The organism is Nonomuraea sp. NPDC050547, assembly GCF_044457345.1.
Lineage (GTDB): Bacteria > Actinomycetota > Actinomycetes > Streptosporangiales > Streptosporangiaceae > Nonomuraea.
The window spans coordinates 222,077-307,416 of record NZ_JBITGW010000017.1; the positions used below are offsets into that span (position 1 = coordinate 222,077).

The following is an 85,340-nucleotide window of genomic DNA, read 5'->3' on the forward strand; positions in this document are numbered from 1 at the left end:
TTCAAGACCAAGAAGGGGCACGCCGCGTCCTCCCAGGCGGAGCTGCGCAAACTGCTGACCGCGCAGAACGCCGACTTCGCCCCCTACTGGATCGTCAACGCCGTCCGCGTCACCGGCGCGGGCGCCAAGCTCGCCACCGCGATCGCGGACCTGGCGGAGGTCGAGAGCATCCTCCCGGTACGCACGTTCGCGGTGCCGAAGCCGGAGCAGGGCAGGGCGGAGGCCAGGGCCAGGGCCGCCGTCGAGTGGAACATCGACCGGGTCGGCGCGCCCCGCGTGTGGAGCGAGCTCGGCAGCAAGGGCGAGGGCATCGTCGTCGGCCACATCGACACCGGCGCCGACTTCACTCACCCGGAGATCGCCGCGCAGTACCGGGGCCGGGGCCCCGACGGCTCCTACGACCACAACTACAACTGGTTCGACCCGGCGGGCGTGTGCCCGAGCGCGGCCCCGTGCGACAACAACGACCACGGCACCCACGTGATGGGCACCATGGTCGGCGCCAACGGCATCGGCGTGGCGCCGGCCGCGCGCTGGGTCGCGGCCAAGGGCTGCGAGACCGACAGCTGCACCGACGAGTCGCTGATCAGGTCCGGCCAGTGGATGGCCGCGCCGACCGACCTCAACGGGGAGAACGAGCGGCCCGACCTGGCGCCCGACATCGTCAACAACTCCTGGGGCGGAGCGGGCTTCGACCCCTGGTACAAGACGATCGTGGAGTCGTGGATCGCCGCCGGCATCTTCCCCGCCTTCGCCAACGGCAACGCCGGCCCGGCCTGCACCACCAGCAGTTCCCCCGGCCAGTACGTGATCAGCTACAGCGTCGGCGGCCTCGACATCAACAACGTCCTGTACGCCCGCTCCAGCAAGGGCGCCGGCGAGAACGGCGAGATCAAGCCGAACATCGCCGCCCCCGCGGTGAACGTGCGCTCCTCGGTGCCCGGCGGCGGCTACGCGGCCTTCACCGGCACCTCGATGGCCACGCCGCACGTGGCCGCGACGGTGGCGCTGCTGTGGTCGGCGGCGCCGAGCCTGCAGGGCAACGTGGACGCCACGCGGCCGCTGCTCGACAGCACGGCGATCGACGTCAACGACACCAGCTGCGGCGGCACGGCCACCGACAACAACGTCTGGGGCGAGGGCAGGCTCGACTCCTTCGCCGCCGTCCAGTCGGCGCCCCGCGACGGGCTCGGCGGCCTCAGCGGCACCGTCACCGCCGGCGGTGCCCCGGTCGCCGGCGCCGAGGTCAGCCTGACCGGGCCGCTGAGCCGCACGGTCTTCACCGGCGCCGACGGCACCTACGCGGTGCCGCGCCTGCTGCCCGGCGACTACCAGGTGAGCGCCGCCAGGTTCGGCTACACCTCCGGCACCGCGAGCGCCACCGTGGCGGCCGGGCAGACGGCCACCGCGGACGTCACGATGACGCGGAAGGACAGCGGCACGGTCTCCGGCCTCGTCTCGATCGCGGGCGCGCCCGAGTCCGGCGCGACCCTCGCCGTCGCCGGTACGCCGGTCCAGGCGGTCACCGGCGCCGACGGCCGCTACACGTTCACCATCCCGCACGGCACCTACGACGTGACCATCACGCCGCGCTCGCGCTGCGCGACGGCCTCGACGACCGTCCAGGTGACGGTGGCGGGGGACGTGGTCAAGGACGTCGACCTGCCGCTGCGGGGCGACGGGTTCGGCTACACCTGTGAGAGCAAGGCCCTGCCGTACGTGGGAGGGACCGAGAAGCTGGCGCTGACCGGCGACGACGAGGCGCAGCAGGTGACGCTGCCGTTCACCTTCCCGTTCTACGGCGCCGCGCAGGCGAAGGCGTGGATCACCACGAACGGCTACGCCTCCTTCGCCAACGAGAAGGTCACCACCGGCGCGAACGGCACGCTGCCGACCACGGGCACGCCGAACAACGCGGTCTACGCCTACTTCGACGACCTCGTGGCCGACGCGGAGTCGGGCATCTACACCGCGACGCAGGGCACCGCGCCCAACCGCGTCTACGTGGTGGAGTGGCGCAACGTGAAGTTCTACTCCGACGCCACGATGCGGATCTCGGTGTCGATGCTCCTGGGCGAGAACGGCACGGTGTCCTACCGCTACAAGGACGTCGAGGGCGCCCGCGAGCAGGGCAACAGCGCCACGATCGGCGTGGAGAACGGGACCGGCACCGACGCGCTGCTGTACTCGTTCAACACCGCCGCCGTCTCGACCGGCCAAAGCGTGACGGTCGCGGCCACCCGCCACGGGCTGGTCACGGGCACGGTCACCGACGCCAACGACGGCAAGGCGATCGCCGGCGCGACGGTGAAGGTGGGCCAGGCGGCCACGTTCACCACGGGCGCGGACGGCACGTTCTACGGCCAGGTGCCGGCCGGCGACCACAAGGTGGAGGTCTCCAGGGAGCACTACGGCACGTTCTCCCAGGACGTCACGGTCGCTCCCCTGGCGTTCACCCGGGTGGACACGGCGCTGATCACCGGCGCGGTCAGCGCCTCGGTCGGCGAGCTGGCCGTGGTCATGCCCACGGGCGTCAGCCGCAGCCGCTCGTTCGAGCTGACCAACCTCGGCGCGCCCGCCGACTACACCGTCACCAGCGACGCCGCCTGGCTCACCGCCGCGCCGACCGCCGGCCGCCTCGCCAAGGGCGAGAAGGCCGCGGTGAAGGTCACGGTCAGCAGCCAGGGCGTGCAGCCGGGCACGGTTCAGGCGGGCAAGCTCACGGTGAAGTCCAACAGCGGCCGCCAGCCGGTCCTGGAGATCACGGTGAACGTCGTGGTGCCCAAGCACCAGGTGGCGCTCGACGCCGGCGCCTCCAGGCAGGTCGTCGACGCCCAGGGCGACGTGTGGACCGCCGACCGCAAGTACACCCAGGGCGGCCATGGCTGGGTGGCCAACCAGAACCGCACGGCCGACACCCGCAAGGCCATCGCGGGCACCACGGAGCAGACCTTGTTCCGCACCGCCCGCGAGAACCTGCTGGAGTACCGCTTCGACAACGTGCCGAACGGCACCTACACCGTCGAACTGGGCTTCGCCGAGATCACCTCGAAGCGTCCCGGCTCCCGGGTCTTCGACGTGATCGTCGAGGGCCAGCTCGCCGTACCCGCGCTCGACCTGGCCCTGGAGGTGGGCACCTACACGGCGGCGAACCGCTCGTACACCGTGAAGGTCACCGACGGCCAGCTGAACGTGCGCTTCGCCCGGCGTGACGGCCAGCCGATCGTCAACGCCGTCCGCGTCTCCGAGCGTCCCGACAAGAACTAGCCGGGCCGTACCGGCGTCAGCCCCGGCCGCTTGGGGCTGACGCCGTCGCCGGAGGAGCGGCCGTGCAGGCGGCGGTTGATCCACGGCGCGAGGAACTGCCTGGCCCAGCGCAGGTCCTCCCGCCGGGCGTCCGTCCAGACGGGCGGGCGCCGCGGCGGGTACGGCTGGCGCCAGTCCTGCTCGACCGGTACCCCGAGCACCTCGGCGGCGGCCAGCGCCACGCGGCGGTGGCCGTCGCCGTTGAGGTGGAGGCGGTCGGAGTCCCAGGCGCGCGGGTCGCGCAGCACGGCCATGGGCCACAGGTCGACCAGGTGGGCGTCGTAGCGCCGGGCGATGTCGTGGATGTGCAGGTTGTAGACCTCGATCTTGCTGTGCGCCAGCCGCATGACGGGCACGTGCCGCAGGTCGAAGCCGGTGAAGAGCATCACCTTGGCTCCGGCCTCGGTGAGCGTGCGCACCCCTTGTTCCAGCCGCCTGGCGACGATCGCGGGCCCGCTGCCGGGCCGCAGGATGTCGTTGCCGCCCGCGCAGAGCGAGACCAGGTCGGCGCCCATGGCGACCGCCCGCGGCACCTGCTCGTTCACGATCTCGTCGATGATCCGGCCGCGCACCGCGAGGTTGGCGTAGCGCAGGCCGGGCCGGTCGGCCTCGATGTGCTCGGCGAGCCGGTCCGCCCAGCCGCGGAAGCCCGTGGCGGCCGGGTCTTCGAGTCCCTCTGTGAAGCTGTCCCCTAGGGCGACGTATGAAGAAATTCGTCCCATGACGGGATAGTTTGCCGCGAACGTCAGGCCCTACGCGACCGTAGGTCAATCCGGCGGGCGCCCCCGGACGAAGAAGGAGGCAAAGTCCCCACGAGAAGGAGCACCCATGCGTAAGACACTGGCCCTCGCCGCCATCGTGGCGGCCGCCGGCGCCGGCCTGGCCGCGCCCGCGCTCGCCGACGCCTCCCCTCGGCGCGACGGCGCGACCCTGCGGGTCGCCGGGCTGACGGCCGACGGCAGGCTGGTCGCCTTCCGCGCCGACCGTCCCGGCTCCGTCACGGACATCGGCAAGGTCAACGGGCTGAACGGCGACGCGAAGGTGGTCGGCATCGACTACCGCGTGCAGGACGGCAAGCTCTATGCCGTCGGCGACCAGGGCGGCGTCTACACGCTGTCCGGGGCGGCCAAGGCGACCAAGGTCTCCCAGCTCAGCGTCGCGCTGGACGGCAAGAACTTCGGCGTCGACTTCAACCCCGCCGCCAACCGGCTGCGCGTGATCAGCGACACCGGCCAGAACCTGCGCCACAACATCGACGACCCCATGGGCGCCCCGGCCACCGGCACGACCGCGACCGACGGCAAGCTCACCAACCCGCCCGTGCCGCCCGCCACGACCGGCCTCACCGCCCTCGGCGTGAGCGGCGCCGCCTACACCAACAACGACCTGGACGCGACGACGGCCACGACGCTGTTCGACGTGGACACCACCGCCGACCAGATCGCGGTGCAGTCGCCGGCCAACGCCGGCAACCTCGCCCCGACCGGCAAGCTCGGCGTGGACGCGGGCCCCGCGGCCGGCTTCGACATCTACACCACGCTGCGCAAGGGCGCCGCCTCGGCCAACACCGCCTACGCGGCGCTGACCGTGAGCGGTTCCTCCCGCTTCTACGCCGTCGACCCCCTGACCGGTGCGGCCGTGCAGGTGGGAACGTTCCCGTCCCGCCGCCAGGTCGTGGACATCGCGCTGCCGCTCGACCAGGGCTGACGCCCTCCGGAACCCCGTCTGACCGGGACATCGGCGGCACGCCCGGCCGGCCGTGAAGCCACACGGGCGGCACGCCCCGCACCGGCCGTCAAAGGCACGCCTGACCCGCCTCTGGGCGCGAATCCCCCTTGTCCCCCCGCCCGCGCGTCTGTTACCCGTTGAGATATGCGGGGGAAATATCCAATACGTGTCACCAGAGACCTGCCCGTCCCCATGCCCGACGGCGTCCGGCTGCTGGCCGACCACTACGCGCCCGTGGGGGCGCCGCGTGCTCCGGTCGTGCTCATCCGCTCGCCGTACGGCCGCAGGGGCGCCTTCGGATGGATGTTCGGCCGCGGCTTCGCCCGGCAGGGCTTCCAGGTCGTCATGCAGTCCTGCCGGGGCGGTTTCGGCTCCGGCGGGCTGCTCGACCCGCTCGGCGACGAGCACGACGACGGCCTGGCCACCGTGGCCTGGATGCGCGAGCAGCCCTGGTACGGCGGCAGCTTCGCCACCTTCGGCCCCTCCTACCTCGGCTACACCCAGTGGGCCATCGCCCCCTACGCCGGTCCCGACCTGCGGGCGATGGCCACGCAGATCACCGCCTCCCAGTTCCGCGACGCCGCCTACGTGGGCGGGGCGTTCGCGCTGGAGTCGGCGCTGAGCTGGACGACGCTGACCGACGCCATGTCACGCCGCTTCGGCGGCACCGCCGCGCTGACCGCGCCCCGGCTGACGCGCCGCGCGGTACTGTCCGGGCGGCCGATGGGCGAGCTCGACCTGGTCTCGGCCGGGCATCCGCTGGCCTTCTACCAGGATCTGCTCGCCCATCACGGCGATCCCGCCGCGCCGTACTGGGCCAAGCGCGACTTCTCCCCCGACGTGGCCGACGTCGGCGCCGCCGTCACGATGCTCGGCGGCTGGTACGACGTGTTCCTGCCCTGGCAGATCAAGGACTATCTGACGATGCGCAGGGCCGGGCGGCGGCCGTACCTGACCATCGGCCCCTGGTACCACGTCGACATGCGCCACGGCCGCCCCTCCGTCGCCGAGGCGCTGACCTGGTTCCGCGCCCACCTGCTGGGTGACTTCTCCCGGTTGCGGGCCGACCCGGTGCGGCTGCACGTCACCGGCGCCGGAGAGTGGCGTGACTATCCGGACTGGCCGGTTCCGGGGATGCGGATGCGCCGCTGGCACCTGCGGTCCGGGTTCGGGCTGGATCCGGCCGCGCCCGGCGAGGACGGCGCCGACGGCTTCCGCTACCACCCCGCCCATCCCACGCCCGTCATCGGCGGCCCGGTCCTGCTGGCCGACTCCCGCCCACGCGACCAGCGCCGCCTGGAGGCCCGCCGCGACGTGCTCGTCTACACCTCCGCGCCGCTGCGCGCCGACACCGAGATGATCGGTCCCGTGGGGGCCGAGCTGTCGGTGCGCTCCAGCGCGCCCTGCACCGACGTGGTGGTGCGGGTCTGCGACGTGCACCCGTCGGGCGCGTCCATGAACATCTGCGAGGGGGTACGGCGCACGCTCGGCGGGCCGGAGGACATCCGGCGGGTCGAGGTGGACCTGTGGCCGATCGGGCACCGCTTCAAGCGCGGCCACCGTATCCGCGTCCACGTGGCGGCGGGGGCGTACCCGACGATCGCCCGCAACCCGGGCACCGGCGACCCGATCGCGGACGGCGGGCCCATGCTGGCGGCCGACGTGGAGGTCCTCCACTCCCCCGCTCATCCCTCGGCCGTCCTTCTGCCGGAAGTGCCCGGCCCTTAGAGTCGGATCGTGCGCGCGTCCCGGTTGATGTCGGTGATCCTGCTGCTGCAAGGGCGGGGCGGGATGACGGCGGCCGAGCTGGCCGAAGAGCTGGAGGTCTCCGAGCGGACCGTCCACCGTGATGTGCTGGCGCTGTCCGAGGCGGGCGTCCCGGTCTACGCCGACCGGGGGCGGCGCGGCGGCTACCGGCTGCTGGAGGGTTACCGCACCCGGCTGACCGGGCTCGACCGGGCCGAGGCGGAGGCCCTGTTCCTGTCGGGCGTGCCGGGGGCGCTGCGCGAGATGGGGCTGCAGGACGTGGCGGCCACCGCCCGGCTGAAGGCGGCGGCCGCGCTGTCACCCGGGCTGCGGGACGCGCCCTCGACGGCGGCGCAGCGCTTCCACCTGGACGCGCCGGGCTGGTTCGCCGGCGAGGAGCCGCCGCCGGCCGCGCTGGCGCCGCTGGCCAGGGCGGTGTGGAGCGATCGGGTGGTCGGGCTGGCGTACAAGGGCAGGCAGCGCACGGTGCGTCCGTACGGGCTGGTGCTCAAGGCGGGCGTCTGGTACTTGGTGGCGCACGCGGGTGACTTCCTGACCTTCCGCGTGGACCGGGTGGAGGCGGTCGTGGCCCGGGAGGAGGGCTTCTCCCGCGATCCGGGGTTCGACCTGGCGGCGTACTGGCGGCGGCAGTCGGCCCGCTTCGCCCGCTCCCTGCTGCGCGCCACCGTCACGCTGCGGCTCAGCCCGTCCGGGGTGCGCATGCTGCGGCACATCGCCGACCCGGCCGCGCTGGAGGACGCGCTGGCCTCGCTGGGCGAGGACGGGACGGTCGAGCTGGCCGTGGAGTCGATGAGGGTCGCGTTCACGCAGGTGCTGCGGTTCGGGCCGGAGGCGGAGGTGCTGGCGCCGCCGGAGCTGCGCGCGATGGTAGGCGAGGCCGTCCTGCGGACGGCCCGCCTGTACACCCCTGACGGCTAGCGGTACTCGGACGCGTCGGCCTTCTTGCCGCCGTCCTCCACCTCGTCGATGTAGCGCCACACGTCCGGCCGGCTGCCGTCGAGGTCGGTGAAGCCGTAGACCTGGGCCAGGCCGCCGCTGTCGAGGGACTGGCCGGTCCAGCGCATCTTGTCCGGGTCCTGGGCCAGGGCCGCCACGGCCCGCCCGACGAAGGCCGGCGTCTCCGACACCGCCCAGGTGGCGTTCTTCGGGATGTAATCGCGCCAGGTCTCCTCGGTCACCTCGAAGTTCTCCAGCATCGCCTCCGAGCGCAGGAACCCGGGCGTGAGGGCCACGGCGGCGCAGCCGTGCTCGCGCAGGTCGTGCGAGAGCGCGTACGCCAGCCGGACGACGGCGGTCTTGGCCTGGTCGTAGAAGAGCGAGAGCCGGTAGTGGCCGTCGTTGTACTTCTTGGTCCCGTCGGTCACCTCGACGACCAGTCCGCCGGGCTTCCTGGACAGCAGCGGCAGCGCGTAGTGGCTGGTGATGATGTGGGTGTCGATCGCCAGCCGCAGCAGGCGCAGCCCGTTGTCCAGGTCGTGCTCCCAGACCGGGACGTTCCACTCGGTGAGCCGGTCGCCGCCCCACACGTCGTTGACCAGGACGTCGAGCTGTCCGTGGTCGCGTTCGATCCGCTCCACCAGGGCCTTGACCTGCTCCTGGTCGAGGTGGTCGACCCGGACCGGGATGCCGGTGCCGCCGGCGGCGGTGACGAGCGCGGCGCTCTCCTCGATGGTCTCCGGCCGGTTCATCTCCGAGCGCCGCGATCCGCTGGAGCGGCCGGTGCAGTAGACGGTGTAACCGGCGGCGCCGAGTTGTACGGCGATGCCCCGGCCCGTGCCTCGTGTGGCCCCTGCCACCAGTGCGATGTTCATGAAGACCACTCTCGGCCGAAAAGAGGACACCTCATGTCATGTTTTCTCAAGGATGCTCGCGTGATAAGTAAGGAGTTACCATGAACGAAGAGTTCGAACTGCGCGGGGTCAACCATCTGGCACTGGTCTGCTCGGACATGAAGCGGACCGTCGACTTCTACTCCGGCGTCCTGGGCATGCCGCTCATCAAGACGATCGAGCTGCCGATGGGCTGGGGCCAGCACTTCTTCTTCGACGCCGGCGGCGGCAACGCGCTGGCCTTCTTCTGGTTCCCCGACGCGCCGGAGGCGGTGCCCGGAATCTCGGCGCCCAAGGGACTGCCGGACCGGGGCGAGCTGCTGTCGGCGGTCGGCTCCATGAACCACATCGCCTTCGACGTGCCGCCGGACAAGATCGAGGAGTACCGCGACCGGCTGATCGCCAAGGGCGTGGACGTGGGCGTGCTGCTCAACCACGACGACAGCGAGTTCGGCGTCGCCCCCGCCCCGCACGAGGGCGTGTTCGTGCGTTCGATCTACTTCAAGGACCCCGACGGCGTCCTCGTCGAGTTCGCCTGCTGGCTGCGGGAACTGGGCCGCGAGGAGGACGTGCGGCACGAGCCGAAGACCGCCGCCGACCGGACCGCCTGATGCCGCGCCTGCGCCGGGTCCCGCGTGAGGAGGTCGCCGATCCGCTCACCGCGTTCTTCTACGACCGCCTGCTGACCGGCGACGGCACCGCCACGGGCTCGCCCGGCGACTGGTGGGAGGTCTTCGCGCTCGACCCGGCGATCCTGCGCCACTGCGTGAAGGGCTTCCAGCTCTACCGGGAGTCCGCGCTCGACCCGGTGCTGCGCGAACTGGGCCAGACCCGCGCCGGATGGGCCAGGCAGTCGCGGTTCGTCTACTCGCAGCACTGCAAGCAGATGCGCGCGATCGGCGTGCCGGAGGAGAAGATCCAGGCGGTCGCCTCCTGGCAGGTGAGCACCGTCTTCGGCGAGCTGGAGCGGGCCGTGCTCGCCTACACCGACGCGCTCGTGCTGGACGGCGGCCGGGTGCACGACGAGGTCTTCGCCGTGCTCAAGAAGCACCTGCCGGACGAGCAGATCCTCGAGCTCACCTACGTCACCTGCATGTACGAGATGCACGCCACGATGGCCAGGGCGCTGCGGGTGGAGTTCGACGACCGCGACGACCCGATCACCGAGGTGCCGGCGCCCGAGGGGTACGGCACCCGGGACATCGCCGACGAACTCGCCTGACCGCCCGCCTGACCGTTCGTCGCGAAGAGCCGACCGTTCGCCGATCCGCGACCGGTTTCCCGGCCGAACCTCACTAATGTCACGTCGGATGACGCCTCCCCTGCCATCCCCCCAATGGTCTAGAAATAGGCCAAAACGTGATATTTCAGTCATTGGGCCTTCTGGGTTGTGACGCTAGTGTCCCCTCACTCGCGAACCACTGTCATACCGGAGGGGTCATGGCCGAGCCGCCACCTCGCACCGACAAAAGCCCGTGGAACTGGCTGCTGATCGTGCCGATCGTGCTGCCGTTGTGCACGTTCCTGTTCAACGCCGACGAACCCCGGCTGATGGGCTTCCCGCTGTTCTACTGGCTGCAGCTCGCCTTCATCCTCGTCGGCGTCGCCTGCACCGTGGTCGTCTACAGGATGACCAAGTGAGCGGGCACACGACCGAGCTGGTCGTCTTCATCGCACTGTTCGCCCTGGTCAGCGGCATGGGCTTCGTGGCCGCCCGCTGGCGTAAGCCGAAGGACATCGAGAGCCTCGACGAATGGGGCCTCGGCGGGCGCAACTTCGGGACCTGGATCACCTGGTTCCTGGTCGGCGGCGACCTCTACACCGCCTACACCTTCGTGGCGGTGCCCGCCCTGGTGTTCGGCGCGGGCGCGCTGGGCTTCTACGCGGTGCCGTACACCATCGTGATCTATCCGCTGGTCTTCCTCGTGCTGACCCGGCTGTGGTCGGTCTCGCACGTGCACGGCTTCGTCACCCCGGCCGACTTCGTGCGCTCGCGCTTCGGCTCGCCGACGCTGGCGCTGGTCGTGGCCATCACCGGGCTGGTCGCGACCATGCCCTACATCGCGCTGCAGCTCGTCGGCATCGAGGCCGTGCTGCAGTCGATGGGCGTCACCGGCCACTGGCCGATCATCGTCGCCTTCGCCATCCTGGCGGCCTACACCTACCAGTCGGGCCTGCGCGCCCCCGCGCTGATCGCCTTCGTCAAGGACTCGCTGATCTACATCGTGATCCTGGCGGCGGTCGTCTACATCCCGATCAAGCTGGGCGGCTGGGGCAACATCTTCGACGCGGCTGCGGCCAAGTTCGACAAGTCCCCCGCCCCGGGCGACGGCCTGCTGCTGAACGCGGGCAACCAGCTGCAGTACATCACGCTGGCCTTCGGCTCGGCGCTGGCGCTGTTCCTCTACCCGCACAGCCTCACCGGCGTGCTGGCCGCCAAGAACCGCACCGTCATCAAGCGCAACATGTCCGCACTGCCCGCCTACAGCTTCCTGCTCGGCCTCATCGCCCTGCTCGGCTACATGGCGATCGCCGCCGGCACCAAGCCCGTCATCGGCGAGAACGGCAAGCCGATCGGCAACACGGTCGTCCCGGTGCTGTTCGACAACATGTTCCCCGACTGGTTCGCCGGCGTCGCCTACGCCGCGATCGCCATCGGCGCGCTCGTGCCCGCCGCGATCATGTCCATCGCCGCGGCGAACCTGTTCACCCGCAACATCTACCGCGAGTACTTCAACAAGAACGCCACCGACAAGCAGGAGGCCACGGTCTCCAAGCTCGTCTCGCTCGTGGTCAAGGTCGGCGCGGTCCTGTGCATCCTGCTGCTGGACCCGCAGTTCTCCATCGACCTGCAGCTCATCGGCGGTGTGATCATCCTGCAGACGCTGCCCTCGGTGGCCCTGGGCCTGTACACCCGGTGGTTCCACAAGAACGGCCTCATCGCCGGCTGGGCCCTGGGCCTGGCGGCCGGCATGTGGATGCTCTACACCATCCCGAACCCCGCCTCCGGCAAGCTGCACTTCGGCGGCTCGGCGTTCTCACTGGGAGAGCTCGGCTTCGACACCAAGACGACCGTCTACGCCGGCATCCTGGCCCTGGCCGTCAACCTCCTGGTGGCCGCCGTCGTCACCGTGGCTCTGCGCGCCGCGAAGGTGGCCGACGGCGAGGACGGCACGCGGCGCGACGAGTACTTCGCCGACGAGGGCGACCCTCGGGTCAAGGACCTGGACGTGTCCGCACCGCACTAGCGGCCGCCGCGGAGGGGCAACGTTGATGCAACCTCCGCGGGCACACCGTGGACAAATGGGCACGCCCCGTCCGTCGCCCCCGTGCAGACGGTACGTGCCCCGGTCCGGGCGGGCGGTGATCTGCGCCTTGCCATCCGCCCGGACCGCAGGAGCGCGTCACGGAGCCGCGTAGCCGGGGTTGGCGACGTCGAGCTTGGCGCGCACGGCCGCGGTCAGGGCCGCGAGCAGCTCCGGGTCGTCGGCGCGGCCCTCCCTGATCCGGGCGGCCAGCTCCGCGTCGGTGCCCACGCCGAGCCCGGCCAGCCGTTCCGCGTGCTCGGCGGCCTGGGCGGGGCCGAGTTCGATCTCCCGCTCCACCATGCCGAGCACGTTGATCGCCACCCGCGTGTGAAAGCGCACCCGGCCCTCGACCGCCGGCAGTACATCGGACTCCAGGAACTGCCTGACCGCCGCGACCAGCTGGGCCGCGTCGGGCACGTCGTGCGGCGCCGCCATGGCGCCTCCTCTCCGCTCCGCCGAAGACGTTGGAAAGTGACCGCTTATCCGTTGACCGGGCAACGGATAGACGGTGTGATCCTTTCATGAGCTTCGCCGTACCCGACAGCGTCCGGCCGGTTCGCGACGCCGTCCACGCGTTCATGACCGAGCGGGTCGAGCCCGCCGAGCCCGCCCTGTGCGACGGCGACGCCGCCACGCTGCGCGAGCTGCAGGAGGAGGCCAAGAAGGAGGGCCTGTGGGCGCTCGGCCATCCGCGTGAGCTGGGCGGCGGCGGCCTGCCGTTCCTCGACTACGTCTACGTCAACGAGGTGCAGGGGCGCAGCGAGTTCGGCCAGCTCGCGCTCGGGACGTTCACGCTGCAGGACTCCCTGATGCTGCACGAGCACGCGTCGAGCGGCCAGCGCGAGCGCTACCTGGAGCCTCTCGTGCGCGGCGACATCTGGCCGAGCTTCGCGATGACCGAGCCGGACGTCTCCAGCAGCGACCCCACCCAGATCCAGACCGAAGCGGTGCTCGACGGCGGCGAATGGGTCATCAACGGCCACAAGTGGTTCACCACCGGCGCATCCCGCGCCGCCTACACCACCGTGATGTGCCGCACCGAGCCGGAGGCCCCGCCCCACCTGGCCTTCTCCATGATCCTGGTGCCGACCGGCACGCCCGGCTACACGATCGTCCGCGAGACGCCCGTGCTCGGCCTCGGCGGCGCCCACTGCGAGGTGCGCTACGAGGACGTCCGCGTCCCGGCGGCCAACCTGCTCGGCGAGCGCGGCCACGGCTTCGTCATCGCCCAGAAGCGCCTCGGGCCCGGCCGGATCTTCCACTGCATGCGCTGGCTCGGGCAGGCGCAGCGGGCCTTCGACCTGATGTGCCGCCGCCTGCACGGGCGTACGGCGTTCGGTGAGCCGCTGGCCAAGAAGCAGCTCATGCGCCAGCACGTCTTCGACTCCTACACCGAGATCCAGTCCGCGCGGCTGCTCACCCTGCACGCGGCGCAGGCGGTGGACGCCGGTTCCGACGCGCGCGTCGAGATCGGGGCGATCAAGGTGGTGGGGGCGCGCATGCTGCACAACGTGATCGACCGGGCCATCCAGGTGTACGGCGCGGCGGGCCTGACCCCGGACACGCCCCTGGACCGGATGTACCGGCACGCCCGCGCCGGACGCATCTACGACGGCCCCGACGAGGTGCACATCGACTCGGTCGGCAGGCGGGTCCTGGGCGCGTACACGAGCGGCGGCTCGTGGGAGTTCGGCCTGCGATGAACGCGCGCACCGGCGACCGGGTGGCGGGCATCGTGCGGGACGCGCTGGGCGCGGGGGCGGCGGTCCTGTCGAGCGCGCGGCTGCCCGGCGGCGCCTCACGTGAGACCTGGTCGCTCGACGTGGACACGCCCGGCGGTGAGCGGGCGCTCGTCCTGCGCCTGGACTCTCCCGGCGCGCCCCTGAACCCCGGCACCTCCCCGAACCCCGGCGCGCCCCCGAAGACCGGCGCGCCCCCGGAGACCGGCGGCGGACTGGCTGCCGAGGCGGTCCTGATGCGCGCCGCCGCCGAGGCGGGCGTCCCGGTCCCGGAGATCGTCGCCTGCGGGGACTCCTACATCCTCATGGCGCGGGTGGACGGGGAGACGATCCCGCGCAAGATCCTGCGCGACGAGGCCTACCGGCACGCCCGGCCGCTCCTGGCCGCGCAGTGCGGGCGGGCGCTGGCGGCGGTGCACCGGATGCCGCTCGGCGCCCTGCCCGCGCAGAAGGAGACCGACGCGCTGACCCGGTGGCGCGAGGTGCTCGATCTGACCGGACAGCCGCATCCGGTGTTCGAGCTGGCCCTGCGCAGGCTGGCGGCGACCCGGCCGCAAGGCGCGCGGCGCACGGTCGTGCACGGCGACTTCCGCAACGGGAACCTGATCGTGGGGCCCGAGGGCGTGCGGGCGGTGCTCGACTGGGAACTGGCCCACGCCGGCGACCCGGTCGAGGACCTCGGCTGGCTGTGCGTGAAGGCGTGGCGGTTCGGGCAGAAGGCGCCGGTGGGCGGCTTCGGCACCTACGACGAGCTGGTCAGCGCCTACGAGGAGGCCTCGGGGCACGCGGTGGACCGGGCGGCGCTGCGGTGGTGGGAGGCGTTCGGGGTGCTGAAGTGGGGCGTCATCTGCGTCATGCAGACGATGCGGCACCTGGCCGGCGGCGCGCGGTCGGTGGAGCTGGCGGCGATCGGGCGGCGGGTGTGCGAGACGGAGTGGGACCTGCTGGAACTGCTCGGCGCCCGCTGAAGACGCGTTGCGGACGCCCGGCCGGCACCGCACGCCGGCCGGCCTCGAAGGGGTTGTCCGCGTGGGCGCTCAGGTGCGTGCGCGCCCAGGGGAAGCCGTCGCGGTTCGGGGGCTGAGCGGGCGCGGGGCGAGCGCGGCCACGATCACCTCGGCCAGGCCGTCGACGACCTCGCCGGGGTCGACGCCGGGATGGTCGAGCCACCAGTCGGCGGTCGTCTGGACCATGCCGATGAAGGCGTGGCCGAGCACCTGGGCGCGTACCGGATCGGGGGTGACGCCCTCGGCCACCAGCACCTGCGCGAGCTCCTCGCCGAGACCTCTGACCAGCGTGGTCATGTGGCTGCGGATCTTGCTGTCCTCGGCGCTGGCCCGGTGGAACAGGAAGCGGTAGAGGTTGTGGTTGGCGCCGATCAGGTCGAGGTAGACGGCGATCGCGGCGCGGGCGCGCGAGCGCAGGTCGCCGCCGCCCTCGGTGAACTGCGGGCGCAGCCGGTCGATGACGGTGCGCACGTGGCGGTCGGCCAGCGCCTGGTAGAGGCCGCTCTTGTCGCCGAAGTGACGGTAGAGGATGGGCTTGGTGATCCCGGCCTCAGCGGCGATCGCGGCCATCGACACCTCGTGCCCGTCACGCTCGATCACCCGGTCGGCGGCGTCGAGCAGCGCCCTGCGCCGGTCCGGGCTGCGTCCCCTCACCCGGCAAGGATAGATCGCTCCCGTCCGCGCAACAGCGCCGAGGTCACCAGCAGCGCGCCGACGACCGTGTAGAGGCCGGTGACCCCGGCCAGGGTGCCCGGCGGCTCGCCCGGCAGCGCGCCCCAGCGGGGCAGCCCCGCCGCCACCAGCAGCGCGAGGTCGAGCCGCGTGGCGAACAGGGCGCCGAGCGCGACGAGCGGCAGCCCGCAGATGATCGCGGCCAGCGGGGACAGCCGCTGCCATCCGGTCAGCAGCCCGGCCAGCGCGGCCACGGCGCTCAGGTATCCGAATCCGGCCGGGCTCGGGCCGAAGCCGGTGTAGCCGGCGCGCAGCGCCCGCGCGCCGGCCTCGGTCAGGTAGTAGACGGCGGGCAGCGCGAGCAGGCCCACCGCGGCGGCGGCCAGGTGACGTCCCACGTCTTCATCGTCCCGTGGAATCCGGACAATGTCTCGATCTTGGGACAGACGGCCCGGAGTGCAGGCTTTAGCGTGGATACATGGCTAACAGTGGCACTGGTCCTGGTTCGATCACACCTGACGGATCCCCTGTTGAGTTCTATCTCCTCATCGAGCCCGGCGGCGAGCCCGAGATCGTCAGCGCCGCGCTCTCGCCCGGCGCGTCGATCCTCGAGATCGGCTCGGGGGTCGGGCGGCTCACCCATCCCCTGCTCGCGCTCGGCCACGAGGTGGTGGCCGTGGACGAGTCCGCGGACATGCTCGCGCACGTGCGCGGCGCGCGGACCGTGCGGGCACGGGCGCAGGAGCTGCGGCTGGAGCGCGAGTTCGACGCGGTCCTGCTCGCCTCCTACCTGGTCAACACCGCCGACGACGACGCGCGCAGCGAGCTGCTGTCGGCGTGCGCCCGGCACGTACGGCCCGGCGGCTCCGTCCTCATCCAGTGGACCCCGGCCGAGCAGCACGACGCGTGGGAGGTCGGCCGGGGGCGCACCACGGGCAACCTCACCATCACCCTCGCGGCGCTGGAGCCGGTGCGGCCCGGGGTGGTCGCCTCCACGATGCGGTACACGCAGGACGAGCGGGTGTGGACCCAGTCGTTCTGGTCGCGCCGCCTGACCGACGACGACCTCCGGGCCGAGCTGGAGCGGGCCGGTCTGCGGATGGAGCGGTTCCTGACCGACGACCACAGCTGGGTGCTGGCCGTACGCGGCTGATCAGGAGAGCAGGCCGTGCCCGAAGGGGTAGAGCGGGTCGCGGGTGCCACCCGGGACGTCGGACGGGCTGGCCTCGACGGCCGCCATCGACCGCGGCAGCTCGTACGGCAGCCGCCCCTTCGGCTCGGCCCGCCCGAACAGCACCTCCAGCAGCGCCCGGTCGCTCGCCCCGTAGTCGGCGACCACGGCGGCGGCGCCCTCGGCGATCTCGGGGAAGACCGCGGGCCGCTCCAGGTAGACGTTCACGACGGTGGGCACCGTGCGCTGCAGGCGGGTGATCCGGTCGATCTCGGCGGCGTCGAAGGCGAGGCTGCCGGAGTGGAAGAAGGCCTCGAAGGCGCCCGGCCGCGGCTCGTACGGCGCGGCCAGCCGTAGCACGGCCACGTCGGCCTCCTCCGGTGCCGGCACGACCTTGCCGTAACCGGCGGCGAGGCCGGCGTCCACGCCCTCCACGTACAGGCGCACGCCCTCGGCCAGCGGCAGCGGGCCGTTCTTCAGCAGGGTGAGCGAGGCGGTCTGCGCCTCGAACCCGGCCCGCGCGAAGGCGGCCCGCCCGACGATCTCCCCGGCCGCGTCGGGGTCGACGAAGGGCGCGTCGAACAGCCCGAGCGTGAACTTCTCCCGCAGCACCCGCCGCACCGACGCGTCCAGCCGCCCGGTGCTGATCCGCCCGGCTTCGACCCATTCGGCGAGCAGATCGGGGCAGGCCTCGCCGCCGAACTGGTCGACGCCGGCCTCGAACGCCTTCAGCACGCGTTCGGCGGGGGTGAGGTGCTCCACGCCCCAGGCGCGGGCGGGCATCTCCTGTCCCATGATGAAGGCGTCGGTGATCAGGCCCCAGTCGGTGCAGACGATGCCGTCGAAGGCGTAGCGCTCGCGCAGCAGGCCGGTGATGACGCCCTTGTTGAAGCCGAAGCCGACCTCTTCGTGCTCGGTGCCGACCGGCATGCCGTAGTAGGGCATGATCTGTGAGGTTCCGGCGTCGAAGGCGGCCTCGAAGGGCTTCAGGTGGTGCTCGAACCGGCCGCCGGGGTAGACCTGCTCGCGGCCGTGGGCGAAGTGGGGGTCCTCGCCGTCCTTCTGCGGCCCGCCGCCGGGGAAGTGCTTGGTCATGCAGGCGACGCTGCCGGGGCCGAGGCGCTCGCCCTGGAAGCCGAGGATGTAGGCGCGCACGAGGCGGGAGGTGAGCTCGGCGTCCTGGCCGAAGGTGCCGTTGGCGCGTGACCAGCGAGGCTCGGTGACCAGGTCGATCTGGGGGTGGAGGGCGACGCGGATGCCGACGGCCAGGTACTCCTGCCGTGCCATGTCGGCGAAGGTCCGGACCAGCTCCGCCGAGCCGATCGCCGCCAGCCCCGGCGGCTCCGGCCACTGCGAGAACGCCCCGGCCATCATGGACGCGCCCGGGTTGCCGGAGAAGGAGTGCCGCGGGTCGGTGGAGAGCGTCACCGGGATGCCCAGCCGGGTGGCGGCGGCCCGCTCCTGCAGCGCGTTGTGCCACTCGGCCATCTCGCGCGGCGAGCCGCCGCCGAGCACGTTGAAGTGGTTCATGTGCCTGCCGTCGATCATGCTCTCGGCGGTCTCGGCCCCCGGCGGCGGCGCGAACCAGGAGATGGTGTGGAACAGCAGTCCCGCCTTCTCCTGCAGGGTCATCCTGGCCACGAGGTCGTCGACCCGCGCCGCGGTGGGGAGTGAGGGGTCCTTGTAGGTCATGGCGTGATTATACGTATCATCACCTTCTCTACCAGAGGTTCGCGCCATGCGCCACGCCGCCGCGTGCCGAAATTACTGGGAAATACTGGAACTCCTGCTACCCTCGCGCCATGAGTGACCGGCTGGACCAGCTGGAGAGGCGCATCGACGAACTCCGCGCCGGGGTGCGCCGCGCCATGCGCGCCCGTGACGCGGTCACCGCCCGGGGCCTGCGCGCCGACCTGCGCGCCGCGGAACGCACCTGGGACTCCCTGGTCAGCTCCCCCGTCCAGACCCCGGGCGGCAAGCGGGCCGGCGCCACGACCGTGCGCGAACGGGTGCACCAGGCGCTCGACGCGCTCGGCGCCCCCGCCCAGCCCCGGCTGATCGTGGCGGTCAGCGAGGCGTTCTTCTCCGGCGGGCTGCGTTCCGCGCAGCTCACCAGCATCCGCCGCGACGAGGAACGTTCCTTCCGCTCCAGCCCGTACGGCCGGCCGTACTACCTGTGCGCCGCCCTGACCGACCGCCTCTCCCCCGCCCGGGGCCTGCTCACACTGAGCACCTGGCCGCTGGAGCGGCGGGTGGTGGGGCCGCTGAGCCCGAGGGTCGACTTCCTGACCTGCGCGGCGGCGGTGGCCCGGCACATCCAGCGCAGCGCGGGCCCGTCGCCGGAGTCACTGCGGCTGGTGGCCAGGATGGGGCGCAACATCCCCGGCGGTGAGCTGGTCGAGCTGGGCAAGGACGTCGATCCCGGCCGCGTGGCCGAGATGGCGCTGGCGGAGCTGGCCGTACACCTTGATCGGGACACGCGCGACCGGGCCGGGCTGGCGGCCCGCGCGCGCGAGCAACTGGACGACCCCGCGCGGCTGTTCGGCGCCGCGCTCCTGAGCGCCGCCAACGTCGGCGCCCTCGGCAAGGAAGGGATCACGGCGTGAGACGGATCGACGCGCTGCGGGGGACGACACCGCCGAAGCCGCACGACGCGCGGGCCATCGCGGCACTGGCCGCGAATCCGGGTTGCGCGCGCCGGGCGCTCATGGACGGCGCGGGGGTGGACAAGGACGCGGCCGCGCGGCATCTGGGCTTTCCCGCGCCGTTCGGGCAGTCGCCGTTCGCGATCACCCGCGGCAACCAGTTCGAGGCGCTGGTCAAGTCCGACGGCTGCGCCGAGCTGCTGCGCATGCTGCGCGAGCTGCTGGAGCTGCCGATCGCCGAGGTCGCCTACCACGACGTGGAGAACGTGGGCGCGCACCTGCGCCACGCCCACACCCGCGCGTTGTTCGACCGGGCGGCCAGGGGCGAGCACGACGCGGGCACGCTCTACGACCACCCGCTGCTGAGCCTGGACATCGCCGGCCACACCGCCTACCTGGAGCCGGACGTGGTCGCCTTCCAGCTGGAGGGCCGCTTCCACATCGTGGAGATCAAGTCGTTCGCGATCGTGGACGGCCAGGCCGACCCGGCCGCGGTCGCGGCGGCCGCGCGACAGGCGGCCGTGTACGTGCTGGCGCTGCGCACCATGCTGGAGGAGCTCGGCCACGACCCGCTGGCCGTCTCCCACGACGTGGTCCTGGTCTGCCCCGAGAACTTCGCCAACCGGCCGGTCGCGAAACTGGTGGACGTGCGCAGGCAGCTCGCGGTGCTGCGCAGGCAGCTGACCAGGATGACCACGCTCGACCGGCTGCTGGAGGAACTGCCGGAGGAGCTCACCTTCGACCTGGAGCCGGGCGAGGACGGCCTGCCGCTGCGCCGCGCCGCGGACCTCGCCGACGCGCTGCGCGCGGTCGCCGCCCGTTACGCGCCCGACTGCCTTTCCACCTGCGACCTGTGCTTCTTCTGCCGGGACGAGGCCCGCGAGGAGGGCGCCTCCGACCTGCTGGGCCGCAACGTCCGCGACGAGCTGGGCGGGGTGGCCGGCGTCGAGGAGGCGCTCGGCCTGGCCGACGGCACCCGGGCCCCGCGCGAGGGGCAGGAGGAGATCGCCCGCCTGCTGCGCGGCGCCGAGCGGCTGCGCCAGGACTGCCTCGCATGAGTCTCCTGACGTCGCTGGCCAAGCTGCGCGCCCTGCAGGAGGGGCGGGCGCAGCCGATCGCGACCGTGCGGCACTGCCACCTGTCCGAGCGGCCGATGGTGTTCATCCCGCTGAAGCTGTCCGGCGAGGCCGCCGCGCCGCTGGCCGCCATGTTCGGCACCGACCGGCAGGCGCCCCAGCTGCTGGTGGTGGCCCAGCCGCGCAACCGCGACCTGCGCTTCGCCTTCACCGCGGAGCTGGCCGGGCTGCTGCTGCCGTATCTGGAGAGCTTCCTGGCCGACACCGAGACGGTCGAGCGCAAGAACGCCGACCCCTACGAGCGCGCGCTCGACGCGCCGCAGGTGCTGCTGCCCAACCGCGTGGGCGTGGCGTTCACCGCGCTGCTGGGCCGTTCGACCCGCTTTCGCCGCGTCGACGGCCCGTACCCGGTGCCGGAGGGCGTGCCGCTGCTGGGCCGCTGGCTGACGTATCTGGCCGAGCGCGCCGCCTACCCGGGTTCGTCGCTGACGCTGGCCGTGACCGAGGAGCTGGGCCGCCACTGGGCCAGCGGGCAGAGCGCGCTGGAGGACGCCAACCTGGCCGCCCTGATGGCGTGGGTCGAGGGACGCCCCTCCGACGAGGCCGAGGACCCGCTGGTCTGGCCGCCCGCCGGGCCCGCCACCGACCCCGGCTTCGACTCCGAGGTGCTGGCGCCCGCGATCGAGAACGGCTCGGCCGAGCGCATCACCGAGGCGCTGCGCACCCAGCTGGAGCCCACGTGGCGGCTGATGTGGCAGGCGGCCGACCTGCTGCGGGCACTGCCCGAGGGCGCCAGCGTGGCGCAGCGGTGGGAGCTGGACCGCGGCTCCTACAGCGGTTTCGCCACGCAGCTCGCCGAGGGCGGCCCACCGCAGGCCCGCCGCGACGGCGCGGTCGCCGCCGCCTCCCGCCTGTCGCGCATGGAGCGCGCCCAGGCCTCCTACGACGTGCAGCGCGCCTACGACGACCCGCTGATCATGGCCGACCACCGGCTGTCGGGCGAGGCGTTCGCCGGCGAGGTGGTGCAGACCGAGCCGGACAACTTCGAGGGCGAGGGCCGTTCGCGCAAGCTGCGCCCGCTCGTGGTGGTCAAGACCGACGATCCGGTACGGCTGCCGCCCGGCAGCGCCCTCGGCACCCCGCAGCGCAGGGGCCAGGGCGCCGAGCTGGTCGAGGCGGGCGGCGGCCTGGTCACCTTGAAGATCACCAAGGGGATGGGCAGGGGCAAGACGCCCGCCCCCGGCTCGGTCCCCGAGGTCGGCGAGCGGGTCTGCTACACCACGCTGACCGACGACTTTCAGGGCGCCGCGACGCTGCCCGAGCCCGAGGCGACCCCGTGGACGCACGGCGGCCCGCCGCTGGAGTACGTGCCGAACGACGACGACGCCAGGGAGGCGTGGGAGTGAGCCCCGAGGAGGTCATCCAGAACGTCCTGGCCGACCTGCCCAGACACCGCGGCGTGGTGGTCGACTCCCCGCCCGGCGCGGGCAAGTCGACGCTCGTGGTGCGGGCCGCGGCGCACATCGCGGCGACGGGCGAGCCGCTGATGATCGTGGCGCAGACCAACGAGCAGGTCGACGACCTGGTCACCCGCATCAGCGACAAGCACCCGGACCTGACCGTCGGGCGGCTGTCGGCCGGCGGGTACGTGCCGCCGCGCCGGCTGCTGGAGCTTCCCGGCGTCACCGTCGGCACCCGCATCCAGGACCTGGGCGACCCGGACATCGTCCTGGCCACCTCCGACAAGTGGGCGTGGATCTCCGGGCGCACCTGGCCGTGGGCGATCGTGGACGAGGCGTACCAGATGCGCTCGGACAAGCTGCTGCGCATCGCCGCGCTGTTCGAGCGGGCGTTGTTCGTGGGCGATCCCGGCCAGCTCGACCCGTTCTCGATCGTGGAGGCGGACCGCTGGTCGGGGCTGTCGTGGGATCCGCTGCAGAGCGCGGTGTCGGTCCTGCTGCGCCACAACGGCGACCTGCCGGTGCACCGGCTGCCGGTCTCCTGGCGGCTGCCGGCCTCGGCGGCGCCGGTGGTCTCGCGGGCCTTCTATCCGTTCACCGGCTTCACCTCGGGCACCGGGCCCGGTGAGCGGCGGCTGGAGCTGAGCACGGGCGGGCTCGGGACCGTGCACGACCGGGCGCTGGAGGAGGCGGCGCGCTCGGGGTGGTCGCTGCTGGAGCTGCCGAACCGGCACACGGTCCGCACCGACGGCGAGGCCGTGCAGGCGGCGGCGCTGCTGGCGGCGCGGCTGCTGCAGCGGGGCGCGGTGGCGAGCTCTGAGCAGGGCGAGCGGCCGGTGACGGCCGAGCGCATCGCGGTCGGCGCGGCCCACCGCGACCAGGTGGCGGCGATCAGGAACGCGGGGCTGCCGCCGGAGATCACCGTGGACACCGCCAACCGGCTGCAGGGCCGCGAGTACGACGTGACGATCGTGCTGCACCCGCTGTCGGGGCGGCGTGACGCGACCGCCTTCCACCTGGAGTCGGGACGGCTGTGCGTGCTGGCCTCGCGGCATCGGCACGCGTGCGTGGTGGTGGCGCGGGCGGGCATCGCCGAACTCCTGGACGCCCACCCGTCGGCCGAGCCGGTGCAGCTGGGCGTGCCGGTGAAGTTCCCCGACGGGTGGGAGGCCAACCAGTCGGTGCTGGAGCATCTGGCCGCGCACCGGGTCAGGGCCTGACGACGTCCTCAGACCCGGCGGCGCCACACGTCGATGACCATGACCGGGCTCATGCCGGCCGAGGTGTAGAGGCCGAGCGCCGGGGTGGTGTTGTTGGAGTCGACGTGCAGGATCGTGCCCTTCCTGCCGCGGGCGTGGTCGGCGGCGAACGCCTGGAGCAGCAGGTGGCGGCCCAGGCCGCGGCCCCGGTAGGCGGGCAGGGTGGCCAGCGTGCCGACGTAGCCGCAGTCCTCGTCGGGGACGAAGGCGTTGTTGGCGTGGAGCATGGCGGCGGGCTCGCCGTCCACCCTGGCCACGATGAGCTGTGACCAGTCGTTGACGCTCTGGGCCGCGCGCCGCTGGTACCAGGCGTCGTAGCCGACCTTGGTGAAGCCGAAGTGGTCGGCGAAGCCCTCCTGGTGGACGAGGTGGGCCTGGCGGCGTACCTCGTCGTCCTCGCCGGTGTGCAGGGTGAGGCCGGGCAGCGGTTCCGGGGCCGCGGGCGGGGCGGTGAAGTCGACGCGCATGCGGTGGAAGCTGGTGGCGGGCTGGAAGCCCTTCGCGCCGGCCTCGGCCCGCTTGGCCTCGTCGTCCCGGTAGACGCCGATGTCGACGGTGGCGCCGCCGTGGCCGAGCTCGGCGGCGATCTCCTTGGCCCTGCCGAGCACCAGCGCCCACAGGCCCGCGGACAGGCCTTCGGTGCCGGGCCGTACCAGGACCTCCACGTCGACGTTGTCGCTGTCGCCCTTACGGCAGGCCCACGCCCAGCCGACCGGGCGCCCATCGGAGTCCTCGGCCAGCCAGCCGTCGGTGTCGCGGTCGAACTCGGGCTCGACCAGCTCGTCGGCGATGTCCTCGAGCGTGGTGTCGACGCGGCCGAGCACCGCCAGGTCGCAGGCGGAGACGAGGTCGTGGATGGCGGCGGCGTCCTCGATCTGCGGGCGCCGGATCCGATGGGTGTTCATGCAGGATATTGTCCCGATCTATCGGGTTTTCCGCCTCCGATTTTTCCCTCGTCGTAGGCTGGTGGCGTGCTCGACAAGACCCCGCTGCGCGTCGAGGTCGCCACTCCCGTCCCGGGCACCGTCAGGCTCTCGCTGACCGGCGACCTCGCCTTCGACACTGCCGCGAAACTCTCCGGGCTGGTGTTCGAGTCCGGCTACCACCGTCTCGACCTGGACCTGGCCGGGGTCTCCTTCATCGACTCCTCCGGCCTGGCCGCGCTCGTCCGCCTCCACCAGCAGGCCGAGTCGGAGGGCGCGGCCCTGCGGCTGGTCGCGGTCAGCCCGCACCTGCGCCGGCTGCTCAAGGTGACCGCGCTCGACCAGTTGTTCAGGCTCCCTTGAGCGACTCCTCTGGCTCCTGCGCGGGCTCGGGCGCGCCGCCCCGCAGCGGGATCTCCTTGATGAACAGCGCCAGCAGCGGTACGACGACCGCGAACGGGATGGCCCACCAGAAGATGTTGGAGGTGGCCCCGGCCAGCGACTCCAGCACTCCGGCGCGCTCACTCGGCACCATGGCGGCCAGGGTCGCCGGGTCCAGGCGGCCCCCGCCGCCCGCCAGGCGCGCGGCCTCCTCCGCCCCGAGGCGCTCGGTCATCCCGGACAGCAGGTGGTTGTTGAAGATCGCGCCGAACACCGAGACGCCGAACGAGCCGCCGATCGAGCGGAAGAACGTCGAGGTACTGGAGGCGACGCCGAGGTCGCGCTGCTCGACGCTGTTCTGGGCGATGAGCATCGTGGTCTGCATGAGGAAGCCCATGCCGACACCGAGCACGCCGATGAACAGGCCGGTCTGCCACTCCGGGGTGCCCACGCCCATGAGCGAGAGCAGCCACATGCCGAGCGCCATGCCGACGCCGCCGAGGATCGGGTAGAGCTTGTACTTGCCGGTGGCGGTGATGGCCTTGCCCACGAAGATCGAGACGACCATCGCGGCGCCCATCATCGGCAGCAGGAGCAGGCCGGAGTTGGTGGCCGAGGCGCCCTGGACGGTCTGCTGGTAGAGCGGCAGGAAGTTGATCGCGCCGAACATCGCGAAGCCCAGCAGGAAGCCGATGGCCGAGATCAGCGTGAAGTTGCGGTTGCGGAAGAGCTGCAGCGGCATGATCGGCTCGGCGGCGCGGCGCTCGATCGGGATGAACGCGGCCAGCGTCACGATGGCCAGCGCGCCCAGGCCGAGGATCTGCGGGGAGCTCCAGGCGTACTGGCTGCCGCCCCAGGCCGTGACGAGCACCATCGCGGTGATGCTGATCGACAGCAGGATCGCGCCCAGCCAGTCGATGCGCACCTGGTTGACGTGCTTGGGGAGCTTGAGCTTGACCGCGAGCCAGGCGAGGGCGAGGCCGCCGACGGGCAGGTTCACGTAGAAGGCCCAGCGCCAGTCGAGGTGGTCGGTGATGAAGCCGCCGACCAGCGGGCCGGCGATCATCGCCAGCGACATGACGCCGGCGGTGATGCCCTGGTACTGGCCGCGCTCGCGCGGCGGGACGAGGTCGCCGATGATGGCCATGACGTTGACCATGAGGCCGCCGGCGCCCAGGCCCTGGATGGCACGGAAGGCGATGAGCTCCATCATGCCGCCCTCGGGGCCGCCGAGCAGCTCGGATCCGGCCATGCCGCACAGCACCGAACCGATCATGAAGATGACGATGGAGACCATGAAGATGGTCTTGCGCCCGTACAGGTCGCCGATCTTCCCCCAGATCGGGGTGGAGACGGTGGTGCCCAGCACGTATGCGGTGACGACCCAGGACAGATGGGTGACGCCGCCCAGCTCGCCGACGATGCGCGGCATCGCCGTACCCACGATCATGTTGTCGAGCATCGCCAGGACCATCGCGAGCATCAGGCCAGGGAGGACGACCATGACTTCGCGCCGTCTTTCCACGATTACACCCCCAGTTTTGGATCTTACTTACTTGCCGACCGGCAAGCTTAGACTAGACTACGTACTAATCCCTCGAAATAGGTGCACATTGCGGGAAGACACCCGATCGCGGATCCAGCAGATCGCCCTCAGGCTCTTCACCGAGCAGGGCTACGAGGCGACCTCCCTGCGGGAGATCGCCGAGGAGCTCGGCGTCACCAAAGCCGCGCTCTACTACCACTTCAAGACGAAGGACGACATCGTCGCGAGCCTCGCCGACGACCGTGTCGCCGAGATCGAGGAACTGCTGGAGTGGCTGCGGGAGCAGCCCCGCACGCCCGAGACCCGCCGCGAGCTCATCGTGCGCTACGCCGAGAGCCTCGACCGGCCGCGCCAGGCCGGGCTGGCCCGCTTCCTCGAACGCAACCAGACGGCCCTGCGCGACCACCCGAAGATCCTGCGGATGCGGGAGAAGATGCTGGAGGTGATCGCCGAGCTCGTCGAGCCCGGCGACCCGCTGACCACCAGGATCAGGCGCACGCTGGCGATCTTCAGCCTGCACGCCGGCATGTGGCTGACCCAGGACGTGGACGCCGGCCCGGAGGAGCGCAGGAAGGCGACCCTGGAGGTCGCGATCAGCCTGCTGGAGTCTTAGGGACGCATAACCGGCGAGGTTCCGGGCATGGTGCGCCCATGGAGGCGACCATCGCGCTGAGACTGCCCAGAGACGCCGCGAGCGTGCCGCTCATCCGTCAGATGTTCGACGGCACGCTCCGATCGCTCGGCGTCGTTCCCCAGATCAGGGACGACATCGAGCTCATGCTGAGCGAGGCCTGCACCAATGTCGTACGGCACGCCGCGCCGAGCGACGAGTACATGGTGACCGCCGGCGTCCACGACGACCTGTGTGTGATCAGGGTCGTGGACACCGGCGGCGGCTTCGACCCCCACCAGGTCCGTGAGCCCAAGGAGAGCGCGGAGAGCGGGCGGGGGCTGCTCATCATGCGCGCGCTGGCCGACGACGTGCGTTTCACCAACCGGCGCGAGAACGGCGCGGTCGTGTCGCTGGAGAAGCGGCTGCGTTTCGAGGCCGGCGCCGCGGGCCTGTCCCTCTGACCGTTCAGCGGGGTCTGGCCAGTACGCCGAGCACGACGAGGGTGAGCGCCGAGATGAGCAGAACGGCCAGGAAGCACAGCAGGAGGGTGATCGTCAGGGAGGCGGCCATGCCGAGCATCGTCAACATGGCACCATGCCCTGCCCGATATAGCGGGCTTTATGCGTCTATGTGGTGCGCACCACACGGCTGGGGAGAAGGTCGAGGCGGCGCAGGATGACGCCCTCGCGCAGCGCCCACGGGCAGACCTCCAGACGCTCCACCTCGAACAGGTCCATCGTGGCGTCGGCCACGATCGCGCCCGCGGCCAGCTGCATCGCCCGGCCCTCCGAGACGCCCGGCAGCTGACGGCGGGTGGCGGCGTCCATGGTGGTGAGCTTGACCGTCCAGTCGGCCAGCGCCTCCCTGGTCAGCGAGCGCGAGACGTACGGGCCGTCGCTGGAGGGGGCGCCGCCGGCCAGCCTGGCCAGCTGCTTGAACGTCTTGGAGGTGGCCACGGCGCGGTCGGGCTGGCCGTAGCGGACGATGTCGCCGACCGTGCGGGCTATCTCGGCGCGTACGTGCCTGCGGAGCTTGCGCACCTCGGCGACCGGTGGCGGGTCGGCGGTGAACCAGTCGCGGGTCAGCCGCCCGGCGCCCAGCGGGAGCGAGACGGCCACGTCCGGCTCCTCGTCCACGCCCGCGGCCAGCTCCAGGGAGCCGCCGCCGATGTCGAAGGCGAGCAGCCGGCCCGACGACCAGCCGAACCAGCGGCGCACCGCCAGGAACGTCAGCCTCGCCTCGTCCTGGCCGGTGAGCGTCTGGATGTCGACACCGCAGCGGGCGTCGATCTCGGAGAGCACCTGCTCGCCGTTGGCGGCGTCGCGGACGGCGGAGGTGGCGAAGGCCAGGAAGTCCTCCACGCCCTTGTCCTCGGCGATCTGGAGCGCTTCCTCGACGAAGGCGCCGAGCCGTTCGACGCCCTTGGAGGAGAGCGTGTCGCCCTTCTCCAGGTGCTCCGACAGGCGCAGCTCCTCCTTGTGGGAGTAGGCGGGGATGGGACGCGCGCCGCGGTGGGCGTCCACGACGAGGAGATGGACGGTATTGGAGCCGATGTCCAGAACGCCGAGTCGCATGGCAGGAACGCTACCGGTCCACGGGCCTTGCGGCGAAGTGGACGGCCCGCCTGCGGGGATCGGATCATATGCGGGCATACGCGGGGGCTACTCTGCCTAGGAAACCGGGACGGGTGAAGGGGTGCAGGTGGAGTCGTGCTGCGGGCCCGGCAGGGATGCCGGGGCGGTGCCGTACCAGGTGGAGGTGACGCCCAGGCGGCAGGCGCCGCGCGGGATGGCGCGGGTGCCCGGCGGGCCGTTCCTGATGGGCGGCGACGACGCCGACGGGCGGCCGGGCGACGGCGAGGGGCCCGTGCGGGAGGTGCGGGTGGACGCGTTCCTCATCGATCCGGCGTGCGTGACCAACGCGCAGTTCGCGACGTTCGCGAAGGAGACCGGGTACGTCACCGAGGCGGAGGCCATCGGGTGGTCGTTCGTGTTCCGTCCCTTCGCCACCGGCGGGATCATGGACGCCTCGGTGTCGCAGGCTCCCTGGTGGGCCGGGGTCGAGGGGGCCGCCTGGCGGACGCCGGAGGGCCCCGGGTCGACGGTGGGCGACCGGCAGAACCATCCGGTCGTGCACGTGTCGTGGAACGACGCCCACGCCTACGCCACCTGGGCCGGCAAGCGGCTGCCGACCGAGGCCGAATGGGAGAAGGCCGCACGCGGCGGGCTGGAACGGGCGAAGTACCCGTGGGGGGACGAGCTCGCCCCCAAGGGACGCCGCCGGTGCAACATCTGGGAAGGTCCCTTCCCCAGCGCGCCCAGCAAAGGCACCGTGCCGGTGAAGTCCTTCCAGCCGAACGGTTACGGGCTCTACAACGTCTCGGGCAACGTCTGGGAGTGGACGGCCGACTGGTGGGACACCTCATGGCGGGATTTCGCGGAAAATCCCACAGGTCCGGAGGCCGGCGACGCTAAGGTCATTCGCGGGGGTTCGTACATGTGCCACGACTCCTACTGCAACCGCTACCGGGTCGCCGCGCGCACCATGAACACGCCGGACTCCTCGACTGGGCACACCGGTTTCCGCTGTGCGGCAATACTCTGATCGCATGGCACGAACCCTGCGACTCCTGATCACCGGCGGCGGCACCGGCGGTCACACGTACCCGGCCCTCACCACCCTGGCCGCGGTGCAACGGCGGCAGTTGCCGCACGACGTGCTCTGGGTGGGCACCGCGAACGGCCTGGAGGCCAGGATCACCGCCGAGCACGGCATCCCCTTCAAGGCGATCACGACGGGCAAGCTGCGCCGCCGTCCCAACCTGCGCGAGCTGGGCACCAACGTCGCCGACGTCTTCCGCATCCCCGTGGGCGTCGCGCAGGCGGTCGGGCACGCCGCCAAGTACCTGCCCGACGTGGTGCTGTCGACGGGCGGTTACGTCGCGGTGCCGATCGGGGTGGCGGCCAAGCTGATCCGCCGCCCGCTGGTCATGCACGAGCAGACGACCGTGGTGGGCCTGGCCAACCGCATCCTGTCCCGGCTCGCCACCCGCATCGCGCTGTCGCACGAGTCGTCGCTGGAGTACCTGCCCGAGTCGGCCCGCGCCAAGGCGGTCGTGACCGGCAACCCGATCCGCCCCGAGCTGCTGCGCGGCGACCGCGCCGCCGCCTACGACCACTTCGGGCTCACCTTCGAGGTGCCGCTCATCTACGTGACCGGCGGCGCCCAGGGCAGCAAGCAGATCAACACGCTGATCTCCGAGAGCCTGCCGGTGCTGCTGCGGCACGCGCAGATCGTGCATCAGTGCGGCCCGGCGTGGATCGAGCACATGCGGTCCGTGCCGCTGCCTCCCGGACTGGCCGACCGCTACCACCCCGTGCCCTACGTGGGCGCGGAGCTGCCCGACCTGTTCGCCGCCGCCGACGTGGTGGTGGCGCGCAGCGGCGCGGGGACGGTCTCGGAGCTGACCGCCGTGGGCAAGCCGTCGGTGCTGGTCCCGCTCATCCCGACCGGCGGCGACGAGCAGCGCAAGAACGCCTCCTACCTGGCCTCGTCCGGGGCGGCGCGGGCGCTGCTGGAGCCGCGGCCGACGGCCGAGATGCTGCTGGCGGAGCTGATGCCGATGCTGGCCGACCCGGCGCTGCGGGCGGCGATGGCGGAGGCGGCGCGCAAGCTCGGCCGCGTGGACGCCGCCGACGCGCTGGCCGACGTGCTGCTGCAGGCGGCCGCGAGCTCCGGCAGAGGCTGAGCCCTCAGGCGCCGGGCCAGGTGTCGCCCGGCCTGGTGTCACCCGGCCTGGTGTCACCCGGGCTCGTGTCCCTCTCGCGAGGATCGCCCGGCCTGATGCCCAGGTGCGGGGTGTCGCCGGAGCCGAGGCCGTTGGAGTCCTGCCGGTCGTGCGGGTCGAGGTGGCGGAAGGCCTCGTGGGCGGAGCGGACGCTCCGCCTCAGCGCCTGCTCCAGCAGGTCCGCGTCGTCCGCCAGCCGATCGAGCTCCGGTACGGCGAAGCCGTCCGCCCCCGACTCGGCCACCAGTTCCTCGTACTGGGGCAGCCGCCCCCGCAGTTCCTCGATCTGGTGGTGGGCGTGGAAGGCCCGCTCGGCCTCGGCCACGTGGGTGGCGTAGCGTTCCAGCGCCTCCACCCGGGCCACGACGGCCGCCTCGCTGCTGTCGAGCGCCCTGGCCAGCGGCGCGGCGACCGCCTCCACCTCGGGCGCGAGACCGGTGGAGACCGTCCTGTGGTGCTGGGCGCGTAAGCCGGAGAGCTTGGCCAGCAGCCGGGCGATCTCCCATTCCTCGGCCGGCAGCATGACGCCGTTGCGCACGTCGTCGAGCAGGCCCTCGGCGTTGACGCGGGAGCAGAGCACGGCCTGGATCGCCCGGCCGGCCCTGCCCAGCAGCCGCTGGGAGGACTCGTCGAGGTCGCCGAGAAGGATGAAGCGGCCCTCGTACCAGCGGGCCTGCTCGTAGACCTCCCGCAGGGTGGTCTCGCGCTCGTCTTCCGCGGGGTCGATGTCGCGCCGGAGGATCCCGGTCATGAAGATGATCACGGTGACGACGCCGAGCAGGAACCCGAAGCCGTCGAAGCCGGAGTTGATGACGGTGATGACCAGCACGATGGCGAGCGCCGCCGCCAGGCCGAGCTGCATCTTCTGCTTGTGGGCCGGGCTCGCGTCGGTCCGTCGCGGTGGCGCCCATCCGCGGCGGATCCTGGCCAGCAGCGGCCCGTGGCGCCGTAACAGATGAGCGTCATGGTCCGGCACGTCGGGATCTACGATGACATCGGCCATCGGCCTATCTTTCCAGATGACGGAACGCCTCGTGCGCCGAGCTGACACTGTCGCGCAGGGCCTGCTCCAGCCGGCCGGCGTCGTCGGCGAGCTCGGTCAGCTCGGGCACCGCCTGCCCGTCGGCGCCCGACTCGGCCAGCAGTTCCTCGTAGCGGGGCAGCTTGGCGGTCAGGCGTTCGATCTGGCTGCGGGCGCGGTAGGCGCGCTCGGCGTCGCGCACGTGCCCGGCGTAGCGTTCCAGCGCCTCGACGCGCTCGGTCACCGCCCGCTCGCTGCTCACCAGCACCTTGGCCAGCGGCTCGGAGACCGCGAGCACCTCCGGGGTGACGCCCTCGGACATGACCTCACGGTGCTCGGAACGCAGCCCCGACAGTTTGGCCAGCAACCGGGCGATCTCCCACTCCTGCGCGGGCAGCATGATCGCGTTACGCGCGCCGTCCAGCAGTCCCTCGGCGTTGACCCGTGACTCGGTGACGGCGTCGATCGCGCAGTGCGCGCGCAGCATGAGCGCCCTGGCGGCCTCGTCGAGGTCCTCGCGCAGCACGAACCTGCCCTGGTACTGCCGGGCGCACTCGTAGACGTCGAGCTCGGAGTCGAGCTGTTTCTCCACCTCGGCGTCCGGGTTGGGCTTGAGCAGGGAGGCCAGGATGAGGAAGGAGACGCCGGTCATGATGAACGCGAACGTGGTGTAGTGGGCGGCGCGGAAGAAGGCCAGCGCGGCCACGGTCGCCGAGGACGCCATCGCGATCAGAATGATCTTGTAGGTGATGCGCGCCGCCACGCTGCGCCGTTTGTGCGGCGGCGCCCAGCCGCCGCGCATGCGGACGAGAAGCTTGCGGTGCTGCCGTAACAGCTCCGCCGCCTGGTCGGGAACGGTTGGATCGACAACCACTTTCGCCTGACGCCCGGACACGCAAATGATCCTATGTAACGTTCTGTCCTAATGTCAGCCTTCGAGATGGCGAAACGCCTCGTGTGCGGACGTCACGCTCCGCCGTAAGGCCTGTTCGAGGTGGCCGGCGTCCTCGGCGAGCCGTTCTATCTCGGGTACGGCCAGCGCGTCGGCCCCCGACTCGGCCAGCAGTTCCTCGTAGCGGGGCAGCCTGGCCCTGAGTTCCTCGATCTGGCCGCGGGCATGGTAGGCGGCCTCGGCCTCGGCCACGTGGCCGGCGTACCCCTCCAGGGCCTCGACGCGCGCCAGGACGGCGGCCTCGCTGGAGTCGAGGGCACGTTCCAGCGGAGCGACCACCTCGGCCACCTCCGGCGCGACCCCCCGGCCGAGCAGCGCCCGGTGCTCGGTGCGCAGCGACGAGAGCTTGGCCAGCAGGCGGGCGATCTCCCATTCCTGGGCGGGCAGCATGACGGCGTTGCGGATGTCGTCGAGCAGGCCCTCGGCGTTGACGTGGGAGCGCAGGACGGTGCCGATGGCCTCCTGCGCGCGGGCCAGGATCGGCAGCGCCTCGGCGTCGAAGTCCTCGGGCAGCAGGTAGCGGCCCTCGTTCCAGCGGGCCTGCTCGAAGACGATCCGCTCGTGGACCCTGCCGTCCGGCGGGGTCTCGTTGATGGCGGCCATCCTGACCAGGACCAGCACCACGAACGCGCCCAGCACCACGAACCCCGCCGGGGCCACGCGCGACTCCAGCAGCACCGCCACCAGCGCGATCATGGGCGGCGTGGCCAGCAGCAGGAGCAGGCTCGACGGGTTTCTGCGGGGGCGCTCCGTCGCCACGGGCTCGGGCCGCCAGCCTAAGCGGATCCTGGCCAGCAGGTGAGCGTTCGCACGGAGGAGTCCGGCCGTCTCGGCGGAGACCGCTGGGTCGATGACCACACTCACAGGCTGTACCGGCAACTGGCGCCCCCAAATGCTGGTTTTGCCCGGATACTACGGCGATTTCCCGCCCTATGGCAGAGATCGACGGAGGCCGTTCAGCGCCAGCGCCGCCGCGACGCAGGCCAGCGGGATGGCGGGCAGCACGTAGCGGTGGTCGAAGTCGAGCGCGGCGACCGGTGCCACCAGCAGGAAGACGGCCGCCGCCCACGGCAGCAGCGCGTCACCCGCGGAGCGGGCCGCGGCCTCGGCCCGCGCGCCGTCCACGACCGCGTGGCGGGCCGGGCGGCGCGGGCGGGCCAGGCCGGACAGGCCCGCCAGCAGGAGCACGGCGAAGAAGGGGCCGCCGTGCAGGAGCCAGGGCCAGCGGTAGCGGGCCAGGAGGCCGGCGAAGGGCTCGACGGAGCGCTGGGCGCGGATCGCGGGGTCGTAGGCGGCGCGGGCCTGGGCGACGAGGGGGTGGCCGGGCAGGCTCCAGACGCCGGTGGGGAAGGCGCCGTCGGGCACCGAGACGCGTTTCGGGTGCGCGGTGGGCGTCCAGGCGAAGGCCAGTGAGGTGTCCTCGGCGACCTCGCGGAGGTAGTCGAGGGGCTGGGCGGTGATCGCGGCCAGGGCGAAGCGGCGCGCGCGGTCGTTGTGGGCGAAGCGGTCGCCGAGGAGGTTCAGGGAGGCGCCGGGGTCCCAGACGTACTCGGAGGCGGCGTCCAGGCGGACGCTGTTCGGGCAGAGCGGGGCCAGGTCCTGCGGCGGGCGGATCCTGGCGCAGTCGGCGAAGGTCATCGTCCTGGCCCACAGGGCCACGCCGTCGGAGCCGCTGAGGGCGAAGCGGCCGTGGTGCTGGGCGTACCAGCCGGCGTACAGCACCAGGGGCACCAGGGCGGTCGCGGCCATGGCGGCGGTGGTGCGCCATGGCGTCCGCCGTACCAGGAGGAAGAGCAGCGCCAGCCCGATGAGGGGGACGGCGGCCGTGCGGGTCAGCCCGGCCAGGGCGAGCATGAGGCCGGCCGCGGCGGCCGCGCCGGGCGCCACGCGCTCGCGCCACAGCAGGACGGTGATCGCGCCGATCGTCAGGAAGATCACCTGGAGGTCGGAGAGCACGGCGTGCTCCAGGCGCAGGAACCCGGTGTCGAACAGGACGGGCACGGCGGCCGTCGTCGCGGCCCAGCCGGGCAGGCCGCGGCGGCGCAGGAGCAGGTAGATCATCGTGGCGATGCCGAGGCCCATGGTGTGCTGGACGGCGGCGACCAGTTCGACGCTGTGGAAGGGGCGCAGCAGCCACAGGAACCACGAGTATCCGGCCGGGTGGAAGGCGCCCTGCGGGCGCATGCGCAGGGCGGTGTCGAGGTAGGTGAAGGAGTCGTACCAGTACAGCTGGGCGGTGTCGTAGGCCAGCATGACGAGCACGCGCAGCGCAGCGGCCAGAGCGAGGACGGCCGGGAACAGCCGGTGTGTCGAGGTCGGGGTGGTCACGGGCGGGTAGCCCACCGCCCCGGAGGTAGCCTCGGCGTCACGTGATCTGGTTACGCGGAGGTTATGTGACAATCACCAGACTTACGGGAGTTTAAGATCGTTTGGGGGGAAGAGTGCGAGTGCTGATCGCCGAGGACGAGCGCATGCTCGCCGACTCGATCGCGGAGGGGCTGCGCGCCGAGGCGCTGGCCGTGGACGTCGCCTACGACGGGGAGTCGGCGCTGGAGCGGCTGTCGGTGAACGCCTACGACGTGCTCGTCCTCGACCGCGACCTGCCGCTCGTGCACGGGGACGAGGTGTGCAAGCGGGTCGTCGCCGACGGGGCGCTGGTGCGCGTCCTCATGCTGACGGCCGCGAGCGACATCCGGGCGCGGGTGGCGGGGTTGTCGCTGGGGGCCGACGACTACCTGCCGAAGCCGTTCGCGTTCGAGGAACTGGTGGCGAGGGTGCACGCCCTGGGCCGCCGGGCCCGTCCCGCCGACCCGCCCATGCTGGATCGCGCGGGCGTGCGGCTCGACTGGGCGCACCGCCAGGTCTTCCGCGACGGACGGTACGTGCCGCTGGCGCGCAAGGAGTTCGGCGTGCTCGCGGAGCTGCTCCGGGCCAAGGGCGCCGTCGTGTCGGCCGAGGACCTGCTGGAGAAGGTGTGGGACGAGCACATCGACCCGTTCACCAACACCGTGCGGACCACGATGATGAAGCTGCGCAAGAAGCTCGGCGAGCCGCAGGTCATCGAGACCGTGCCGGGAGCGGGGTACCGCATCCCATGAGCGTGCGCCTGCGCTTCTCCCTCGCCTGCGCGGCGGTGTTCCTCGTGCTGGGCGCCGTCGTGCTGGCCGCCGTCTACTTCGTCGTGCAGCACAGCCTCTCCTACCGCACCGGACTCATGACGCCGACCGGCATCGACGTCAACGTGCCGGCGGAGTACGGCCCTGGCTACTACGAGCGCTTTTCCGCCCATTACGAGATCGCCCGCGCGCGGGCCATGCAGGTCCAGGCCGTCTACCGGCGCGACACGCTCGCCAACGTCCGCCTGATCGGCCTGGCCGCCGTGGCGGCGGGGACCGGCCTGGCGTTCCTGGTCGGCTGGCGCGCCGCCTCCTGGGCGATGCGCCCGGTGAAGACGATGACCGAGAACGCCCGCCGCGTCGCCCAGAGCCACGACTTCACCGAGCGCATCGGCTACGAGGGCCCGCGCGACGAGGTCGCCGAACTGGCCGGGACCTTCGACACCATGCTCGTCCGCCTGGCCCGCTCCTTCGACGGCCAGCGCCGCTTCGTCGCCAACGCCTCCCACGAGCTGCGCACCCCGCTGACCATCAACAGGACCCTCGTCGACGTGGCCGTGCGCCGTCCCGACGCCACCGAGGACGTCAAGCGGCTGGGCGAGTCGCTGCTGCTGGTCAACACCCGGCACGAGCGGCTCATCGACGGACTGCTCGCCCTGGCCGAGGGCGAGCGGGCGCTGCTGGACCGGCGGCCGTTCGACCTGATGGACGTGGCCGAGCACGTGCTCGACCAGGTGGCCGTCGAGGCCGGCAAGGCCGAGGTGAGCATCCACCGGCTGCTGGACACGGCGCCGACCAGCGGCGAGGCGGTGCTGGTCGAGCGGCTCGTGCAGAACCTCGTCGAGAACGCGGTGCGCCACAACCACCCGCAGGGCGAGGTGTGGGTGACGACGCGGGGCCGGGCCGAGCAGGTGGAGCTGGTGGTGGCCAACACCGGGCTGCCGGTGCCGCCGTACGAGCTGGAGGCCATCTTCGAGCCGTTCCGGCGGCTGCACGGGGACCGGCTGCGTTCCGATCGGGGCAGCGGGCTGGGGTTGTCGATCGTGCGCGTGATCGCGGAGGCCCACGGGGGGACCGTCATCGCGCGGCCCCGGGAAGAGGGCGGGCTGACGATCACCGTCGAGCTGCCGCTGGACAACGCCTCCGGGTGACACCCGCTTTTCGGATGGCCGATACCCTGACTGGATATCGGGCGATCTTTCGGGAGGTGCGGTGGAACTGCGGGGCAAGGTCGTCCTGGTGACGGGCGCATCGTCGGGCATCGGGGCGGAAACGGCCAGGGAGTTCGCCCGCGCCGGGGCCACGCTGGTCCTGACCTCCAGGAACGAGGTCAAGCTCCACGCGCTGGCCACGGAGCTGGGCAAGTCACACGTCTTCCCCGCGGACCTGGGCGATCCGGCGGCCGTCACCGCCATGGCCGAGCACGTGAAGGCCACGGCCGGCGTGCCCGACGTCATCGTGAACAACGCGGGCGCCGGGCTGTGGCTGTTCGCCGACGAGACCTCTCCCGAGCAGTTCAGGGAGCTGGCCGCGGTGCCGTTCCTCGCCGCCGGCTACGTGAGCGCCGCCTTCGCCCGTGACATGGTACGGCGGGGCAGCGGCCGCATCGTCGTCGTCAACTCCCCCGCCTCCCGCATCGCCTGGCCCGGCGCGTTCGGCTACACCGCGGCCCGGTGGGGACTGCGCGGCCTGGTCGCCGCCCTCCGCGCCGACCTGCACGGCACCGGGGTGGGGGTGACCGAAATCATCCCCGGCAAGGTCTCCAGCGACTACTTCGCCAACAACCCCGGCTCGGAGGAGCGCATCCCGCACATCGCCGGCATCATCCCGACCGTCACCCCCGAGCAGGTGGCGCGCGCTCTGGTCAACGCGGTGCGACGGGGGCGGGGACGTACGTCGCTGCCGGTGATGATGCGCCTCATGCTGGGGGCCGCCTGGGCCTCGCCCAGCCTGACCCGCCTGCTGGCGACCAGGACCGGGGCACGCCGTTAGCTCCCGGGGTGGGTCAGCGGCCGGCTCTGGAGCGGGTGACGGCGACGCCGGCCAGGCACAGGAGGCCGCCGGCGAACGTCAGCCAGCCCGGCACCTCACCCAGCACCACCCACGCCATGGCCACGACCAGCGCAGGGACCGCGTACGTGGTGGCGCCCATCTTGCCCGCCGTCGTCCTGGCGAGGGCGTAGGCCCAGGTGGTGAAGGCGACGGCGGTCGGGAAGACGCCCAGGTAGACCAGGTTGAGCGTGGCCGGCAGCGGGGCCCGCGCCGCCTCGGTGACCAGTTGCCCGGCGAAGGGCAGGCAGGCGATCGTGCCCACGACGCACCCGTAGGTCGTCACCTGGAGCGCTGAGGCGTACTTCAGGGCCGGTTTCTGCGCCATGATCGCCACCGCCCACGACACCGCGGCCAGCACACACAGCCCGACCCCCAGCACCGACGACGCCCCGCCCTCCGACATCGACACCCCGACCACGACCGCGCCGGCGAACGACACCGCCAGTCCCGCCAGCAGCCGCCCCGGGAAGCCCTCCTTGAGCACCCACCCGCCGAGCAGCGCCATCAGCACCGGCCCGATCCCCAGCACCATGGAAGCGGTGCCGGCGTCGACCTGCTGCTCACCCCAGTTCAGGGCCACCATGTACACCCCGAACCACAACACCCCCGACACCACGATCCCGGGCCAGGCCTGACGCGAGGGCAGCCCTTCGCGGCGAACGAGCAGGATCACGCCGAGCGCGATCGATCCGGCCAGCAGCCGTCCGAGGGCGAGCGCGCCGGGCGAGTAATCCTGTACGGCGGCGCGAATCGCCACGAACGCCGACGCCCACAACACCACGGTCACCCCGACCGCCACCAGCGCCCGCCGGTCGGTCCTCACCTCAACGCTGTGCTCCATACCCCTGACCCTAGGGCCACGACATTTAACCCTTCATCAAACCATCCCCACCCACCCCGGCTACCCCGGCACCTCGGCAACCCCACGCACCCACGCCTGACGCCCGGGACATGCGGGTCCAGGGACGCCGAAGGCAGCGAGCCCCCACGCGCCCGCATGGGTTACAGGGCGTCGGTGATCTCCTGGAGGGCGGCGGGGTCCTCGATGGTGGAGGGGGTGCGGTAGGGGCGGCCGGCGGCGATGTCGCGCATGGTCGCCCGGAGGATCTTGCCCGACCGGGTCTTCGGGAGGCGGGTGACCACCAGGGCGCGGCGGAAGGCGGCGACGGGGCCGATGCGGTCGCGGATCATGGTGACGAGTTCGCGTTCGAGATCGGCGGGGTCACGGTCGGCGCCGGCCTTCAGGACGACGAACCCCATGGGCAGCTGGCCCTTCAACGGGTCGTCCACGCCGATCACGGCGCATTCGGCCACGTCGGGGTGGGCCGCGATGACCTCCTCCATGGCGCCGGTGGACAGGCGGTGCCCGGCCACGTTGATGACGTCGTCGATGCGGCCCATGACGTAGAGGTAGCCGTCGGCGTCGATGTAGCCGCCGTCGCCGGTCAGGTAGTGGCCGGGGTAGCGGGTCAGGTACGACTCGGTGAAGCGCCGGTCGTCCTTGTACAGGGTCGGCAGGCAGCCGGGCGGCAACGGCAGGCGGATCGCGACGGCGCCTTCGATGCCGGGCGGGCAGTCGGCGCCCGCGGAGTCCAGGATGCGCACGTCGTATCCGGGGACCGGCTTGGTGGGTGAGCCGGGCTTGAGGGGGAGCTGTTCGATGCCGACGCAGTTGGCGGCGATGGGCCAGCCCGTCTCGGTCTGCCACCAGTGGTCGATGACGGGGATGCCGAGCAGACCGGTGGCCCAGTGGTAGGTGTCGGGGTCGAGGCGTTCCCCGGCCAGGAAGAGATGCCGCAGGCCGGACAGATCGGTTGTAGCGGCCCACTCCCCCGCCGGGTCCTCCTTCTTGATGGCCCGGATCGCCGTCGGCGCCGTGAACAGCACGCGCACCCCATGCTCGGCCACCACCCGCCAGAACGCCCCGGGGTCCGGGGTCCCGACCGGTTTGCCCTCGTAGAGGATGGTCGTGCAGCCGGCCAGCAGCGGCGCGTACACGATGTAGGAGTGCCCGACCACCCACCCCACGTCGGAGGCCGCCCAGAAGACCTCGCCCGGCGCGACGCCGTAGACGGCGCTCATGCTCCAGTGCAGCGCGACCGCGTGCCCGCCGTTGTCGCGCACGACGCCCTTGGGGACGCCGGTGGTGCCCGAGGTGTAGAGAACGTAGAGCGGATCGGTGGCCCGCACGCTCACACAACCGGTGGGCTCGGCCGTGCTGAGCGCCTCGGCCCAGTCGAGGTCGCGCCCCGCTTCCAGCTCCGCGCGGCACTGCGGCCGCTGCAGAATCACGCAGTGATCGGGCCGGTACTCGGCCTGCCGGAGCGCGGCGTCGAGCAGCGGCTTGTACTCCACCAGGCGGGACGGCTCGATCCCGCACGAGGCCGACATCACCACCTTGGGCCGCGCATGGTCGATCCGCACCGCCAGCTCAGGCGCCGCGAACCCGCCGAACACCACCGAATGCACCGCCCCCAGCCGGGCGCAGGCCAGCATGGCGACGACGGCCTCGGGCACCATGGGCATGTAGATCACCACGGTGTCCCCGCGCCCGACACCGAGCCCGGCCAGCATCCCCGCCGTCCGAGCCACCTCATCCAGCAGCTCACGATAGGTGTAGGTCCGTTTGAGCCCGGTGACCGGGCTGTCATGGATGAGCGCCGCCTGCTCTCCGCGTCCGGCGGCGACGTGCCGGTCGAGCGCGTTGTGGCAGGTGTTCAGCCACCCATCGCCAAACCACCGCCCATCACCCCAGACCCGCGCAGGCTCCACATCCCACTCAATCCCCCGCGCCGCCTCGGCCCAGAACCGCTCGGGCCGCTCAATGCTCCGCCGATACACCTCATCAAAACCCACCCCCCGATCCCACCAGCCCCGCCACCACCCGATCAACCCTCCCAGCCGCCGTTTTACCGCTCACTCCCCACAAGCCCTCGATCTTTTACGGCTCCGCCACCCCACCCACCCCCCGCCCTCCACGGCTTCCACGCCCCTCGGGCGCGAAGTCCCGCGAATATGGGGAGGACATGGCCGTGTTCATCCAGGTAGCGTGTGGCGCCTGGGCGGCTCAGGGTGTGCTTCCTTCTCTTCACTTCACATGAACAGCGTGCCCGCTCTCCGCCCCGGGAGGCCGTGCTCGGCACGGCCTCCCGCACGCGTCTTCAGGGGAGGCCAGGGGTGCACGCGATCGCCGAGGTACTGCTGCGCGCACGGCGGCTGGTCGCCCTCGCGCCCATGCTGGCCGACCTGCGGGCGGTGCCGCCGGTGGGCAAGCTGCGCAAGGGGATGCGGCTGGTCGCGGCGGACGTTCCCCACGGGGTCGCGGCGCTGGAGGCCGAGCTGGTGCAGCTCGGTTTCCTGCTGTCGGGTCCGCTGCGCGACGCCCTGTCCGGGCTGGACGCGGCCGGCCTGGCGAAGGTCGGCCGCAGGGTGCTGCACTGGGCGCGGAACGAGGTGGGCGCGGGTGCGGAACACATCCCGCTCTTCCGGAAATTTCCTGACAGCGTGCCTCAGGACACGCGGGACTTCTATGTGCGCCGCGTGTTCAGCCTGCTCACCCAGGCGGCCGAGCAGCCGTGCGTGCTGTGCGGGGAGCGCGGGACCGTCCATCCCGTCGCGCCGTGCGCGCACCTCGTGTGCCGCCTGTGCTGGGACGGCGCCGACTTCAGCGCCTGCCCTGTCTGCCACCGGCGGATCGCCGCCGGCGATCCGTTCCTGCGTCCGGCCGGATCAGCCGGTACGGCCGCGCGCGGCGTCCTCACCCGGCCGGTCGCGGTGCTGGGGCTGTGCGACGACCCGTCGGCCGCCGCCCGCGAGCTGACCGGTTCCCTCCTGGCACGACGCACTCCCATGCCCGCGCACGAGCGGGCGGAGGTGCGCACCCTGCTGGAGGCGTGCTGGCCCGAGTCGGCGGCGTGGCTGCCGGAGGCGATCCCGGTCAAGGAGACCAGGGCGGTGGCCATGGCCGTGGCCACCCGGCACGGCGCCACCGCGCTGCTGGAGGCGCACGTGGAGACGGCCACCGACGTGCTGCGGCTGCTGTTCGAACTGATGGGCGGCGATCCCGGGCTGCGGGTGGCGCCCGGGCGCCTGGCCCTGGGCAGGGGGATGCGGCGGCTCGTGCTGGGCTGCCTGGATCGGATGGCGGTGCCGTACCTGCTGGAGGATCTGCGGCGGCACGCCCGGCTGTGGGTGCGGATGGGCGAGGTGCTGCACCCGCACGAGCACGCGCGCAGGTTCCCGGTGGCGGCGATGGCGTTCGCGGCGCTGCGCGGGACGGCGCTCGACGACGGGACGGCGTTCGGGCGGGCCGTGCTGGCGCGGGCGGCGCTCCATCCGGAAGTGGTGCGGGTGCGCGGTGGGCGGCTGCGGGCGACGACGTTCAACGGGCTGGTGGAGCCGGCGCTGGCGGCCAAGCGGTATGGGGAGGCGGCCGGGCTGCTCGCCGCGCGGCCGGGCGAGCTGGTGCGCCGCCTGTCGCAGATGCTGCGGCTGTCGCCGGAGACGCTGCTGGATTCCGGGACGGTGCTTCAGGACGCGGTGCGCCGGGTGGCGCCGGGCGTGCTCGTGTCGGCGCTCGGGCAGCTGCGGGCGGCTCCGGGAAGCCGGCGGTTGTTCCTGCCGAGGGGTGGCACCGCGCGGTTCTGGACGCTGCCCGACGAGCGGCCGCCGCTGGCCGACGAGGTGGTGCTCGGCGCCGAGGACGTGCTCACGGCCGAGCTCCTGCGGCGCGCCTGCGCGCTGCCCGGGGTGCGCCGCGCGCTGCTGGACGAGGCGCTGGCCGACCTGGTCGCGCCGACGTCGGAGCGCACCGCGTCCAAGGCGCTGGTACGGCTGACGCGCGGCAGCAGGCAGCCGATCCCGGACGACGCCCGGCTGCGTTTCTTCCTGCACTGGGCGGAGCCGCCGGGAACCCGTGTCGACCTCGACCTGTCGGTGGCGGTCTTCGACGAGAGCTGGCGCTTCGCCGGCCTGTGCGACTACACGAACCTGCGGCTGGGCGCGGCGCTGACGCACTCGGGCGACCTGACCTCGGCGCCGGAGCCGCTCGGCGCGTCGGAGTTCATCGACGTGGACGTGCGGGCGCTGCGCGGCCGGTATCTGGTGCCGGTCGTGTTCAGCTACAACGACGTGCCCTTCGACGAGCTGGTACGCGGCTTCGCCGGGTTCATGCGGCAGCCGGAGGGGGCGTTGTTCGACCCGCTGGCGGTGCGGCAGCGCTTCGACCTGTCCGGTCCGGCGAAGATCCTGGTCCCGCTGGTGGCCGACCTGTGGTCGCGTACCTCGGTGTGGGCGGACCTCAACCTGTCGGCCGCCGGATACGGTCACCAGGTGGCCGGCAGCGGCCACGAGCTGGCGGCGCTCGGCCGGGCGCTGGGCGAGGCGTTCGAGGAGCGGGTGACCATGTGGGAACTGGCGTGCTGGCACGCGGCGGGACGCGCACGGGAGGTGCTGGTGCGCCGGCGCGACGGCGCGGTCGTCCGCTACGAGCGCCGCCCCGGCGAGCCGGTCGCCGCCTTCGCCGCGCGCCTGTCCGCCCGCGCCGGCGCGCCCGAGGGCCGCCCGGACGGCGCCGAGCTCGCGATGCTGGTCCGCGGCGACGTCGATCTGCCCGGCGACGCCGACGTCTACGCCCTCTACCCGGACCGCTGCGGCGGACGCCGCCTGGAGGCCGCCGACCTGCTGAGCGGGCTGGCGCCGTGAACGACGACCTGATCCTGTCCGTCGTCATGGGCTCGCGCGCCTACGGCCTGGACACCGGCGCCTCCGACACCGACCGCAGGGGCGTGTTCGTGGCGCCGACGCAAACGTTCTGGCGCCTGGACAAGCCGCCCACCCATCGGGACGGGCCGCTGCCCGAGCAGTTCTCCTGGGAGGTGGAGCGCTTCTGCCGCCTGGCCCTGGAGGCCAACCCGACGGTGCTGGAGTGCCTGTGGTCGCCGCTGGTCGAGCTGAGCACCCCGTTCGGCGAGCGGCTGATCGGGCTGCGCCGCGCGTTCCTGTCCGAGCGTGCCCGCCAGACCTTCTGCGGATACGCCGACGCCCAGTTCCGCCGCCTTGACCCGGCCGCGCCCAAGTGGAAGCAGGCCATGCACATGATCCGCCTCATGCGCTGCGGCCTTCATCTCGTACGGCACGGCGACCTCGAGATCGGCGCCGGCCCGGAGCGCGAGCGGCTGCTGGCCGTCAAGCGCGGCGAGGTCCCCTGGCAGGAGGTGACCGCGTGGCGGGCGGGTCTGGCGGCCGAGCTGGAGTCCGCGGTGAGCGTCCTGCCGGCGGCCCCGGACCGCGCGGCCGTCGAGGAGTTCTTGCTGGACGTCAGAAAGGCGCATCTGTGAACCTGCCCGGCTGGCTGCCCGAGATCCCGGGCGAGCAGCCGTACCCGCTGGTGTTCGCGACCGTGAGCGGCGCGCACCTGTACGGCTTCCCCTCCCGCGACTCCGACGTGGACCTGCGCGGCGCGCACATCCTGCCGGTGCGCGAGGTCGTCGGCCTGCGCACCGGGCCGGAGACGCTCGACCGCACCTGGACGCGCGAGTCGGTCGAGGTGGACCTGGTGACGCACGACCTGGCCAAGTTCTGCCGGCTGCTGCTCAACCGCAACGGCTACGTGCTGGAGCAGTTGCTGTCGCCGCTGGTCGTGGCCACCTCGCCGGCGCACGCGGAGCTGACCGCGCTCGCGCCCGGCTGCCTGACCCGCCACCACGCCCACCACTATCTCGGCTTCGCCCGCACCCAGTGGCGCCTGTTCGAGAAGAGCGGCGAGCTCAAGCCGCTGCTGTACACGTTCCGGGTGCTGGCGACCGGCACCCACCTGATGCGCACGGGCGAGCTGGTGGCCGACCTCACCCTGCTGTCCGGGTACGGCCCGGCGTACCTGCCGGAGCTGGTGGAGGCGAAACGGGAGGCCGAGCACGGGCCGGCGCCGGTGATCGACGGCGTGGCGGCGGACGTGACCCGGATGACCGCGGCCCTGCACGAGGCCCAGACCACCTCTTCCCTGCCCGAGACCGCCACCACCCACGACGCCCTCAACGACCTGGTGATCCGCCACCGCCTCGCCTAACCGGGTCCCGGCTCCGTCGCCGCCCGCCAGAGGCGGAGGGTGAGTTCCTCCTCGGCGCGGCCGGCGTAGGTCATGGCTGCCGACCAGGCGCGGGCCAGCTCGTCGGGTGGTTCCGGCAGCGACTCGCCCGTCACGGTACGCCGGACGGCGGCGGCCTGGCGGGCCAGGCGCTCCAGGAGGGCGGCGGCGGTGGGCAGCTGGTCGCGGCGCAGGCGGGCGGCGGTGGCGGCGATCGTGGCCGCCGCCGTGGGGCCCGCGGTCGCCCTTCCGCCCATGGCCATCCGGTGCAGGACGCGATGGAGCGGGGTGAGAGGGGTGGCGCGTCTGCCGGGCTTGGGCGGGAGCGGCGGGCCCGACGGTCCGGGCAGGTCTGCGAAGGGCAGGTCGTGCCGGTCGGCGGCCAGGACGGTGACCACGCCCGGCTGGTCGGGCACCACACGGACGATGACGTCGTGCGCAGGCGCGGGGGCGAGTTTGCGGAGGTTGGCCTCGGCGGCGGGCGTGGCGCCGACGGCGGTCAGGATGCCCGCGCCGGTGCGCAGATCACGACCCGCCAGTTCGGCCCGCAGGAACATCAGGCCGTCGCGCTCGCCGCGCAGCGCCCTGGCCAGCTGGCCGGCCGGAGGTTCCGTCCACAGGGGGCCGGTCCATGCGCAGTCGCCGTGGATCGCGGCCTTGGTCTCCTTTGTGCTGCTCAGCCTGCCATCGGCGCTGGCGGCGGCGTGCTGCGCGAAGACGCGGCTGCGGCCCAGCCGTTCGGGCGACAGCGCCAGCCCGCCGAACCGGACCGCCGCCCGGTAGGCGGCCCCCACCCGCTCCACGCCGCCCGGCGTCACGTCGCCCACGCTGTACAGCCGTCCCGCCGCGTCGGCCAGCCAGGTCACCACGCCCGCGTAGCCGGAGGCCGTGACGACGGGCTCGCTGAACAACCCCTGAAGGATCAACGACGGCAGCGCCTCGTAGTGGCGCCTGCCGCTCCGGCCGCCCGGTTCGGCGGCCCGCCGGGCCGTGCCGAGCAGGTCGGCCAGGTCCCGCGCGTAGGCCGCCAGCTCGAACTGCGGCCGCCTGGCCCGCACGTCGTAAACGCCCTGGGCCACGGCGGTGGCCGGCCGGGCCAGATCGTACAGGCGCGCCTCCGCACAGGCATGGGCCGCCCGCAGCAGCCGTTCCCTGGCCGCCGCGCCCGCGTGCGCCACCCCGGCGGCAAGCACCTCGGCCCCGGCCTCCCACGCCATCCCGGCCGGTCCGCCACCCTCCGGAGGCGCGTGGCCGCCGTCCTCGTGCCTCGGCTCTCGCGGGGTGCCGGGCTCGGGGCGCTCGGCGCTCTGGGCCGGCGGGGTACCGGGGCCGGGCTCCTCGTTCTGGGCCGGCGACGTGCCGGCCGGCGGCAGGGCGCTGAGGACGGACAGGGCGTGCAGGCAGCGGGGGGTGAGCAGGCAGGTGCAGGTGATCTGGGCGAGGTCGGTGAGCACGCCCGCGAGCGGCAGCCGTACCGTCTCCTGGCCGGTGCTGACGTGCAGTTGACCGCCTTCAGGATGCCACCGCCAGTCCTCCGCCGCGCCCGGCGCGGCGTCGAGGCGCCTGGTGACGCGGGCGGGGGCGGCGGCGAGGGCGGCGGCCAGGACCGCGGGCATCACCTGTGGCCTCATCCGCGCACCCTCTCGGCGATCCAGCCGGCCAGCTCGGACGGGGACAGCGCCGCCACCGGCATTCCGGCGGCCGCCACCTGTCCGGCGACGGCCCGGTTGTAGACGGGCTTGCCCTGATCGTCCAGGGCGGCCAGGCCGAGGGGGTGGGCTCCGGTGCCGGCCAGCGCGCGTACCTCGGCCAGCAGGCGTCCCACCGACACCCCCTCGTCGAAGTCGCTCACCACGGCGACGATGCTGCGGCGGGGGACGGTGAGGCGTTCGCGGGTGTAGCGCAGAGCCGTGCCGATGTCGGTGCCGCCGCCCACGGACACCTCCAGCAGCAGCGACAGCGGGTCGGCCACCCGGTCCGACAGGTCCGCGACCTCGGTGGAGAACGTGATGAAACGTACGCTCAACGCCGGAACCCCGTGCAGCACGGCGGCGGCCAGCGCGGCGTAGACGGTCGAGCGTTCCATGGAGCCGGACACGTCCACGCACAGGTGCAGGTGCCAGTCGGCGCCGCGCCGCGCCCGGGTCCTGAACACCGGCCGCTCCACCACGACCTCCGGCCCCCGTTCGGTGAGCCGGGCGGTGTGGAGGTTGCGCCGCAGGGTACGGCGCAGGTCGACGGGCCCGCCCGGCCGCGAGGTGGGCCGCGGCGTGGTCAGGCCGGTGAGCGCGGGCCGCATGCGCCGGGCCAGCTTCTCGGTCAGCTCGGCCACCATGCGCGCCACCAGCGGGCGCAACCTGGCCAGCCGCGCCTCGGGAAGCGCCCCGGCCAGGGCCAGCATGCCTTCGAGCAGGCCGACGTCCGCGCTGACCCGGTCCGGGTCCAGGGCCAGGAGCGCGTCCACCCGTCCGCGCGCCGCCGCCCGTCCCACGACCTCCTCGCGGACCCGGGCTCCGAACAGGGCCTCCAGCTCCTCGACCCACTCCCGCGCGGACGGATACGGCCGTCCGTCGCCTCCCGCGTCGGCCCCCTCCCCCGTTCCCGCCCCGTACAGGTCGTCCAGCGCCCGCGCGACCGCCCTGGCCGCGGGGTCCAGCCGGTCGGCCTCACGCCCGAGCACCATCCGCCACCGGTCCGCCCGCCCGATCCGCCGCGCGTCCTCCGCCTCGTCCCGCGCGACCGCCACGGGGTGCGCGCCGTCCGCCGCCGCACCGGCCGCGCCGTCCAGGGCCGTGGGATCCAGCTCCAGTACGGCCAGCCGCCCCGCCTCGTCGGCCGCGGCCCAGGCGGCGAGCTCCCCGGCGGGGGCGTGCAGGGTCAGGTCGGCGTCCAGTCCGAGGCTGTCGAGCAGGCGCTGGCGGGAGGCGGGAGACAACGCCTCGAACCCGTCACGGAGCGCGGGCAGCCTCGCGAGGAACCCGGCGTCGTCCCAGGCCTCGACCCGTTCGGCCAGCGGAGCCAGCAGTTCGGTCGACGCCTCCAGCATCGCCCCCGCCACCAGCACGACCCCGGCCACCCGCCCCGCCGCCACCACGCCGGCCCCCGCCGTCGCCCCGGTCCCCGTCTCGGCCGGCGGGTGGGGCGGCCGATCTACGGGCGGTCGCGGGTCCGGGGCCGGGGAGGCGGATTCGGCCCAGGCGGCGAGGCGTACCGGCAGAGAGCCCGGAGTGTCCGCGCCCGCGACGAACAGGGCCGCGGCGGCGGCGCCCTGGGCCAGCGGGGTGCCGTCGGCGGCCATGCGGCGCAACACCCACGTCAGGCGGCCCCGGACGGGTGCGAGCCGGACCAGTTCGCCCAGCAGCGCCGCCTCCTCGTGGCGGGTCATCCCGGCCAGGCCTTCGACGGAGGCGACGGCCGCGGTCAGGACGCGTTCGGCCGCTTCCCGGCAGCCGGGCGGCGGCGAGGGGAGGGCGGCGAGGCGGCAGAGGAGGCGGTGGCAGGCCACCAGGTCGGCGGGGCCGGCCACGGGGATGAACTCCGCGCCGAGACGGCCCACCAGTTCCGCGGTCAGCTCCGGCAGGCCGCATGCGGCGGCCTTCTCCAGGACGCCGGGGAGGCGTTCGGACAGGGCGGCGCGGCGCAGGCGGCCCTCGGCGGCGGGGGCGAGGGTCGTGCCGTAGACGGCGGCGCGCTCCAGCGTGGCCTCTGTCAGGGGACGCCAGCGCGCGGTCCACGAACGGCCCAGGGTGTCGGCGCCGCCGACGCCGGTCATGGGGCGTTCCTCCGCGTAGCCGACGTCCAGCGCGGACAGGCGGCTGAGCGCGAGGTGACGGCGCTGGTCGAGGGGTGAGCGGTGGGGGTCGAGGCGCAGGACGGCCTCCGGCTGCCCGGGTCCCGGCAGGCCCAGGTCCGCGACGAGCGCCTCGACGTGGGTGAGCAGGCCGGAGCGGGGGGCGGCGGGGTCGACCTGGCCGCGGCGGGCGCCGATGAGGACACGTTCGGCGGCTCGGGCCACGGCGCGGGCGCGGCCCAGGGGTTCGCCCTGTGCCAGAGTGCTCTGGAGGGCTTCGACCAGCTCGCGGCGTCCGGGGGCGGGCAGGTCGCGGAGGGCGGCCAGGTCGCGGGCCATGCCGTACGCGGCCTTGGCGTCGGGGACGCCCGCCACGTGGCCCTCGCGCCGCAGTTCCGCGCAGATCCGCGCGATCGTCTCCGCGGCGGCCCGCTCCACGGCGGCGGGATCGCCCCCGGCCAGGTAGACGGCCTGGCGCCACTCCGGGTCCTTGATGCCCGCGGGGTAGCCGGAGCGCGAGTCCAGCAGCTCGAAGCCGTAGGGGACGAGCGCGGTCACCACCTCCCCCCGCACGGGCTCAGGAACGGCGGAGGCGGGGGCGGTCAGTGCCGGGGCGTGGAAGGCGCCGGCGACCACCGCCGCGCCCCGCGGCCCGATGTCGGCGATACGGCGCCGCATCCACGCCTCCCTCGCCAGATCCCGCTCGGAGATCGGGCCGGCGTCCTGCCGCAGGGCCCAGCCGACGGCCAGGGCGGCACGGCGGATCCGCGCGGGATCCGCCCCGTGGGAGGGCGTCTCCACGAGGCGGTCCCACAGCTCCTCGTGGTCGTCCACGTCCAGGCGCCGCATCAGGGCGGGCATCAGCGGCCCCGCCGGGTTGTCGCCGGGCAGGTCGGTGAGCAGGTCGATGGCGTGCACCGGCACCCCGCGCGCGACCGCCCACCGCACCGCGGCCAGCTCCGGCGAGAAGTCGGCGAACGGGTAGAAACCCAGCCGTTCCCCTTCCTGCGAGGCGACGGCCAGCGCCACGGGCGCCGTGGTGGCGGGCGAGCCGAGCCAGCCCAGCCACTCCTGCAGTTCCCCGGGCAGTTCGACCAGCACCGCCCGCGGCCGCGCCGCCTCCAGCAGGTACGGCATGGCCGCCGCCAGCACCGGCGAATGGTGACGCACCCCGATCAGGTACGGCTCCCGCCCCCCGGCCAGCTCCTCCAGTTCTTTCACGACCCACCGGACAGCGCGTCGCGCAGCTCGTACAGCCGCCGCCACAACCGGGGTCCGCTCTCGGCCCGCCGCCGCACCGTCGTGTCCCAGTACGCCAGCAGCTTGCCCTGATCGTCGGGATCGTCCTTGCGCACCACGCCCAGCAGATACCCGGGCAGCAAGGACAGCGGGTCGGGAACGGGCAGGTAGGCGGCCTGCAACCCCATCGACCCGGCGACCGCCACCGCCTCGGCGGTGCTCATCACGGCGGCCGGCCGTTCCACCGGCCAGCCTTCCTCGGCGGTGCCGAGGCGCAGGTCGCGGAAGGTCGTCACCAGCGCCTCCATGACCGCGTCGTCGACCTCCAGCGTGGCCCCGGCGCGGGCGAGGGCGGCGGTGGCCTGGGCGCGGACGAGGGCGACCTCGTCGGCGAGGGTCCCGATGGGCGGCACGACCTCGAAGTTGAAGCGCCGCTTCAGGGCCGCGCTCATCTCGGAGACGCCCCGGTCGCGCAGGTTCGCGGTGGCGATCACGTTGAAGCCCTGGGCGGCGTACTCGGTGGCGCCGAGCTCGGGCACGGCCATGCGGCGCTCGGACAGCACCGACACCAGCGCGTCCTGCACCTCGGGCAGGCAGCGGGTGATCTCCTCGACCCTCGCCACGGCTCCCGCGCGCATGGCGGCCAGGATCGGGGAGGGCACGAGCGCCTGCCCGCTGACCCCTTCGGCCAGCAGGAGGCGGTAGTTCCAGCCGTAGCGCAGGTGTTCCTCGGTGGTGCCCGCTGTGCCCTGGACGACCCGCTCGCTGGCGCCGCTGACGGCGGCGGCCAGCAGTTCCGACAGCATCGACTTGGCGGTGCCCGGCTCGCCGACGAGCAGCAGGCCGCGTTCTCCGGCGAGCGTGACCACGGCCCGCTCGACCAGCGCCCGCTCGCCGACGAACTTGCGGGCGACCCGCCGTCCGTCGCCCATGACGAAGTCCACGACGGCCGAGGGCGTCAGCCGCCAGCCGGGCGGGCGGGGACCGGGGCGGGCGGCCAGCTGCTCCAGCTCCTCGGCGTGGCGGACCTCGGCGGGCTCGACCTGCGCCTGAAGGCTCATCGGGGGCCCTCCCCCTCGCTCACACGCCGCCACGCCCGCTCGAACAGCTCGGGCAGCGACGTCTCCGGCAGGCGGCGGCCGAGCGTGAGCGGATACAGCGTCTCCAGCTTCCACGTCTCGGCGGGCAGGTCGGGCGCCTTGCCCTTGGTCCAGCCGCCGGGCAGGAAGAGCCCGCGGCCCGCGCGTTCGCGCTTGGCGGCCATGACCAGCCCGCGTTCCGACAGGACGGCGGCGGCCTTCTTGTGGCGGGCGGGCGTCCAGTCGTTCCAGGTGCGGACGTTGCGGTCGGTGGGTTCGAGGAGCGTGAGCAGTTGCAGGTAGAGGACGGCGGCGTCCTCGTCCAGGCCGAGCTTGTCCGCCGCCGCGGCGAGCACGGCGGGTGCGCCGGCCCTGGGGTCGGCCTCCCAGCGGCCCGCCTCCAGCAACGGGGCCCGTTCGGCCATCCGGGTGTAGCCGTCCGAGCGCAGCAGCTCGACGACCCGGGCCGCCGGCGTCCGGGTGTCCCAGGGCGACTCCAGCGACAACTGCAGCCGGGAGCGGGCGTCGCCGCCGAGGAGGGCGGGGCGGAAGAACGTCTGGCCGTGGGTCACGACGATGGTCAGGCCGTCGTCGACCGCCGTGACCTCGTCGTCCAGCTTTCCCCCGTACGGCTCGCCGGTGAAACCGTCCGCCTCCATCGTGCCGCCGCGCAGGAGCAGCCCCGGGTGGTTCAGGCGGCGCCGTACCAGGTCGAGGGCGGCCGGCAGGCCCGAGCGGACGGGATGGCCGCCCGGCAGCGTGGCATACGCCCACGGCAGCGCCAGAGCGAGGTCGGCGAGCAGGTCGTCCAGGGCGAGGGGCTCGACCGCCTCGTGGTACTTCTTCCCGGCCAGCCAGGTGTCGTGGTCCTGGTTCAGTTCGGCGACCGGGGACGGGTCGGTCAGCGCGCCGAGCGCCCTGGCCGCGGGCAGCCGCAGCGGCAGCGTCCTGGCGGCGGTCACGGCGTCCTCGGGCACCCGCGTCCGGCGTCCGAAGCGGGCGGTCCACGCTTCGGCGAGGCCGCGCGCGAGCGCCTTCTGGTCCCAGGGGTCGGCGGGGACGGCTTCGTCGAGCAGGTCGCGCCGTTCTCGCCGGCTGAGCGCCTTGAGCTCGTCGCGCGCGATGACGGCCTCGGCGGGCTTCAGCCCGAGTACCTCGCGGCTCTCGGTGTCGAGGAAGTCGCGGCCCCAGCTGTCCAGGCCCGGCAGACCGGCCAGCAGCAGCGCGGCGGCGGGCCGGCCGAGACCGGTCTCGGCGCACAGGAGCTCGACGGCCTCGGGATCGTGCTCGGCGGGGCCCTGTTCGCGCAGCCGGGCCACGAAGGCGGCGAGCGTGCGCGGCGTGGCCCAGCCGGTGGGCAGCTCGGCCGAGACGTCCAGCACCTCGCCGGCGCGGGGAGCGGTGCCGTACTCGATGAACCTGCGCCGCCGCGCCTGGTAGATGCCCGAATAGTCGGGGGTGAGGTCGAGCGTGAGATGGGCGCCGCCGGCGGACAGGTGGCCGGTGGGGTCGGCCACGTCGGCGACGCCGCGGCGCCAGCCGGGCTCGGCCAGCCGCGAACCCGACCACAGCTCCAGCAGGGTGAGGATCGCGGCTCTGCGCGGCGCGGGCGTGGCGGGCGAGATCGCGCGCACGGCCAGGCCGCCGAGGCGGCCGATCAGGTCGGTCCAGTCGTGGAAGCTGCCGGGCATGCCGCCCTTGACCGCCTCGGGCGGGATCTCGCCGGACAGGAACGCGGCCGTGAAGGCGACCTGCCGCCCGGCCTGGTAGGTGAGCAGTCCCTGGGCGTGCACCAGGTCGGCCAGCGCCTTGGCGAGCTCCTCCTCGTCGAGGCCGGGGACGAGCCCTGCGGTGGCGTGCGCGCTGGTGAGCAGTTCGTCGCGGCGGGTGGCCAGGTCGTTCGCCTGCCGAACCAGCCCGGCCACGCCGCGCCGCAGCCGCTCGTGCGTCACGGGTGGCGCGCCGCCGTCCATGAGCGCCCGCGCACCGGCCCGCGTCAGCTCCCGCAGGACGGCGGAGCCGCCGGGATCGCGTGGAGCCAGATGGTGCCAGAACGCCGGGAACGGCACCAGGGCGGTGCCGTCCGAGCTGCCCTTGGCGGTGCTCCACCGGTCGCGGCCGGTGGTGACGTCCCAGTGGAGCGTCCCGTCGGCCTCGGTGAGGACGACCGTGGTACCGCTGCCGGTGAGCAGCAGGGGCTCCGCGCGTCCGGGCAGGTCGAGCAGTCCCCAGGGCGTCGCCGTCAGCTTCGCGACGCCGTCGCGGCCGTCGGCGCGCGCGTAGGTGTAGTGGCCGCCGGCCGCGTGGACGCGGAAGCCGATCATGCCGTCGGCGGCGCCGAGCGGCGTGCGCTCCAGTCCTTCGGGCAGCGGGGCGAGCGAGCAGCCCTCCAGCTGCCACCGCGCGCCGGGCGGCGGTGGCGCGTCCTCCAGGAACGCCGGCAGGCTGGCCCGCCCGAGCTGCCCGGTGGCCGGGTCGAGCTCGCGCAGCACCGGCCGCCACGCGTCGGGCTGGATCCAGAACGTGGCGCCGTCGGAGAACATGCGGCCGGTCTCGTCGAGATCGGGCTTCCGGTCACCGGGATGCAGGGCCTTGCGGCCGGTGACGCGCCCGCCGGAGGGGGTGAGGAAGGCGTAGCCGAGCCCGGCCCGGTGCTCGTGGAAGTAGTGCCAGCCGTCCTTCTCGTGGATCTCCGAGGGCGCCGACGACCAGTAGAACGAGCGCGACTCGTTCGTGCCCCAGGCGACGCGGAAGGCGCCGCCGGCGTAGAGGACGTCGAGGTGGGGCGTGCCGGCGGGCACCCGCAGGTCGTGCTCGGCGACCCGGCCGCCCGGACCGAGGGCGATCGCCTTGGCGGCGGTGAAGACGGTGAGCACGGGCCAGCTCGCGCTGACGCGGGCGTCGTCGCCGAGCTCTTCCAGGGCGGCGTCGAACGCGTCCCAGCCCAGCTCGTCGTAGACGCCCGCCCGCAGCGTACGGCACAGCGGCACCGCGAAGTCGATGCCCTCGACCGCCTCGCGCAGCCCGTCGAAGGCGGCCAGCACGGGACCGGTGAGCGCGTTCTCCAGAGCGGCGAGCGCGGAGCGCGCGTCCAGCAGCCCGCCGGAAGCCGCCTGCCGGATCCTGTCGAGCAGCCAGGCGTGGACCATCGGCCGCAGCACCGGGATCTCGATCAGTTCCTCGACCTCGCGGTGGTTGCCCACGGCCTGCTCCAGCAGGGGCGCGAAGCGCGGGTCGGCGGCGACGGCGGCCAGGTCGCGGTTGCGCCCGTTCATCAGCCACCTGCCCAGGTGGACGACGGCCTCGCCGCCGGGGTCGGCGACGGGGACTCCGGCGGCCAGGCACGTGTCCAGCAGATCGAGGTCGAGCATCCGGCTGCGCCAGGCCACTCCCCCTTCCAGCCGGACCGGCTCGCCCTCGGCGGCCAGCCGGCCGGCGATCCGCTCCACCAGCGCGAGCAGCGCCGGTGAGCCGGGCTCCGAGCGCCAGCCGCGCTTGAGGTGCGCGACCAGCCGCGACAGCCAGGCGGCCGGGACGGTGTCGAGCGCGCCGGACTCCCGCAGCAGCTCCAGCCACCATTCGTCGACGCCGTCGGCGGTGGGGAAGACCTCCAGCAGCGCCTGCGGCGGCTGGGCGAGCAGGGTCGTCCGGTAGGCCTTCCAGAACAGTGGGCGGGCCCGCTTCACCGCCGGGGCGCCGAGCAGGGTGGCGATGAGGCGTTCGTCCTCGGCGGCCGGGTCGAGCTTGGCGGCCTTGGCCAGCTTGCGCAGTTGCTTGGGCAGGTCGCTCCACGGCGGCAGGCCGCCCAGCGTGCGCCGGACCGCCAGCTCGAACAGCTCGTCGTAGGCGCGGCGCGGCTCGTAGCGTTCTGCCAGCTCGACGACGTAGGCGTTGACCGCCTTGACCGGCAGGGCCCCGGCGAAGGCGTACTCCAGGAAGACCGCCCGGCGGGCCGCCTCGTCCACGGGCAGCGCGTAGGTGGCCTCGGCCTCGCGGGCCCGGCCGAACATCACCGCCGCCTGGCCGCCGTGCCCGGCCGCGATGAACGTGCGCCCGGCCTGCTCCCAGAAGCTCGGCAGGTGCGTGCGCGGAAGGGTGGCGGCCAGTTCCGCGTAGGCGTCGGCGGCGGCCCCCGGACGGGCGGCGGCCAGGCGGGCGGCGCGCTCCATGCCGGAGACGGCGGCCAGCGCCGCCTTCGCACCGCGCGGGTCGTTGACCAGGGCCCATGCCGGGTAGCCGAGGCCGCGGCGGCGGCCGGTGGCCAGGGGCGGGCTCACGTGCGGCTCGCCATACCCGAGGAAGGCCATGGCGCGGTCCTCGGCCGGCGCGGTCGTCTCGCCGATGAGGCGGATCACCGGGCGCTCGCCGAGCGCGGGGTGGCCGTAGGCGCGGGCCCGGACGGGCTGGCCGCCTTCGGCCCCGGCCGGGGCGAGCCCGGCGTCGAGGAGGAGGTCGTCAGTCACCGTCGGTGATCCTTCCCGCGTAGATGAGCTCGGCCATGCGCACGCCTTCCGACCAGGCGACCGGGCCGACGTCGGCGGGTTCGAGCGGGCGCTCGTCGGCGCCGACCCAGATCAGGTCTCCCGTGTACGCCTCGTAGTCGGGGCCGTCGTCGCCCAGCCAGTAGCGGGCCTGGACGGGACGGCCGGCGTCCACGACGGGGCAGACGGCGTAGCCGCCGCGCACCCGGAAGCCGAAGCGGGCGGCGCGGGCGGTGGCGTGGCGCAGCTCGGAGAAACGCCCGCCCGCGTAGTCGGGCGGATGCGCGCCCTTGTGGTGAACCTCGCGGGCCAGTTGCGGCACACGCTGCGCCGCGCCCAGCTCGGCGGCGAACTCGCGCAGGTCGGCCAGATCCGCCAGCAGCACGGGGTGCGGGATCAGGATCGGCCCCGGCTCCAGCCAGGCGGTCTCGGCGTCGAGGTCGACGACGCCGAGCCGGCCGTCCTCGCCGGCCTCCTTGAGCAATCCCGGCTCGTCGTCACGCAGGACGACCAGGTCGGTGAGCGCCTCGCGCCAGGCCGGATCCGGCCAGACGGCCGCGATCATCGGGGACGGGACGGGGTGGCCGCCGAGCATCCAGGACTCCACCGTGGCCAGGCACTCGGCCTCGTGCCGGGCGAGGTGGTCGCGCAGGGCGAGCAGTTCCTCGGCCACGGGGCCGTCCTTGACCGCCTTGGGCACCGATTTGAGCCGCCTGCCGGCGGCGTTCTGGCAGGCGAGCGTGCCGCCGTCGAGGGCCAGCCGGTAGCCGCCCCCGGCCTCCACCCACGTCACATCTTCCGACATGGCTGGCATCTTCGCAGAAGTCAGCGACAATCCCGTTTTGTCAGATTATTCGGCCGATGACAGGACGAGGCGGATCGAGTAGTTCCGATACCCGAGCCGCTCGAACGAACGCGCCATCGGCACGTTCCCCAGATCCGTGTCCGCCGCGATCCGCCGCGCGCCCCGCCCGGCCAGGAACCTGGTGATCTCCGCCAGCAGGTCGTCGCCGTAGCCGTGGCCGCGGTGCTCGGGCACCACGCCCAGGTAGCCGACGACCGGCCCGCCGTTGTTGGCCGACGGCAGCGCGACGCCGACCAGGTCGCCATCCGGAGCGTTGGCCAGCATCCACCACGAGCGCTCGCCCGGCATCGACTTGTAGTCCTCGACGTCCTGCCTGGCCTGCTCGATCGGGTCCATGGTGGCCAGCGCCTCGCGCGTCTCGTGGTCCAGCGTGCCCTCGGCGACCCGCCGGAACGCCTCGGCGAACACCTCGTCGTCCTCCTCGGCCCTGAACACCAGCCTGCCGGAGGCCGCGGGCAGCGGGTCGGCAGGGGTCCACTCGTAGCGCAGCCGCTCCAGCTCGAACGTCAGCCCGGCGCGGGCCGCCGCCTCCTGCCGCCAGGCGATGGCCGCGGCGACGGCGGGACGCTCGCGCCAGCCGTTCGGGAGGAAGACGTGGTAGGCGGGCCGGGTGCCGTACACCTCGTGGGCGTGGGAGAGCAGGTCGGCGGCGAGCGCCACGCGGTCCTCCACGGAGGGGTCGACGTAGACGCAGTCGAGCGCCATCGGCCTGTCGCTGCCGGCGAAGCTCCACCAGACGGCGCGGGCCATGACACGCCCGTCCCGCTCGGCGATCCAGATGCGGTCGTGCCGGTACTGCCCGTCGGCCAGAAAGCCGGTCAGCCGGTCGGGGTCGGCCCAGCTGATGCCGTCATCGACGGTGCAGGCGAGCAGGCGGCCGAGATCAGACTCGACCGAGGGGCGAAAGAGCACACTTCCTCCACAACTTCCAGGTCGGGGGACTCTAGCAAGTAGAGTCTTCGACGATGAACCACACGATCTCGCCCACTCCCGGCGCCCTGCTCGGCGACGACGCCTACGCCTGCTCGTGCGGCGCCTCGTTCGCCGGCCGGATGCCCGCCGAGCTCCACGCCGCCGAGAACGACCGGTGCACCGGCTGCCTCGGCTCCGGCGAGGAGACGATGGCGCCCGGCGTCACCCGGCCCTGCACCAACTGCGCGGGCAGCGGGGGACGCAGGGAGCAGATCATCTGGCAGCTGGCGCACTCCGAGGCGGAACAGCTGATCACGATGAGCACGGTGCGGGGGGTGATCGCCGGGTTCGACGGGCCGTTCCGGCTGTCGGAGATCGCCGACATGATCCGCTCGGGCCTCGACCTGCCGGTGGGCCGCCTCCCGGTGGGGCCGCGGGTACGTGACCTGCTCCTGGAGCTCCAGTCCATCGGCGAGATCACCATGATCTCCGCCCCCGACGAGCTCCTCGACGGCACCGACGTCGTCCTCTACCGCGATCCCAGCTGGCAGCGTACGCCCACGCTCGGCATCTGACCCCCTTCTTTCACGTGACGGCTCCCGCCGGCTTTCCCGGACTCGCCGTCGCGGGCTGAGGTCTGTCGAGCGCCGGTCGTGAGGGCTCACGGGGCGCTCGCCGTGACGACTCCGCTGTTGGCCGGCCTTCGGGTCACCGGCCCTCAGCCCACCACCATTCGGCGGGCCACAGGGGCGGTGGTGCCGTCCTCTGAGCGCACGGGGGTCGCACCGCCCCTGCCTCCGGTGCCTCCGGGCGTGCCTTCTCAGGCGCGGGCGAGGAGTTCGCCGTGGAGGATGGAGAACCAGCCGTCCTCGTCGGCCGCCCAGGTGCGCCAGCCCTCCGACAGCCGCGCCAGGCCGGGCGCGGTGGCGAGGCCGGTCGAGGTGGCCTGGTGGGCCAGCGCGGAGGAGACGACGCGTTCGGCCCACATGCCGCCCCACCACTCCCGGTCCTGTGGCGTCGAGAAGCACCACGTGGACGAGGTGGCCGTCACGTCGGAGAAGCCCGCCCGCCTGGCCCACGACCGCAGACGGCGGCCGGCGTCGGGTTCGCCGCCGTTGGCTCGGGCGGCGCGCTGGTAGAGGTTCATCCACTCGTCGAGCTCCGGCGGCTCCGGGTACCACGCGAACGCCGCGTAGTCGCTCTCGCGCACGGCCACGATCCCGCCCGGCTTGGTGACGCGCCGCATCTCGCGCAGCGCCCCCACGGGGTCGGCCACGTGCTGGAGCACCTGGTGCGCGTGCGTCACGCAGAAGGTGCCGTCGGGGAACGGCAGCGCGTGCACGTCGGCCACGGCGAAGTCGATGTTGCCCGCTCCCCTGGCCGCCGCCTCGTCGCGCGAGAGCTGGAGCGCCTCGTCGGTGACCTCGGCGGCGGTGACGCGGGCGACGCGCGTGGCCAGGTCGGCGGTGATGGTGCCGGGTCCCGCGCCGACGTCCAGCAGGCTCATGTGCGGCTGGAGGTGGGGCAGGAGGTACCCGGCCGAGTTCTCGGCGGTGCGCCAGCGGTGGGAGCGCAGGACGGACTCGTGGTGGCCATGTGTGTACATGAGAGTCACCCTAGCCGGGATCTCAGAGTTTGGAATAATGGGTCTCATATGGCAAGACCAGCGGTGCCGTACACTTGTTGCGAATCTTTCGCATCTAGGGAGGGCGTCCGTCGTGGGAGAGGTCCGTCCGATCGTGTACGTCGGGGATCCGGTGCTGCACACCCCCTGCGAGCCGGTCACCCGGTTCGACGAGGCACTGGCCGCGCTGGTCGACGACATGTTCGCCAGCATGTACGCCGCCAAGGGCGTGGGCCTGGCCGCCAACCAGATCGGCGTCGGCCTGCGCGTCTTCATCTACGACTGCCCCGACGCCGACGGCGAGCGCCAGGTGGGCGTGGTCGTCAACCCCACGCTCGAACTCCCGCCGGTCGGCGAGCGCAACCTCGACCCGGGCGACGAGGGCTGCCTGTCGGTGCCCGGCCAGTACGCGCCGCTGCCCCGCGCCGACGTCGCCACCGTCCACGGCCAGGACCTCACCGGCGCCCCCGTCACCGTCGAAGGCACCGGCCTGATGGCCCGCTGCCTGCAGCACGAGAGCGACCACCTCGACGGTCACCTCTACATCGACCGCCTCCCGGCCAAGCGCCGCAAGCAGGTGCTCAAGGCCTACGAGGAGTCGCTGACCACCACCTGAGCCGGGTCAGAAGGTGAACATCCGCAGGCCCGGCTCCAGCGGCCGGGGCTGCCCGGTGTAGCGGTGGACGCCGACCGTGAAGTCCTCCCGGGTGAGCCCTTCCAGCTCGAAGCCCTCCTCGGCGAACCACGAGCACACCCGCGGTCCCAGGTCGGGCTCGCGGCGGTGGCGGGTCCAGATCACGGTGGCGCCGGGTGCGCACAACATCGGCAGGCAGCCGATCGTGCGGCGCACGTCCGCGTCGCTGACGTTGCCGAAGACGCCGCAGACCAGGACCAGGTCAGCGGGGACGGCTCCGGCGTAGGCGTCGGTGAGGGCGGCGTCGGCCGCGACGACCTCGACGCCTTCCGGGGCGGACTGCCGCGCCAGCCGTACATTGCGCTCGTCGAGCTCCACCAGGCGGGCGCTCACCCCCGCGCGCCCGGGGTGGGCGGCCAGGACGGGCAGCAGGTCGCGGCCCTGGCCCGCGCAGAGGCTGACCACGGTACGCGCGCCGGCGTCGAGCACGTCGGAGATCGCCGCGCGCACCACCCTCAGCCTGCGCCACAACGGAGAACCTGGGGCGTCGTAGCCGGTGTGCCAGCCGTGCCAGTCGGGTTCCTCCATGATCGCCATGCTACGCCGCCGGACCGGGCCGGGGCCCGAGGCCCCGGCCCGCCCGAACCGTCAGGGCGCCGGGCGCGCGTTCACCGGGCCGCCTCGTGCGCGGTGACGGCCTTGGCGCCGAGGCCGACCCGGGCGTAGACCGCGGGCTGCCGGGCACGCAGCACCAGCGCCCAGACCACGCCCAAGGCCATCCCCGCCACGTACACCAGCGGCAGGATCCAGGTCAGCGGGTCGCCCGGCGGCACACCGAGCAGCGCGTCGATGTTCGTCCAGCCGAGCCACACCATCACCGCCAGCAGGATCGCCGCCGGCACCGGCGTGACGAGCCTGCGCAGCGCGCTCTCCCCGCTCGGCTCACGCACGAAGAACACGATGATCGCGATCGAGGTGGTGAAGATCAGCAGCAGGACTCCGAACCCGCCGAACGCGCCGCCGTAGAAGAAGAGCTGGACCAGCGGGTTGAGGTCGAGCACCGCGTAGACGACGATCACCACGAGGCCCAGCACGCTCTGGGCGATCGAGCCCGCCTGCGGGGCGCCGCTGCGCGGGCGGGTGCGGCCGAAGACGGCGGGCAGCACGCGCTCGCGGCCCAGCGCGAAGAAGTAGCGGGCGGTCGTGTTGTGGAAGGAGATCATCGCGGCGAACACGCTGGTGACGAACAGGACGCGGGCGATGTCCACGACCAGCGAGCCCAGGTGCGAACCCGCCAGGACGAAGATCGTCTCGGCGCCGTCCCTGGTGGCCGTGGCCACGATGTTGCCCGGCCCGGTGGCCACCGTCATGGCCCAGGCCGACAGGGCGTACAGGCAGGCGATGATGACGATCGAGGAGTAGGTGGCGAGGGGTACGGTGCGGCGCGGGTCGCGGCTCTCCTCGGAGAACACCACCGACGACTCGAACCCGACGAACCCCAGCGTCGCGATCACCAGCAGCGCCCCCACGCCCGGCACGAACAGCGCGCCCGGCGACAACGTCTCCAGCGACAGGCCGCCGGGGGCAGGGTTGGCCAGGTCGGCGAAGTCGAACAGCAGGATGACGGCCACTTCCAGCGTCAGCAGGATGGCCAGGAGGCGGCCGTTCACATCGACGCGCATGACGCCGAGCACCGCGACCAGCGCCCAGACGATCAGCGACAGCACCCACCAGGGCGGCGCCGTCCCGAACCACCGCTCGACGATGGGTGTGGCGGCCGCGCCGAACGCGCCGTAGAGGCCGACCTGGAGGGAGTTGTACGCGATCAGCGCCACCCAGGCCGAGGCGATGCCGGCGGGACGGCCGAGGCCGCGGCTGACGTAGGTGTAGAAGGCGCCGGCGTTGGCCATGTGGCGGGCCATCGCCACGTAACCGATCGCGAACAACGCCAGCACCAGTCCGACCACCAGGAACGCGACCGGGAGACCGGTGATCTTCGTCACGCTGTAGCCGGTGGTCATCACGCCGGCCACGACGGTGAGCGGGGCGGCGGCCGAGAGGACGAAGTAGACGACCGAGGGGGCGCCGAGCCGATCGGCGGCCAGAGCGCGGGTGATCGGGTCTGGCTGGGGGGTTTCCATCGGCATCCTTTCTGTGGAGGGGTTGGGATGCTGCTGGTCAGTGGGGGGCGTCCCGCCGGCCCGGGTGGGGGCGTTCCCTGAGGCCCGGCACACCTACTGAAGGTCGGCGACCCGGGGCCGCCCGCGGGAGCCCACAGCCCAGGGCCAACCCACCGGCCACGGGCAACTCACGGCTCAGGGGTGACTCACGGCTTGGCGGCGGTCCGGCGCTTCTCGGCGATCCGAGGCTCTGTGGCGACCTGAGGCTTTGCGGTGACCCGAGGCTTTGCGGTGGCCTGAGGATTCGGGGTAATCGGGGAGTTCGCGGTAAGCCGGGGCCTTCGGGGGACCCGGGGCCCCGGGGAGGGCGGGGGCGCCGGGGAGAGCCGGGTGGGCGGTGAGCGGACATGGGGCGGGGCCGGTCAGGTGCGGTAGGTCAGGACGGCGTCGCCGACGGCGGCGTGGACGTGACGGGCCAGGTCGGTCAGCTGGGGCGGCAGCGCGGCCAGGACGGTGGTCAGATGACGCCGGGCGGTCTTCCGCTCGGCCGGGTCCTCCACCACGACGTCCGTCATCCCGCAGGCTTCCACCAGCGAGGCCAGCGCCATGTCGTGCGGGTCGAGCGGCTGCCATCGGGTGAGCGCCATGTGGAGACGCGTTCTGGGCCACGCGGCCGGACCGAAATCGGTGGCGAAAAAGCGGCCCGGCTTGCGCCGCCATAATTTCGGCGCTTCACGTTCCAGGAATCCGGCCAGGATCATTCTCCCGGACACGTCGTCGACCGCCCGCTGCGACAGGTACACGAGCCAGGTCCGCAGATCCGTGTGCTGCGGCATGCTGCCCATGTCGGCGAGCACCCGGTCGGCCACGACCTCCTGCACCGGCCGCGGATCGACCAGCCGCACCGTGGACCCGCGCACCCCGACCCGCCCGGCCAGCACGAGCTCGGCGATGAGCGCCCCGGCCAGCCCCAGTTCGACTCCCTGGACATGCAGCCGGGGACGCCCCGTGCTCGTGGTGTCCCAGCCGACCAGGAAGAGCTCGTCGGCTAGCGCCCGCATGATTCACCCTTTGTGGAAGCCCGATATTCGATACCGCTCACATGACCAGAGCGAAATATCTATCAGACGGATGATCGCCGGGCTAGTCCCATTTAATTAGGTGCAACGCGTTTTAGAATGATATTTCATTGCGCCGCGAGATATTCCGCATACACCTTTTTCGGCACGGTCATCCGCCAGGCCTCCACGACCAGCTCCCGCATCTCGTCCACCTCCAGCGCCGCCATCCGGGCCTGGACCCACTGATAGCGCAGGTCACCCTGGGACGGCATGAGAAACTTCTCCGGCTCCGCCGCCACCAGCGCCTCCCGCTCCTCCTTCGGGAACCCGAACCCCATGATCGTCTCGTCCCTGGAGAAGGCGACATAGACGATGCTGCCCACCCGGAACTTGACCCGGTCCCGGATAAGATGCTCCGACGAGCGCGGCAACCGCGACGCCACCTGCCGCACGTCCTCAACAGTGATCACGGCCCGACCCTAACCCGGCCCACCGACAATTCCCGGCCGTCGCCTCGTCTCACGCGCTGGACGCCCGGGGCAACGCCCTGACCGGGGAACCGGCCCACGGGGCGGCGTCGCGGCGAGTACGCCGTGAGCCCTCACGAGCGGCGCTCGACGGGCGCCCGCCGGGGTCGGCGGTGCGGGGTGGGGGGCGGTAGCCGTAACTCATGGGGCCCGCGGACGCTCAGAAGACGTCAAGGCCCGCGGAAGGTCAGGAGACGCTCCGATACAGGTCGGCGGCGAGTTTGTTGATGCGCTTCACCGACGCGTCCCAGGTGCCGGCGGCCGGGTGGGCGGTCAGCAGGGCCATGATCAGGCGGTCGTCCTTGCCGAGCAGGCCGGTGGTGTGGAGCACGGGGTGGCCGTAGTCGGGGACGGTGGTGCCGCGCGCGTTGGCCGCCAGGACGCTGATGGGGCCGCCCCCGATCGGCGCCCCGGCGGAGGCGGGGATGATCTCGGCCGCCGCGGTGGTGTTCGCGCACCGGACCGGAGGCGTCAGGCCGAACCCCGACCACCCCTGCTTCACCGCCCACGGACGCGGGATCGCGCCGGGGATGCCGAACGACTGGTCGAAGCCGTCGGTCCCGCACCGCGTGGACTTGCGCAGGTGGCCGACGACGAGGTCGCGCACGCGCGGGTCGGCGGTGTCGAGGAGGTAGCGGTAGGTCTTGACGATGTCGTACGCGCTCAGCGACACGTACCCCCAGAAACCGGGCTTCGAGGCGGGCGGCGGCGTGGTGTCGGACAGGCGCAGCTTGCGGGCCATCCGGGTGATGATCGCGCCCTTGCCGCCCCGGTTCCAGAACGAGGTGGCGGCGCCGTCGTCGCTGGACCGCAGCATGATCCGCAGCAGCCGCGCGTCACCCGCCTGGACGCTCTTGTGGGTCTCCAGGAAGTCGATCGCGATGAGGATCTTGCTCACCGAGGCCGACCGGAACTTCCTGCGCGCGTTCTGGTGAACAACGATCTTCCCCGTGGTCCGGTCGAACACGACATACCCCGCGGTGGTGCCCGCGGGCACCTTGGGCCGCTTCGCCGCAGGTGTCTTGGAGGTGGTCACGTTCGAACGCTCCGTGCCGCCGGCGGTGCCGGATCCGAGCGGGTGCGCACTGCTCTGCGCGCTCGACGACGACCCGGCGGCTCCGGCCGCACATCCGGCCACCAGGGGTACGGCTGCCGCGAGCGCGGCCAAGGGCTTGATTCGCACCCGACCATAACTACCAGATCCACCCACACCCCACCGGCCGCCCGGCCATTCCCCCACCCCGCCAAGCCACCGCCCACACCCCCGCCCGATCTCACCGCGACCGGCCGGGGCCGCGGTCCAGAACCACGGGGCAGGACCCACAGGAGCAGCCCACCGAGTCCCCGGCCAGGGCGGCGAAGCAAGCCGCCCGACCTGCCCCGAGCGCGGCACAACGGACCCGAAGCGCCCACACCCTGGGACACGGTGGCGAGCCGCCGTCGCGCGGCACGAGGACCCTCCGGCGCCTTCGGGCGCAGTGGCCGGGCGAGCCGTCTGCGCCTTGGAGCACGGTGGCCGGGTGGGCCGCCGGCGCCTTGGGAGCAGCGGTCAGGCGTCGGCGCCTTGCGGGCAGCGGTCAGGCGTCGGCGCGGCACGGCTCGACGGACCCGGAGCCCGCCGGCGCCTTGGGACAGGGTGGCGGGTCCGGTGGGTCTAGCTGGAGGATTCCCCGCTTTGTTCAGGGACCTCTTCGGAGGTGGCGGCTGGTTCTGGGGTGGTGGCCCGGAGCACGAGACGGTCGTCGGTGCCGGCGTCCACCCTGACCGTGCCGCCCTCCCCCACCTCGCCGGTCAGCACCATCGTGGACAGGCGGTTGTCCAGTTCCCTCTGGACCGTGCGGCGGAGCGGGCGCGCGCCGAACTCCGGCTGGTAGCCCTTCTCGGCCAGCCAGTCCTTGGCCGCGTCGGTGACCTCCATGCCGATGTCCTGGCCCTTCAGGCGCTGGCGGGTCTTCTCCAGCAGGAGGTCCACGATCTGCCGCAGTTCCTCCTTCTCCAGGCGCTTGAAGATGATCGTCTCGTCGATCCGGTTGAGGAGCTCGGGGCGGAGCGAGTGGCGCAGCAGGTCCATGAGGCGTTCTTCCAGCTCGGCCTCGTCGCCGGTGGAGTCGAGGATGAGCTGGGCGCCGATGTTGCTGGTCATGATGACGATCGTGTTGGTGAAGTCGACGGTACGGCCCTGCCCGTCGGTGAGCCGGCCGTCGTCGAGCATCTGGAGCAGGATGTTCATGACGTCGGGGTGGGCCTTCTCGATCTCGTCGAGCAGGATCACGCCGTGGGGGCGGCGGCGCACGGCCTCGGTCAGCTGCCCGGCCTCCTCGTAGCCGACGTATCCGGGCGGGGCGCCGATCAGCCGGGAGACGGTGTGGCGCTCCTGGAACTCGCTCATGTCGATGCGGACCATGTGGTCCTCGCCGCCGAACAGCGCGTCGGCCAGGGCGCGGGCCAGCTCGGTCTTGCCCACGCCGGTCGGTCCGAGGAACAGGAAGCTGCCGATCGGGCGGTTCGGGTCCGACAGGCCGGCGCGGGCGCGGCGAACGGCTTCCGCGATCGCGACCACGGCCTCGTCCTGGCCGATGACACGCTGGTGGAGGTGTTCTTCCAGGCGCATGAGCCTGTCGCGTTCCTGCTCGGTCAGCTGGGCCACCGGGATGCCGGTGCGCCGGGAGACGACCTGGGCGATGTCGGCGACCGACACCTCGGGGACGCTGTCGTCGCCGTGGCGGGCGTTCTCCAGCTCGGGACGGAGCTTGTCGATCTCGCGGGTCAGCTCCTTGGCGCGGTCGAAGTCGTCGCTGGAGACGGCCTGGTCCTTGTCCCGGTGGAGGCTGTCGAGGCGCTCCTCCAGCTCGCGTACGTCGGCGCCGGGGGTGCGGGCGCGCAGCCGTACCCTGGCGGCGGACTGGTCCATGAGGTCGATCGCCTTGTCCGGCAGGAACCGGTCGGAGATGTAGCGGTCGGAGAGCGTGGCGGCGGCGTCCAGCGCCTCGTCGGTGATGCGGACCTGGTGGTGGGCCTCGTAGGCGTCGCGCAGGCCGGCGAGGATCTCCACCGTCTGCTCGACCGTCGGCTCCGGGACGAGGATCGGCTGGAAGCGGCGTTCGAGCGCCGCGTCCTTCTCGATGTTCTTGCGGTACTCGTCGATCGTGGTGGCGGCGATGACGTGGAGCTCGCCGCGGGCCAGGGCGGGCTTGAGGATGTTGGCCGCGTCCATGCCGCCCTCGGCGGAGCCGGCGCCGACCAGGGTGTGGACCTCGTCGATGAAGACGATGGTCTCGTCGGCGTGCTCGCGTACCTCGTCGATGACCTTCTTGATCCGCTCCTCGAACTCGCCGCGGTACTTGGAGCCGGCGACCATGCCCGTCAGGTCGAGGGCGATGACGCGGCGGTCCTTGAGAGTGTCGGGGACGCTGCCGTTGACGATGCGCTGGGCGATGCCCTCCACGATCGCGGTCTTGCCGACGCCCGGCTCGCCGATGAGGACCGGGTTGTTCTTGGTACGGCGCGAGAGCACCTCGATGGCCTGCTCGATCTCGTCCTCACGGCCGACCACCGGGTCGATCTTGCCCTGCCTGGCCTCCTCGGTGAGGTCGCGGCCGTATTCGTCGAGGGCGGGCGTCTCGCCGGAGCCTTGGGTCGCGCCTTCGGTACGGCGGCCGGGCTGGGCGGCGCCGGACATGAGGGCCTGCTGCAGTTCGTTGGCGGAGGCGCCCTGCTCGGCCAGCAGGCGGGCGGCGCTGGAGTCGGGGTTGGCGGCCAGGGCGAGCAGCAGGTGCTCGGGGCCGATGTAGGAGGAACCCAGTGCTCGGGACACGCGCTGCGCGTCGAGAATGGCCCGCTTCGCGGCCGGGCTCAACGTGTCGGGCGGCTGACCGGCGGCTCCGGCTCCGGTGAGGGCGGCGATGCGGTCGTGCAGGCGGTCGGCGTCCACGCCCGAGGTCTGCAGAAGCGCGCGGCCGGGGTCGTCCTGGGTGGCGGCGTCGAGCAGGTCGAGCACGTCCAGGTCATGGGCGCCGCGGCGGGCGGCGATCTCCAGGGCGCTGGTCAGCATGTCGCGGGCCGACTGGCTGAGGAGCTTGCCCACGTCCACGCGCTGGACGCTGGGACGGGAGGGCGGCCACGCGTCCATCCCGCCGAAGACCCGGCCTGTGAGCTCCTCGAATCCGCGGAACGGATCCCTGCCAAAGAACGACCCGAACGGCGATGCTTCCGACATGACCTCTCCCCTCTCCGGAGAGGCCCATTACCGGAAACCCGGACAAACAACCCCAGGTTTCCGCAAAGTTCCCAACCCGCCCACCACCCCGAAGCCACCCGGGGCGGTCAACCCCCAGGAGGTGCGCCGCCGAGGGTCAACGCGTGAGGGTGCGGTCGGGCAGGGGGCAACGCGCGGAGGAGGCGCGGGACGTGGATGGGCGGGCCCGCGTGGGGGACGACGCGTGGGGGTGCGAGTGTGAGGGGCGGGCGGAGAGCAACGCGCGGCGGGTGGGTGGGGTTGGGGAGGGTCAGTGGGTGTAGCGGGCGCAGGCTTCCTGGATGGGGGTCGGGCCGGAGATCAGTTCCAGCACGTCTCCCACCCCCGCCCCGGTACGCAGCAGTTCCGCCACCACCGCGGCCACGTCGGCACGCGGCACGGACCCGCCCGGCACCGACGGCTCCAGCAGGACCGAGCCCGTCCCGCCCGTGTCGGTCAGGCGGCCGGGGCGCAGGATGGTCCAGTCCAGGTCGCGGCCGCGCAGGTCGTCCTCGGCTGCCGTCTTGGCGGTGATGTAGGCGGCCCACACCTCACCCCGGGACAGGTCGGGCGGTGAGCCCGCCCCCATCGAGGAGATCTGCACGATCCGCCGCACGCCCGCCCGCTCGCAGGCCTCGGCCAGCAGGACGGCGGCGCCCCGGTCCACGGTGTCCTTGCGGGCCGCCCCGCTGTTCGGCCCGGCCCCGGCGGCGAAGACGGCCGCCCGCGCACCTGCCAAAAGCGCGGCCACCTCGTCCACCGGCGCGTGCTCCAGGTCGCACACGAGGGCGGAGCCGCCCGCGGCCTCCACGTCGGCGACGTGGCCGGGATTGCGGACCAGCCCGACCGCGTCCTTGCCCATCAGCGCCGCGAGCCGCAGCGCGATCTGACCGTGTCCACCCGCGATGATGGTTCGCATACGCCTCATGGTTGCATGGGGAATATCCCTCCGAACCCCCGGGCTTGATCCTGCGTATCACCGGCAAAGGAGCCTGAACATGGATTTGGCAGACATCGGCGTCACGGGCCTCGCGGTCATGGGCCGGAACCTGGCCCGCAACCTGGCCAGGAACGGGTACGCGGTGGCGGTGCACAACCGGACGGCCAGCCGTACCGACGACCTCGTGAACGAGTTCGGCGGCGAGGGGACGTTCCTTCCCGCGCACGACGTGGCGGGTTTCGTCGCGTCGCTGAAGCGGCCGCGGCGCGCGATCATCATGGTGAAGGCCGGAGCGGGCACCGACGCGGTGATCGAGGAGCTGGCCGGGCACATGGAGCCGGGCGACATGATCGTCGACGGGGGCAACGCGCACTTCGCCGACACCCGGCGCCGTGAGGCGGCGCTGCGCGAGCGCGGCATCCACTTCGTCGGCACCGGCATCTCCGGCGGCGAGGAGGGCGCGCTGAACGGCCCGTCGATCATGCCGGGCGGTTCCGTGGAGTCGTGGGAGGCGCTCGGGCCGATCCTGCAGGACATCTCGGCCAAGGTGGACGGCGTGCCGTGCGCGGTGCACGTGGGCCCCGACGGCGCCGGGCATTTCGTGAAGATGGTGCACAACGGCATCGAGTACTCGGACATGCAGCTCATCGCCGAGTCCTACGACCTGCTGCGCCAGGCTCTCGGCGCGACCCCCGCCGAGCTGGCCGAGGTCTTCCGCGAGTGGAACAAGGGCGAGCTGGAGTCGTACCTCATCGAGATCACCGCCGACGTGCTCGATCAGGTGGACGAGGCGACCGGCAAGCCGTTCGTGGACGTGGTGGTGGACCAGGCCGAGCAGAAGGGCACCGGCCGCTGGACCGTGCAGAGCGCCCTGGATCTCGGCGTGCCCGTGACCGGCATCGCCGAGGCGGTCTTCGCCCGCGCGCTGTCCGGCCACCCGGAGCAGCGCGCCGCCGCCCGCTCGCTCGAGGGTCCGTCGCTGTCGGGCGTGGGGGGCCGCGAGCTCATCGAGGACGTACGGCAGGCGCTGCTGGCCTCCAAGATCGTCGCCTACGCGCAGGGCTTCGACCAGATCGCCGCCGCCTCCAAGGAGTACGGCTGGGACGTCGACCCCGGCGCCATGGCCACCATCTGGCGCGGCGGCTGCATCATCAGGGCCCGCTTCCTCAACCGGATCCGCGCCGCCTACGACGCCGACCCGGACCTGGCGACGCTGCTGGCCGCCCCCGAGTTCGCCGCGGTGCTCAACGCCGCGCAGGACGCGTGGCGGCGCGTGGTCACGACCGCGGTACGCATCGGCGTCCCGACCCCGGGTTTCTCCTCCGCGCTTGCCTACTACGACGGGCTGCGCCGCGACCGGCTGCCCGCCGCGCTGGTCCAGGGCCTGCGCGACTACTTCGGCGCGCACACCTACCACCGGGTGGACCGCGAGGGCGCCTTCCACACCGACTGGTCGGGCGACCGCGGGGAGCGCGCCACCGGCTCCTGACCCGCAGGCGCCGGACGGGCGAAGAACCGCTGAACATCCGCTGACATCGCTTGCCCCCGGCGCCCGCTTCGACTGGGCTTTGCGCCATGGACGTGGACGTGGCGGCTCCGGGTGCCGGCGGCCCCGTCACCGTGTTCGCCGGCTCGGGGGCGGCGGACGGCGGCGCGACCTGAACCGGCCGGCCGATCGAGGTGGACGTTCCCGGCGGCGGACGGGGCGTCGTGGTGACGGGCAAGCCGGTCCGTCATCGCGGGGCCCGGCCGCTGCCGTGTTCCGAGCGCGCGGGAGCGGGCGTGCTGCGCTCGTCCGACCTGCGCACGTGGCGGCGCGGAGGGCCGGCCGTGCCGCCACGCGGGATCCTCGTCGGGGAACCGCGGGTGGAGCGCGCCCACGCCGCGCACCGGGCCGACGGCGCCGCCCGCCTCGAGTGGAGCCTGGTGACCGCGACGATCGGCAGCCGACCTAGCCCGCGCCCAGCGGCACCGGGTTGGCCACGGCGGTGACCACGCAGTAGCCGATCGGCCCGTCCGCGTCGTGCAGGACGCAGTCGCCGGTGCCGATCCCGTCGGCGCTGAGGTGCCCCGCGGCCTGCATGCCGATCAGCTCGCCGGCCGGCTCGCGGGCGAGGGTGAGCGTGAAGTCGGCGTTGATGAACTGCACGCCGAGCGTCCCCGACCCGCTCAGCGGGCTGGCGAAGTCGGCCGCCAGCGCCGCCCGCGTGAACGGGCTGAGCTCCTCCTGCCCCACCAGCGGCCGGTTCTCGCGCATCCACACGCGCCGCGGTCCGGCGGTGTCCCACGCGGTCAGCCGCCACAGGTCGAAGGGTGGCCGCCAGTCCAGCTCGGCGGGCGGGCGCGAGGGCGGCCGCTCGCCCCACGCCGGTGTGTCGTTGCGCTCGCCGCCGGGCTGCTCACCCTCTCTCAGCAGTACGGCGGAGGCCCGCCCGATCACGCCCTGCCCGGTGCTGAGGGTGGCGTCGGCGACCCGGATCCGGCGCCCGTCCCTGACCCGGACGGTCTCCACCCGCACGGGCAGCAGCGGGCTGTTCTTGAACAGGTCGACCGTGAGCCGGGCGAAGCGCAGCCCGTCCGAGCGGTGCTCCAGCTCCAGGCAGCGGGCGGCCAGCCCGCCGAGCAGGCGGCCGTGGAGCATGTCGGGGGACCAGGGGCTGTGGGCGTGGGGGGCGGGCAGGAACTCCCCGCCCTTCAGCTCGAAGAAGGCTTGGGACACAGAACGGGATTCTAGTCGAGGGCCTTCCCGTGGGCCCGGATGAGGGCCGCCAGCCCGCGTTCCATGAAGGCCCGCACGACCGGCTCCCGGTCGGCCGGCAGGAAGTCGGCCTGCCAGGCGAACGTGCACCGCCCCTCGCCCGCCTCCACGACCTGCGAGATCGCGTGATGGTGGACGAGTGCGAGCGGGCTGTCCACGATCGCGTAGGCGACCCGGCGGTCCGCCTCGTCGACGTCGACGATCAGCTCCGTGGCCACCGCCCCGTTGTCGAAGGTGATGACCCTGCGCTCGCCGTCGCGCTCGCTCTTCACCACGAAGCCGGGCGCGAGCCGCGGCAGGTCGTGGACGTCCCGCAGCGCCGCCCACACCGTCGCGGCGGGAGCGCCGACCACGGCCGAGATCCGTATGGAGGCCATGGGTCAGCCCGCCATGACGCAGAACGGGTGCCCCTCGGGGTCGGTGAGCACCGTCCAGTCGCCGCCGCCCGGCTGCTCCTCCGGCAGGCCGGCACCCAGCGCCACCAGGTCCTTGACCGCCGCGTCGAGGTCGGCGACGGCGAAGTCGAGGTGGACGTGATGGCCCGGCCCCGGCCAGACCGGGACCTGGTATCCCGCCACGCGCTGGAAGGACACCGCCATCGCGCCGCCTTTCAGCGTGGCGAAGTCGGCGCCGTCCGAGGTGACCGGCCAGCCGGTGGCCTTGGAGTAGAAGGCGGCGAGCGCGACGGGGTCGCCGCTGTTGATGACGATGGAGATCATGTCGTTCATGGCCGCAAGCCTGCCGCCTGGGGCTCCGGGCGGTCTTGAACATCCTTGCGGGATTGTCGTACTCGCCGCGTAACGTTCCCGGCATGCGTTCAAGCGTCCGCCTGGGCTCGGGGCCCGGATTCACCCTCGACGCGGTGACCTGTGTCGACGACCACCGCCGCTGGGGCGCGGCCGAGGTCAGTTCCGACTTCCGGGTGGTGCTGGCGCGCCGGGGGCGCTTCCGCCGCATGGCCGACGGGCGGGCCGCCGACGTGGATCCGGCGATGGCGTATGTGGGCAAGCCAGGCGAAGAGGAGCATTTCGCGCATCCGGCCGGGGGTGATGAGTGCACGTCGCTGTGCGTCTCGGCGCGGCTGTGGGAGGAGCTGACGGACGGGCGGGAGGTGCGTTCCGCCGTGTACGTGGACGGCGGGCTCGACCTGGCCCACCGCCGCCTGCTGGCCGCCGCGCGCACGGGCGACGTGCCGTACGCGCTGACCGAGGCCCTGCTCGCCCTGCTCGGCGCCACCCTGCGCGACTCCGCCAAGCCGGGCGCGGGCGCGGCGGAGGCGATCGTCGCGCGCGCGAGGGAGGCGATCGACGCCTTCCATCCGGCCGCCGCCGGGCTCCTTCCCCTGGCGGAGCTGCTGGGCGTGTCGCCGTTCCGGCTGAGCCGGGCCTTCACCGGCGCCGTCGGCGTCTCCCTCACCCACTACCGCAACCGCGTGCGGGTGGGCCGCGCCCTCGACCGGCTGGAGCAGGGCGAGACCAGCCTGGCCGCGCTCGCCGCCGACCTGGGCTTCGCCGACCAGGCGCACCTGACCCGCACCGTACGCCGCCACCTCGGCCACACGCCCGCCGCGCTGCGCCGCCAGCTCGCCCCGGAGAGGACCCTCGCATGATCGTCGACGAGTCGCTCCTCATCCCGGCCCCGCCCGAGCGCGTGTGGCGCGCCCTGACCGACGCGCTCGACCGCGCCGAGTGGTGGGGCTACATCGACCTCGACGTCACCCCGGGCGGCAAGGTCGAGGAGCGCTGGAGCGACGACTCCGGCCACCCGATGCTCACGCAGGGTGTGGTGACGGAGGTGGAAGAGGGCCGGATGTTCCGCTTCACCTGGTCCGACACCGACCGTCCTGTCGCGACCGCCGTCGAGATCACCCTGACCGCGGCCGAGGCGGGGACGGTGGTCCGGGTGCTGGAGGCCGGCTGGGACAACCTCCCCGACGGACCCGCCACCGCCGCCGACCACCGCGCCGGCTGGCGCGTCCACCTCACCAACCTGCGCCGCCATCTCTCCCCCTGAGCGTCGGTGCGGTCTCCGCTCCGCGGGCCTCTGACGAGAGACGGGCCTCTGACGCGTTACGGCAGGCCGCCCCCACCCCCACCCGCCGAACCTGGCGGGCGACCTTCCAGGAAACGGCCGCCCACCGTGCGGGGCGGCCCGCCGTGACGACCGCGCCCTTGGCCCGCGGCGGGGAAACCTCATGCGCTCGATCAGGACCCCGGAGTGGCGGGGTGGTGGCCTTTCGGGGGGTTGGGGTCGTAAGCTCCGTCGCGTGCGTGATCCAGGAGAGGACCCGCGTCCGGCGCGGGGCGCGGTGCGGGAGATCTACACGGTGGACCGGGCCGCGAGCCTGGCCTACTCCCCCGACCTGGACGGCCTGGCCGATCCCGGGGAGGTCGTCTGGGCCTGGGTGCCCTACGAGGAGGACCCGTCGCGGGGCAAGGACCGTCCGCTGCTGATCGTGGGCAGGACCGGGCGCAGGCTGCTCGGGCTGATGGTGTCCAGCCGCGGGGACGACGGGCCCGAATGGTTCCCGATCGGCGCCTGGAACCGCGACGGCAAGCCGTCCTTCCTGCGCATGGACCGGGTCTTCGTGCTGGACGAGGATGACATCAGGCGGGAGGGCGCGGTGCTGGACGGCGAGCGGTTCGCCCGCGTCGCCGCCCTGCTCAAGCGCACCCACGGCTGGGCCGCCGACGGTTAGGGACCGGTCAGGCCTGGCGCCATTCGGCGATCGTGCCCGCCTCGTGCAGGCAGTAGCCGGGGGCGCCTTCCAGCGCCTTCTCCTCGCCGCCCGGGGTGTAGGTGACGATGAGCCGCAGCGGGCGCCACGTGCTGTTGAACGTCGAGTGGTACGCGCCCGCCGGGATGTGGACGGTGTCGCCCTCCTTGATCGGGAACGGCTCGCCGTCGCCGACCATCTGCGTGGCCTCGCCGGAGATCACGTAGATCACCTCCTCGGCGTTCGGGTGGTTGTGACGGGCGTGGCCCTTGCCCGGGTTGACGATCACCTCGCCGAGCGTGGAGCCGGCGCCGGGGATGAGCGACGGCGTGACGAACCACTTGATCGACCCCCAGTCGAACGTCATCGTCGTCACCCTGTCCGGACTTACCAGCATCAGACCTCCAGGTTCTTGAATGCGGCCACCTGCTCGGTGATGGCGCGCTCGGTCGGCAGGCGTTCCACCGACGAGGCGCCGAAGAAGCCCGCCACGCCCTTGGTGTGGCGCAGGACGTGGGCGGCGTCGGCGGGTTCGGCGATGGGGCCGCCGTGGCACAGCACGATCACGTCCGGCCGCGCGGCCACCGCGGCGTCGCGCATCGCCTGGACGCGGGCCACCGCCTCATCCAGGGTGAGCGCGGTCCCCGCGCCGATGGAGCCCTTCGTGGTCAGGCCCACGTGCGGGACGAGCACGTCGGCCCCGGCCAGCGCCATGGCCCGCGCCTGGTCCTCGTCGAAGACGTAGGGGGCGGTCACCAGGTCGCGTTCGCGGGCCAGCCGGACCATCTCGACCTCCAGGTCGAAGCCCATGCCGGTCTCTTCGAGGTTCTGCCGGAAGACGCCGTCGTACAGGCCTACGGTCGGGAAGTTCTGCACTCCCGCGAACCCCATGGCCTTCAGCTGGTCGAGGAAGAGCGGCATGATCCGGAACGGGTCGGTGCCGCACACGCCCGCCAGCACCGGCGTGTCGCGCACCACGGGCAGGACCTCGGCGGCCATGTCCACGACGATCTGGTTGGCGTCCCCGTACGGCAGCAGCCCCGCCAGCGAGCCGCGCCCGGCCATCCGGTAGCGGCCGGAGTTGTAGATGATGATCAGGTCGACGCCGCCCGCCTCGGCGCACTTGGCCGACAGGCCCGTCCCGGCGCCCGCGCCGATGATCGGCCTGCCGTCCCCGGCGGTACGGCGCAGCCGTTCCAGAACCGTCTGCCTGTTCACTGGTCCCCCTTGATCAGCAGGTGGAGCCGGTCGGCCATGGCACGGCCGAACTCCGGGTCGTTGATGTGCGCGGCCAGGCGCACGGTCCGCGGGTAGGCGGCCAGTGCGGCGAAGGCCGCAGCGTCCGCCGCCGGGTCGTGGAAGGGCATTCCGGGCGCGTCGAGCGCGGAGACGCCGCCCTCGGGGATGAACAGCACCGCCGGCCCGCCGGCCCGCGCGAGCTTGGCGGCGATCTCGCGGCCCAACTCGGCCATCTCGGACTCGGTGGTGCGCATGAGCGTGACGGTCGGGTTGTGCACGTAGAGCGTGCGATCGGCGAACCGCTCCGGCACGGTGTCGCGGGGCCCGAAGTTGACCATGTCGAGCGCGCCGGGGGCGACGACCTGCGGGACGCCGTGCCGTCCGGCGGCGGTGAGCCGGTCGGGTCCGGCCGACAGGACGCCGCCGACCAGTTCGTCGGCCAGCTCGGTCGTGGTGAGGTCGAGAACCCCGGCCAGCATGCCGCTCTCGGCCAGGCCTTCCAGGGCGCGCCCGCCGGAGCCGGTGGCGTGGAAGACGAGCACCTCGTAGCCGAGCTCGTCGAGCCTGGCCCTGGCCGCGTCGACGGCCGGGGTGGTGACGCCGAACATGGAGGCCCCGATCAGCGGCCGGTCGCCGTCCCGCTCCGGGCCGCGCGCCGCGTACTGCCCGGCCATGCCGGCGACGGCAGCGGCGGCGTTGCCCAGGATCGCGCGGGACACGCGGTTGATGCCCGCGATGTCCACGACGGAGTACATGAGCGTGACGTCCTTGGCTCCGACGTACGGCGCGACGTCGCCGGAGGCCATGGTCGAGACGATGAGCTTGGGCAGGCCGATCGGCAGGTCGCGCACGGCCCGCGCGGCGATCGAGGAGCCGCCGCTGCCGCCTACGGCCAGCACGCCGTCCACCCGTCCCGCCCGGTGCAGGTCCGCCAGGACCCTGGCCGCCCCCTCCCCCATCGCCGTGACGGCCGCGCCCCGGTCCCCCGCCGCCCGCAGCGCCTCCAGATCGGCCCCGGCCAGCGAGGCCACCTGGGCGGCGGGGAAGTCGGCGGCGAGCCCGGACGGCCCGACGCCCGTGTCGACCACGATCACCTCGCTGCCCAGCCCGGCGAGGCGGTCGCGCAGCCAGGAGTACTCCGGCCCTTTGGTGTCCAGCGTTCCGATCAGTACCACTGCCATGTGACCGACGTTATCCCCGCTGCGATCATCTTGGTATGAGGGTTGTGGTGATCGGCAAGGGAATCGCAGGAGCGAGCGCCGCGTACCACCTGAGCCGCCGCGGGGTGGCGGTGACGGTGGTCGACGCCGGGCTGGCCGGGCAGGCGACGGAGGCGGGGGCGGGGATCGTCTGCCCGTGGGTGGACCACGAGGACGACCCCGCCTGGTACGAGCTGGCACGGGCCGCCGCCCGTCATTACCCGGAGATCGGCGCCGGATACACGCGGGTCGGAGCGCTGCTGGTGGCCGAGGATCGGGCGGAACTGGAGCCGGTACGCCGCCTGCTTGCGGACAGATATCCGGACGCGCCGGAAATGGGAGAGATCACGGAGATCCCGGACCCCGCGGCGCTCTTCCCGCCCCTGGCCCCCGGCCTGAGCGCCCTGCACGTGCCCGGCGCGGCGCGGGTGGACGGCCGCGCCGTCAGGGACGCGCTCCTCGCCGACGCCGTGGCCGGCGGCGTCGCGCTCCTCCACGGCCGCGCCGAACTCCTGCCCGACGACACCGTCATGCTCCACCACGACGCTTCGCCCGGCGAGGGCACGCCCCTGCCCGCCGACGCCGTGGTCGTGGCCGCCGGTGCCTGGACAGGCCAGGTGTGCGCGCCCCTCGGGGCCGACCTGCCGGTCAGGCCGTGGCGGGGCCAGATCGTGCACGCCGTGCTCGACGGGGTGGACACCTCGGGCTGGCCGATCGTGCTGCCGCGGCGCGGGCCGTACCTGCTGGGCTTCCCCGGCTCGCGGGTGGTCATGGGGGCGACGAGGGAGGACGCCGGCTTCGACGCGCGGGTGACGGTGGCGGGGCTGGCGGACGTGCTGTCTACCGGGGTACGGCTGGCGCCCGGCCTCGCCTCGGCGAGCGTCGCCGAGACCCGGTCGGGGCTGCGACCGGTGATGGACGGCGAGCGCCCGCTCATCGCCCGCCTGAACGGAACGGTGGTCGCGGTCACCGGCCTCAGCGCCTACGGGCTGACCGCGGGGCCCTATGCCGGGATGCTGGCCACATCGCTGGTTCTGGGCGAAACGCCGGAGATCGACCTGGGGCCCTATGCGGTCGATCCCGGCGTATGATCGTCTTCTCCCCACACGTGATCATGTGGGGAGAGTCGGGTGCGGGTGCCGGTGCTGCTGGTGGTGTTGCTCGCGGCGAGCGCCTGCGGCGACGCCGCCGCTCCGGGATCCACGGCCGGCGCGCCCGCCTGGAACGTCGAGCGGACGGACATGTGGCGCTCAGGCATTGAGGGGCCGGACGCGGCGTGGCCCGGCGTGTCGCCGTCGGCCGTGGAGCGGCCGGACGTGGTGTGGCCCGCCGCCGGGCGGCAGGACGCCGAGCAGGCGGACGCCGAGCGGCCGGGCACCGGGCGGCCGGAACGTGAACGGGTCGCGGCGGAGGGTTCCGGGCCCGGCCGGCGGGTCAAGGTCCCCGTCTCCGCCTCGGGCCGCTACACCGTGGTCAAAGGCCGGGCACAACCGCGCCCCGGCCGCGCCCCAGTGGTGCGGTACATGGTCGAGGTGGAGCGCGGCCTCCCCTTCCACCCCGGGGACTTCGCCGAAGCCGTCCACCACACCCTCAACGACCCACGCGGCTGGGGCCGCTTCCAGCGCGTCGCCCACGGCCCGGTACGCCTCAGCGTGGCCCTGACCAGCCCCCGGCTGACCGACCACCTCTGCCTCCCCCTGAACACCGGCGGCGACCTGTCCTGCTGGGACGGCCACCGCTCGGTGATCAACGCCGTCCGCTGGGCCCGAGGCGTCCCCCAGTACCACGGCGACCTGGCCCGCTACCGCCACTACGTGATCAACCACGAGGTCGGCCACGGCCTGGGCCACAGCCACCGCCCCTGTCCGGGCAGAGGCCGCCTGGCCCCGGTGATGCTCCAGCAGTCCAAGTCCCTGGACGGCTGCCGCCCCAACCCCTGGCCCCGCCCCTGAGCTACCCGGGTCCGGCCAGGTGGTCCTGGAGTTCGGCGTGGCGGAACTGGTACATCGGGCCCACGGCGCGCAGCAGGCCCAGGCGGTGGGCGTCGTCCAGGAAGGGCATCAGCCCGCGCGGGATCCGGCCCGTCCCCGTGGCGATCACGAAGGCCATCCAGGCGTGGTGACGGCCTGCCACCAGGGCCGCCGTCAGGCCGAACGTGACGGCGTAGCTCAGCCCCACCGCCAGGCCGAATCTCGGGGTGTCCGTGTACGCGGCCGCCGATCCCGCCGTGAGGCCGCTGGTCAGCGCCGCGGTGCCGCCGATCGTGGCGGCGCGCACCAGGTTGAGTGTGCGGTCGGCCCGCCAGCTGGCCTGCGGGGAGCCCGCCCGGCCGTCCCTGGTCGGCGCCTCGGCCCAGGCGGCCAGGCCTGAGGCGAAGCCGTACGCGAGACCGACCGTCAGGGCCGAGACGGCTCCGGCGAGGTAGGCGGCGGCCCCGAAGCCCACGGTGAAGCCCATCATCAGCACCATCGCCACCCCGGCCGCCAGGCCGAGCGCCAGACCGCGCGCCGGCGGGAACGCGGGTCCCGGACGGCGGCCGCGGCCGCGCAGGTCGGCGTAGCCGGGCTGCTGGCCGGGCCAGGCGCGGGCGGCCGGCGCCACCACGCCGCCCGCGGCCACGCCGAACAGCAGGCCGTACATCAGCCCGCCCGCGCCGGAGCCGGACAGGATCGACGTCGAGATCGTGGAGCACGCGGTGATCGTCAGGGCCACGGCGAAGCCCATGGCGAGCCTGATCGCGGGAGTGACGGCGCGGGTGTCGCGGGCCAGCCGCCACCAGGCCAGGTCGCGGGTACGGGGGCTGCCGTCCGGGCCCCGGGGGTGGGTGAGGTGGCGGGCCAGGGTGGTGAGCGTGCGGCGTACCTCCTCCGGGTCGCGGCGGCGGCGCGGGCGGAACAGCTCGCCCGGGTGCGCGCCGGGCGGGCGGGCGTCGATCAGCGCGGGCACGAGGCGGTCGAACAGGTGGGCGCGCAGCGCGCTCGCGTCCGGGAAGCGGTCGAGGAGCACGGCGGGGTCGGCGTTCGGGGCGATGAAGACGGCGCGCAGCAGCCACAACCCCAGCGGCGTCGCGGTCACCTCGGCCAGCGGGCCCGGCGGCCCGCCGGCCAGCCCGGCCAGGACGCGCTCCCACAGCGGCCCCGCCCGCGCGGGCAGGCAGCGCCGCAGGTAGGCGGCGGCGACGGACGGTTCCAGCGGGTCGGGTTCGATGACGGTCGCGGAGGTGATCACGTCGGCGGCGCCGTCCACCGCCTCGCGGTAGGCGGACGTGCGGGCGGTGACGACGAGCTGGTCGCCGTCGCCGAGTGAGCGGTTGAGCGCGGCGATGACGGCGGTACGCGCGGCCTCGGGCAGTTCGTCCAGGCCGTCCAGGATCGGCAGGATGTGGCCGCGCTCGGCCAGCGCGGCGGGTGCCCGCGCGCCCGGTTCGGTGGCGCGCAGCGCCGGGTAGTCCCTGGCCAGCCGGGCCGTCAGCCAGTCCTGCAGGAGCGGGAACGTTCCCGGGTCCCAGTCGGCCGCCGGCAGCAGCACCGGCACGGGCTCGTCGTCGTGCTCGTGCCGGGTCGCCAGCAGTTCGCGCAGCAGTTGTACGGCCAGCGTGGTCTTACCGGAGCCGGGACCGCCGAGGATCACCAGGCGGCGGCGCCGCATGCCGCGCAGCCGCCGGGCCAGGGCCGGGACGTCGTCGCTCGACACGGTCAGCGGCGCGGTTCGAGGGGTGAGGTTGTCGGGGTGGTCGAGCAGGCGTCCGTCGCCGGTCAGCCGCCAGCGCACCGGCATCGGGCCGGGGTCGTCCAGCGACCGCAGCCGCGCTTCGGTACGCCACTGCTGTTCGACCAGGTCGGCCAGCACCTCCTTGGCGGCGGCGAGCGCCTCGGGGACACGGCGGGCCGGGGCCGCGGGAGGGGGACCGCTCCGCCGTACGAGCAGGTCGTCGTAGGCCCGGTCCCAGGCCGCCGGCTCGCCCAGCTCGCCGGGCAGCGACCGGCGGGATTCGGCGGCCTTGCGCAGGCAGGTGTCGACGAAGACCTCGACGTGCTCGCGTTCGGGGCAGACCGGGCGGGTCGTGCTGAGCATGCCGGCGATGGTGCCGCGCTTGAGCCGTAACGGCGGCTGCCCGGCGCGGCGGCGCGGCGTGCGCACGCTGGCGGCCTCCAGGTCGCGCACGGAGATCCCGGTGGCGTCCTTCAGCTCCCGCAGCCGTTCGGCGAACCGCAGCCGAAGGTCGCCGTCCTCGCGCATGCCGAGCTCCTCGCCCGCCGTCCGGCGGCGCCGGACACCTCCTCGCGCCCGAAGCCTATGCCACGGCCTGCGGCCGGACCGGCCTGCCGGGAAAAGCGTCCTGGCCGTTGCCGGACACCTTCCCGGACACCGAGCCTCGGGCCGTCGACCGATCTCAGAAAGGGGCACCAGTCGTGAGCCACCTCCTCTCCGCCCGCGTGGTCATGGTCATCGTCCTGGCCTCGGCCGTTCTGTCCGTCCCGGCCCAGGCGGCGGCGCCGCCGTCCGGGCTGCGGTGCGGCGCGTTCTCGTGCCAGTACACCTTCACCCGTGCGCGTACCGCCTGGATCCACGACAGGCTGACGGCCACCGACCGGACCACCCAGGCGGTGACCCAGCTGATCTGCGTCCGCATCCCGCACAAGCTTGTCGCGGGCCTGTGCGCGTTCAGCGCCGCCTACCTCTACGACAAGGCGCACACCCACCTGGAGGAGGCCGTCGCCCGGGACGGCTGCCTCGTCGTGCGGGCCAGGCTGAGCCTCAGGAAGGCGATCACGTTCGGCAGTCTCCCGCCGCGGGACGCGAAATGCGGATGAGGACGGATCCCGGCCAAGCGTAAGTTTGGTATATGACGACGATCTCCACGGGCAAGCTGACCGGTCGGACCACCGACGACGTCACCTCCTTCCTCGGCATCCCCTACGCCGAAGCCCCCTTCGGACCGAACCGGTTCGCGGCGCCCGTCCCGGCCGGTCCGTGGGAGGGCACGTTCGAGGCCGTGCGGTTCGGCCCGCAGCCGCCGCAGCCGCCGCTGCTGCCGGGGGTCGCGCCGTGGAGCTCCGCCGAAGGCCTGGACTGCCTGTCGGTCAACGTCTGGACGCCCGATCCGGGCGGCGCCGGCCTGCCGGTGATGGTGTGGATCTACGGCGGCGCGTACCTCATCGGCACCGCGGGCCTGCCCGAGTACGACGGGACCCGGCTGGCCCGCGAGGGCGTCGTGGTGGTGACGTTCAACCACCGGGTCGGCATGGAGGGGTACGGCCTCATCGAGGGGGCGCCGGCCAACCGGGCGCTCCTGGATCAGGTGCAGGCGTTGCGCTGGGTGCGGGAGAACATCGCGGCGTTCGGCGGCGATCCCGGCAACGTGACCGTGTTCGGGGAGTCGGCCGGGGCGGGGGCGGCGGCCTGCCTCATGGCGATGCCGTCGGCGGCCGGGCTGTTCCGGCGGGTGATCGCGCAGAGCGTGCCGGCGACGTTCTACGCCCCGGAGCTCGCGGCCCGGATGACGGCGGGGATCATGGCCAGGGCGGGCGGCTCGCCGTACGAGCGCAGCCCGGAGGAACTGCTCGCGGCCGTGCACGCCTTCTCCAGCCACGACCTGCGCGGGAACATCGCCGAGTGGGGCGCGAGCGGCATCGCCGAGATGCCGTTCGCGCCCGTCGTGGACGGCGAGGTGCTGCCGGAGACGCCGTGGGAGGCGCTGGCCGACGGCGCGGCCTGTGACGTGGACCTGCTCGTGGGCTTCACCCGCGACGAGTACGCGCTGTTCATGGCGATGGGCGAGGGCGGGGACACCGCGCAGGCGCTGAAGACGCTCGCGCCGCCGCAGGCCGGCGTCGTCTACCGCACCGCCTACCCGGAGGCGGAACTGCAGCTACGGCTCATGTCCGACTGGCTGTTCAGGATGCCGAGCACGCTGCTGGCCGACGCGCACACCGGCCCGACCTACGCCTATGAGCTGACCTGGGCGCCCACCGCCCTCGGCGCCTGTCACGGGCTGGACGTGCCGCTCACGTTCGGCACGCTCGACTCGGAGCTGGCCCGGCTGCTCACCGGCGGCTCGTCCGAGGCGGAGGGGCTGTCGGCGCAGTTCCGCTCGGCCTGGACGCGCTTCGCCGCCACGGGCAGTCCGGGCTGGCCGGAGTACGAGCCGGTCAACGCCATGACCCATCTCTTCGACGTGACGCCGTCGGACGTCGGTGACCCGGAGTCCGCGACCCGGGCCCTCTGGTCGGAGGCCGGCTTCCACGCCATGACCTGACCCTCGCGCTCGCCGCAATCTATCGCGATATATCTTCGAGAAGAGAGTTGACTATGCAAGGAGTCTGACATGGCGGGATTGCGGACGGCACGGCGGCTGCTCGTGGGCGGAGCCGCCCTGGCCGCGGCCGGATGGGCGCTGCGGGACGTGCCGGCCGAGCTCGGGGCACGGCCACTGATGTCCGGGCCCGAGCGGGCGGCCAGGATGCGGCGCTCGCCGCAGTTCAAGGACGGCACGTTCTTCAACCCGATGCCCGAGCCGACCCACACGGGCCGGCCCGACCCCAGCATGCTGGCCGAACTGACGCGCGACCGGACCCAGCGCAGGCCGGGCGGGCTGATCCCGGTGCTGACGCCGCCCTCGGGCGAGCCGGCCGCCGAGGGCCTGCGGGCCATCTGGTACGGCCACGCGTCCACGCTGATCGAGATCGAGGGCAAGCGGGTCCTGTTCGACCCGATCTGGAGCAACCGCCCCTCGCCCTCGCAGCTGGTGGGCCCGAGGCGCCATCACCCGGTGCCGGTCGAGCTGGGCGCGTTGCCGCAGGTGGACGCGATCGTGATCTCGCACGACCACTACGACCATCTGGACATGGCGACGGTGCGGCGGCTGACCAGCTCCCAGAAGGCGCCCTTCCTGGTGCCGCTGGGCATCGGGGCGCACCTGGAGCGCTGGGGCGTGCCGCTGTTCCGGATCATCGAGCTGGACTGGGACGAGGAGGCGGTGGTGGCCGGGCTGCGCTTCGTCTCCACGGCCGCCCGGCACTTCTCCGGCCGCTCGCTGACCCGCAACGACACGCTGTGGGGCTCGTGGGTGGTGGCCGGCCGGGACAAGCGCGTCTTCTACGCCGGCGACTCCGGCTACTTCGAGGGCTACCAGGGCATCGGCGCCGCGCACGGCCCGTTCGACCTGGCGCTCATGCCGATCGGCGCCTACAGCCCGGCCTGGCCGGACATCCACATGAACCCGGAGGAGGCGGTCAACGCCACCATCGACCTCGGTGCGGCGCTGATGCTGCCGGTGCACTGGGCGACCTTCACGCTGGCGCTGCACCCGTGGGGCGAGCCGGTGGACCGGTTGTGGCGCGAGGCCAAGGCGCGCGAGGTCAAGATCGTGGTGCCGCGGCCGGGCGAGCTCGTCGACACCGCCGACGCGCCCGCCCTGGACACCTGGTGGGAGATGCTGGCCTAGCCGGACGAGGGCGGCGGCGCGGCCTGGTCCGAATCCTGCCAGTGCCCCGGGGCGAGCGCTGCTTGGCTGGACTCCCATGTCCACCACACCACTGGTCCGCTGGCTCGCCGTCGCCGCCCTCACGCTGGGCATCTTCAGCATCGTCACCAGCGAGATCCTGCCCATCGGCCTGCTGACCGCCATCGGCGCCGACTTCGGCCTCACCGACGGCGTCACCGGGCTCACGATGACCCTGCCCGGCATCGTCGCCGCGATCGCCGCCCCCGCGCTCACGCTGGCCACCGCCCGCCTGGACCGCCGGGTGATGCTGTGCGCGATGATGGCGCTGCTGGCCGCCGCCGACGTGCTGGCCGCCGCCGCGTGGTCCTACGAGGCGATGCTGGTCTCCCGGATCCTCGTCGGGCTCACGATCGGCGGGTTCTGGTCGGTGGGCGCCGGACTCGCCGGGCGCCTCGTGCCGCCAGCGGCCGTGGGCACCGCGACGGCGCTGATCTTCTCCGCGGTGCCGCTGGGCTCGGTGCTGGGCGTGCCCGCCGGCACGATCATCGGCCACGCCGCGGGCTGGCGGGCGGCCTTCGCCGTACTGGCCGGGCTGGCTCTGCTCGTCCTGGTCGCGCTGCTGGTCCTGCTCCCGCCGCTGCCCGCCGACCGGATCACCGCCGCAGGAACGCTGGCGGCCCTGCTGCGCCGCCGCGGCACCGCGGTCGCCCTGCTGGCCACGTTCCTGGTCGTCCTGGCCCACTTCGGCTCCTACACCTATGTGACGCCGTTCCTGGAGCAGGTCACAGGGCTGCACCCGGCCGCCGTCAGCTCCGTCCTCCTCCTGTACGGCGCCGCCGGCGTGGCAGGGAACTTCGTCGCGGGCAGGACGGTCACCACCCGCCCCCGCGCGACCTTCACCGCGGCCGGCGCCCTCATCGCGGCGGCCACCCTGCTGCTTCCCGTCGTCGGCGGCACGGTCTGGGGCGCGGTCGCCCTGCTGGCCCTGTGGGGCCTGGCCTACGGCGCGGTTCCGGTCTGCTCGCAGGCCTGGTTCGCCCGCGCCGCCCCCGACGCGCCGGAGGCGGCCACGGTCGTGTTCACCAGCTCGTTCCAGGCCACCTTCGCGCTCGGCGCGCTGGCCGGCGGCATGGTCGTGGACACGCTGGGCGTCAATGCCGTGATGCTCTGCGCCGGTGTGGCCGCCCTCGCGATGGCCGCGTCCCTGTGGGCGCTCACCCGCTAGGGCGACTGCGGCAACTTCACCGATCCGCGCTTCGGGGCGGGCGCCGACGGCGGCGGCACGACCGGCCCGATGTCGCCGTCGGGCGCCTCGTCCAGGTCCACGATCACCGGCGCGTGGTCGCTCGGCCCCGTGCCCTTGCGCGCGTGCCGGTCGACCCAGGCCGCCCGCACCCGCCCCGCCACCGGGTCGGAGGCCAGCACCAGGTCGATGCGCATCCCGAGGTCCTTGTGGAACATGCCCGCCCGGTAGTCCCAGTAGGTGAACACCCGCTCCCCGGGCCACCGTTCGCGCACCACGTCGTGCAGCCCCAGCTCCCGCAGCTCCGCCAGCGCCGCCCGCTCCGGCGGCGTCACGTGGGTCTGCCCCTCGTAGGCGGCCGGGTCGAAGACGTCGGCGTCGGCGGGCGCGATGTTCACATCGCCGCACACCATCGCCTCGGCCGGCCCGAGCCGCACCACCTCGCGCAGCGCGGCCAGCCATGCGAGCTTGTACCGGTAGTGGTCGTCGTCCGGCGTGCGCCCGTTCGGCACGTACACCGAGTGCACCCGCACTCCCCCGCAGGTCGCCGCCACCGCCCGCGCCTCCTGGTGCGGGAAGCCGGGCGCTCCGGCCAGCCCGGTGACCACGTCGTCGAGGCCCGCTCTGGACAGGATCGCCACGCCGTTCCAGCGGGGCTCGCCGTGGGGGGGGCCCCCCGCGCCCCCCCCCCCCCCCGCCCCCCCCCCCCCGCCCGCCGGGGGGGGGGGGGGGCGCCGGGGGGGCGGGGGGGCGCCCACCGCGGGGGGGGGCGGGTGCACCCCCGGGACAC

General features: G+C 73.2%; 76 protein-coding genes (1 of these 76 cut by a window edge). 38 read left to right on the forward strand and 38 right to left on the reverse strand.

What is annotated here, in order from left to right; all coding sequences use genetic code 11:
* Window positions 1-3,267: the 3' portion of a S8 family serine peptidase gene (locus tag ACIBHY_RS37395; RefSeq protein ID WP_397309179.1), read on the forward strand. It extends 234 nt beyond the left edge of the window; 3,267 of the gene's 3,501 nt are visible here — the last part of the coding sequence; the start codon falls outside the window, past its left edge; the stop codon is at window positions 3,265-3,267.
* Here the strand turns inward: ACIBHY_RS37395 and ACIBHY_RS37400 are convergent.
* Entirely contained in the window at window positions 3,264-4,028 is a 765-nt protein-coding gene (locus ACIBHY_RS37400; RefSeq protein WP_397309180.1) for an SGNH/GDSL hydrolase family protein, read from the reverse strand. The two genes, ACIBHY_RS37395 and ACIBHY_RS37400, sit on opposite strands and share 4 nt — an antisense overlap.
* 106 nt (window positions 4,029-4,134) lie before the next feature.
* On the opposite strand from ACIBHY_RS37400, the gene ACIBHY_RS37405 reads away from it, so the two are divergent.
* From ACIBHY_RS37405 to ACIBHY_RS37415, 3 genes are all read left to right on the forward strand, one after another.
* Window positions 4,135-5,013: a DUF4394 domain-containing protein gene (locus tag ACIBHY_RS37405; RefSeq protein ID WP_397255582.1), complete on the forward strand. Its 879-nt coding sequence runs from the start codon at window positions 4,135-4,137 to the stop codon at window positions 5,011-5,013.
* A 213-nt stretch (window positions 5,014-5,226) separates the two neighbouring features.
* A complete protein-coding gene (locus ACIBHY_RS37410; RefSeq protein ID WP_397255580.1) occupies window positions 5,227-6,762 on the forward strand; it encodes a CocE/NonD family hydrolase in 1,536 nt (511 codons plus the stop codon).
* 9 nt (window positions 6,763-6,771) lie between these two features.
* Window positions 6,772-7,719: a helix-turn-helix transcriptional regulator gene (locus tag ACIBHY_RS37415; RefSeq protein WP_397309181.1), complete on the forward strand. Its 948-nt coding sequence runs from the start codon at window positions 6,772-6,774 to the stop codon at window positions 7,717-7,719.
* Here the strand turns inward: ACIBHY_RS37415 and ACIBHY_RS37420 are convergent.
* On the reverse strand, window positions 7,716-8,612 hold the full coding sequence (locus ACIBHY_RS37420) for an SDR family oxidoreductase (protein WP_397309182.1): 897 nt from the start codon (window positions 8,610-8,612) through the stop codon (window positions 7,716-7,718). The two genes, ACIBHY_RS37415 and ACIBHY_RS37420, sit on opposite strands and share 4 nt — an antisense overlap.
* 80 nt (window positions 8,613-8,692) lie before the next feature.
* Between ACIBHY_RS37420 and ACIBHY_RS37425 the strand changes: the two genes are divergently transcribed.
* The 4 genes from ACIBHY_RS37425 (at window position 8,693) to mctP (ending at window position 11,878) form a co-directional block, all read left to right on the forward strand.
* Window positions 8,693-9,241, forward strand: coding sequence for a VOC family protein (locus tag ACIBHY_RS37425; protein WP_397255574.1), 549 nt, complete (start codon window positions 8,693-8,695; stop codon window positions 9,239-9,241).
* Window positions 9,241-9,852 (forward strand): carboxymuconolactone decarboxylase family protein, encoded by a 612-nt coding sequence (locus tag ACIBHY_RS37430; RefSeq protein WP_397255572.1) that lies wholly within the window; start codon window positions 9,241-9,243, stop codon window positions 9,850-9,852. Before ACIBHY_RS37425 ends, ACIBHY_RS37430 begins: the two co-directional genes overlap by 1 nt.
* A 218-nt stretch (window positions 9,853-10,070) precedes the next feature.
* Window positions 10,071-10,271 carry a DUF3311 domain-containing protein gene (locus ACIBHY_RS37435; RefSeq protein WP_379623284.1) on the forward strand — a complete coding sequence of 67 codons (201 nt, stop codon included), beginning with the start codon at window positions 10,071-10,073 and terminating at the stop codon, window positions 10,269-10,271.
* The gene (gene mctP, locus ACIBHY_RS37440; protein ID WP_397255570.1) at window positions 10,268-11,878 is read left to right on the forward strand and encodes a monocarboxylate uptake permease MctP; all 1,611 of its coding nucleotides are present in this window, start codon (window positions 10,268-10,270) and stop codon (window positions 11,876-11,878) included. Before ACIBHY_RS37435 ends, mctP begins: the two co-directional genes overlap by 4 nt.
* Before the next feature lie 156 nt (window positions 11,879-12,034).
* On the opposite strand, the gene ACIBHY_RS37445 is transcribed toward mctP, so the two are convergent.
* Complete coding sequence (locus ACIBHY_RS37445; protein WP_397255568.1) at window positions 12,035-12,373, reverse strand: DUF6285 domain-containing protein; 339 nt, start codon at window positions 12,371-12,373, stop codon at window positions 12,035-12,037.
* Between the two features lie 86 nt (window positions 12,374-12,459).
* On the opposite strand from ACIBHY_RS37445, the gene ACIBHY_RS37450 reads away from it, so the two are divergent.
* Both ACIBHY_RS37450 and ACIBHY_RS37455 read left to right on the forward strand, forming a co-directional pair.
* A complete protein-coding gene (locus ACIBHY_RS37450; RefSeq protein ID WP_397309183.1) occupies window positions 12,460-13,641 on the forward strand; it encodes an acyl-CoA dehydrogenase family protein in 1,182 nt (393 codons plus the stop codon).
* Window positions 13,638-14,645 carry a phosphotransferase family protein gene (locus ACIBHY_RS37455; RefSeq protein ID WP_397309184.1) on the forward strand — a complete coding sequence of 336 codons (1,008 nt, stop codon included), beginning with the start codon at window positions 13,638-13,640 and terminating at the stop codon, window positions 14,643-14,645. The genes ACIBHY_RS37450 and ACIBHY_RS37455 overlap by 4 nt, the downstream gene beginning before the upstream one ends.
* Window positions 14,646-14,714: 69 nt before the next feature.
* On the opposite strand, the gene ACIBHY_RS37460 is transcribed toward ACIBHY_RS37455, so the two are convergent.
* Both ACIBHY_RS37460 and ACIBHY_RS37465 read right to left on the reverse strand, forming a co-directional pair.
* Complete coding sequence (locus tag ACIBHY_RS37460) at window positions 14,715-15,338, reverse strand: TetR/AcrR family transcriptional regulator (RefSeq protein WP_397255563.1); 624 nt, start codon at window positions 15,336-15,338, stop codon at window positions 14,715-14,717.
* A complete protein-coding gene (locus ACIBHY_RS37465; protein WP_397255561.1) occupies window positions 15,335-15,754 on the reverse strand; it encodes a hypothetical protein in 420 nt (139 codons plus the stop codon). Before ACIBHY_RS37465 ends, ACIBHY_RS37460 begins: the two co-directional genes overlap by 4 nt.
* Before the next feature lie 80 nt (window positions 15,755-15,834).
* Between ACIBHY_RS37465 and ACIBHY_RS37470 the strand changes: the two genes are divergently transcribed.
* Window positions 15,835-16,509 carry a class I SAM-dependent methyltransferase gene (locus ACIBHY_RS37470; protein ID WP_397309185.1) on the forward strand — a complete coding sequence of 225 codons (675 nt, stop codon included), beginning with the start codon at window positions 15,835-15,837 and terminating at the stop codon, window positions 16,507-16,509.
* On the opposite strand, the gene ACIBHY_RS37475 is transcribed toward ACIBHY_RS37470, so the two are convergent.
* On the reverse strand, window positions 16,510-18,219 hold the full coding sequence (locus tag ACIBHY_RS37475; RefSeq protein WP_397309186.1) for a glycoside hydrolase family 3 protein: 1,710 nt from the start codon (window positions 18,217-18,219) through the stop codon (window positions 16,510-16,512).
* A gap of 110 nt (window positions 18,220-18,329) precedes the next feature.
* On the opposite strand from ACIBHY_RS37475, the gene ACIBHY_RS37480 reads away from it, so the two are divergent.
* The 4 genes from ACIBHY_RS37480 to ACIBHY_RS37495 are packed head-to-tail and all read left to right on the forward strand — an operon-like array spanning window position 18,330 to window position 22,928.
* Window positions 18,330-19,133 carry a hypothetical protein gene (locus tag ACIBHY_RS37480; RefSeq protein ID WP_397255555.1) on the forward strand — a complete coding sequence of 268 codons (804 nt, stop codon included), beginning with the start codon at window positions 18,330-18,332 and terminating at the stop codon, window positions 19,131-19,133.
* Window positions 19,130-20,230, forward strand: a complete 1,101-nt coding sequence (locus tag ACIBHY_RS37485; RefSeq protein ID WP_397255553.1) for a hypothetical protein — start codon at window positions 19,130-19,132, stop codon at window positions 20,228-20,230. Before ACIBHY_RS37480 ends, ACIBHY_RS37485 begins: the two co-directional genes overlap by 4 nt.
* Window positions 20,227-21,654: a hypothetical protein gene (locus ACIBHY_RS37490; protein WP_397255551.1), complete on the forward strand. Its 1,428-nt coding sequence runs from the start codon at window positions 20,227-20,229 to the stop codon at window positions 21,652-21,654. The genes ACIBHY_RS37485 and ACIBHY_RS37490 overlap by 4 nt, the downstream gene beginning before the upstream one ends.
* The gene (locus tag ACIBHY_RS37495) at window positions 21,651-22,928 is read left to right on the forward strand and encodes an AAA family ATPase (protein ID WP_397309187.1); all 1,278 of its coding nucleotides are present in this window, start codon (window positions 21,651-21,653) and stop codon (window positions 22,926-22,928) included. Before ACIBHY_RS37490 ends, ACIBHY_RS37495 begins: the two co-directional genes overlap by 4 nt.
* Window positions 22,929-22,936: 8 nt before the next feature.
* Here ACIBHY_RS37495 and ACIBHY_RS37500 read toward each other — a convergent pair whose 3' ends face one another.
* Complete coding sequence (locus tag ACIBHY_RS37500; RefSeq protein ID WP_397255547.1) at window positions 22,937-23,872, reverse strand: GNAT family N-acetyltransferase; 936 nt, start codon at window positions 23,870-23,872, stop codon at window positions 22,937-22,939.
* 66 nt (window positions 23,873-23,938) lie between these two features.
* Between ACIBHY_RS37500 and ACIBHY_RS37505 the strand changes: the two genes are divergently transcribed.
* Window positions 23,939-24,253: an STAS domain-containing protein gene (locus ACIBHY_RS37505; protein ID WP_397255545.1), complete on the forward strand. Its 315-nt coding sequence runs from the start codon at window positions 23,939-23,941 to the stop codon at window positions 24,251-24,253.
* Here the strand turns inward: ACIBHY_RS37505 and ACIBHY_RS37510 are convergent.
* Window positions 24,240-25,796, reverse strand: coding sequence for an MDR family MFS transporter (locus ACIBHY_RS37510; RefSeq protein WP_397255543.1), 1,557 nt, complete (start codon window positions 25,794-25,796; stop codon window positions 24,240-24,242). The genes ACIBHY_RS37505 and ACIBHY_RS37510 overlap by 14 nt on opposite strands.
* Before the next feature lie 88 nt (window positions 25,797-25,884).
* Here ACIBHY_RS37510 and ACIBHY_RS37515 point away from each other — a divergent pair, with 88 nt between their 5' ends.
* On the forward strand, window positions 25,885-26,430 hold the full coding sequence (locus ACIBHY_RS37515) for a TetR/AcrR family transcriptional regulator (protein ID WP_397255541.1): 546 nt from the start codon (window positions 25,885-25,887) through the stop codon (window positions 26,428-26,430).
* A gap of 38 nt (window positions 26,431-26,468) precedes the next feature.
* Complete coding sequence (locus tag ACIBHY_RS37520) at window positions 26,469-26,891, forward strand: ATP-binding protein (RefSeq protein WP_397255538.1); 423 nt, start codon at window positions 26,469-26,471, stop codon at window positions 26,889-26,891.
* Between the two features lie 4 nt (window positions 26,892-26,895).
* Here ACIBHY_RS37520 and ACIBHY_RS37525 read toward each other — a convergent pair whose 3' ends face one another.
* Window positions 26,896-27,018: a hypothetical protein gene (locus ACIBHY_RS37525; RefSeq protein WP_379623248.1), complete on the reverse strand. Its 123-nt coding sequence runs from the start codon at window positions 27,016-27,018 to the stop codon at window positions 26,896-26,898.
* A 38-nt stretch (window positions 27,019-27,056) separates the two neighbouring features.
* Entirely contained in the window at window positions 27,057-28,004 is a 948-nt protein-coding gene (locus ACIBHY_RS37530) for a Ppx/GppA family phosphatase (RefSeq protein ID WP_397255536.1), read from the reverse strand.
* A 121-nt stretch (window positions 28,005-28,125) separates the two neighbouring features.
* On the opposite strand from ACIBHY_RS37530, the gene ACIBHY_RS37535 reads away from it, so the two are divergent.
* On the forward strand, window positions 28,126-29,034 hold the full coding sequence (locus tag ACIBHY_RS37535) for a formylglycine-generating enzyme family protein (protein WP_397309188.1): 909 nt from the start codon (window positions 28,126-28,128) through the stop codon (window positions 29,032-29,034).
* 4 nt (window positions 29,035-29,038) lie between these two features.
* The gene (locus tag ACIBHY_RS37540) at window positions 29,039-30,178 is read left to right on the forward strand and encodes a UDP-N-acetylglucosamine--N-acetylmuramyl-(pentapeptide) pyrophosphoryl-undecaprenol N-acetylglucosamine transferase (RefSeq protein ID WP_397255534.1); all 1,140 of its coding nucleotides are present in this window, start codon (window positions 29,039-29,041) and stop codon (window positions 30,176-30,178) included.
* A 4-nt stretch (window positions 30,179-30,182) separates the two neighbouring features.
* On the opposite strand, the gene ACIBHY_RS37545 is transcribed toward ACIBHY_RS37540, so the two are convergent.
* The 4 genes from ACIBHY_RS37545 to ACIBHY_RS37560 form a co-directional block, all read right to left on the reverse strand.
* Window positions 30,183-31,220 carry a hypothetical protein gene (locus ACIBHY_RS37545; protein WP_397309189.1) on the reverse strand — a complete coding sequence of 346 codons (1,038 nt, stop codon included), beginning with the start codon at window positions 31,218-31,220 and terminating at the stop codon, window positions 30,183-30,185.
* A gap of 4 nt (window positions 31,221-31,224) precedes the next feature.
* On the reverse strand, window positions 31,225-32,133 hold the full coding sequence (locus ACIBHY_RS37550; RefSeq protein ID WP_397255530.1) for a hypothetical protein: 909 nt from the start codon (window positions 32,131-32,133) through the stop codon (window positions 31,225-31,227).
* Between the two features lie 33 nt (window positions 32,134-32,166).
* Entirely contained in the window at window positions 32,167-33,048 is an 882-nt protein-coding gene (locus ACIBHY_RS37555; protein WP_397255528.1) for a hypothetical protein, read from the reverse strand.
* A 72-nt stretch (window positions 33,049-33,120) separates the two neighbouring features.
* Entirely contained in the window at window positions 33,121-34,518 is a 1,398-nt protein-coding gene (locus ACIBHY_RS37560; RefSeq protein ID WP_397309190.1) for a hypothetical protein, read from the reverse strand.
* 113 nt (window positions 34,519-34,631) lie between these two features.
* Here ACIBHY_RS37560 and ACIBHY_RS37565 point away from each other — a divergent pair, with 113 nt between their 5' ends.
* The 3 genes from ACIBHY_RS37565 (at window position 34,632) to ACIBHY_RS37575 (ending at window position 37,298) form a co-directional block, all read left to right on the forward strand.
* Window positions 34,632-35,288: a response regulator transcription factor gene (locus tag ACIBHY_RS37565; protein WP_184963320.1), complete on the forward strand. Its 657-nt coding sequence runs from the start codon at window positions 34,632-34,634 to the stop codon at window positions 35,286-35,288.
* A complete protein-coding gene (locus ACIBHY_RS37570) occupies window positions 35,285-36,457 on the forward strand; it encodes a sensor histidine kinase (RefSeq protein WP_397255523.1) in 1,173 nt (390 codons plus the stop codon). Before ACIBHY_RS37565 ends, ACIBHY_RS37570 begins: the two co-directional genes overlap by 4 nt.
* 61 nt (window positions 36,458-36,518) lie before the next feature.
* The gene (locus tag ACIBHY_RS37575; protein WP_397309191.1) at window positions 36,519-37,298 is read left to right on the forward strand and encodes an SDR family NAD(P)-dependent oxidoreductase; all 780 of its coding nucleotides are present in this window, start codon (window positions 36,519-36,521) and stop codon (window positions 37,296-37,298) included.
* 13 nt (window positions 37,299-37,311) lie between these two features.
* Here the strand turns inward: ACIBHY_RS37575 and ACIBHY_RS37580 are convergent, their stop codons facing one another.
* A complete protein-coding gene (locus ACIBHY_RS37580) occupies window positions 37,312-38,199 on the reverse strand; it encodes a DMT family transporter (protein WP_397309192.1) in 888 nt (295 codons plus the stop codon).
* Window positions 38,200-38,360: 161 nt separating this feature from the next.
* Window positions 38,361-40,214: a propionyl-CoA synthetase gene (locus ACIBHY_RS37585; protein ID WP_397309193.1), complete on the reverse strand. Its 1,854-nt coding sequence runs from the start codon at window positions 40,212-40,214 to the stop codon at window positions 38,361-38,363.
* 321 nt (window positions 40,215-40,535) lie between these two features.
* Here ACIBHY_RS37585 and ACIBHY_RS37590 point away from each other — a divergent pair, with 321 nt between their 5' ends.
* From ACIBHY_RS37590 to ACIBHY_RS37600, 3 genes are read left to right on the forward strand one after another with little or no spacing between them, the layout of a single operon-like run.
* Complete coding sequence (locus ACIBHY_RS37590; RefSeq protein ID WP_397309194.1) at window positions 40,536-43,061, forward strand: MXAN_6230/SCO0854 family RING domain-containing protein; 2,526 nt, start codon at window positions 40,536-40,538, stop codon at window positions 43,059-43,061.
* Window positions 43,058-43,696 carry a DNA polymerase beta superfamily protein gene (locus tag ACIBHY_RS37595; RefSeq protein ID WP_397309195.1) on the forward strand — a complete coding sequence of 213 codons (639 nt, stop codon included), beginning with the start codon at window positions 43,058-43,060 and terminating at the stop codon, window positions 43,694-43,696. The genes ACIBHY_RS37590 and ACIBHY_RS37595 overlap by 4 nt, the downstream gene beginning before the upstream one ends.
* Window positions 43,693-44,424 (forward strand): DNA polymerase beta superfamily protein, encoded by a 732-nt coding sequence (locus tag ACIBHY_RS37600; protein WP_397309196.1) that lies wholly within the window; start codon window positions 43,693-43,695, stop codon window positions 44,422-44,424. The genes ACIBHY_RS37595 and ACIBHY_RS37600 overlap by 4 nt, the downstream gene beginning before the upstream one ends.
* Here the strand turns inward: ACIBHY_RS37600 and ACIBHY_RS37605 are convergent.
* From ACIBHY_RS37605 to ACIBHY_RS37630, 6 genes are read right to left on the reverse strand one after another with little or no spacing between them, the layout of a single operon-like run.
* A complete protein-coding gene (locus ACIBHY_RS37605; protein WP_397309197.1) occupies window positions 44,421-46,073 on the reverse strand; it encodes a hypothetical protein in 1,653 nt (550 codons plus the stop codon). The genes ACIBHY_RS37600 and ACIBHY_RS37605 overlap by 4 nt on opposite strands.
* Window positions 46,070-49,453, reverse strand: coding sequence for a DUF5682 family protein (locus tag ACIBHY_RS37610; protein WP_397309198.1), 3,384 nt, complete (start codon window positions 49,451-49,453; stop codon window positions 46,070-46,072). The genes ACIBHY_RS37605 and ACIBHY_RS37610 overlap by 4 nt, the downstream gene beginning before the upstream one ends.
* The gene (locus tag ACIBHY_RS37615; RefSeq protein WP_397309199.1) at window positions 49,450-50,532 is read right to left on the reverse strand and encodes an AAA family ATPase; all 1,083 of its coding nucleotides are present in this window, start codon (window positions 50,530-50,532) and stop codon (window positions 49,450-49,452) included. Before ACIBHY_RS37615 ends, ACIBHY_RS37610 begins: the two co-directional genes overlap by 4 nt.
* Window positions 50,529-55,013: a hypothetical protein gene (locus tag ACIBHY_RS37620; RefSeq protein ID WP_397309200.1), complete on the reverse strand. Its 4,485-nt coding sequence runs from the start codon at window positions 55,011-55,013 to the stop codon at window positions 50,529-50,531. Before ACIBHY_RS37620 ends, ACIBHY_RS37615 begins: the two co-directional genes overlap by 4 nt.
* A complete protein-coding gene (locus ACIBHY_RS37625) occupies window positions 55,006-55,836 on the reverse strand; it encodes a DUF4132 domain-containing protein (protein ID WP_397309201.1) in 831 nt (276 codons plus the stop codon). The genes ACIBHY_RS37620 and ACIBHY_RS37625 overlap by 8 nt, the downstream gene beginning before the upstream one ends.
* 45 nt (window positions 55,837-55,881) lie before the next feature.
* The gene (locus ACIBHY_RS37630) at window positions 55,882-56,808 is read right to left on the reverse strand and encodes a GNAT family N-acetyltransferase (protein WP_397309202.1); all 927 of its coding nucleotides are present in this window, start codon (window positions 56,806-56,808) and stop codon (window positions 55,882-55,884) included.
* A gap of 53 nt (window positions 56,809-56,861) precedes the next feature.
* On the opposite strand from ACIBHY_RS37630, the gene ACIBHY_RS37635 reads away from it, so the two are divergent.
* The gene (locus ACIBHY_RS37635; RefSeq protein WP_397095864.1) at window positions 56,862-57,383 is read left to right on the forward strand and encodes a hypothetical protein; all 522 of its coding nucleotides are present in this window, start codon (window positions 56,862-56,864) and stop codon (window positions 57,381-57,383) included.
* A 245-nt stretch (window positions 57,384-57,628) separates the two neighbouring features.
* On the opposite strand, the gene ACIBHY_RS37640 is transcribed toward ACIBHY_RS37635, so the two are convergent.
* A complete protein-coding gene (locus ACIBHY_RS37640; RefSeq protein ID WP_397255498.1) occupies window positions 57,629-58,414 on the reverse strand; it encodes a class I SAM-dependent methyltransferase in 786 nt (261 codons plus the stop codon).
* 112 nt (window positions 58,415-58,526) lie between these two features.
* Between ACIBHY_RS37640 and def the strand changes: the two genes are divergently transcribed.
* Window positions 58,527-59,048, forward strand: coding sequence for a peptide deformylase (gene def / locus ACIBHY_RS37645; RefSeq protein ID WP_379623203.1), 522 nt, complete (start codon window positions 58,527-58,529; stop codon window positions 59,046-59,048).
* 6 nt (window positions 59,049-59,054) lie between these two features.
* Here def and ACIBHY_RS37650 read toward each other — a convergent pair whose 3' ends face one another.
* From ACIBHY_RS37650 to ACIBHY_RS37680, 7 genes are all read right to left on the reverse strand, one after another.
* Window positions 59,055-59,654 carry an SAM-dependent methyltransferase gene (locus ACIBHY_RS37650; RefSeq protein ID WP_397255496.1) on the reverse strand — a complete coding sequence of 200 codons (600 nt, stop codon included), beginning with the start codon at window positions 59,652-59,654 and terminating at the stop codon, window positions 59,055-59,057.
* 80 nt (window positions 59,655-59,734) lie between these two features.
* Window positions 59,735-61,207 carry an APC family permease gene (locus tag ACIBHY_RS37655; protein WP_397309203.1) on the reverse strand — a complete coding sequence of 491 codons (1,473 nt, stop codon included), beginning with the start codon at window positions 61,205-61,207 and terminating at the stop codon, window positions 59,735-59,737.
* A gap of 401 nt (window positions 61,208-61,608) precedes the next feature.
* Window positions 61,609-62,247, reverse strand: a complete 639-nt coding sequence (locus ACIBHY_RS37660; RefSeq protein ID WP_397255492.1) for a GPP34 family phosphoprotein — start codon at window positions 62,245-62,247, stop codon at window positions 61,609-61,611.
* 125 nt (window positions 62,248-62,372) lie between these two features.
* Complete coding sequence (locus ACIBHY_RS37665; protein ID WP_397255491.1) at window positions 62,373-62,717, reverse strand: MmcQ/YjbR family DNA-binding protein; 345 nt, start codon at window positions 62,715-62,717, stop codon at window positions 62,373-62,375.
* A gap of 244 nt (window positions 62,718-62,961) precedes the next feature.
* Window positions 62,962-63,957 carry a hypothetical protein gene (locus ACIBHY_RS37670; RefSeq protein ID WP_397255490.1) on the reverse strand — a complete coding sequence of 332 codons (996 nt, stop codon included), beginning with the start codon at window positions 63,955-63,957 and terminating at the stop codon, window positions 62,962-62,964.
* 471 nt (window positions 63,958-64,428) lie between these two features.
* Window positions 64,429-66,990, reverse strand: a complete 2,562-nt coding sequence (locus tag ACIBHY_RS37675) for an ATP-dependent Clp protease ATP-binding subunit (protein WP_397309204.1) — start codon at window positions 66,988-66,990, stop codon at window positions 64,429-64,431.
* Window positions 66,991-67,279: 289 nt separating this feature from the next.
* Window positions 67,280-67,927: an NAD(P)H-binding protein gene (locus tag ACIBHY_RS37680; protein ID WP_397255488.1), complete on the reverse strand. Its 648-nt coding sequence runs from the start codon at window positions 67,925-67,927 to the stop codon at window positions 67,280-67,282.
* Between the two features lie 79 nt (window positions 67,928-68,006).
* On the opposite strand from ACIBHY_RS37680, the gene gndA reads away from it, so the two are divergent.
* Window positions 68,007-69,437, forward strand: coding sequence for an NADP-dependent phosphogluconate dehydrogenase (gene gndA / locus ACIBHY_RS37685; protein WP_397309205.1), 1,431 nt, complete (start codon window positions 68,007-68,009; stop codon window positions 69,435-69,437).
* Window positions 69,438-69,899: 462 nt separating this feature from the next.
* Here the strand turns inward: gndA and ACIBHY_RS37690 are convergent, their stop codons facing one another.
* Genes ACIBHY_RS37690 through ACIBHY_RS37700 form a run of 3 tightly spaced genes read right to left on the reverse strand, consistent with a single transcriptional unit; the run spans window position 69,900 to window position 71,434 of the window.
* Window positions 69,900-70,667 (reverse strand): thioesterase family protein, encoded by a 768-nt coding sequence (locus tag ACIBHY_RS37690; RefSeq protein ID WP_397309206.1) that lies wholly within the window; start codon window positions 70,665-70,667, stop codon window positions 69,900-69,902.
* A gap of 11 nt (window positions 70,668-70,678) precedes the next feature.
* Entirely contained in the window at window positions 70,679-71,083 is a 405-nt protein-coding gene (locus ACIBHY_RS37695) for an SRPBCC family protein (RefSeq protein WP_397255484.1), read from the reverse strand.
* Window positions 71,084-71,086: 3 nt separating this feature from the next.
* On the reverse strand, window positions 71,087-71,434 hold the full coding sequence (locus ACIBHY_RS37700; protein WP_397309207.1) for a VOC family protein: 348 nt from the start codon (window positions 71,432-71,434) through the stop codon (window positions 71,087-71,089).
* Between the two features lie 83 nt (window positions 71,435-71,517).
* Between ACIBHY_RS37700 and ACIBHY_RS37705 the strand changes: the two genes are divergently transcribed.
* From ACIBHY_RS37705 to ACIBHY_RS37715, 3 genes are all read left to right on the forward strand, one after another.
* Window positions 71,518-72,315, forward strand: a complete 798-nt coding sequence (locus ACIBHY_RS37705) for a helix-turn-helix domain-containing protein (protein WP_397309208.1) — start codon at window positions 71,518-71,520, stop codon at window positions 72,313-72,315.
* On the forward strand, window positions 72,312-72,719 hold the full coding sequence (locus ACIBHY_RS37710) for an SRPBCC domain-containing protein (protein ID WP_397309209.1): 408 nt from the start codon (window positions 72,312-72,314) through the stop codon (window positions 72,717-72,719). The genes ACIBHY_RS37705 and ACIBHY_RS37710 overlap by 4 nt, the downstream gene beginning before the upstream one ends.
* A gap of 253 nt (window positions 72,720-72,972) precedes the next feature.
* The gene (locus tag ACIBHY_RS37715) at window positions 72,973-73,404 is read left to right on the forward strand and encodes a type II toxin-antitoxin system PemK/MazF family toxin (RefSeq protein ID WP_397255480.1); all 432 of its coding nucleotides are present in this window, start codon (window positions 72,973-72,975) and stop codon (window positions 73,402-73,404) included.
* Window positions 73,405-73,411: 7 nt separating this feature from the next.
* Here ACIBHY_RS37715 and ACIBHY_RS37720 read toward each other — a convergent pair whose 3' ends face one another.
* The 3 genes from ACIBHY_RS37720 to ACIBHY_RS37730 are packed head-to-tail and all read right to left on the reverse strand — an operon-like array spanning window position 73,412 to window position 75,842.
* Entirely contained in the window at window positions 73,412-73,789 is a 378-nt protein-coding gene (locus ACIBHY_RS37720; RefSeq protein ID WP_397255479.1) for a cupin domain-containing protein, read from the reverse strand.
* A gap of 29 nt (window positions 73,790-73,818) precedes the next feature.
* Window positions 73,819-74,640, reverse strand: a complete 822-nt coding sequence (locus ACIBHY_RS37725; RefSeq protein WP_397309210.1) for a phosphoenolpyruvate hydrolase family protein — start codon at window positions 74,638-74,640, stop codon at window positions 73,819-73,821.
* Window positions 74,637-75,842, reverse strand: a complete 1,206-nt coding sequence (locus ACIBHY_RS37730) for a Tm-1-like ATP-binding domain-containing protein (protein WP_397309211.1) — start codon at window positions 75,840-75,842, stop codon at window positions 74,637-74,639. Before ACIBHY_RS37730 ends, ACIBHY_RS37725 begins: the two co-directional genes overlap by 4 nt.
* 35 nt (window positions 75,843-75,877) lie before the next feature.
* On the opposite strand from ACIBHY_RS37730, the gene ACIBHY_RS37735 reads away from it, so the two are divergent.
* Entirely contained in the window at window positions 75,878-76,951 is a 1,074-nt protein-coding gene (locus ACIBHY_RS37735; RefSeq protein ID WP_397309212.1) for an NAD(P)/FAD-dependent oxidoreductase, read from the forward strand.
* 39 nt (window positions 76,952-76,990) lie between these two features.
* On the forward strand, window positions 76,991-77,812 hold the full coding sequence (locus ACIBHY_RS37740; RefSeq protein ID WP_397309214.1) for a DUF3152 domain-containing protein: 822 nt from the start codon (window positions 76,991-76,993) through the stop codon (window positions 77,810-77,812).
* A gap of 1 nt (window position 77,813) precedes the next feature.
* Here the strand turns inward: ACIBHY_RS37740 and ACIBHY_RS37745 are convergent, their stop codons facing one another.
* Window positions 77,814-80,099, reverse strand: coding sequence for an NACHT domain-containing protein (locus tag ACIBHY_RS37745; RefSeq protein WP_397309215.1), 2,286 nt, complete (start codon window positions 80,097-80,099; stop codon window positions 77,814-77,816).
* 173 nt (window positions 80,100-80,272) lie between these two features.
* Between ACIBHY_RS37745 and ACIBHY_RS37750 the strand changes: the two genes are divergently transcribed.
* The 4 genes from ACIBHY_RS37750 (at window position 80,273) to ACIBHY_RS37765 (ending at window position 84,532) form a co-directional block, all read left to right on the forward strand.
* On the forward strand, window positions 80,273-80,674 hold the full coding sequence (locus ACIBHY_RS37750; RefSeq protein WP_397309216.1) for a hypothetical protein: 402 nt from the start codon (window positions 80,273-80,275) through the stop codon (window positions 80,672-80,674).
* Between the two features lie 32 nt (window positions 80,675-80,706).
* Window positions 80,707-82,119: a carboxylesterase/lipase family protein gene (locus ACIBHY_RS37755; protein ID WP_397309217.1), complete on the forward strand. Its 1,413-nt coding sequence runs from the start codon at window positions 80,707-80,709 to the stop codon at window positions 82,117-82,119.
* A 69-nt stretch (window positions 82,120-82,188) separates the two neighbouring features.
* On the forward strand, window positions 82,189-83,307 hold the full coding sequence (locus ACIBHY_RS37760; protein ID WP_397255470.1) for an MBL fold metallo-hydrolase: 1,119 nt from the start codon (window positions 82,189-82,191) through the stop codon (window positions 83,305-83,307).
* A gap of 76 nt (window positions 83,308-83,383) precedes the next feature.
* Entirely contained in the window at window positions 83,384-84,532 is a 1,149-nt protein-coding gene (locus tag ACIBHY_RS37765) for an MFS transporter (RefSeq protein ID WP_397255468.1), read from the forward strand.
* Here the strand turns inward: ACIBHY_RS37765 and ACIBHY_RS37770 are convergent.
* Window positions 84,529-85,191, reverse strand: a complete 663-nt coding sequence (locus ACIBHY_RS37770; protein WP_397309218.1) for an exodeoxyribonuclease III — start codon at window positions 85,189-85,191, stop codon at window positions 84,529-84,531. The genes ACIBHY_RS37765 and ACIBHY_RS37770 overlap by 4 nt on opposite strands.
* Window positions 85,192-85,340: the final 149 nt, after the last annotated feature.

Bases quoted from the DNA above. Each gene is read 5' to 3' on its own strand.
- gndA (WP_397309205.1), top strand. From the start codon at position 68,007: ATGGATTTGGCAGACATCGGCGTCACGGGCCTCGCGGTCATGGGCCGG.
- ACIBHY_RS37720 (WP_397255479.1), bottom strand. From the start codon at position 73,789: ATGACGTTCGACTGGGGGTCGATCAAGTGGTTCGTCACGCCGTCGCTC.
- ACIBHY_RS37680 (WP_397255488.1), bottom strand. From the start codon at position 67,927: ATGCGAACCATCATCGCGGGTGGACACGGTCAGATCGCGCTGCGGCTC.
- ACIBHY_RS37700 (WP_397309207.1), bottom strand. From the start codon at position 71,434: ATGAACGACATGATCTCCATCGTCATCAACAGCGGCGACCCCGTCGCG.
- ACIBHY_RS37500 (WP_397255547.1), bottom strand. From the start codon at position 23,872: ATGAACACCCATCGGATCCGGCGCCCGCAGATCGAGGACGCCGCCGCC.
- ACIBHY_RS37525 (WP_379623248.1), bottom strand. From the start codon at position 27,018: ATGTTGACGATGCTCGGCATGGCCGCCTCCCTGACGATCACCCTCCTG.
- ACIBHY_RS37435 (WP_379623284.1), top strand. From the start codon at position 10,071: ATGGCCGAGCCGCCACCTCGCACCGACAAAAGCCCGTGGAACTGGCTG.
- ACIBHY_RS37430 (WP_397255572.1), top strand. From the start codon at position 9,241: ATGCCGCGCCTGCGCCGGGTCCCGCGTGAGGAGGTCGCCGATCCGCTC.
- ACIBHY_RS37475 (WP_397309186.1), bottom strand. From the start codon at position 18,219: ATGACCTACAAGGACCCCTCACTCCCCACCGCGGCGCGGGTCGACGAC.
- ACIBHY_RS37735 (WP_397309212.1), top strand. From the start codon at position 75,878: ATGAGGGTTGTGGTGATCGGCAAGGGAATCGCAGGAGCGAGCGCCGCG.
- ACIBHY_RS37450 (WP_397309183.1), top strand. From the start codon at position 12,460: ATGAGCTTCGCCGTACCCGACAGCGTCCGGCCGGTTCGCGACGCCGTC.
- ACIBHY_RS37760 (WP_397255470.1), top strand. From the start codon at position 82,189: ATGGCGGGATTGCGGACGGCACGGCGGCTGCTCGTGGGCGGAGCCGCC.
- ACIBHY_RS37490 (WP_397255551.1), top strand. From the start codon at position 20,227: ATGAGTCTCCTGACGTCGCTGGCCAAGCTGCGCGCCCTGCAGGAGGGG.
- ACIBHY_RS37570 (WP_397255523.1), top strand. From the start codon at position 35,285: ATGAGCGTGCGCCTGCGCTTCTCCCTCGCCTGCGCGGCGGTGTTCCTC.
- ACIBHY_RS37455 (WP_397309184.1), top strand. From the start codon at position 13,638: ATGAACGCGCGCACCGGCGACCGGGTGGCGGGCATCGTGCGGGACGCG.
- ACIBHY_RS37730 (WP_397309211.1), bottom strand. From the start codon at position 75,842: ATGGCAGTGGTACTGATCGGAACGCTGGACACCAAAGGGCCGGAGTAC.
- ACIBHY_RS37580 (WP_397309192.1), bottom strand. From the start codon at position 38,199: ATGGAGCACAGCGTTGAGGTGAGGACCGACCGGCGGGCGCTGGTGGCG.
- ACIBHY_RS37545 (WP_397309189.1), bottom strand. From the start codon at position 31,220: ATGGCCGATGTCATCGTAGATCCCGACGTGCCGGACCATGACGCTCAT.
- ACIBHY_RS37520 (WP_397255538.1), top strand. From the start codon at position 26,469: ATGGAGGCGACCATCGCGCTGAGACTGCCCAGAGACGCCGCGAGCGTG.
- ACIBHY_RS37470 (WP_397309185.1), top strand. From the start codon at position 15,835: ATGGCTAACAGTGGCACTGGTCCTGGTTCGATCACACCTGACGGATCC.
- ACIBHY_RS37480 (WP_397255555.1), top strand. From the start codon at position 18,330: ATGAGTGACCGGCTGGACCAGCTGGAGAGGCGCATCGACGAACTCCGC.
- ACIBHY_RS37530 (WP_397255536.1), bottom strand. From the start codon at position 28,004: ATGCGACTCGGCGTTCTGGACATCGGCTCCAATACCGTCCATCTCCTC.
- ACIBHY_RS37710 (WP_397309209.1), top strand. From the start codon at position 72,312: ATGATCGTCGACGAGTCGCTCCTCATCCCGGCCCCGCCCGAGCGCGTG.
- ACIBHY_RS37405 (WP_397255582.1), top strand. From the start codon at position 4,135: ATGCGTAAGACACTGGCCCTCGCCGCCATCGTGGCGGCCGCCGGCGCC.
- ACIBHY_RS37605 (WP_397309197.1), bottom strand. From the start codon at position 46,073: ATGAGGCCACAGGTGATGCCCGCGGTCCTGGCCGCCGCCCTCGCCGCC.
- ACIBHY_RS37410 (WP_397255580.1), top strand. From the start codon at position 5,227: ATGCCCGACGGCGTCCGGCTGCTGGCCGACCACTACGCGCCCGTGGGG.
- ACIBHY_RS37425 (WP_397255574.1), top strand. From the start codon at position 8,693: ATGAACGAAGAGTTCGAACTGCGCGGGGTCAACCATCTGGCACTGGTC.
- ACIBHY_RS37675 (WP_397309204.1), bottom strand. From the start codon at position 66,990: ATGTCGGAAGCATCGCCGTTCGGGTCGTTCTTTGGCAGGGATCCGTTC.
- ACIBHY_RS37755 (WP_397309217.1), top strand. From the start codon at position 80,707: ATGACGACGATCTCCACGGGCAAGCTGACCGGTCGGACCACCGACGAC.
- ACIBHY_RS37660 (WP_397255492.1), bottom strand. From the start codon at position 62,247: ATGCGGGCGCTAGCCGACGAGCTCTTCCTGGTCGGCTGGGACACCACG.
- ACIBHY_RS37540 (WP_397255534.1), top strand. From the start codon at position 29,039: ATGGCACGAACCCTGCGACTCCTGATCACCGGCGGCGGCACCGGCGGT.
- ACIBHY_RS37635 (WP_397095864.1), top strand. From the start codon at position 56,862: ATGAACCACACGATCTCGCCCACTCCCGGCGCCCTGCTCGGCGACGAC.
- ACIBHY_RS37420 (WP_397309182.1), bottom strand. From the start codon at position 8,612: ATGAACATCGCACTGGTGGCAGGGGCCACACGAGGCACGGGCCGGGGC.
- ACIBHY_RS37655 (WP_397309203.1), bottom strand. From the start codon at position 61,207: ATGGAAACCCCCCAGCCAGACCCGATCACCCGCGCTCTGGCCGCCGAT.
- ACIBHY_RS37745 (WP_397309215.1), bottom strand. From the start codon at position 80,099: ATGCGCGAGGACGGCGACCTTCGGCTGCGGTTCGCCGAACGGCTGCGG.
- ACIBHY_RS37705 (WP_397309208.1), top strand. From the start codon at position 71,518: ATGCGTTCAAGCGTCCGCCTGGGCTCGGGGCCCGGATTCACCCTCGAC.
- ACIBHY_RS37765 (WP_397255468.1), top strand. From the start codon at position 83,384: ATGTCCACCACACCACTGGTCCGCTGGCTCGCCGTCGCCGCCCTCACG.
- ACIBHY_RS37615 (WP_397309199.1), bottom strand. From the start codon at position 50,532: ATGAGCCTTCAGGCGCAGGTCGAGCCCGCCGAGGTCCGCCACGCCGAG.
- ACIBHY_RS37695 (WP_397255484.1), bottom strand. From the start codon at position 71,083: ATGGCCTCCATACGGATCTCGGCCGTGGTCGGCGCTCCCGCCGCGACG.
- ACIBHY_RS37400 (WP_397309180.1), bottom strand. From the start codon at position 4,028: ATGGGACGAATTTCTTCATACGTCGCCCTAGGGGACAGCTTCACAGAG.
- ACIBHY_RS37650 (WP_397255496.1), bottom strand. From the start codon at position 59,654: ATGGAGGAACCCGACTGGCACGGCTGGCACACCGGCTACGACGCCCCA.
- ACIBHY_RS37445 (WP_397255568.1), bottom strand. From the start codon at position 12,373: ATGGCGGCGCCGCACGACGTGCCCGACGCGGCCCAGCTGGTCGCGGCG.
- ACIBHY_RS37640 (WP_397255498.1), bottom strand. From the start codon at position 58,414: ATGTACACACATGGCCACCACGAGTCCGTCCTGCGCTCCCACCGCTGG.
- ACIBHY_RS37625 (WP_397309201.1), bottom strand. From the start codon at position 55,836: ATGTCGGAAGATGTGACGTGGGTGGAGGCCGGGGGCGGCTACCGGCTG.